103 protein-coding genes, 6 pseudogenes and 1 riboswitch (2 of these 110 running past the window's edge) are annotated in these 113,224 nt (G+C 69.9%); of the genes and pseudogenes, 67 read left to right on the top strand and 42 right to left on the bottom strand.

Annotated features, from left to right (window positions below; translation table 11 throughout):
• From AB5L52_RS18935 to AB5L52_RS18920, 4 genes are all read right to left on the bottom strand, one after another.
• Positions 1–879 carry the 5' portion of a condensation domain-containing protein gene (locus AB5L52_RS18935; protein ID WP_351026943.1) on the bottom strand. It extends 537 nt beyond the left edge of the window, so 879 of the gene's 1,416 nt are visible here — the first part of the coding sequence; its start codon is at positions 877–879; its stop codon lies off the left edge, out of view.
• A 158-nt stretch (positions 880–1,037) separates the two neighbouring features.
• Positions 1,038–2,015 carry an isopenicillin N synthase family dioxygenase gene (locus AB5L52_RS18930; protein WP_369365156.1) on the bottom strand — a complete coding sequence of 326 codons (978 nt, stop codon included), beginning with the start codon at positions 2,013–2,015 and terminating at the stop codon, positions 1,038–1,040.
• Positions 1,996–2,445 carry a nucleoside deaminase gene (locus AB5L52_RS18925; RefSeq protein ID WP_369365154.1) on the bottom strand — a complete coding sequence of 150 codons (450 nt, stop codon included), beginning with the start codon at positions 2,443–2,445 and terminating at the stop codon, positions 1,996–1,998. The genes AB5L52_RS18930 and AB5L52_RS18925 overlap by 20 nt, the downstream gene beginning before the upstream one ends.
• Positions 2,446–2,524: 79 nt before the next feature.
• A complete protein-coding gene (locus AB5L52_RS18920) occupies positions 2,525–3,118 on the bottom strand; it encodes a TetR/AcrR family transcriptional regulator (protein WP_351574311.1) in 594 nt (197 codons plus the stop codon).
• An 87-nt stretch (positions 3,119–3,205) separates the two neighbouring features.
• On the opposite strand from AB5L52_RS18920, the gene AB5L52_RS18915 reads away from it, so the two are divergent.
• Together AB5L52_RS18915 and AB5L52_RS18910 are read left to right on the top strand one after the other, a co-directional pair.
• Positions 3,206–3,787, top strand: a complete 582-nt coding sequence (locus tag AB5L52_RS18915; RefSeq protein ID WP_369365152.1) for a hypothetical protein — start codon at positions 3,206–3,208, stop codon at positions 3,785–3,787.
• Positions 3,788–3,808: 21 nt separating this feature from the next.
• Positions 3,809–5,701, top strand: coding sequence for a protein kinase (locus tag AB5L52_RS18910; RefSeq protein WP_369365150.1), 1,893 nt, complete (start codon positions 3,809–3,811; stop codon positions 5,699–5,701).
• 46 nt (positions 5,702–5,747) lie between these two features.
• Here AB5L52_RS18910 and AB5L52_RS18905 read toward each other — a convergent pair whose 3' ends face one another.
• From AB5L52_RS18905 to AB5L52_RS18895, 3 genes are all read right to left on the bottom strand, one after another.
• The gene (locus AB5L52_RS18905) at positions 5,748–6,101 is read right to left on the bottom strand and encodes a hypothetical protein (protein ID WP_369365148.1); all 354 of its coding nucleotides are present in this window, start codon (positions 6,099–6,101) and stop codon (positions 5,748–5,750) included.
• Positions 6,098–6,826, bottom strand: coding sequence for a DUF6232 family protein (locus AB5L52_RS18900; RefSeq protein ID WP_369365146.1), 729 nt, complete (start codon positions 6,824–6,826; stop codon positions 6,098–6,100). The genes AB5L52_RS18905 and AB5L52_RS18900 overlap by 4 nt, the downstream gene beginning before the upstream one ends.
• Before the next feature lie 131 nt (positions 6,827–6,957).
• Positions 6,958–7,950: a zinc-binding alcohol dehydrogenase family protein gene (locus AB5L52_RS18895; protein WP_369365144.1), complete on the bottom strand. Its 993-nt coding sequence runs from the start codon at positions 7,948–7,950 to the stop codon at positions 6,958–6,960.
• 194 nt (positions 7,951–8,144) lie between these two features.
• Here AB5L52_RS18895 and AB5L52_RS18890 point away from each other — a divergent pair, with 194 nt between their 5' ends.
• From AB5L52_RS18890 to AB5L52_RS18880, 3 genes are read left to right on the top strand one after another with little or no spacing between them, the layout of a single operon-like run.
• Positions 8,145–9,437, top strand: coding sequence for a hypothetical protein (locus AB5L52_RS18890; protein WP_351574295.1), 1,293 nt, complete (start codon positions 8,145–8,147; stop codon positions 9,435–9,437).
• Positions 9,434–11,041, top strand: coding sequence for a substrate-binding domain-containing protein (locus AB5L52_RS18885; protein ID WP_369365142.1), 1,608 nt, complete (start codon positions 9,434–9,436; stop codon positions 11,039–11,041). Before AB5L52_RS18890 ends, AB5L52_RS18885 begins: the two co-directional genes overlap by 4 nt.
• Positions 11,028–11,789: a hypothetical protein gene (locus tag AB5L52_RS18880; RefSeq protein WP_369365140.1), complete on the top strand. Its 762-nt coding sequence runs from the start codon at positions 11,028–11,030 to the stop codon at positions 11,787–11,789. The genes AB5L52_RS18885 and AB5L52_RS18880 overlap by 14 nt, the downstream gene beginning before the upstream one ends.
• A 54-nt stretch (positions 11,790–11,843) precedes the next feature.
• On the opposite strand, the gene AB5L52_RS18875 is transcribed toward AB5L52_RS18880, so the two are convergent.
• Positions 11,844–12,164, bottom strand: coding sequence for a PLD nuclease N-terminal domain-containing protein (locus AB5L52_RS18875; protein WP_351574286.1), 321 nt, complete (start codon positions 12,162–12,164; stop codon positions 11,844–11,846).
• A 116-nt stretch (positions 12,165–12,280) separates the two neighbouring features.
• On the opposite strand from AB5L52_RS18875, the gene AB5L52_RS18870 reads away from it, so the two are divergent.
• From AB5L52_RS18870 to AB5L52_RS18835, 8 genes are all read left to right on the top strand, one after another.
• The gene (locus AB5L52_RS18870; protein WP_351026924.1) at positions 12,281–13,732 is read left to right on the top strand and encodes a menaquinone biosynthesis decarboxylase; all 1,452 of its coding nucleotides are present in this window, start codon (positions 12,281–12,283) and stop codon (positions 13,730–13,732) included.
• Complete coding sequence (gene mqnP, locus AB5L52_RS18865; RefSeq protein ID WP_351574282.1) at positions 13,729–14,631, top strand: menaquinone biosynthesis prenyltransferase MqnP; 903 nt, start codon at positions 13,729–13,731, stop codon at positions 14,629–14,631. Before AB5L52_RS18870 ends, mqnP begins: the two co-directional genes overlap by 4 nt.
• A gap of 79 nt (positions 14,632–14,710) precedes the next feature.
• Entirely contained in the window at positions 14,711–15,364 is a 654-nt protein-coding gene (locus tag AB5L52_RS18860; protein WP_351026919.1) for a UbiX family flavin prenyltransferase, read from the top strand.
• Between the two features lie 68 nt (positions 15,365–15,432).
• A complete protein-coding gene (locus tag AB5L52_RS18855; RefSeq protein ID WP_351574277.1) occupies positions 15,433–15,888 on the top strand; it encodes an Lrp/AsnC family transcriptional regulator in 456 nt (151 codons plus the stop codon).
• 45 nt (positions 15,889–15,933) lie between these two features.
• Positions 15,934–17,097 (top strand): aminofutalosine synthase MqnE, encoded by a 1,164-nt coding sequence (mqnE, locus tag AB5L52_RS18850; RefSeq protein ID WP_369365137.1) that lies wholly within the window; start codon positions 15,934–15,936, stop codon positions 17,095–17,097.
• A gap of 49 nt (positions 17,098–17,146) precedes the next feature.
• The gene (locus tag AB5L52_RS18845; RefSeq protein WP_351026913.1) at positions 17,147–17,671 is read left to right on the top strand and encodes a GNAT family N-acetyltransferase; all 525 of its coding nucleotides are present in this window, start codon (positions 17,147–17,149) and stop codon (positions 17,669–17,671) included.
• A gap of 75 nt (positions 17,672–17,746) precedes the next feature.
• Positions 17,747–18,055: a DUF4229 domain-containing protein gene (locus AB5L52_RS18840; protein WP_351026912.1), complete on the top strand. Its 309-nt coding sequence runs from the start codon at positions 17,747–17,749 to the stop codon at positions 18,053–18,055.
• A gap of 10 nt (positions 18,056–18,065) precedes the next feature.
• On the top strand, positions 18,066–18,710 hold the full coding sequence (locus AB5L52_RS18835) for a TetR/AcrR family transcriptional regulator (RefSeq protein ID WP_351574270.1): 645 nt from the start codon (positions 18,066–18,068) through the stop codon (positions 18,708–18,710).
• Between the two features lie 88 nt (positions 18,711–18,798).
• Here the strand turns inward: AB5L52_RS18835 and AB5L52_RS18830 are convergent, their stop codons facing one another.
• A complete protein-coding gene (locus AB5L52_RS18830) occupies positions 18,799–19,659 on the bottom strand; it encodes a MaoC/PaaZ C-terminal domain-containing protein (RefSeq protein ID WP_369365134.1) in 861 nt (286 codons plus the stop codon).
• Between the two features lie 290 nt (positions 19,660–19,949).
• Between AB5L52_RS18830 and AB5L52_RS18825 the strand changes: the two genes are divergently transcribed.
• Positions 19,950–21,902, top strand: coding sequence for a long-chain fatty acid--CoA ligase (locus AB5L52_RS18825; RefSeq protein ID WP_369365133.1), 1,953 nt, complete (start codon positions 19,950–19,952; stop codon positions 21,900–21,902).
• Between the two features lie 203 nt (positions 21,903–22,105).
• Positions 22,106–23,038: a LysR family transcriptional regulator gene (locus AB5L52_RS18820; protein WP_369365131.1), complete on the top strand. Its 933-nt coding sequence runs from the start codon at positions 22,106–22,108 to the stop codon at positions 23,036–23,038.
• On the opposite strand, the gene AB5L52_RS18815 is transcribed toward AB5L52_RS18820, so the two are convergent.
• Positions 22,938–23,453, bottom strand: coding sequence for an ATP-binding protein (locus AB5L52_RS18815; protein WP_369365129.1), 516 nt, complete (start codon positions 23,451–23,453; stop codon positions 22,938–22,940). The genes AB5L52_RS18820 and AB5L52_RS18815 overlap by 101 nt on opposite strands.
• A 110-nt stretch (positions 23,454–23,563) precedes the next feature.
• Here AB5L52_RS18815 and AB5L52_RS18810 point away from each other — a divergent pair, with 110 nt between their 5' ends.
• Together AB5L52_RS18810 and AB5L52_RS18805 are read left to right on the top strand one after the other, a co-directional pair.
• Complete coding sequence (locus AB5L52_RS18810) at positions 23,564–24,427, top strand: helix-turn-helix transcriptional regulator (protein WP_351574255.1); 864 nt, start codon at positions 23,564–23,566, stop codon at positions 24,425–24,427.
• Complete coding sequence (locus tag AB5L52_RS18805) at positions 24,424–24,678, top strand: DUF397 domain-containing protein (protein ID WP_351574252.1); 255 nt, start codon at positions 24,424–24,426, stop codon at positions 24,676–24,678. Before AB5L52_RS18810 ends, AB5L52_RS18805 begins: the two co-directional genes overlap by 4 nt.
• Here the strand turns inward: AB5L52_RS18805 and AB5L52_RS18800 are convergent.
• On the bottom strand, positions 24,637–25,290 hold the full coding sequence (locus AB5L52_RS18800; RefSeq protein ID WP_369365127.1) for a class I SAM-dependent methyltransferase: 654 nt from the start codon (positions 25,288–25,290) through the stop codon (positions 24,637–24,639). The two genes, AB5L52_RS18805 and AB5L52_RS18800, sit on opposite strands and share 42 nt — an antisense overlap.
• An 87-nt stretch (positions 25,291–25,377) precedes the next feature.
• Here AB5L52_RS18800 and AB5L52_RS18795 point away from each other — a divergent pair, with 87 nt between their 5' ends.
• On the top strand, positions 25,378–27,222 hold the full coding sequence (locus AB5L52_RS18795; protein WP_369365126.1) for a protein kinase: 1,845 nt from the start codon (positions 25,378–25,380) through the stop codon (positions 27,220–27,222).
• Between the two features lie 56 nt (positions 27,223–27,278).
• Here AB5L52_RS18795 and AB5L52_RS18790 read toward each other — a convergent pair whose 3' ends face one another.
• Positions 27,279–27,593, bottom strand: a complete 315-nt coding sequence (locus AB5L52_RS18790) for an AzlD domain-containing protein (protein WP_351574243.1) — start codon at positions 27,591–27,593, stop codon at positions 27,279–27,281.
• Positions 27,590–28,288 (bottom strand): AzlC family ABC transporter permease, encoded by a 699-nt coding sequence (locus AB5L52_RS18785; RefSeq protein WP_351574240.1) that lies wholly within the window; start codon positions 28,286–28,288, stop codon positions 27,590–27,592. Before AB5L52_RS18785 ends, AB5L52_RS18790 begins: the two co-directional genes overlap by 4 nt.
• Before the next feature lie 67 nt (positions 28,289–28,355).
• Between AB5L52_RS18785 and AB5L52_RS18780 the strand changes: the two genes are divergently transcribed.
• A complete protein-coding gene (locus AB5L52_RS18780; protein ID WP_369365124.1) occupies positions 28,356–28,928 on the top strand; it encodes a helix-turn-helix domain-containing protein in 573 nt (190 codons plus the stop codon).
• A gap of 192 nt (positions 28,929–29,120) precedes the next feature.
• On the opposite strand, the gene AB5L52_RS18775 is transcribed toward AB5L52_RS18780, so the two are convergent.
• Entirely contained in the window at positions 29,121–29,324 is a 204-nt protein-coding gene (locus tag AB5L52_RS18775) for a cold-shock protein (protein WP_003992177.1), read from the bottom strand.
• A gap of 288 nt (positions 29,325–29,612) precedes the next feature.
• On the opposite strand from AB5L52_RS18775, the gene AB5L52_RS18770 reads away from it, so the two are divergent.
• From AB5L52_RS18770 to AB5L52_RS18740, 7 genes are all read left to right on the top strand, one after another.
• Complete coding sequence (locus AB5L52_RS18770) at positions 29,613–30,461, top strand: menaquinone biosynthesis protein (RefSeq protein ID WP_351026893.1); 849 nt, start codon at positions 29,613–29,615, stop codon at positions 30,459–30,461.
• 167 nt (positions 30,462–30,628) lie between these two features.
• On the top strand, positions 30,629–32,374 hold the full coding sequence (locus AB5L52_RS18765; RefSeq protein WP_369365121.1) for a protein kinase: 1,746 nt from the start codon (positions 30,629–30,631) through the stop codon (positions 32,372–32,374).
• Between the two features lie 258 nt (positions 32,375–32,632).
• Positions 32,633–32,926, top strand: a complete 294-nt coding sequence (locus tag AB5L52_RS18760) for a hypothetical protein (RefSeq protein ID WP_369365119.1) — start codon at positions 32,633–32,635, stop codon at positions 32,924–32,926.
• Between the two features lie 12 nt (positions 32,927–32,938).
• Positions 32,939–34,345: a putative T7SS-secreted protein gene (locus AB5L52_RS18755; RefSeq protein WP_369365117.1), complete on the top strand. Its 1,407-nt coding sequence runs from the start codon at positions 32,939–32,941 to the stop codon at positions 34,343–34,345.
• Positions 34,346–34,443: 98 nt separating this feature from the next.
• Positions 34,444–34,929, top strand: a complete 486-nt coding sequence (locus AB5L52_RS18750) for a hypothetical protein (RefSeq protein ID WP_369365116.1) — start codon at positions 34,444–34,446, stop codon at positions 34,927–34,929.
• Positions 34,916–35,533, top strand: a complete 618-nt coding sequence (locus AB5L52_RS18745; RefSeq protein ID WP_369365114.1) for a hypothetical protein — start codon at positions 34,916–34,918, stop codon at positions 35,531–35,533. Before AB5L52_RS18750 ends, AB5L52_RS18745 begins: the two co-directional genes overlap by 14 nt.
• Complete coding sequence (locus tag AB5L52_RS18740) at positions 35,530–36,159, top strand: hypothetical protein (RefSeq protein ID WP_369365112.1); 630 nt, start codon at positions 35,530–35,532, stop codon at positions 36,157–36,159. The genes AB5L52_RS18745 and AB5L52_RS18740 overlap by 4 nt, the downstream gene beginning before the upstream one ends.
• Positions 36,160–36,246: 87 nt before the next feature.
• On the opposite strand, the gene AB5L52_RS18735 is transcribed toward AB5L52_RS18740, so the two are convergent.
• Positions 36,247–40,836: an FtsK/SpoIIIE domain-containing protein gene (locus tag AB5L52_RS18735; RefSeq protein WP_369365110.1), complete on the bottom strand. Its 4,590-nt coding sequence runs from the start codon at positions 40,834–40,836 to the stop codon at positions 36,247–36,249.
• A gap of 262 nt (positions 40,837–41,098) precedes the next feature.
• Here AB5L52_RS18735 and AB5L52_RS18730 point away from each other — a divergent pair, with 262 nt between their 5' ends.
• From AB5L52_RS18730 to AB5L52_RS18720, 3 genes are all read left to right on the top strand, one after another.
• Entirely contained in the window at positions 41,099–41,407 is a 309-nt protein-coding gene (locus AB5L52_RS18730; protein WP_369365109.1) for a WXG100 family type VII secretion target, read from the top strand.
• A gap of 127 nt (positions 41,408–41,534) precedes the next feature.
• The gene (locus AB5L52_RS18725; RefSeq protein ID WP_369365107.1) at positions 41,535–41,894 is read left to right on the top strand and encodes a hypothetical protein; all 360 of its coding nucleotides are present in this window, start codon (positions 41,535–41,537) and stop codon (positions 41,892–41,894) included.
• A gap of 507 nt (positions 41,895–42,401) precedes the next feature.
• Entirely contained in the window at positions 42,402–42,566 is a 165-nt protein-coding gene (locus AB5L52_RS18720; RefSeq protein ID WP_369365105.1) for a hypothetical protein, read from the top strand.
• A gap of 77 nt (positions 42,567–42,643) precedes the next feature.
• On the opposite strand, the gene AB5L52_RS18715 is transcribed toward AB5L52_RS18720, so the two are convergent.
• From AB5L52_RS18715 to AB5L52_RS18670, 10 genes and pseudogenes are all read right to left on the bottom strand, one after another.
• A complete protein-coding gene (locus tag AB5L52_RS18715) occupies positions 42,644–42,874 on the bottom strand; it encodes a hypothetical protein (protein ID WP_369365103.1) in 231 nt (76 codons plus the stop codon).
• 193 nt (positions 42,875–43,067) lie between these two features.
• Complete coding sequence (locus tag AB5L52_RS18710; RefSeq protein ID WP_369365101.1) at positions 43,068–43,868, bottom strand: hypothetical protein; 801 nt, start codon at positions 43,866–43,868, stop codon at positions 43,068–43,070.
• A gap of 354 nt (positions 43,869–44,222) precedes the next feature.
• Positions 44,223–44,352 (bottom strand): annotated as a pseudogene (locus AB5L52_RS18705) (GntR family transcriptional regulator).
• A gap of 153 nt (positions 44,353–44,505) precedes the next feature.
• Positions 44,506–44,748 (bottom strand): annotated as a pseudogene (locus AB5L52_RS18700) (SitI3 family protein); the annotation flags it as partial.
• 18 nt (positions 44,749–44,766) lie between these two features.
• Positions 44,767–44,985: a hypothetical protein gene (locus AB5L52_RS18695; RefSeq protein WP_369365100.1), complete on the bottom strand. Its 219-nt coding sequence runs from the start codon at positions 44,983–44,985 to the stop codon at positions 44,767–44,769.
• 358 nt (positions 44,986–45,343) lie between these two features.
• The gene (locus AB5L52_RS18690) at positions 45,344–45,886 is read right to left on the bottom strand and encodes a barstar family protein (protein ID WP_369365099.1); all 543 of its coding nucleotides are present in this window, start codon (positions 45,884–45,886) and stop codon (positions 45,344–45,346) included.
• Between the two features lie 7 nt (positions 45,887–45,893).
• Positions 45,894–50,276 (bottom strand): DUF6531 domain-containing protein, encoded by a 4,383-nt coding sequence (locus AB5L52_RS18685; RefSeq protein WP_369365098.1) that lies wholly within the window; start codon positions 50,274–50,276, stop codon positions 45,894–45,896.
• An 11-nt stretch (positions 50,277–50,287) separates the two neighbouring features.
• Positions 50,288–50,596 carry a hypothetical protein gene (locus AB5L52_RS18680; protein ID WP_369365097.1) on the bottom strand — a complete coding sequence of 103 codons (309 nt, stop codon included), beginning with the start codon at positions 50,594–50,596 and terminating at the stop codon, positions 50,288–50,290.
• Between the two features lie 459 nt (positions 50,597–51,055).
• Entirely contained in the window at positions 51,056–52,123 is a 1,068-nt protein-coding gene (locus AB5L52_RS18675) for a hypothetical protein (RefSeq protein WP_369365096.1), read from the bottom strand.
• Positions 52,111–52,767 (bottom strand): hypothetical protein, encoded by a 657-nt coding sequence (locus tag AB5L52_RS18670; RefSeq protein WP_369365095.1) that lies wholly within the window; start codon positions 52,765–52,767, stop codon positions 52,111–52,113. Before AB5L52_RS18670 ends, AB5L52_RS18675 begins: the two co-directional genes overlap by 13 nt.
• A gap of 440 nt (positions 52,768–53,207) precedes the next feature.
• Here AB5L52_RS18670 and AB5L52_RS18665 point away from each other — a divergent pair, with 440 nt between their 5' ends.
• From AB5L52_RS18665 to AB5L52_RS18625, 9 genes and pseudogenes are all read left to right on the top strand, one after another.
• The gene (locus tag AB5L52_RS18665) at positions 53,208–53,957 is read left to right on the top strand and encodes a hypothetical protein (protein WP_369365094.1); all 750 of its coding nucleotides are present in this window, start codon (positions 53,208–53,210) and stop codon (positions 53,955–53,957) included.
• Between the two features lie 17 nt (positions 53,958–53,974).
• Positions 53,975–54,805: pseudogene (locus AB5L52_RS18660) on the top strand (hypothetical protein); the annotation flags it as partial.
• A 359-nt stretch (positions 54,806–55,164) separates the two neighbouring features.
• A complete protein-coding gene (locus AB5L52_RS18655) occupies positions 55,165–56,472 on the top strand; it encodes an ATPase, T2SS/T4P/T4SS family (RefSeq protein WP_351026853.1) in 1,308 nt (435 codons plus the stop codon).
• Between the two features lie 2 nt (positions 56,473–56,474).
• Positions 56,475–57,419, top strand: a complete 945-nt coding sequence (locus AB5L52_RS18650) for a type II secretion system F family protein (protein WP_351026851.1) — start codon at positions 56,475–56,477, stop codon at positions 57,417–57,419.
• Positions 57,416–58,339, top strand: a complete 924-nt coding sequence (locus tag AB5L52_RS18645) for a type II secretion system F family protein (protein WP_351026850.1) — start codon at positions 57,416–57,418, stop codon at positions 58,337–58,339. The genes AB5L52_RS18650 and AB5L52_RS18645 overlap by 4 nt, the downstream gene beginning before the upstream one ends.
• 83 nt (positions 58,340–58,422) lie before the next feature.
• Positions 58,423–58,674 carry a hypothetical protein gene (locus AB5L52_RS18640; protein ID WP_351026849.1) on the top strand — a complete coding sequence of 84 codons (252 nt, stop codon included), beginning with the start codon at positions 58,423–58,425 and terminating at the stop codon, positions 58,672–58,674.
• Between the two features lie 67 nt (positions 58,675–58,741).
• On the top strand, positions 58,742–59,203 hold the full coding sequence (locus AB5L52_RS18635) for a TadE family protein (protein ID WP_351026847.1): 462 nt from the start codon (positions 58,742–58,744) through the stop codon (positions 59,201–59,203).
• A 119-nt stretch (positions 59,204–59,322) separates the two neighbouring features.
• On the top strand, positions 59,323–59,754 hold the full coding sequence (locus tag AB5L52_RS18630) for a TadE/TadG family type IV pilus assembly protein (RefSeq protein ID WP_369368925.1): 432 nt from the start codon (positions 59,323–59,325) through the stop codon (positions 59,752–59,754).
• The gene (locus AB5L52_RS18625; RefSeq protein WP_369365093.1) at positions 59,751–60,212 is read left to right on the top strand and encodes a TadE/TadG family type IV pilus assembly protein; all 462 of its coding nucleotides are present in this window, start codon (positions 59,751–59,753) and stop codon (positions 60,210–60,212) included. The genes AB5L52_RS18630 and AB5L52_RS18625 overlap by 4 nt, the downstream gene beginning before the upstream one ends.
• Positions 60,213–60,219: 7 nt before the next feature.
• Here AB5L52_RS18625 and AB5L52_RS18620 read toward each other — a convergent pair whose 3' ends face one another.
• Positions 60,220–61,299 (bottom strand): hypothetical protein, encoded by a 1,080-nt coding sequence (locus AB5L52_RS18620; RefSeq protein ID WP_351575909.1) that lies wholly within the window; start codon positions 61,297–61,299, stop codon positions 60,220–60,222.
• Positions 61,296–61,934 (bottom strand): hypothetical protein, encoded by a 639-nt coding sequence (locus AB5L52_RS18615; protein WP_369365091.1) that lies wholly within the window; start codon positions 61,932–61,934, stop codon positions 61,296–61,298. The genes AB5L52_RS18620 and AB5L52_RS18615 overlap by 4 nt, the downstream gene beginning before the upstream one ends.
• A gap of 265 nt (positions 61,935–62,199) precedes the next feature.
• Here AB5L52_RS18615 and AB5L52_RS18610 point away from each other — a divergent pair, with 265 nt between their 5' ends.
• The 5 genes from AB5L52_RS18610 (at position 62,200) to AB5L52_RS18590 (ending at position 68,798) form a co-directional block, all read left to right on the top strand.
• Entirely contained in the window at positions 62,200–65,157 is a 2,958-nt protein-coding gene (locus tag AB5L52_RS18610) for a BTAD domain-containing putative transcriptional regulator (RefSeq protein WP_369365089.1), read from the top strand.
• Entirely contained in the window at positions 65,154–66,128 is a 975-nt protein-coding gene (locus tag AB5L52_RS18605; protein WP_369365088.1) for an A24 family peptidase, read from the top strand. Before AB5L52_RS18610 ends, AB5L52_RS18605 begins: the two co-directional genes overlap by 4 nt.
• A gap of 125 nt (positions 66,129–66,253) precedes the next feature.
• Positions 66,254–67,453: a cyclic dehypoxanthinyl futalosine synthase gene (gene mqnC / locus AB5L52_RS18600; protein ID WP_351026839.1), complete on the top strand. Its 1,200-nt coding sequence runs from the start codon at positions 66,254–66,256 to the stop codon at positions 67,451–67,453.
• A gap of 7 nt (positions 67,454–67,460) precedes the next feature.
• Positions 67,461–68,060 (top strand): hypothetical protein, encoded by a 600-nt coding sequence (locus tag AB5L52_RS18595; RefSeq protein ID WP_351026837.1) that lies wholly within the window; start codon positions 67,461–67,463, stop codon positions 68,058–68,060.
• 42 nt (positions 68,061–68,102) lie between these two features.
• Positions 68,103–68,798 carry a demethylmenaquinone methyltransferase gene (locus tag AB5L52_RS18590; RefSeq protein WP_369365085.1) on the top strand — a complete coding sequence of 232 codons (696 nt, stop codon included), beginning with the start codon at positions 68,103–68,105 and terminating at the stop codon, positions 68,796–68,798.
• A gap of 75 nt (positions 68,799–68,873) precedes the next feature.
• Here AB5L52_RS18590 and AB5L52_RS18585 read toward each other — a convergent pair whose 3' ends face one another.
• Together AB5L52_RS18585 and AB5L52_RS18580 are read right to left on the bottom strand one after the other, a co-directional pair.
• Complete coding sequence (locus AB5L52_RS18585) at positions 68,874–69,182, bottom strand: PASTA domain-containing protein (RefSeq protein WP_351575898.1); 309 nt, start codon at positions 69,180–69,182, stop codon at positions 68,874–68,876.
• A 109-nt stretch (positions 69,183–69,291) separates the two neighbouring features.
• On the bottom strand, positions 69,292–69,810 hold the full coding sequence (locus tag AB5L52_RS18580) for a GNAT family N-acetyltransferase (RefSeq protein WP_369365083.1): 519 nt from the start codon (positions 69,808–69,810) through the stop codon (positions 69,292–69,294).
• Positions 69,811–69,907: 97 nt separating this feature from the next.
• Between AB5L52_RS18580 and AB5L52_RS18575 the strand changes: the two genes are divergently transcribed.
• Positions 69,908–71,200: a geranylgeranyl reductase family protein gene (locus tag AB5L52_RS18575; RefSeq protein ID WP_351026830.1), complete on the top strand. Its 1,293-nt coding sequence runs from the start codon at positions 69,908–69,910 to the stop codon at positions 71,198–71,200.
• Here AB5L52_RS18575 and def read toward each other — a convergent pair whose 3' ends face one another.
• Positions 71,201–71,824: a peptide deformylase gene (def, locus tag AB5L52_RS18570; RefSeq protein ID WP_351575892.1), complete on the bottom strand. Its 624-nt coding sequence runs from the start codon at positions 71,822–71,824 to the stop codon at positions 71,201–71,203.
• A gap of 151 nt (positions 71,825–71,975) precedes the next feature.
• On the bottom strand, positions 71,976–72,776 hold the full coding sequence (locus tag AB5L52_RS18565; RefSeq protein WP_351575889.1) for a C40 family peptidase: 801 nt from the start codon (positions 72,774–72,776) through the stop codon (positions 71,976–71,978).
• A gap of 752 nt (positions 72,777–73,528) precedes the next feature.
• On the opposite strand from AB5L52_RS18565, the gene AB5L52_RS18560 reads away from it, so the two are divergent.
• The 15 genes from AB5L52_RS18560 to recQ all read left to right on the top strand — a co-directional run bounded on the left by AB5L52_RS18560 (position 73,529) and on the right by recQ (position 92,003).
• Positions 73,529–73,888 carry an NADH-quinone oxidoreductase subunit A gene (locus AB5L52_RS18560; RefSeq protein ID WP_003992243.1) on the top strand — a complete coding sequence of 120 codons (360 nt, stop codon included), beginning with the start codon at positions 73,529–73,531 and terminating at the stop codon, positions 73,886–73,888.
• 13 nt (positions 73,889–73,901) lie between these two features.
• Entirely contained in the window at positions 73,902–74,456 is a 555-nt protein-coding gene (locus AB5L52_RS18555; protein WP_023547484.1) for an NADH-quinone oxidoreductase subunit B family protein, read from the top strand.
• Positions 74,453–75,223: an NADH-quinone oxidoreductase subunit C gene (locus AB5L52_RS18550; protein ID WP_351575886.1), complete on the top strand. Its 771-nt coding sequence runs from the start codon at positions 74,453–74,455 to the stop codon at positions 75,221–75,223. Before AB5L52_RS18555 ends, AB5L52_RS18550 begins: the two co-directional genes overlap by 4 nt.
• Positions 75,220–76,560, top strand: a complete 1,341-nt coding sequence (locus AB5L52_RS18545) for an NADH-quinone oxidoreductase subunit D (protein WP_351026824.1) — start codon at positions 75,220–75,222, stop codon at positions 76,558–76,560. The genes AB5L52_RS18550 and AB5L52_RS18545 overlap by 4 nt, the downstream gene beginning before the upstream one ends.
• Complete coding sequence (gene nuoE / locus AB5L52_RS18540; RefSeq protein ID WP_351026822.1) at positions 76,557–77,339, top strand: NADH-quinone oxidoreductase subunit NuoE; 783 nt, start codon at positions 76,557–76,559, stop codon at positions 77,337–77,339. The genes AB5L52_RS18545 and nuoE overlap by 4 nt, the downstream gene beginning before the upstream one ends.
• The gene (gene nuoF, locus AB5L52_RS18535) at positions 77,336–78,685 is read left to right on the top strand and encodes an NADH-quinone oxidoreductase subunit NuoF (RefSeq protein WP_351026820.1); all 1,350 of its coding nucleotides are present in this window, start codon (positions 77,336–77,338) and stop codon (positions 78,683–78,685) included. Before nuoE ends, nuoF begins: the two co-directional genes overlap by 4 nt.
• On the top strand, positions 78,682–81,186 hold the full coding sequence (locus tag AB5L52_RS18530; RefSeq protein WP_369365078.1) for an NADH-quinone oxidoreductase subunit G: 2,505 nt from the start codon (positions 78,682–78,684) through the stop codon (positions 81,184–81,186). The genes nuoF and AB5L52_RS18530 overlap by 4 nt, the downstream gene beginning before the upstream one ends.
• Positions 81,183–82,547, top strand: a complete 1,365-nt coding sequence (gene nuoH / locus AB5L52_RS18525) for an NADH-quinone oxidoreductase subunit NuoH (protein ID WP_369365076.1) — start codon at positions 81,183–81,185, stop codon at positions 82,545–82,547. Before AB5L52_RS18530 ends, nuoH begins: the two co-directional genes overlap by 4 nt.
• Complete coding sequence (gene nuoI / locus AB5L52_RS18520) at positions 82,540–83,175, top strand: NADH-quinone oxidoreductase subunit NuoI (protein WP_351026815.1); 636 nt, start codon at positions 82,540–82,542, stop codon at positions 83,173–83,175. Before nuoH ends, nuoI begins: the two co-directional genes overlap by 8 nt.
• Positions 83,172–84,014 carry an NADH-quinone oxidoreductase subunit J gene (locus AB5L52_RS18515; protein WP_369365074.1) on the top strand — a complete coding sequence of 281 codons (843 nt, stop codon included), beginning with the start codon at positions 83,172–83,174 and terminating at the stop codon, positions 84,012–84,014. Before nuoI ends, AB5L52_RS18515 begins: the two co-directional genes overlap by 4 nt.
• A complete protein-coding gene (gene nuoK / locus AB5L52_RS18510) occupies positions 84,011–84,310 on the top strand; it encodes an NADH-quinone oxidoreductase subunit NuoK (RefSeq protein WP_351026811.1) in 300 nt (99 codons plus the stop codon). Before AB5L52_RS18515 ends, nuoK begins: the two co-directional genes overlap by 4 nt.
• Positions 84,311–84,325: 15 nt before the next feature.
• Positions 84,326–86,221, top strand: coding sequence for an NADH-quinone oxidoreductase subunit L (gene nuoL / locus AB5L52_RS18505; RefSeq protein WP_369365072.1), 1,896 nt, complete (start codon positions 84,326–84,328; stop codon positions 86,219–86,221).
• A 5-nt stretch (positions 86,222–86,226) separates the two neighbouring features.
• Positions 86,227–87,798 carry an NADH-quinone oxidoreductase subunit M gene (locus AB5L52_RS18500; RefSeq protein ID WP_351026808.1) on the top strand — a complete coding sequence of 524 codons (1,572 nt, stop codon included), beginning with the start codon at positions 86,227–86,229 and terminating at the stop codon, positions 87,796–87,798.
• A complete protein-coding gene (gene nuoN / locus AB5L52_RS18495) occupies positions 87,795–89,444 on the top strand; it encodes an NADH-quinone oxidoreductase subunit NuoN (protein WP_369365071.1) in 1,650 nt (549 codons plus the stop codon). Before AB5L52_RS18500 ends, nuoN begins: the two co-directional genes overlap by 4 nt.
• Before the next feature lie 576 nt (positions 89,445–90,020).
• The gene (recQ, locus tag AB5L52_RS18490) at positions 90,021–92,003 is read left to right on the top strand and encodes a DNA helicase RecQ (RefSeq protein WP_369365069.1); all 1,983 of its coding nucleotides are present in this window, start codon (positions 90,021–90,023) and stop codon (positions 92,001–92,003) included.
• A gap of 43 nt (positions 92,004–92,046) precedes the next feature.
• Here the strand turns inward: recQ and AB5L52_RS18485 are convergent, their stop codons facing one another.
• From AB5L52_RS18485 to fahA, 7 genes and pseudogenes are all read right to left on the bottom strand, one after another.
• Positions 92,047–94,818, bottom strand: a complete 2,772-nt coding sequence (locus AB5L52_RS18485) for a fumarate reductase/succinate dehydrogenase flavoprotein subunit (protein WP_369365068.1) — start codon at positions 94,816–94,818, stop codon at positions 92,047–92,049.
• An 11-nt stretch (positions 94,819–94,829) separates the two neighbouring features.
• Positions 94,830–95,474: pseudogene (locus tag AB5L52_RS18480) on the bottom strand (ABC transporter ATP-binding protein); the annotation flags it as partial.
• Position 95,475: 1 nt separating this feature from the next.
• A pseudogene (locus AB5L52_RS18475) lies at positions 95,476–96,669 on the bottom strand (ABC transporter substrate-binding protein); the annotation flags it as partial.
• Between the two features lie 14 nt (positions 96,670–96,683).
• A complete protein-coding gene (locus tag AB5L52_RS18470; protein ID WP_031166915.1) occupies positions 96,684–96,911 on the bottom strand; it encodes a ferredoxin family protein in 228 nt (75 codons plus the stop codon).
• A 47-nt stretch (positions 96,912–96,958) separates the two neighbouring features.
• On the bottom strand, positions 96,959–97,747 hold the full coding sequence (locus tag AB5L52_RS18465) for a GntR family transcriptional regulator (RefSeq protein ID WP_369365065.1): 789 nt from the start codon (positions 97,745–97,747) through the stop codon (positions 96,959–96,961).
• A 133-nt stretch (positions 97,748–97,880) separates the two neighbouring features.
• Complete coding sequence (locus AB5L52_RS18460) at positions 97,881–98,819, bottom strand: M56 family metallopeptidase (protein WP_369365063.1); 939 nt, start codon at positions 98,817–98,819, stop codon at positions 97,881–97,883.
• A gap of 477 nt (positions 98,820–99,296) precedes the next feature.
• Positions 99,297–100,514, bottom strand: a complete 1,218-nt coding sequence (fahA, locus tag AB5L52_RS18455) for a fumarylacetoacetase (protein ID WP_369365061.1) — start codon at positions 100,512–100,514, stop codon at positions 99,297–99,299.
• Positions 100,515–100,820: 306 nt separating this feature from the next.
• Here fahA and AB5L52_RS18450 point away from each other — a divergent pair, with 306 nt between their 5' ends.
• The 3 genes and pseudogenes from AB5L52_RS18450 (at position 100,821) to AB5L52_RS18440 (ending at position 104,258) form a co-directional block, all read left to right on the top strand.
• Complete coding sequence (locus AB5L52_RS18450) at positions 100,821–102,065, top strand: ATP-grasp domain-containing protein (RefSeq protein WP_369368923.1); 1,245 nt, start codon at positions 100,821–100,823, stop codon at positions 102,063–102,065.
• A 45-nt stretch (positions 102,066–102,110) separates the two neighbouring features.
• Positions 102,111–103,312: pseudogene (locus AB5L52_RS18445) on the top strand (FAD-dependent oxidoreductase).
• Between the two features lie 133 nt (positions 103,313–103,445).
• Complete coding sequence (locus AB5L52_RS18440) at positions 103,446–104,258, top strand: HAD family hydrolase (protein ID WP_351026790.1); 813 nt, start codon at positions 103,446–103,448, stop codon at positions 104,256–104,258.
• A gap of 244 nt (positions 104,259–104,502) precedes the next feature.
• On the opposite strand, the gene AB5L52_RS18435 is transcribed toward AB5L52_RS18440, so the two are convergent.
• Entirely contained in the window at positions 104,503–104,994 is a 492-nt protein-coding gene (locus AB5L52_RS18435; protein ID WP_351575846.1) for a transglycosylase SLT domain-containing protein, read from the bottom strand.
• A gap of 4 nt (positions 104,995–104,998) precedes the next feature.
• A riboswitch (cyclic di-AMP (ydaO/yuaA leader) is annotated at positions 104,999–105,211 on the bottom strand.
• A 604-nt stretch (positions 105,212–105,815) separates the two neighbouring features.
• Here AB5L52_RS18435 and AB5L52_RS18430 point away from each other — a divergent pair.
• From AB5L52_RS18430 to AB5L52_RS18415, 4 genes are all read left to right on the top strand, one after another.
• On the top strand, positions 105,816–106,826 hold the full coding sequence (locus AB5L52_RS18430) for a polyprenyl synthetase family protein (RefSeq protein ID WP_351026787.1): 1,011 nt from the start codon (positions 105,816–105,818) through the stop codon (positions 106,824–106,826).
• A gap of 444 nt (positions 106,827–107,270) precedes the next feature.
• Positions 107,271–108,473: an outer membrane lipoprotein carrier protein LolA gene (locus tag AB5L52_RS18425; RefSeq protein ID WP_369365059.1), complete on the top strand. Its 1,203-nt coding sequence runs from the start codon at positions 107,271–107,273 to the stop codon at positions 108,471–108,473.
• Between the two features lie 76 nt (positions 108,474–108,549).
• Positions 108,550–109,572 carry an ATP-binding cassette domain-containing protein gene (locus AB5L52_RS18420; protein ID WP_369365057.1) on the top strand — a complete coding sequence of 341 codons (1,023 nt, stop codon included), beginning with the start codon at positions 108,550–108,552 and terminating at the stop codon, positions 109,570–109,572.
• Positions 109,559–110,494 carry an ABC transporter permease gene (locus AB5L52_RS18415; RefSeq protein WP_351575841.1) on the top strand — a complete coding sequence of 312 codons (936 nt, stop codon included), beginning with the start codon at positions 109,559–109,561 and terminating at the stop codon, positions 110,492–110,494. Before AB5L52_RS18420 ends, AB5L52_RS18415 begins: the two co-directional genes overlap by 14 nt.
• Before the next feature lie 41 nt (positions 110,495–110,535).
• Here the strand turns inward: AB5L52_RS18415 and AB5L52_RS18410 are convergent, their stop codons facing one another.
• On the bottom strand, positions 110,536–111,123 hold the full coding sequence (locus tag AB5L52_RS18410) for an NAD(P)H-dependent oxidoreductase (RefSeq protein ID WP_351026781.1): 588 nt from the start codon (positions 111,121–111,123) through the stop codon (positions 110,536–110,538).
• A gap of 197 nt (positions 111,124–111,320) precedes the next feature.
• Here AB5L52_RS18410 and AB5L52_RS18405 point away from each other — a divergent pair, with 197 nt between their 5' ends.
• Positions 111,321–112,523 carry a hypothetical protein gene (locus tag AB5L52_RS18405; RefSeq protein ID WP_369365056.1) on the top strand — a complete coding sequence of 401 codons (1,203 nt, stop codon included), beginning with the start codon at positions 111,321–111,323 and terminating at the stop codon, positions 112,521–112,523.
• Positions 112,524–112,579: 56 nt separating this feature from the next.
• Here AB5L52_RS18405 and AB5L52_RS18400 read toward each other — a convergent pair whose 3' ends face one another.
• Complete coding sequence (locus AB5L52_RS18400; protein ID WP_369365054.1) at positions 112,580–113,059, bottom strand: VOC family protein; 480 nt, start codon at positions 113,057–113,059, stop codon at positions 112,580–112,582.
• A 107-nt stretch (positions 113,060–113,166) separates the two neighbouring features.
• Positions 113,167–113,224, bottom strand: partial view of an EamA family transporter RarD gene (gene rarD / locus AB5L52_RS18395; RefSeq protein WP_369365053.1) — the final stretch only. The gene runs 962 nt beyond the window's last position; only the last 58 of its 1,020 coding nucleotides appear in the window; the start codon falls outside the window, past its right edge; it ends in the stop codon at positions 113,167–113,169.

Raw genomic sequence — 113,224 nt, 5'->3', positions numbered from 1 at the left:
CAGCAGACCGACCAGGCTGCCGCCGTACGGCCTGCAGTACGCCTCGAACGCCGCCGCGTCCTCCGCGTCCGCCAGCGGCTCGCACAGCATCCGCTGCCCGGGCAGCGGACCGCCCGGCTCCAGACCGAGGTCGACCGGGAAGCTCGGCAGCCTGCCGTCGCAGCGCCGGATGAACTCGCGCCAGCGGTCCACGATCGCGTGCCGGCCGTCGATGGCGTCCGCGTCGGCGCGCTCGATCTCGCAGAAGTCGACGTAACTGGCCGCCGGGACGAGGGAGTCGGGCGCGGTGCCGGCCAGGCCCGCCGTGTACAGCTCGTGCACCTCGGCGGCGATCCGGGTCAGGGAGTAGGCGTCGACGTTGCTGTGGTCGAAGGCCATGTACACGCTGGCGCCGTCGTCGCGTACGACCGCGGTGTAGATCAGGTTCGGCCAGCGCAGCGCGTCCGCGACGGTGTCGAAACGGTCCTGGAGATGCCGGACCAGCTCGTCCGCGTCGTCGAAGTCGCCCGCCTCCTCCCGCTGCAGGGACACATCGGCGGCGTCCAGGGTGAAGCGGCGCAGTTCGTCGTCCGAGGGGCCCGCCCAGCGGAAGCCGCTGCGCAGCGTCTCGTGCCGTACCGTCCAGGTCCGCAGCGCCTCCTGGAGCACGTCGAGGTCGACCGGGCCGGGCAGGTCGAAGGCGGTGCCGAGCCAGGTCGGCACGAACAGCCCGTCCTCCCGGACGCACTTGGCGGTCCTGATGTGCGACTCCTGGATGTAGGCGGGGGGCCGGGAGTCCTCCGGGAGCGCCGTCGCCGCCGCCACGGTCGCCGGGCTCAGTGTCCACTCGACGAGCCGTCCCGGCCGGACCTCGCAGCGCTGGATGTCAGTGATTCGCACGCGTCTCCCATCACAGAAAAGGGGCCCTGGTTGCGGGCCCCCCTCAAGGCAATGCCGTGGGACGCGGCCGGGATGTGCGTGGCCGGTTCATTTCACTGGAATGGCCGGTGAGTCGAACGTGTGAGTGGTTAACTGACCGTGTCAGGCCAGGGATCAGCTCAGCCGACGGAGATGGAGTCGAGCTTCTCGCGCAGATACACATGGGAGTCGACCGGCGGATACGCCACCCGGCCCACGGGCGCCGGCACGGACTCCACGAGGGTGCCGGGGGTGCACTCGCCGAAGTACACGAGGGACATCAGCTCCTCGGCGGGTGCGTCGACCGGCGGCGGCAGTACCCGGTGCCGCCCGGACCGCCACCGGTCGCCGGTCCAACGGGCCAGCAGGTCACCGACGTTGATGGTGAGTGCGGCGGGATCGTAGGGCGCGTCCGCCCAGCCGCCCGCATCGGTGTAGACCTGCAGCCCGCCCTTCCCGGCCTGCCGGTCGAGGATGGTGACGGTCCCGAAGTCGGTGTGCGGCCCGATCCGGAACTGGCCCGGCAGCGGCTCGCCGACCACCTCCGTGCCCGGATACCAGTTGATGTTGAAGCCGTACGTCGGATGGTCCATGTGCCGGGAGAAGAAGTTGCGTTCCAGCCCCAGGGCGTAGCCCAGCAGCGACAGCAGCTCCTTCTCCAGGGCGGCCATCCGCGCCAGGTACTGCGTGCCGAGCGCCTTGAGGCCGGGCACCTCGGCGGGCCACACGTTGGGCGCGTACCACTCCGCGTTGACGACGGGATCGTCGTACGGCTCGTCCGTGGCGAAGGTCAGCGACTCCTTCAGGTCGGGCGGGGTCTCCGTGCCCTCCGCGTACCCGTTGGCCTCGGCGCCGGGCCCGAGCCAGCCGCGCCCGCCGACCTTCGCCGCGTAGCGCCGCTTGACCTCCTCCGGAAGCCGGAAGAACTCCCGAGCCGCAGCGCGGACCCCGGCGCGCAGCCCCGGTTCCACCCCATGCCCGGTGACCAGCAGAAACCCGGCGGTCCGCAGCGCCTCGTCGACGGTACGGGCGAGCGCGGCCCGGCCCTCCTCGTCGCCGTCGAGCCAGGGCCGCAGGTCGATGCAGGGAACGCGCGCACTACTCACCGATGTCCTCATTCCACAGCTCCGGGTTCTCCTCGACGAAGGCACGCATCATCGCGATGCACGCGGGGTCCTCCAGCACCACGACCTCCACACCGAGCCCGGCCAGCCAGTCGTGCCCGCCGTGGAAGGTGGTGGCCTCGCCGATCACCACCCGGGAGATGCCGAACTGGCGGACCAGGCCACTGCAGTACCAGCACGGGGACAGCGTGGTGACCATGGTCGTGCCGCGGTACGTGCGCTGCCGTCCCGCCGCGCGGAACGCGGCCGTCTCCGCGTGGGCGGAGGGGTCGTCGTCCTGGACGCGGCGGTTGTGGCCGCGGCCGAGGAGGGTGCCGTCGGGGGCGTAGAGCGCGGCGCCAATGGGGATCCCGCCCTCGGCCAGGCCCGCGCGGGCCTCGTCCAGAGCGGTGGCGAGCCAGGCCCGGGCCTGTCGTTCGTCCATGCCCCTACTGTCCTGTGCGGCGGGGTGCGGGGCAACGGCGACGGTCAGAACCCACCCGCCGCGCTTACCCGATTCGCGTTCACGCCGCCACCGACCGCCAGATCCGTTCCGGCAGCAGTACCGCCGCCTGGTCGAGATCCACGTCGTCGATCCCGGACAGCCACCGGCGGGCGATCCCGACGACCGGCCCGAGGATCAGGGACTCCAGCAGCGGTGCCGGAAGCGGAGCGAGATCGCCGGCGTCCACATGCCGTCCCGCCCACTCCGCCAGCGGCGACAGCCGGGCCTCCTGCGCGTCCCGGAGCCGCTTGCCGTCGGCCATGCCCTGCCGGTCGGCGTACGAGGAGTGCAGCAGCAGCGCCGCCTCCCGGTGCTGCTGGACGAAGTCCAGATACGTCTTGACCAGGGCACGGATGCCGGTGTGCGCGGTACGGGTGTGCTCCAGCGCCCCGACCAGCTCGCCGAGCAGCCGGCCGAGCCACCGCGTGAGCAGGGCGTTCATCAGCCCGTCGACACTGCCGAAGTGGTGGTAGAGGCTGCCGAGGCTGACCCCGCTCGCCTTGGTGAGCGCCGCGACCGTCAGCCCCTGCTCGCCGGACTCGGCGTACAGCCGCAGGGCGGCGTCCAGGAGCTGTTCGGCGGTGGCCTCGCCACGCTTCTGCTTGGGGCTCATTCTGAAGAACTTTTCTAGAAAGATATTTTAGTTCTGTGGGCTGTTGGCCCACACTGGTTGCCTCATCCTCACATCCAGGAGCGGCTGATGTCGTCACCCGAGAACCCAGGAACCCCCGAGAAGAAGCAGGGCCTCGCCTGTCTGGGCGTGCTCGGGGTCATCGCCGTCGTCGTGTTACTCCTGGTCTTCGTCAACCGGGGCGGCGGCAGCAGCGACGTGTCCGGCGACACGGCCGCGTCACCGTCGTACCCGACCGCCACGGCGACCGGCGAGCCGTACACCAGCGATCCGTACACGAGCGAGCCGAGCACCGGCGACCCGTACAGCAGCTACAGCAGCACTCCGGACACGAGCGCCCCGTACGGCACCGGCAACCCCTACGACACCCCGAGCCCGGACCCGAGCCCCTACACCTCGGGCACCTGCCTCAACGGCACCCTGCCGGACTCCACCACCGCGCAGTCCGTCAGCGGCGTGGACGAGGTCTCCTGCTCCGCGTCCGACGCGCACTACCAGGTGATCGAGACGATTCCGCTGACCTCGGACATGAGCCGCTGCAATGACAACCCCCGGACCCAGTACGCCTTTTCATCGCGCTACACGATCAACGGGTCGACCATCAACGAGTATGTGTACTGCCTGGTGGGCCTCGGGTCCTACGCGCGCTGAAGCAGAAGCAGGGGGAGAGAGTTGATCGGGGAACACGACGGGGTCGAGCCGCTGGAAGGGGACGATCCCCGGCGGATCGGACCGATCCCGCTCGTCGGCCGGCTCGGAGCCGGCGGCATGGGGCGGGTTTACCTCGGTGTGCACGAGGGGCGGTACGCCGCCGTCAAACAGGTCCTGCCGTCGGTCGTCGGCGAGGACAAGGACTTCGTCCGCCGCTTCGGACACGAGCTGGACAACCTCTCCCGGCTGCCCGCCGGGGCCACCGCGCCGCTGCTCGCCGGGGACCGGGACGCCCGCCCGCCGTGGTTCGCCACGGCCTACGTCCCCGGGCTGACCCTGCGCGAGGCCGTCGAGGCGCACGGCAGGCCGCTGCCGGCCGCGTCGCTGTGGCTGCTGCTGCGGCGGGCCGCGGAGGGGCTGGCGGCGGTGCACGGGCTGGACATGGTGCACCGGGACGTCAAGCCGTCCAACGTCATGCTGACCCTGGACGGGGTCACCCTCATCGACTTCGGGGTCGCCCGGGCCGCCGAGCAGAGCCAGCTCACCCGGACCGGCATGGTGGTCGGCACCCCGGCCTACATGTCGCCGGAGCAGGCCTCCGGCGCCCGCCGGCTGACCGGCGCGGTGGACGTCTTCGCGCTCGGGTCCGTGGTGGCGTACGCGGGCAGCGGGCAGCCGCCGTTCGGTGACGAGTCGGGGCACGGGGTGCTGTACCGGATCGTCCACGAGCAGCCCGACCTGGACGAACTGCGGTCCGTGGACGCAGAGTTGGCCGATGTCGTCGCCTCCTGCCTGGACAAGGACCCGGAGGGCCGCCCCACCGCGGCCGAGCTGCTGGAGCTGACCGCCGGCCACGTGGCGTCGTCCGACGCGCCGCTGTGGCCCACGGCCGTCACCGAACACCTCACCGCCCGCGCGGAGTTCGCGGCGCAGGTGCCGGAGGTGGGGGACAGGACGGTTCCGGCGGCCGGCGGAACGGCTGAGCCGGAGCCCCGAGGCGCCGCCGGGCCCGAGTCCGGGCCCCAGGTCGTCGTGGGGCCCGGCGGGGGACGGTCCGAGCCGCAGCGGCGGCGCAGGCGCCTGCTGGTGGCCGTCGTACCGATCGTGGTCGGCGCCGGAGTCGCGACCCTCGCCTTCCAGCTGGCCCCGTACGCCACCGACGCCCGTCACGACGGTGCCGCCGGCACGCCGGGCGCCTCCGCCTCCGTCTCCGCGACGGCCGACGCCACGCCCGGCGGATCCGCGGCGAGCCCCTCCGGGAAGCCCACGCCCGGCAACAAGGGCTCGGCGTCCCCGGCGAACGGGAAGAAGCCCGGGAAGAACGGCGACTCGAAGACCGGCTCGCAGGGCACGGACGGCTCCGACGACGGGAGCACCGGGACCGGAGGCAACGGCGCAGGCGGGGGCTCGGGCTCAGGCGGCTCGGCGGGCTCGGGCGGCGCAGGAAGCTCCGGCGGGTCGAGCGGCTCCGGCGGCTCCGGCGGCTCCGGCGGTTCGAGTGGTTCCGGTGGCGGCAGCGGTGGCTCGTCCGGTGGGGGCACCAGCCCCGGTTCCGGCGCGTTCCGGCTGAAGAACGGCGAGAACGGCAAGTGCCTGACCCAGGTCTACGGCTCGACCGGCCTCGGCAGTTGCTCGGACTCCACGGCCCGCTGGACCTTTCGCAGTGCCGCGGGCGGCAGCGTCAAGGTCGTCAACGTCTCGACCGGCTCCTGTCTGAGCGCCAACGGCAACGGCCAGGCCGTCTTCGTCGGCGACTGCTCGCAGGGCGGCAGCAACCTCCGCTGGTCGACGGGTTCCGGCGACTCCCTGCGCACGGTCTACGACGGCGGCTGCCTCGACCTCGCCTTCGGCGGCGGCGTGGCCGAGGCGAGCTGCCAGTCCGGGGCGTCCTCGCAGAGCTGGGCCCGCACATGAGGCCGCCGTCGCCGTAGGGGCGGTCGCCGCTCGGGTCGCCGCCGGTCTAACCGCTGATCAACGCTGTGATCGCCCGTACGGCCTCGGCCACCGGCTGGCCGACCGCCCCGACGGCGGCGGCGATCCCGGCGACGGCCCGCAGCGCCCGGTGCCGCTCCAGCGCGGGTACGGCGGCGTCGGGGCCGAGGGCGGGCAGGGACTCGTCCAGGAGCTGGGCGTCGGGCGCCGACACCTCGGCCCGCAACTCGGCGACGAGCCGGGTCAGTTCGGCGAGCGCGGCGACCAGGGCCGGGTCCTGCTGCCCGGCTCCGGCACCGCCCTCGTTTCGGACGATGCCCTGGTTGCCCTGGCCGCCGTACATGTTCACGTTGTCGCCGTAGTAGTTGTTGTTGCCGCTCATGCGCCGATCCCCACGTTTCCGCTGCCGCCGTACATGTTGACGTTGTCGCCGAAGTAGTAGTTCTTCGGCGAGACGGTGAGGCTCTCCACCGTCACCCTGAACTCGGCTTCCGGGTGATCGATGGCGTAGGAGATCTGGCCGACGATCTCGTCCAGCCGGCGCGGGTCCCGGCTGGTGACCAGCGCGGTGGACGCGCCCGAGGTCTCGACCGCCATGACGTGCTGCGGGGAGGCGGTCAGGACGGAGAACATGTCGATCAGGAAGAAGATCTCGGCGACGACGGCCACGATCCAGATGAAGGTGACGTAGCCGGCGACGCCGGAGCTCTGCTGCCCTCCTCCTCCCAGGTCTCCTCCTCCCAGCGTCAGGGAGGGCAGGCTGGGCAGCATCGCGATGAATCCGACGGCCAGTGTCCCGGCCGTGTACCGCAGGAACCGCAGCACCGCCTCCTTGCGCCTGGGGCGCAGGACGAAGGAGTAGACGCGGGCTATGTTCTGCAGCGGGTACACCGCAGCGCCGATCCACAGGATCCGCTTGCTGACCCGGAGATCGAGCCGCGCGGGCGCCGGATGCGGTGACGGCGCGGGCACGTCGGGCATGGACGGTGCCGTGGCGGGCGCGGTGGGCGGAGCGGTGGGCGCGGTGGGCGCGCCCGTCGGTGTCAGCGGGACGGCTGCGGTCGCCGGCTCCTGAGCCGGGCGTTCGGGTGGCTGGCCGTTCTGCATCGGTTTCTGTCCCCCAGAGGTCAGGCGATACCTCACAACTCAGTGACGACCATTAACAACATCCCTGGTGGGGGATGGCAAGCCGTTGTGAACGGCGAAGTGCCCGCCGAATGAGGGGATTTGATGGTGACTCAGTCGGCCACGCCGACTCGGTCGGCCACGCGCAGCAGCAGCTTTCCGGTGCTCGACCGTCCGCCCAGCAGCCGGTGTGCCTCCGCCGCGTCCGCGAGGGCGAACTCGGCCGTCACCGGCAGCGTCACCGTCCCGTCGGCGGCCCGCGCGAACGCCTGCTGGGACAGCCGGCGCAGCGCGTCCGGGGCGTCGGCGGCCAGGGACAGGATGGAGAAGCCGGAGACCGAGACGCCGTGCGGGGACAGCTCCGGCGGGCCCACGCTCCACGGCTCGGCGCCGCTCGCGTTGCCGAAGGAGACCAGGCGTCCGAAGAGCGCCAGCGAGGCCAGTCCGGCGCGCAGGGTGTCGCCGCCGACCGGATCCAGTACCAGGTCGACGCCCCGCCCGCCGGTCGCGTCGCGCACCGGTTCCCGGAAGCCGCCGACGAACACCTCGTCGTAGCCGTGACTCTTGGCGTGGGCGGCCTTCGCGGCCGAGGAGACCACGCCGTACACGGCCCCGGCGCCCGCCGCCCGGGCCAACTGGCCGACCGCCGTGCCGATTCCGCCCGCCGCGCCCTGCACGAGCACCGACTCGCCGGGCTGGAGCCGGCCGACGGTGTGGACCAGGGCGTACGCCGTGGGCAGGACCGCCGGCAGGGTCGCGGCGGTGCGCAGGTCCAGGCCGGCGGGGACCGGGAAGACGGCCGTCGCCTCGGCCACCACCACCTCCGCGTACGCGCCGCTCGGCGGAAGCGCCATCACTTCCTGGCCGACGGCCAGGCCGGTGACACCGGCGCCGAGCGCGCGGACACGGCCGGAGACCTCCACACCGGGGACGTGCGGCAGCGCGGGCACCCGGTAGCCCTCCGCGCGGGCCTTCAGGTCGACGAAGTTCACGCCGGTGTAGGCCACGTCGATGCTCACCTGGCCGGGGCCCGGTTCCGGCAGCTCGGCCGTCACCAGCCGCAGCACCTCGGGGCCGCCGTACTCCTGGAACTCCACCGCGCGCATGCCGTACCCCCGGCTCCACTCGACTTGTTCGATCGAATTCGATCGAAGGTGAACACACGCAAGTGTAGGGAGCGCATCAGAGTCCGCCGCTCTGACTCATCTTCATATTCCTTTAATGTCACGTTAGTTGGGCGTTCCATCCGGCGGCGTTCGGGGAACGGACGATCCTGTCCCCGCTGACGCAGGAGACACGGGTGGCCGAAGACAGAGGCGAGACCGACAGACCCCGTCATAGCGACAGACCCCGTCCGAGCGGCGAGCCGCGCCTGCTGGTCGGCGCTCCCGCCGTCGTGCCCCCGCCGCGCTCGCGGGCACGCCGGCTGTTCCCGCGCCTCGTCGCGGCCGTCACCGCCCTGTGCGCGATCGTCGTCCTCGTCCAGGGGCACACCGCTCTGCCCTTCGAGCGGATCGTCACGATCGAGGCCAAGATGGCCTCCAAGGCCGACTACTTCGAGGACCCGGAGGTCCAGCGGCTGCTGATCCGGCACGGCTTCCGGGTGCACATCACCCGCCTGGGATCGAGGGACATCGCCACCCAGCACTACGACGGCGACGACGTCGTCTTCCCGTCCGGACAGCCCGCCGCCGACCTGATCACCAGGAAGCGGGCGGCCGAGGGCTACCCGACGACCACCTACCGCCCCTTCGTCAGCCCGATCGTGCTCGGCACCTACCGCGAGTACGCCGAGACGCTCCAGGACGCCGGGATCGCCACCCCGCTACCCGGCGCACCGGCCGGGCAGAAGCCGCTCTACTACGCGCTGAACATGGAGAAGTTCCTGCAGGCGACCGCCGACGGCGTCCGCTGGGACGGGCTGAGGATCTCCCGGCACGGCCTCCGCAACGGCAACAAGGTGCTCGCCCAGACCTCCGACATCTGCGAGGCCAACTCCGCCGGAACCTATCTGGGCCTCGTCTCCTACGTGTGGAACCACGGCAACATCCCGCAGAACCCGGCCGAGGCGACCCGCTTCGCCGACCGGATCCGGCTCCTCCTCAACGACCAGGGCATGCCGTCCTCGGAGAAGAACGAGACCTACGTCTCCGCCGAGGGCAAGAGCATCGCCCCCATCGCGGTGATCTACGAGCACCAGTTCCTGGCCCACCAGATCGCCACCCGGGCCGACACCGGGCACATCGACAGCGAACGCGTGCTCCTCTACCCGTCGGCGCGGTTCGTCACCGAGCCCCAGCTCATCGCCCTGACCCCCGCCGGCGACCGGCTCGGCCGGCTGATCACCACCGACCCGGCCCTGCAGAGCCGGGCGATGGAGCTGGGCTTCCGGGTCCGGGACGCCGAGGGCGCCGAGGCCACCAGCGACGAGCTGACCCGGTTCCTGCGGGAGCGGAACATCCAGGTGCCGGTCCTGTCGGCCGACGACACCAAGGCCGTACTGCCCCGGCTCGACCTGCTGGAGCGGATGATCGAGAGCGTCGGCGACTGCGCCCCGGTCTCGCAGTCCGCGGCCGACGGGGACGCACCATGAGGGCCCCTGATCCGAGGGCGCCCGGTCTCCTCTTCACCCTGTGCCTCGTCCTGCTCGCCGCACTCGTCTCCTGCTCCGGTGGCGGCAGTGGCCCGGACACCACCCTGCGCGTCCTGGCCAGCGACGAACTCACCGACATGAAACCGCTGTTGGACCAGCTTACGAAGGACACCGGGGTCCGCCTGGACATGGACTACGAGCCGACCAACGACGCCGGCGACACCCTGCTCACCGGCCGCCACTCCTACGACCTGGCCTGGCTCTCCTCCGACCGCTACTTCCGGCTGAAGGCCAAGAGGGCCGCCGCCGGGACCCACCCGGCCACCGTCGTGCAGAGCACCTCGATCATGCGCTCCCCGGTCGTCGTCGGCCTCACCCCCGACGTGGCCCGGCAACTGCGGGACAAGACCCCCGGCGGCCGCCTCTCCTGGGCGGACATCGCCGACGCGGCCGCCACAGGCACCCTGCGCTTCGGCATGGCCGACCCCCGGCACAGCAACAGCGGCCTGGCCGCGCTGGTCGGTGTCGCCACCGCGGCAGCCGGCACCGGCAGCGCGCTGCGCCCCACGGACGTCAGCTGCGACCGGCTGCGCGGCTTCCGCTCCGGGCAGACCCTGACCGCCGAGAGCTCCCGCGCCCTGCTGGACGTCTTCGCCGCCCGGCCGGGCCGTACCAACGCCCTGATCACCTACGAGTCCGAGCTGCTCACCCTGAACGCCTCCGGCCGGCTGAAGCAGCCCCTGCAGATCGTCCACCCCGCCGACGGCATGATCCTGTCCGACTACCCGCTGCTGCTGCTCGACCCGGCCCGCCGCGCCGCCTACGACCGCGTGGTGTCCTGGCTGACCGCCACCGGCCACCAGCGGGACATCATGCGCCGCACCCTGCGCCGCCCGGTCGGCACCGCCGTCCCGCGCGACCCCCGCCTCGCCGCCCCGCTGGACAACGCGCTGTACTTCCCGGACGACCCGGCCGTCCTCGACCGGCTCCTCGCCGACTACGGCGACCCCCGGCGGCGCGCCGCCGACCAGGTGATCTTCCTGCTCGACTTCTCCACCTCGATGCGCGGCGCCCGTACGACCGCGCTGCGTGCCGCGTTCGCCTCGCTCAGCGGCGCGGACTCCTCCGCCACGGCCAAGTTCGTCCGCTTCTACCAGGGCGAGAGACTCACCGTGGTCCGCTTCGGCGGCCGGCCACTGGCCGAACGCACGGTCACCGTGCGCGGCCCGGCCGACCTCACGACCCTCGCCGACTTCGTCGCCGGCGGCGGCTACGACGACGCCACCGCCGTCTGGTCCGCCCTGGACCACGGCTACGGCATCGCCGAGCGGACCCTGAGCGAGGACCCGGGGCGCACGGTGTCCCTCGTGCTGATGACCGACGGCGAGAACAACGCGGGCATCGACCGCGCCGCCTTCGCCGGCCGCTACCGGGCCCGCCCCGCCGACGTCCGCGCCGTGCACACGTACCCCGTCCACTTCGGCGAGGCCGACGCGGCCGAACTGCGCGCGGTCGCCGCGCTGACCGGCGGCCGCATGGTCGACGCCGCCGCGCCCGACTCGTCCCTGTCCACCGCGTTCAAGGAGATCCGTGGCTGTTCTTGACGGCACCTGGTGGAGCGCCTGGTGGGGCGCGATGGTGTGGTGGCTGGCCGCCTTCGCCGGTCTGCTCGTGCTGGGCGCACTGACGCTGCGCCGTGCTCTCGGACGGCTCGGCAGGCCGTCCGAGGACCCCAACTACCAGCCCCTGTACCTCGACAACGACGCCGTCATGGGCCTGTACAAGATGGGCAACTACAAGTCGGCGATGCGCAGGGAGGTCGAGGAGCGGCGGATGCGCAACGCCGGGTGCCTGGCGGCGATTCCCCTGATGTCCCTGCTGTTCAAGGTGACGGGCGGCAGCAGCACCGAGGTCGTCGCCAAGTACGTGGAGAGCAGTGAGCCGATATCGGTGATCGGCCTGCTGCTGTCCGTCCTGCGGCGCAAGGACGCGCTCGTCGAGGTGGAGCTGGGGCGGAACTCCGGGACCGTCACACCGAACCACGTCCTGAGCCGGAAACTGGCCGGCTCCGCCCAGGAGGTGGTGCTCACCGAGATCGGCGAGTTCGTCATGGTCACCGGCCGCTTCGAGGCCGTACGCGCACAGGGCGAGACCCTGGTGATGCGGGCGCCCTACGGCGACGGGGAGTCCGCCGCGCATCTGCGGGTCGTGCTGCGCGGCGACGGGCTGCGCCGGCCCGACCGCAAGCTGCCCGGCGGCCAGTTCCCGGCCCACTGCCTGGGCAAGGTGACGAGCTGGGACCCCGAGGCCCGCGAGAGCGTGCTGGAGTACCCCATCGCGGTGTTCCTCTGAGCCGTGTTCCTCTGAGCCGTGTGCCTCCGAGCCGGGTTCCTCGTGAGAACCGGGTCAGTCGCCCTTGGGCTCGTCCGTGTCGCGCGAGTTGTCCAGGGACTTGAGGAACTCGGGGTTGTCGTCGGGGGCGACCCAGCGCGCGGGCGCGTCCCGGTGCCGTTCCGCGGGGGCGGCGCCGCCCGCCGGCACCTCCCGCCGCCGGCCGGTGATCAGCCAGGCCACCGGACCGACCAGCACCTCCCCGAAGAGCAGGATGATGACCACCCACGCCACCTTCGGCAGATGCCGCACCTCTTCCTCAGGGGTGTTCAGACAGTCCACGAAGGCATAGATCCACAGAGCCAGCACCAGCAGAAACGGCAGATACCTGAGCATGGCGTGCGATCCCCCGGCAAGTGAGACGGCCTCGATGACCGGGCCAGCGTAGCGGCGGCGGCACTTTTCAGGGGTGGGCGCCGGGACAAAGCGGGCCGTCGGCGATACTTGACCGCATGGCTTACGACGATCTTCGCTCCCTGCTGCGGGCGCTGGAGCGCGAGGGCGACCTCAAGCGCATCAAGGCCGAGGTCGACCCGTATCTGGAAGTCGGGGAGATCGTCGACCGGGTGCAGAAGTCCGGCGGCCCGGCGCTGCTCTTCGAGAACGTGAAGGGCTCGGCGATGCCCCTCGCGATGAACGTCTTCGGCACCGACCGCCGCCTGCTGAAGGCGCTGGGCCTGAAGTCGTACGGCGAGATCTCCGAGAAGATCGGCGGCCTGCTGCGCCCCGAGCTGCCGCACGGCTTCGTCGGCGTCCGGGAGGCCTTCGGCAAGCTCGGCGCGATGACCCACGTACCGCCGAAGAAGATCAAGGAAGCCCCGGTGCAGGAGGTCGTGCTGCACGGCGACGAGGTGGACCTCGACCGGCTCCCGGCGCTGTTCACCTGGCCGCAGGACGGCGGCTCCTTCTTCAACCTGGGGCTCACGCACACCAAGGACCCCGAGACCGGCATCCGCAACCTCGGCCTGTACCGGCTGCAGCGCCACGACCGGCGCACCATCGGCATGCACTGGCAGATCCACAAGGACAGCCGGAACCACTACCAGGTCGCGGCGAGGAGGGGTGAGCGGCTGCCCGTCGCGATCGCCTTCGGCTGCCCGCCCGCCGTCACCTACGCCTCCACCGCCCCCCTCCCCGGCGACATCGACGAGTACCTGTTCGCCGGGTTCATCGCGGGCAAGCGGATCGAGATGGTCGACTGCAAGACGGTCCCGCTGCAGGTGCCCGCGAACGCCGAGGTCGTCCTGGAGGGCTGGCTGGAGCCGGGCGAGATGCTGCCCGAGGGCCCCTTCGGCGACCACACCGGCTTCTACACCCCGCAGGAGCCGTTCCCGGCCCTGAAGATCGACTGCGTGACGATGCGGAAGCGCCCGCTGCTCCAGTCGATCGTCGTGGGCAGGCCCCCGACGGAGGACGGCCCGCTGGGCCGCGCCACGGAGCGCTTCTTCCTGCCCCTCCTCAAGATCATCGTCCCGGACATCGTGGACTACCACCTCCCCGAGGCCGGCGGCTTCCACAACTGCGCGATCGTCTCGATCGACAAGAAGTACCCGAAGCACGCGCAGAAGGTGATGCACGCGATCTGGGGGGCGCACATGATGTCCCTGACCAAGCTGATCGTGGTCGTGGACGCCGACTGTGACGTGCACGATCTGCACGAGGTCGCCTGGCGGGCCCTCGGCAACACCGACTACGCCCGCGACCTCACGGTCGTCGAAGGCCCCGTCGACCACCTGGACCACGCCTCCTACCAGCAGTTCTGGGGCGGCAAGGCGGGTATCGACGCCACGAAGAAGTGGCCCGAGGAGGGCTACACCCGCGACGGCGGCTGGCCGGACATGGTCCTGTCCGACCCGGATACGGCGGCCCTGGTGGACCGCCGCTGGAAGGAGTACGGCCTGTGAGCAGCGCCTCTGCCGCGATCCCCCAGCCGGGACGCACGAAGGCCTTCCTGCGCCTGGTGATGATCGAGCACTCGATCTTCGCGCTGCCCTTCGCGTACATCGCCTCCCTGACGGCGATGTACGCGTGGGACAGGAACATCCACTGGGGCCGGCTGCTGCTGGTCACCATCTGCATGGTCGGCCTGCGCACGTTCGCGATGGCGGTCAACCGGATCATCGACCGCGAGATCGACGCCCGTAACCCGCGTACGGCGCACCGGGAGCTGGTCACCGGCGCCATGTCGGTCCGGCACGCGTGGACGGGCGCCCTGATCGCGCTGGTGATCTTCCTGGGCGCGGCGGCGCTCCTGAACCCGCTGTGCCTGGCGCTGGCCCCGGTGGCGGTGATCCCGATGGTGGTCTACCCCTACGGCAAACGGTTCACGAACTTCCCGCAGGCGATCCTGGGCCTGGCCCAGGCGATGGGCCCGATCGGCGGCTGGCTCGCGATCTCCGGGTCCTGGTCCTGGGACGCGGTGATCCTCGGCCTCGCCGTCGGCATCTGGATCGGCGGCTTCGACCTGATCTACGCCTGCCAGGACGTCGAGACCGACCGCGAGACCGGCGTCATGTCGGTCCCGGCCCGCTTCGGCGTCCCGGCCGCGATCTGGGGCGCCCGGGTCTGCCACACGATCACGACGGCCCTGTTCGTCTGGTACGGGGTGGCCACCCATGCCGGCGCGTTCTTCTGGCTGGGCCTGCTGATCGTCGCGGGCGCCTTCCTCTACGAACACCGCATCGTCCGCCCCCACGACCTGTCCCGCCTCAACAGGGCCTTCTTCTCGGTCAACGGCTTCATCGGCATTGCCCTGTTCGTGTGCGCCCTGCTGGACCTCTGCGTCCGGGGTCTGACGTTCTGAGGCACTGCGCGCCACCCGGCCTGAACAGTCCCCGACCCACCGGTACGCTCAAGGTGTGAACGCAGGAGAAACGCAGCGCGTGCCTTGGATCGTGGGGGTGTCCGGTGCGTCCGGGACGCCGTATGCGGCGGCCGTGCTGCGGGCGCTGCTGGACGCGGGGGAGACGGTCGACCTCGTGGTCAGCCGGGCCTCGCGGCTGACGCTGCTGGACGAGACGGGCATCTCGTTCCGCGACGCCCACTGGCAGGACGACCTGCGGGAATGGCTGGCCCGGGGAGCCGACGGCAAGCCCGGGACCTTCGACGTGGACCTCGACGGGGTGCGGTACTGGAGCGCGGGCGACCTCGCGGCCGGGCCGTCCTCGGGGTCGTACCCGGCGAAGGGGATGCTCGTCGTGCCCGCCTCCACCGCCTGTGTGGCCGGTGTGGCGCTCGGGCTGTCCAAGGACCTGCTGCAGCGTACGGCGAGTGTCACCCTGAAGGAGCGCCGGACGCTCGTCGTGGCCGTACGGGAGAGCCCCTTGAACGGCCAGACGCTGCGCCACCTCGTCGCGCTGGACGACGCCGGAGCCGTCGTCGTACCGGCCTCGCCCGCCTTCTACGCGGGCGCCACCCACATCCAGGACCTGGTGGACTTCGTCGCCGGGCGGGTGCTGGACGCGGCGGGCGTCGAGCACGGCCTGTACCGGCGCTGGCGGGGCGAGCTGGGCGGCGGATCGGCGCCGGCGGACTAGCGGACCAGCAGGGCACAGCGCACTACCTCTCATCACTCCGGAATTCTTCAGTGGAAGGCTTCGATCGCATGGACGCGGTGGACAGGCAGCTCATCCAGGCCCTGAGGGAGAACGGCCGGGCCTCGTACGCGGAGCTGGGGCGCCTCGTCGGCCTGTCGGGCCCCAGCGTCACCGACCGCATCAACCGGCTGGAGGCGGCCGGTGTCATCACCGGCTACCGCGCCACGGTGAACGCGGCCTCGCTCGGCCTCGGCGTCACCGCGCTGATCGGCATCTCGCTCTCCGACGCCGCCGACCACGAGGACGTCGCCCAGCGGCTGCGGGACCTGCCGGAGATCGAGGACTGCTGGTTCATCGCCGGCGACGACTCCTTCATGCTCAAGGCGCGGGCGGCGGACGTGGACGGCCTGGAGCGGATCATCCGGCGGCTGTCCGGCACCAAGGGTGTGTCCCGGACCCGTACCACCATCGTGCTCTCCACGAAGTGGGAGAACCGGGTCGGAGAGCTGCCCGAAGAGGCCTGAGGGCATGGGCGTACGGTTGGGTCGTTGTCGTAGAAAGGTGTTGGCATGGACGTCGGGCTCAAGCGCGAGCTGGAGGAGAAGGTCCGCTCCGGTGAGCGGCTGACCCGCGAGGACGGCATCGCGCTGTACGAGTCGGACGACCTGGCGTGGCTCGGCGGCCTCGCGCACGAGGTGCGCACCCGCAAGAACGGCGACGTGGTGCACTTCAACGTCAACCGGCACCTGAACATGACCAACGTGTGCACGGCCTCCTGCGCCTACTGCTCCTTCCAGCGCAAGCCGGGGGAGAAGGACGCGTACACGATGCGCATCGAGGAGGCCGTCAAGCTCGCCAAGGCGATGGAGTCGGAGAACCTCACCGAGCTGCACATCGTCAACGGCCTGCACCCGAACCTGCCGTGGCGCTACTACCCGCGCTCCCTGCGCGAGCTGAAGGCCGCCCTCCCGAACGTCTCGCTCAAGGCCTTCACGGCGACGGAGATCCACCACTTCGAGACGATCAGCGGTCTGTCGGCCTCGGACATCCTGGACGAGCTGATCGACGCGGGCCTGGAGTCGCTGACCGGCGGTGGCGCGGAGATCTTCGACTGGGAGGTCCGGCAGCACATCGTGGACCACCGGACCCACTGGGAGGACTGGTCCCGCATCCACCGCCTGGCGCACGAGAAGGGGCTCAAGACCCCCTGCACGATGCTCTACGGCCACATCGAGGAGCCCCGCCACCGGGTCGACCACGTCCTGCGGCTGCGCGAGCTCCAGGACGAGACGAACGGCTTCCAGGTCTTCATCCCGCTGCGCTACCAGCACGACTTCGTGGACATGAAGGACGGCAAGGTACGCAACACCCTCCAGGCCCGCACCCAGATGGCGACCGGCGCGGAGGCCCTGAAGACCTTCGCGGTGTCGAGGCTGCTGTTCGACAACGTCCCGCACGTCAAGGTCTTCTGGGTGATGCACGGCGTGCAGACCGCCCAGCTGGCCCTCCAGCACGGCGCGGACGACATGGACGGCTCGGTCGTCGAGTACAAGATCACGCACGACGCGGACAACTACGGCACCCCGAACAAGCTGACCCGCGAGGATCTGCTGGACCTGATCCGTGACGCCGGCTTCCGGCCGGTGGAGCGCAACACCCGCTACGAGATCATCCGCGAGTACTACGGCCCGGACCCGGCGCGCAGGGACTCCCCGCAGCCGATGCGGGTGTGATATCGGACGGGCGATGAGGGCCGTGCGGCGTAATGGATACGATGGCCGCATGGCCCTTACCTTCACCCTCGACCCCGCCATCACCCCGGCGCTGCGCGACGGCATCCTCGACCTGTGGACGGACGTCTCCAACGCGGGCGGCGCCGTGGGCTTCGTACCGCCGGTGAGCCGGGAGGACGTCCGCCCGGAACTGGTGGCGCACTTCGTGGCCATGGCCGAGGGCCGGCACCGGCTGCTCGTCGGGTGTGACGAGACGGGCGCACCGGCCGCGACCGCCTTCTTCGCCTACAACACGCACCGGCTCCAGAAGCACTGGGTGTGGCTGTACACGGTGATGGTCCACCCCCGCCACCAGGGCAAGGGATACGGCCGCGACCTGCTCGCGGCCGCCGAGGACGCCGCCCGCAGCTTCGACGGCGTCGACGCGATCCGGCTGACCTGCCGGGGCGGCACCGGCCTGGAGCGGTTCTACGGCTCCTGCGGTTACAAGGAGGTCGGCCGGATCCCCGCCGCCATCCGCGTCGCACCCGGCGACGACCGCGACGACGTGTTCATGCTGAGGCCACTCGCCTGACCCCCCTGCAAGATCCCTCCCTCGTCATGCTTCACTGGACGATGACCCTCTTTGGAATCGGACGAGTGGATTGAGATGCTCCGCTACACGCTGATGCGCCTCGGCGTCTTCGCCGGCTGCCTCGTGGTCGTCTGGGGAGCCGTCTATTCCGGTATCTTCCCGCGCGGTTTCGGCGACTCCAACTTCCTGTGGGTGCTGCTGCTGTCGCTGGTGCTGTCCGCGCCGATCAGCTGGGTGGTGCTGCGCAAGGAGCGCGACCGGGCCTCCGTGCAGATCGTCGGCAGGGTCGACCGGATGAAGGCCAACCTGGAGGCCAACCGCAGCCAGGAGGACGTGGCCGACGACAGTGCCCGGGCGCAGGGCGAGGCGGCCGCGTCCAACTAGTCTTGCCCTCATGGGTGGGGCGAGGACCAAACGGATGCCGCGTGCGGTGCGGGAGCAGCAGATGCTCGACGCCGCCGTGCAGATCTTCGGCCAACGCGGCTACATGGCCGCGTCGATGGACGAGATAGCCGAACTGGCGGGTGTCTCCAAACCCCTGGTCTACCTCTACCTGCACTCCAAAGAGGACCTCTTCACCGCCTGCATCCGGCGCGAGGCCGCCGCCCTGACGGAGGCCGTCCGCGCCGCGGTCCGCACCGACCTGCCCGTCGACCGCCGGCTCTGGGACGGCCTCCGGGCCTTCTTCGCCCACACCGCCGAGCACCCCGACGCCTGGTCCGTCCTCCACCTCCAGGCCCGCACCCACGGCGAGCCCTTCGCGGCCGAGGCCGCCGCGATGCGCACGGAGATCGTCACCTTCGTCACCCGTCTGGTCGCGATCGCGGCCCGCGAGGCCCACCGGGACCCCGATCTGCCCGAACGCGAGGTCGCGGGGCTGGCCGAGGCGCTGGTGGGAGCGGCGGAATCGCTGGCCACGTGGGCCAACGAGACGGATGGCGTCACCGCCCGGGAGGCCGCGTCCACCTTGATGAACTTCGCGTGGTCGGGACTGGGGAACCTGATGCGGGAGTGTCCCTGGATTCCGCCAGGAGACTAGGCGCCGTTGGGGTTCTTGGCCATTGCCGGGTGCGCGAGCGACCCACCACATGCCCGCCCCCGGAGTCGGCCATGCAGCCCTACGGCGCTCAGCTCACCTCCCCGGTCAGGTGCAGTCGACCCTCGGCCCCCCGCAGCTCGAAGCGACCGTCGCCGTCCGCGCCGTAGGCGACCGTCCCCGGCAACAGCACCGGCGCCCGGAACTCGGCCCGCACCCTGTCGTACCCGCTCATGCCGTGGGCGGCCACGCAGCGGGCCACCGTCCACATGCCGTGCGCGATGGCGCGCGGGAAGCCGAAGAGGCGGGCGGTGAGCGGGTACAGATGGATGGGGTTGCGGTCACCGGAGACGGCGCCGTACCGCCGCCCGACATCCCCACCGAGCCGCCACTCGGCGACGACGGGCAGCGCGGGCCCCTCCCGCGCCGGTTCCGCCGCCGTACGGCCGGTGGTCCGGTGCCGCGCGAGATACGTGCTCCGCGACTCCCACACGACACCCCCGCCGGCCCGCATCCCGGTCACCACCGTGGCTTCGGTACCGCGCCGGTGCGGGCGCAATCCCTCCACGTGCACGGCGAGTTCGTACTCCCCGGTCGCCGGTAGGGGCGCGTACCGGATGATCTCGATCGACGTGTGGACGAGCCCCAGCAGCGGCAGCGGAAAGGCCCGGTGGCTCATCAGCCGCATGGCCAGGGGAAAGCCGAGCACATGCGGATAGGTGACGGGCAGATCGTCCACGCCACTGCCGCTCACGCCCCCGCCGTCCACGTCACCGCCCGAACCGGTGGCGAAGCCGCACACCCGCTCGTAGGCGGCGAGCCGTGCCGGGTCGATCCGCAGCCCGGCCCGGGTCAGTCGGGTGGCCGGGAAACCGGCCTCGGGGGAGGGGCGTTTGAAGGGCGAGCGCACCACGCCGGCCGTGAGATGCAACAACGAGCCTGCCATGGCCATCCCCCCTGCTTACTCTGAAGTAAGGTTACCGCTGGTAAGTCTACGACACGCGTCCCGGCTCAAAGGGCCCGCCCGCACCCGGCAACGGGGAGACCCGCGCGGCGGGAAGCCGCCAAAAAACAAAAGTGAGTCCCCGTCACATAACCCCCGAGGCTGCACACCCCTGGCCCCGGACCATCCCCGAACCCGCACAATCCCCTCACAGCGGACCCGTACGATCACCTCCCTACCTGCGGTAACCCCTTTCCCCAAGGCCCGCCGCAGGCGCACGCACGCCAGAGGAGCCGCCCGTGTCCACCCCCTTCCCGCACGCCCCCGCCTCCTCCGCCTCCTCCGGCGCCCCGGTCAACGCCATCGACTACGACGGTCGCCCGGTCCTCGTGGAACCCTGGGTGCAGCGGCTGGACGGTGCCGTACGAGAGGTGTCCGTACCGCCGTTCGCACCCCCGGTCACCCATGGCTCCCTCGCGGACCTGCCGTTCGACAACGCGGAGACGGCACCCGCCCAGGTCGTGCTCAGCCGCAAGCTCCCCGACGGCGGCTGGACGGACGTGACGGCCGCCCAGTTCGCCGAGCAAGTCCTCGCCGTGGCCAAGGGGTTGATCGCCGAGGGGCTGGTGTCGGGCGACCGCATCGCCGTCATGGCCCGTACGACGTACGAATGGACGCTGCTGGACTTCGCCGCCTGGGCCGCCGGCCTGGTCACCGTGCCGATCTACCCGACCTCCTCGGTCTTCCAGACCCGCTGGATCCTGCACGACTCCGGCGCGGTCGCGCTGATCACCGAGAGCGTCGCGCAGGCCTCCGCCATCGGCCCCGAACTCCAGCATCTGCCCGATCTGCGTCATCTGTGGGTGATGGACAAGGAGCACGTGACCCGGCTGGCGGAGGCGGGCGCACAGGTGCCGGACGCTGAAGTCGCCGTACGACGCGGCATGCTGGGCCCCGACACCCTCGCCACCCTTATCTACACCTCCGGCACCACCGGCCGCCCCAAGGGCTGCGCCCTCTCGCACCGCAACTTCTTCGCCGAGGTCGACAACGCCGTCGAACTGCTCTACCCGGTCTTCAAGGACCGCGACGAGGAACCGTCGGTCCTCCTCTTCCTCCCGATGTCCCACGTCTTCGGCCGGATGGTGGCCATCGCCTGCGTCCGCGCCCGCGTCCGCCTCGGCCACGCGCCGAGCCTGGCTGCCGAGGATCTGCTGCCCGACCTCGCGGCCTTCCGGCCGACGGCCCTGCTGACCATCCCGTACATGCTGGAGAAGGTCTACAACTCGGCCCGCGCGAACGCCGAGTCGGGCGGCCGGGTCACGGTCTTCGACCGGGCCGCGGCGGCCGCTGTCCGCTACGGCGAGGCGCTGGAGGCCCGGCAGACCGGCACCGGCAACGGCCCGAGCCGCTCCCTGAAGACGGCCCGCACCTTCTACGACCCCCTCGTCTACCGCAGGATCCGGACCGCCATGGGCGGTCGCGTCCGGTACGCCATCTGCGGCGGCTCCCCGCTCGGCCGACGCCTCGCCGCGTTCTACGCCGGCGCCGGCATCGAGATCTTCGAGGGCTACGGCCTGACGGAGACCACCGGCGCCACGACGGTCACCCCACCGCTCAAACCCCGCCTGGGAACGGTCGGTTGGCCACTGCCCGGCACCCGTGTCCGCATCGCGGCCGACGGCGAGATCCTGGTCTCCGGCGACCACGTCCTGCGCGGCTACTGGGACCCGCAGGCCGGCGGCGTCGTACCCGCGACCAGGGACGGCTGGCTGGCCACCGGCGACATAGGCGAGCTGGACGACGAGGGCTACCTCACCATCACCGGCCGCAAGAAGGAACTGCTGATCACGGCGGGCGGCAAGTCGGTGGCCCCGGCCCCGCTGGAGAACTGGCTGCGCCAGCACCCCCTGATCTCCCAGGTGATGCTGGTGGGCGACGCCCGCCCCTACGTCGCCGCGTTGATCACCCTCGACCCCGACGGCGTCACCCACTGGCGCCAGATGATCGGCAAACACCCGGTCCCACCCGAACTCCTCCTCGGCGACCCGGACTTGGAGGCCGTCCTGCAACGCGCCATCGACGAGGCCAACAAACTGGTCTCCCGCCCCGAGTCCATCCGCCGCTTCGCCGTACTACCGGTCGACTTCACCGAGGAGGCCGGCCACCTGACCCCCTCGATGAAACTACGGCGCGAACAGATCATGTCCGACTTCACGGGGGAGGTGGAGGGGTTGTACGCCCGCCGGTGATCTCGCCTACCGCAGGCTTTCGTTCCCCCGCGCGAAGTGGTCGGCACCCGCTCCTCGGTGATCCCGCGTCGTCCGGACTCGGCGAGACGGGGAGCGGGTTGCCGCCTGGGTCGGTCGCGGCCCGCCAAAGATCCTCGTACGGCAGCTGACGTGCAGTCAATCCTTGGGTTTCCTCGCCAGGCCCAAGGCTTACCTTGGATGTCGTGACCCTCGACGACCTCCGTGTGTTCGTGGCCGTGTGCCGCGCCGGCAGCCTCAGTTCCGTCGCCCGTGACCTCGGCTGCACCCAGTCCGCCGTCAGCCAGCACGTGAAGCGGCTGGAGCGGGAGACCGGGGTGGCGCTGCTGGAACGGCAGCCACGCGGCGTCGTCCCGACGCAGGCCGGGCGCATCCTGGAGGCCGCCGCGGCCGAGGGAATCTCCGGCCTCGACCTCGCCGTACGGCAGTTGCGCGATCTCCTCGACGGCCACAGCGGTTACGTTCGCGTGGCCACCGGTGCGACCACCGTCCGGCACTTCATGTCCGACGCCGTGGTCGCCTTCCGCCGCCGCCACCCCAAGGTCAACCTCGAATTCCGTACGGTCAGTTCGGGACGCAGCAGCTTCGACGCCCTCGCCGACGGCACCCTCGACCTCGCCTGGGTCACCATCGGGCCGCCCGTCCGCGGCATCGAACAGCGGACGGTCGCCGAACTGCCCTGGCTGCTCGCCGTCCGCGCGGACGACCCCCTCGCCGAACGGCCGGATCTCGACCCCGCCGCGCTCCGGGACGTCCGGCTCATCCGGCTTCCCCCGAACTCCACGTCCGCCGTCCACCTCGACACGGCCTGCGCCGACCTCGGCGTCCGCTTCACCTACGACACGAGCGTCGCCGACTGGGACACGGCCTTGCTGCTGGCCGAGTTGGGGGTGGGGAGGGCTGTCGTACCGGCCGTACCCGGCCTTCCGGTGCCGGGAGAGGGCCAGTTGCGGCTTGTCCCGCTCACCGGGTTGCGCCCCTTGCCCGTCGGCTGGGCGGTCCGCCGCTGGGACGCCCTCAGCCCTCCGGCGCGGGCCTTCGCGGACACGGTCGCGCAGTGCCGGGGTGCGGGCGCGAGCCCTGACGCGAGCCCTGCCGCGAGCGCTGTCGCGGGCTGAGCGGGAGTTCGGCCCAGACCGTCTTGCCCACGGCGCGCTCGGCCACGCCCCACCGTGCCGACAGTACGAACACGACGACCAGTCCGCGGCCGTTCTCGTCCTCCAACCCACCGTCCAGAAAGCGCAGTTCCCGGTCCTCCCGGGTGTCGCTCACCTCGATACGCAAGGTGTCCTTCTCCGGCAGCAGCGTCAGCTTCAGCTCGAAGTCCCGGCCCGGCACACGACCATGGGTGACGGCGTTCGCGGCGAGTTCGGCCACGAGGAGCTGAGCAGTGTGGCTGATGTCGCTGTCGTGCGGGTATCCCCAGGTGGCGAGCTGGGTCCCGGTGAGGCGACGGGCCAGGCGGGCGCCCCGTGCAGTGGAGCTGAGCCGTTGGCTGAGTTCATTTGTGGGGGTGGAGATTTCCAGATTCACGTGACCGAGCGTGGTCGGTTCTCCCTACCCTGACCAGGGGGCACTCGGCGACTGTGCGTAGTCGTACGAGTGCGGTTCGTCTGGTGTACGGGTCGTAGTGGGAGGGTGGCGTGACGGAAGAGTCGGAGCGGAGGCCGGAGACTCCGGCTGAGGCCAACGGGGCGGCAGGGGTTTTCGTCGTATTGGGCAAGCAGTTGAAGCTGCTGCGGGAGAGGGCAGGACTGAACCAGAGGGAGTTTGGCGATCTGGTGGGGTACGGCCCCGATCAGATCTCCGCCATGGAGAGGGGGGTGCGGACGCCGAGGCCGGAGTTCCTGGAGAGGGCCGACGAAATCCTGGGGGCGGGCGGGCTGTTGAGGGAGGTGATCCCGGAGGTCGAGAAGGCGATGGCCAGGGCGCGGACGCGGCACCCGGAGTGGTACCGCAGTCATGCGGCGTTGGAGGCGGAGGCGCTTGAGCTGCACTTCTACGCCAACCAGGCGATTCCCGGTCTCTTGCAGACTGAGGACTACGCTCGGACCGTCTTCGGCCAGCGGCGGCCGTTCATGAGCGAGGAGACCATCGAGAAGAGGGTCGCCGACAGGCTCTCCCGTCAGCAGGTCTTCGACCGGTGGCCGCCGCCGGTCGTGAGCTATGTGCTCGAAGAGGTCTTGTTGGACCGGCCGATCGGCGGTTCGGTTGTGTTCAAGGGCCAACTGCTTAACCTGTTGCGGATCAGCGGCATGCGGAATGTCGAGATTCAGGTGATGCCGACCAGGCGCGAGGAACACCCCAACATGGACGGCGCGTTCAACTTGCTGGTGGTGCCCAAGCACGGCCAGGTGGCGTACGTGGAGGTACAGGGCTTTCCGCAGCTCATCACTGACCGGGATGAGGTCCGGAAGATCGCTGACCGCTATGGGATCATGCGCGCAATGGCACTCAGTCCCATGGAGACCCGCTCCCTGATCACGCAGAAGTTGGAGGAGCTATGAGCATCGAGAGCCTCGTTTGGTTCAAGTCCAGCCATAGCGGCGGAGAAGGCGGCGAGTGCGTCGAACTCGCATACAACTGGCGCAAGTCCACCTACAGCAGCGGCGAAGGCGGCGAATGCCTGGAGATAGCCGCCCACCCCGCCGCCATCCACATCCGCGACTCGAAGCAACCCGCCGCCGCCCACCTCACCGTCACCCCCGCCGCCTGGTCAGCCTTCCTTCTGGGCGAGGAGGAACGCCTGCGGGACTGACGCCGCGAGCCCCTCGTCCTCGGGCTCGCGCACGGTGCTGGAGCGAAGGACGAACCCCGCGCCGGACAGCAGCTCTGCCATCCGCTCCGGGCGGCGACGGTGGAAGTCCAGTACCACGTCATGTCCCCAGGGACGGTCGAGGCGGCGCGGCACTTCGCCCACCTGGAAGGCGAGCAGGACCCGCCCGCCCGGTGCCAGCGCGCGATGGAACTCGGCGAACAGGTCCGGGAGCCGGTCCACCGGCGTGTGGATGCTGGAGTACCAGGACACGACACCGGCCAGCGAACCGTCGCCGACGGGCAACTCCAGCATCGAGCCCCGCTCGAAGCGCAGCGCGGGGTGCTCACGGCGGGCGATGGCGAGCATCGACTCGGACAGGTCCAGGCCGAACACGGACAGCCCGAGGCCCGCCAGATGCGCGGTGACCGCGCCGGGGCCGCAGCCGAGGTCGGCGACCGTGCCGGCGGGGCCGACCTGCTCGGCGAACGCGGCGAGCAGCGCCCGCTCCAGCGGCCTGTCGCTCAGCGGGTTCCGGAAGTGGCCGGCGTAGTCCTCGGCGACGGTGTCGTAGAAGGTGCGGGTGGCGGTCAGGAAGTCCTCGGTGTCGGTCATGGGGAGGGACCGTAACGGACCGCACTGACAACGCCGTTTAGGCTGCTGGCGTTGGCCGAGGCATTTTGTACGGGGGGTAGCGGGCCGATGAACCATGCCATGGAGGTTTTCCAGCCGCTCCAGGCGGACGATCCGCCGGTGGTGGCCGGGTACCGGCTTGCCGCGCGGCTGGGGGCGGGCGGCATGGGCCGGGTCTATCTGTCGCACACGCAGGGCGGCCGGCCGGTGGCGCTCAAGGTGGTGCGGCCGGAGCTGGCGGATGATCCAGGCTTCCGGCGGCGGTTCGGCAGGGAGATCGCGGCGGCCCGGCGGGTCCGGGGCGCTTACACCGCCGAGCTGATCGACGCGGACGCGGACGGCGTACCGCCGTGGCTGGCCACGCTGTACGTGCCCGGTCCGTCCCTGACGGAGGCCGTGGCCCGGCGTGGGCCGCTGCCGGTGCCGGCGCTGCTGTGGCTGATGGCGGGCGTGGCCGAGGCCTTGCAGGCCATCCATGCCGAGGGCATCGTGCACCGGGATCTGAAGCCGTCGAACGTGCTGCTGGCGGCCGACGGGCCGCGGGTGATCGACTTCGGTATCGCGCTGGCCGCCGACGGCACCTCGTACACGGCGACCGGGGGCACGATCGGCACGCCCTCCTTCATGGCTCCGGAGCAGGCGTCCGGGGGTGAGGTGACGGCGGCGACCGATGTCTTCGCGCTCGGCCAGACCGCGGCGTTCGCGGCGCTGGGCAGGCCGCTGTACGGGGACGGCGCGGCGGTCAATGTGCTGTACCGGATCGTCCATACCGAGCCCGATCTGTCCTCGGTGCCCGAGCCGCTGCGTCCACTGTTCGCCCGGTGCCTGGCCGCCGACCCGGCTCAGCGGGCCACTCCGGCGGAGGTCGTGGAGTGGTGCCGGCAGAGGCTGGGCGCGGACGCCGAAGCGGGTGCGGGTGTGGGCGCCGACGCGGGCGTGGGTACGGGCGGGGGGCCGTCCGTGTGGCGGGAGATCGCGGGGCCGGAGGCCGCGGTGCCGGCTCCGGTGCCTGAGCCGACTCCCGCCTTTCCGGGTCAGCCGCTGTCCGAGCCGACTCCCGCCTTCCCGGGTCAGCCGCTGTCCGAGCCGACTGCGGCCTTCCCACGTCCGCCGATGCCTGAGCCGACTGTGGCCTTCCCGCAGCCGCCGGTGCCCGCGCCCACTCCGGCGTATCCGCAGCCGCAGTTCGGGTGGCCCCAGCCGAGGCCGCAGCTGACGCCGGAGGAGCGCAAGGCCCGCAGGCGGCGCACGGCGCTGATCACGGCCGCCGGCGTGGCGGGGGGCGCGCTGCTGGTGACGGCGGCGACCTGGTTGCTCATGGACGCCAAGGGCCGGCTCGACGCGCGGGACTCGGCCGGTTCCAGGACGTCCGCCACGGGAGGGGCCGGACGGTCCTCCTCGTCGGCGTCCACGCCGGGCTCCTCGTCGGATGCCTCGTCGGACTCTTCGGGCGGCGCGTCGGATGCGTCGAATTCCTCGGGTTCGTCGGCCCGGGGGACCGATGACGGTGCGTTCTCGGGCTCGCCCCAGGAGCCGCGGCCGGAGGGGTTTCCGCAGGTCTGGCTGGACGCGAAGACCTCGCTGAGCCTCAAGGGCAAGGACCCCGAACGGCAGGACCGCAAGGGGGACATCCGCTTCGACTGTCAGACACCCGGCTGCGAGCTGAAGAGCGACAGCACCGTGTTCGTCCAGATATTCGGCGGACACGGCACCACCCTCGACGAGTGCCGGCTCATGCTCAGGAGCGCCAAGAGCCGCAGTTGGCCGCTGGCCGCCGCGGCGGCGGGCACCGAGATCTGCATGAAGGACGCCGAGGGTGACATCGGGCTGTTCGCGATCCAGGTCAAGTCCACCGCCCTGCCGGACATCGCCTTCATGAAAGGAGACCTGACGGTGTGGCGAAAGGCGGCCTGAGGGGGTGCGGCGCCGCAGGCGAACGACGGCACAGCGCGGCAATGCCGGCGGAGCGCCTAGCCCACCCCGGCCAGTCGCAGCAGCGCCGTCGTCGCGGCCGCCCCCACGACCACCACGACGAACGGCGCCCTCCGCCAGGCCAGCGCCACACCCACGAGCACCCCGGCCGGCCGGGCCCACCCCGCGAAACCCCCGCCCTCGGTCAAGGCCCCCGTGGCCAGCAACGCGACCAGCAGTACGACAGCCCCGGCAGAGGCGAGGTCCTGCATCCGCTCGGGTATCTCCACCCGCCCGTGCAGCACCGGCCCCACCAGCCGAAAGGCATACGTCCCCAGAGCCAGCGCCAGAATCACGGCAACGGTGGCGTTCATGACCCGCTCTCCACAGCCTGTCGTCGGTACAGAAACAGCCCCGCCAGAGCGACCAGCACCGGCACCCCGGCCGGCACGGCGGGCGTGACCGCCAGGGCCACCGCGCCGCCGGCCACCGCACACCGCCGTACCGCCGCGTCCGCGCGCAGCGCCGGCAGCACCAGGGCGACCAGAACGGCGGGGAACGCGGCGTCCAGGCCGTAGCGCGCCGTGTCGCCCAGCGCCCGGCCCGCCATGGCACCGCCCGCCACGCACACGTTCCACGCGGCGAACAGGCCGAGCCCGGAGATCCAGAACGCCCGCCGTCGCCGTACCGGGTCGGGCTGGGCGAGGGCGAAGGCGACCGTCTCGTCGGTGACCAGATGCGCGCCGAGAAAGCGGGCCGCACGCCCGGGTCCGAGGATCTCCGCCACGGCCAGGCTGAAGGCCGCCGTCCGGGTGTTCAGAAGCAGCCCCGTGGCCGCCGCGGCGACCGGCCCGCCCCCGGCGATCAGCACACCGACCGCACTGAACTGGGCCGATCCGGCATACACCACCAGCGACATCACCACCGGCACCCACACCGGCAGCCCGCCGGCGACGGAGACGGCACCGAAGGAGACCCCTACGATGCCGCTCGCCAGCCAGACGAGCGAGCTGTCACGGACGAGTGAGGCGTCGTCGACCGAAGCATCGGTTCGTTGTAGCGAACGCATGTTCTCTAGAATGGACGTGAGGAGTACGTTCGTCAAGGCGAACGATCATACCGATGGAGCGAACGACATGACCGACAGAGTCACAGCCCCCGGCAAGCTCCCGATGGAATGGATCGCCGCGTCCCTCAAACGGGAACGCGCCCGCGCCGGACTGTCCCTGTCGGAGCTGGCCAAGCGCGCGGGCATCGCGAAGTCCACGCTGTCCCAGCTGGAGGCCGCGAGCGGCAACCCGAGCGTGGAGACGATCTGGGCGCTGGGCGTCGCGCTGGGGGTCCCGTTCACCGTGCTGGTGGAGCCGCCGACGCCCAGCGTCCAGGTGATCCGCGCCGGCCAGGGCCCGGCGGTCGCCTCCGAGCAGGCCAGCTTCGTCGGCACCCTGCTGTCGGCGAGCCCTCCCGGTGCCCGGCGGGACATCTACCAGATCCGGGCCGAACCGGACTCGGTCCGCACGGCGGAGCCCCACAACCCGGGCACGATGGAGCATCTGATCGTCGCCACGGGCCGGGTGAAGGCGGGACCGGCGGGGGAAGAAGTCGAACTCGGCCCCGGCGATTACATGACCTATCGGGGGGACGTCGCTCACTCGTACGAGGCACTGGCCCCGAACACGACCTTCGTCCTCGTCATGCAGCACACATAGTGATCGCGAGACGGCCCACGGGGGAGTGGGGGAGTGAGGGGGTGGGGGTCGCGGAGAATTCGCCGAGAATTCACAGAGGGGGCGCGACGGAACGCGACGGAACGCGACCGAAAGGGAAAGGCAGGAGCCCCGTCGCCGGAACGGCGCGGGGCTCCTTGGGTACTGCTCTCAGGTTCTGCGATCAGGCAGAGATCAGACGGGGGTGACGTTCTCCGCCTGCGGACCCTTCGGGCCCTGCGTCACGTCAAAGCTCACCTGCTGGTTCTCCTCGAGGGAGCGGAAGCCGGAGGCGTTGATCGCGGAGTAGTGAACGAAGACGTCGGGGCCGCCGCCCTCCTGGGCGATGAAGCCAAAGCCCTTTTCGGCGTTGAACCACTTCACGGTTCCGGTAGCCATAAGCCCTCCTTGGGCTCACAAAGGGTTGCCCTGCTCCAGAACCTGCAAGTGTGAAACTGGTGCTGCACAACTGCATACGTCTGAAAACGACGAGAGCCCGCGGTCACATGCTCCGCAGGCTCTGTACTGCAAGGGAAACCAAACTGCAACTTGCGGCGAGCCTAGCACGCAGGTCGCCGAAAGCAATAGAGGGCAAGATCACGTCACCCGGATGTTTGAACGACCGTTGGGCCATTTGACGGCGGGGTCGGTACCGGGAACGTACCGCACGGGGTCTAGTCTCGCGATGTGGACCTTCCCCGCACCCGGCCGCGCGTCGGCCACATCCAGTTCCTGAACTGCCTGCCCCTGTACTGGGGCCTCGCGAGAACCGGCACCCTCCTCGACTTCGAGCTGACCAAGGACACCCCGGACAAGCTCAACGAGATGCTGGTCCAGGGCGAGCTCGACATCGCGCCCATCACCCTGGTCGAGTTCCTCAAGCACGCGGACGAACTGGTCGCCTTCCCCGACATCGCCGTCGGCTGCGACGGCCCGGTGATGTCCTGCGTGATCGTCTCGCAGCTCCCGCTCGACCGGCTGGACGGCGCCAAGGTCGCCCTCGGCTCGACCTCCCGCACCTCGGTCCGCCTCGCACAGCTCCTGCTCGCCGAGCGCTACGACGTCCAGCCCGAGTACTACACCTCCGCGCCCGACCTCAGCCTGATGATGCAGGAGGCCGACGCGGGCGTCCTCATCGGCGACGCAGCCCTGCGCGCCAACCTCCACGACGGCCCGCGCTACGGCCTCGACGTCCACGACCTCGGCGCGCTGTGGAAGGAGTGGACGGGCCTGCCGTTCGTCTTCGCGGTGTGGGCCGTGCGCCGGGAGTACCTGGAGCGCGAGCCGCTCCTCACCCGCCAGATCCACGAGGCCTTCCTCGCCTCTCGCAACCTCTCCCTGGAGGAGGTCGGCAAGGTCGCCGAGCAGGCGGCCCGCTGGGAGGCCTTCGACGAGGCGACCCTGGCGCAGTACTTCACCACCCTCGACTTCAGCTTCGGCACCCCCCAGCTGGCGGCCGTCGCCGAGTTCGCCCGCCGCACCGGCCCGACGACCGGCTTCCCGGCGGACGTGAAGGTGGACCTGCTGCAGCCGTGACCCCACGTCACTAGGCTTCTGCCGGGCACACGTCGGGTAGGGACCTCGGGGTCGGAGCCATCGCAGCCGTCGGAGCCGTCGGGGCCACTCGACGGACGCCGGGATCGCAGGCGTTGCAGTCGCAGTCACAGGCGCCGGAGTCTTAGGCGTTGGAGGGGGAGCGCGCCATGCAGCCGCTGGACGTGGACGAGCCGGCCACCGTCGGGCCCTACCGGCTGCTCGGCCGGCTCGGCTCCGGCGGCATGGGCCGGGTCTACCTCGGCCGCAGCGCGGGCGGCCGTACGGTCGCCGTGAAGATCGTGCACCCGCACTTCGCCCTGGACGAGGAGTTCCGCGCCCGCTTCCGGCGCGAGGTGGCCGCCGCCCGCCGGGTCGGCGGCGCCTGGACCGCGCCGGTCCTGGACGCGGACCCGGACGCCCCGGTGCCCTGGGTCGCCACGGCCTACGCGGCCGGCCCGTCCCTCGCCGCGGCCGTCACCGACACCGGCCCGCTGCCCACGCACACCGTACGGGCCCTGGGCGCGGGCCTCGCCGAGGCGCTGGCCGCCGTACACGAACTCGGCCTGGTCCACCGGGACGTGAAGCCGTCGAACGTCCTGCTGACCCTGGACGGGCCGTTGCTGATCGACTTCGGCATCGCCCGTGCCACGGACGGCACGGCGTCCCTGACGTCGACGGGCGTGTCGATCGGCTCGCCGGGCTACATGTCCCCCGAACAGATCCTCGGCAAGGGCGCCACGGGCGCCGCCGACGTCTTCTCCCTCGGCGCGGTCCTCACCTACGCGGCCACCGGCGAACCACCCTTCCGCGGCGACTCCTCGGCCGCGCTGCTCTACCAGGTGGTCCACGAGGCCCCCGAACTGGGCTCCCTGGCAGGCGAGTTGCGCGACATCGCGGCGGCCTGCCTGGCCAAGGACCCGTCCGCCCGGCCGACCCCGGCCGAGGTGAGCCGACGACTCGCCCCCGAAGGCGCCGCCCGCCTGGTCGCCGGCGGCTGGCTGCCCGGGCCTCTGGTGGAACAGGTCAGCCGCAGCGCCGTACGCCTCCTCAACCTGGACACGGAGGAGACGGCCCACTCGGGCCCGGTGGCCTTCGACACCCCTTCGCAGACGGAGCCCCCGGCCCCGGCCTCCTCTGCCGCTGGGGCCGGTGTTTTCGGCCCCCCGCCCGTGATGAACCCCGACGAACCGTCGGCCACCCCGCCTGGGAAATCCCCGGCATCGGCAACCGGCGGTGCGGACGGGGCGCCCGCCGGAGCGCACAGCGCCGTGCCCGCACCGCGTGACGCGCCCCCACCCGGCCGCCTCTCCGTCAGCGTGGCAGCGGCCTCCGCACCGGTGGAGGGCGCCCGCGGCCGCCGGCTGAGCTGCACGGTGGTACTGGCGGTCGCCGGAGCGCTGGCCGCCGGCAGCCTGGTTCTCGGCCTGCTCCTGCGCCCCTGGTCCCAAGGGGGAAGCGACAACAGCGCGGGCAGCGCCCCCTCCCTCACCGAGGCACCGACCAAAGCCTCCGACGGCCCCACCGGCGGTGGCGGCGCCACCGACACCACCCCCTCACCCGGTACGATCCCGGCCCGCTACCTGGGCACCTGGGAAGGCTCCGCCACCGGCCTCGACGGCACCGTCCCCATGGGCACCTTCCGGCTTACCGTCCATCAGGTGGCCGTCGGCGCGGAACTGGGCCGCCTGACCCAGACGGATCCGCTTGGGGGGGTGTGCACCGACATCCTTACGCTGAAGCGGGCGACACCGACCAGGCTCATCGCCGCCTCGGTCGGCGCCAAGGGCAACCATGGGGGCTGCGATCCGTCCCCGCACCAGATCGAGTTGACACCGGTGGGTGACGACCTGAAGTACACGTCGGACAGCTCGGCGGAGGGGAATCCAGTGGCGGTGCTGTCGAGGATGGAGTAGCCGTCTTTGGGTGCCATCCGTGGTGCGCCATGGATGACCCTGTGTTGATCCACTTTGTCTCATAGGTCACGCCGCCTTCCGGGTATGCCGAATGTGGCGGTAGACGGCGCGCGGGGTCGTGGGTACTCTCCCCGGCCGCTGTTGTAGCGTGCTACACGGGAATGATTGTTTCTGCGGGGGAGGGGGCCCATGTGGGTCAACGGCTGATGCGGGTGATCCCAAGAGGTGGATATCCTAGGGGCAGTGGGGGCTCCTGCCATGACTGATCTCGTAGTGAACGACGCTCTGCTGCTGAAGTCGGCCAAGAGCCTCAAGAAGATCCAGTACGAGTTCGAGCACACCGATCAGCACCAGAAGGACCTCAAGCGTGTGTGGGGTTCGAGTGAGATCGCCGGTGCCATGGGTCAGTTCGCGGACAATTGGGACTACCACCGCAAGCAGTTGCTCGATTCCATTAAGACCGTGGGCGAGTTGACACAGAAATGCCACGAAGGTTTCACGAATCTCGACCACGGACTCGAGAAGGCAACGAAACCCAAGGGCAAGAAGTGAGGAACTGAGCCGATGGCCCGACCCACCGACTGGAGTCCGCTGGCGGAGGAAGACCCGGTCCCCGGCGACGTGCACGACATCCGGGACGAGTCCACACGGCTCGGCAAGCTGGCGAAGATGATCAGTGAGCAGGTCGACCGCCTCAACTCGATCAGCCGGGACACGAGCGAGCTCAAGGGCGAGTACGCGGGCGCGTTGCGCGACAAGGCGGACGAACTGTCCGGACGGCTCGCCAAGACCCACCATCGTTACGACCATGTCTCGGGCTATCTCGGGCACTGGGCCGACGACTTGGAGTACTGCCAGAAGCAGGCCGACGACGCGCTTCAGGATGCCAAGGACGCCCAGCGACGCATCGACGCGCACCAGCCGCCGCACCAGACTCCCGGACGGAAGCCCGATCCGGACCACAAGCTGACCGAGGCGGAACGGTCCGCTGAGACGGCGCGGAAGAAGGCCCTGGAGGGTGCCCAAGGAGACCTGAGCGCGGCTCGGACCAAGCTGAACAAGGCGACTGGCCACCGTAACGAGCGGGCTGGGCACTGGGCCGGGAAGATCAGGCGGGCCATCAGCAAGGACGGGCTGCACGACAAGGGCTGGGACAAGTTCAAGAACTTCATGGCGAAGCACGCCCGGTTCTTCAACGACCTTGCCAATGCGCTGTCCTGGGTGGCCACGGCCCTCGCGGTGATCTCGCTGTTCATTCCCGGAGTCAACATCATCGGATGGATCGCCTTCGGCTTCATGGCGGGGACGCTGCTCACCCACACCGCGCTCGCTCTGGCGGGCCAGGGCAACTGGGTCGACGTCGGGCTCGATGTGGTCGGACTCCTCACCTTCGGCGCAGGAAAGGTGGCGAGCAAGGGCCTGGAGACAGCGGCGGCCGGTCTGCGGGGCGCGCTGCGCGGCGGCGCCGGGAAGCTCGGACAGGCGGCCTATCGATCGGCGGCCAAGTCGACGGAGAGGGCACTGGCCGGCCGACTGGTCAGAACGGCGACCAAAGGCAGCCAGGACTACCTCAAGGGCCAGCAGCTCATGAGCAAGACGAGCAAGGCGATGTGGGCGGCGAAGAAGTCGGCGATCTCCGATGCCAAGGCACTCGCGGGCAAGGAGTTCGAGCCCGGCTTCCTTGACAGCCTCAAGGCGGGCGGGCCCGACGCGGCCGCGTACAAGTCGTTCTTCGGGGAAGCGGCCTCCCGGTTCCCCGACTCACCGGACATCGCGGCGCGGCTTGCAAAGGGGGGCGGGGCTCTGCGGGTCAGCCAGGCCGCTTTTGCCGCGGGAACCGGCGCGGACACATTCGATAAAGTCGTCGGCATGACGGAGCCGTACGTCAGCGGACGTTTCGGTGGCAGTGGTACAAATTCATGGACGGACCTCAAGAACGGGGCCACAGTGGAAACGGGCTCGACATGGTGACCGCGTCCGGTACTCGCACACTCCCGCCACTGATCCGGGTATATGCGTATTCCCTGCTCACTGGAGGGTTCCTGGCCTTCTGGGCCTGGTGCGGTGTGATGACGCTGGCCGTCACGGTGTTCACACCGACAATTGTCCTGGCAGTGCTCTTCCTGGGCGGTTGGACCCTCTGCTGGATCACTACACTGCCTGCCACGGTTATGTGGCACGCCCCTGAGTTGCTCAAGCGTGATCCTGGTCCCATGCCGGGGCAGGCGAAGGGCTTTCCAGGCTACTTGCTGCGCAACGCGCACAAGGGTGTGATCGACAGTTCGGTGCCGCTGGCATTCGCGCGCCCCGCCCCGCCAGTGCACTTCTGGCTTGTCGCCCTGCTGAACTCGGCTGTCACCGGCTTCACACTGTACTCGCAGTACACCGGCTCGACGTTCATCAGTAAGGCCGCATGGGTTCCGGCTCTGCTGTGGATCGGCTTCGCCGCGTCAGGAGCCTCCCTCGCCGTCCTCATCCACGGCTCCGTAACCCGCCGCCGCGCCGCCCGAAAGGCTTCCGGAAAGAATGAGCAGGCCGCCGATGGCCACCGCTGACGATTCCCTCGTGCAACCGCCCAACACCTACACCCTCGTCCTGCCGCCCGGCTGGGCCCGCATTCCCCTGCGTTACGGAACCGAGGGCGCCGTACGCCGCATCCTCGACCGTTCCTTCGCGGGACTGCCCCGTGACGAGGTCTTCACCTACCGGCGTGACCTTGAAGCACAGCTGGGCGAACAGATTGCCAAGGCCCGTGCGGACCACGGCCTCGATCTCTACCTACCCGTGGAACTCGTCCACGGCATCGCCCTCCCCGCCTCGTTCCTGGTGGCCGAGTTCCGCACCGACGGCGCGGATGACGTCGACCCGTCCGAACTCGCCCTGTTCCTCGCCTCGTCCGAGCCGGGCAGGCGGATCGTGGAGATCGGCGGCGTCTCGGCCGTGCGCACGGAGATCACCGCGCCCGCCGACCCGGCCCAAGGCGCCGAGTTCCCTTCACGGCGCGTCGAGTACCAGGTACCCGTGCCGGGCGATCCGGTCCTGTGGCTCGCCGTGGCCTTCTCGACCGTCACCGCCGAGGATCCCGAGGGGGAGATCTCCTCGGTCCTCGTCGAACTCTTCGACGCCGTCATGACCACGCTCCGTTGGAGTACGCGATGACAACTCCCACGTACGACGCGGGGTTCGGGTCGGCGGATGACCCCACATCTGATTTTGTCCCGCTTCCCATGGACTTCACCGGCACCGACTGGCCAGACGCGTCCGCGTACGCCGAGGACGTGGCCGACGTCCTCGGCGCCAGGCAGCGCGCGTACGCCGGCGACAACGACGTGCCCGGGGATCTACGCGCCCGGATAGCCGACCAGATCCGCGACGATTACGACAAGCTTCCCGGATTGTTTCCCGCCCACCTGCACTATCTGTACTGGCCGGAACCCACACGTCCGCCTGTACCGGTCTTCGTCGGCTTCTGGCCGGTGCCCGACTCCGGGCGTGCCCCAGCTGAGCGGCTCGGGAAAGCCGATGTGGAGGAGGAGTTCACCAGCGAACACCTCGGCCGGGGGACCCGCAGCCTGTACGGCGTTGCCCTTCAGCCGGACGACGGCGACGACGACGCTGCGAACGTCGCCCCCTTCCTCGGAGTCGTGGGCTACCACTGGCGTGCCGGTGATACTCCGATCGACGTCCAACTCATCGCCATGACAAATGAGTTGGGCAGGCTCTACGCGGCGCTACCCGCGCTCGACGCTTTCGCGCGTGAACTCACCGTCTACGACGGCCAGTAACACCATGTTCTAGATGGTCAGTTTGAGGAATCGGGTCACGATGTCCGTCGCGGAACCGCGGTCTGTTTCCTCCTGCTCTTCCTGCCCTTACAGCGGCGTCGTGACCGTCACATGCGTCCCGCTGCCCAGGTGCAGCATCCCCCTGCCCGGCGTGATGGGACCGCCGACCATGCTCCGCGTCGTACGGATGCCGATCAGCTCGCCGGCAGAGGTGTCCTGCGGCGACAGCAGGATGCCGCGCCGGGCCTTCTTCATGTCGACCTGCCAGCCGGAGAAGCCGTCACAGATCTCCTCCTCGTCACCGGCGATGACGACGGCCAGGCCCTGCTCGACGCCCCGTTCGACTATGCGCTTGAAGACATCCTCGGCGTCGCAGTCGTCCAGCACCTCCGCGTCGTCGACCAGGACGACGACGGGCTGCTCGGGTCCGGCCGAGCCGATGGCTTCCTCCAGCTCGTCCTCGTCGATGTCACGGCCCGTGAAGACCTGCAGCACGCCCTCCTGACCCTCAAGTTCGCGCAGCGGGGACGGGCGCGGTGCCGCGAGGACCAGCCGTACGCCCTGCTCGAGGTAGGAGCGCGCCATGGACAACAGGACCGTGCTGCGCCCGGACTTGGCCGGGCCGCCGATCACGAACGCCGGAACACCTTGGGCGAGGTCGGGGCCGAAGGCGGTGAGTTCGTCGCCGCCGACGCCCACCAGCGACCACAGCGGTGAGGCGCTCGTCGCGGTGTCGCGCATCGCCCAGGCGTCCGCGAAGGAAATCCGGCTGGGCAGCACGTCGACCCGGAAGGGGCGTAGCGAGCGCGGCACCTCGGCGTCCCGTGCGGCCGCCGCCTCGCCGATGGCGACCAGCGCGGCCGCCTGGCCCTGACCGGTGGTGTCCTCGGAGAGCAGCGCGAACTGGGTCTCCGCGGCCGTCTCGGCCCGGAACGCGCGGCCGGGCGGGATCTCCTCGGGAACCTTGCGCGCGTTGATGTCCAGCATCGAGAAGTCACCGCGGTCGGCGAGGCGCAGACCGTACTTGTCCTCTGTCAGCGAGGCGATCCGGCCCGACAGCAGCTGACGGTCACCGGTGATCACTATGTGGATGCCGACACTCGCGCCCTCGCGCATCATCGCCATCAACTCGTCTGTGAGCTCGCCGTGGTTGTACTCGCCGAGCGTGGGCAGCCAGCCCTCCCAGCGGTCGAGGAGCACCACGATGTGCGGCAGCCGCTCGCCCTCCGGCACGGCGCTCCGCTGTTCGCCGATGTCGGCGAAGCCCTGTTCCGCGAACAGGTCCTGCCGACGGGTCAGTTCGCCGGAAATCCGCGTGAAGAGGCGGACAATGCGCTCCAGTTGGTTACGGCCGACGACCGCACCGCAGTGCGGCAACCGGGTGAGTGCGTTGAGCGCGCCGTTGCCGCAGTCGATGCCGTACAGATGGACGTCGCCGCACGACAGGGTCCGCGCCAGTGAACCGGCGATGGTGCGCAGCACCTGTGAGCGGCCGCTGCGCGGGGCGCCTGCGATCAGCAGGTGCCCGAAGCCGGCGAAGTCGACGACCACCGGGCGCCGGGCCTGGTCGGCCGGCAGATCCGCCACGCCGTACGGCGCGGCCGGCAGAGCGCCCTCGCCGCGCACCGCCGGGACGTCGTCCAGCAGCAGCGTCTCCTCCAGGGCGGGCAGCCACGGGGAGTGCTGAGCCGGGATGGCCAGCGCCCGGTTGGCCTCCAGTACGGCGTCCACCAACACCTTGAGGTCGGTGATCTCGTCGTCCTCGCGCGCCTCGGACTTCGGCTTCTGCAGCGTCGCCCGCCCCAGGTCCTGCCAGGCGAGCTGCCCGGCCCACGGGGCGAGCGTCTGCGGGTCGGCAGCGCCCGGGCGGCGGCCACCGACCCGGCCCGACTGGAAGGGGATGAGGGAGGCGTGGCCGAGCCGGACATAGGCGCGTCCGGGGGTGCTCTTGCTGATGTGGCCGGCGTCGGGCGCGTCGATGACGTCCGACGACTCACCGGCGTCGGTCACACGCAGCGCGATACGCAGGTTGGTGTTGGCGCGGATCTCGGGCGAGACGACACCGCTGGGCCGCTGCGTGGCCAGCAGGAGGTGAATGCCGAGAGACCGGCCACGCTGCGCGATGTTGACCAGACCCGTGACGAAGTCGGGTAGATCGCGGACCATGGACGCGAACTCGTCGATGACGATGAGGAGCCGGGGCAGGGGCGCATGGGACGGATTCCGCCGTACGAAATCCTGGTAGTCCTCGATGTCCTTGATCTCGACCGCGGCCAGGATGTGCTCGCGTCGCTTCAGCTCGGCGCCCAGCGACTCCAGGGCCCGTTCGACGAGATGGGCGTCGAGGTCGGTGACCATGCCGACGGTGTGCGGCAGCTTCACGCAGTCCTTGAACGCCGAGCCACCCTTGTAGTCGACGAGGACGAACGTCATGTTCTCGGGGGTGTTGGCCACGGCGAGCGCGGCCACGATGGTCTGCAGCAGCTCCGACTTACCGGAACCGGTCGTACCGGCGATGAGACCGTGCGGGCCGTCGCGCCGGATGTCGATGCCGAACGGGCCGTCGTACGACTCTCCGACGACGGCCATCGTGGACTGCCCGCCCATACGCCAGCGCGCGGCGACCGCGTCGCCGCTCGGCGGTTCCAGCTGCAGTACGTCGAGCAGGCGGCTGGCGGAGGGCAGCGCCGAGTCCTCGGTCTCGCCGCTGATGTCGCGCAGCGGGGACAGCGAGCGGGACAGCCGGACGCACCAGGCCGAGGAGACGAAGTCCGGCCGTACGTCGGTCATACGGCGGGCACCGCTCTGCTGGACCCGCAGTCGCAGGGGGAGGTTCTCTTCGGTGGTCTCGTGTGCCTGCTGGGCCGTCTGGTGCCAGGCCTGGAAGGAGGGGAAGCCACCGGCCGGGGGCTGTGCCACGGCGGCCACGGCCGGGGCGGCGGCATCGTCGGCACGCCGCGGCTCGGCCACGACGACACCCTGGCACTCCCCGGGCAGGAACCGCTCCTCCTCGTCCAGGCAGATCGCGTAGACGGCGACGGCCGGACCTTCGCGCAGCAGCCGTACGACACCGGGCAACGATCGCAGTCGCCGCGATCCGTCCCAAACGACGACGATGTCGGGCTCGGCGAAAGCCGGTCCGTCACCGCGCTTCCCGGACTCGTTGAGGGCCTTCTGCCGGGCGTCCAGCAGTTGGGTCAGCTCGCCGACGCGGGCGCCGACGGTCTCGGAGTCGGTGCCTATGAGCACGTTGACGTCCTGCCCGCCGACGGGGCGGGTGTGCGGCAGCCAGCGCACCCAGTCCCATCGGGTGTGCGCGTCGTTGTCCGTGAGGACGTAGAACTGCACGTCCATCGGGCTGTGCAGGACCGCGGTCTGGGCGACCGCCCACCGTCCCAGCGCCTGCGCGGACTCGCCCGGCCCTGCGATGCCGATGACCCCGAGATCCTTCAGCGGCAGCGCGACCGGCGCGTCCTCGATGTGCCAGATGACCTCGCGCTTGTGCTCGTCCTGCTCGGGGTCGTCGAGCACGACGTCGGAGCGGACCGGGCCGGTGCCGACCCGGACCAGCAGATGGTCGGCGTCGGTACGACGCCGCTCCCACAGGCGCGTACGGGGACCGGTGCCGAACGCGAGCACGGCGGCCGGATCGGGGATGGCGGCACGACGGTCGAGGCGCTCGGTGCGCAGCGCGTCCTGGGCGTCCTGCTCGATCCGCTCCTTGTGCTCCTTGTACTCCTTGAGCTGTTTCGCGTGGGACTTGCGCCCGTGCTTCTTGTCCACGAAGTGGTTGCCGAAGAGCATGAGCGGGCTCATCACGGCCATGATCAGGTAGTACCAGCGCCCGAACATCATGGTCGAGACGACGGCGCCCACCAGCGGAAGCAGTGCCATCAGCCAAGGCAGCGGCCGGGCCTCGTACTCACTGGGCGGCGTGGGCAGCCGGAAGTGGGTCTTGCGCTCGGGCGGGCGCAGCCGGGGGGGCCGGTTGTAGTCGAGGCCGGCGCCGTCGTCCGACCACTTCAGGGCCGCGTCCGGCGGGGAGTAGGCGACGATCTCGAAGAGGCTGTTGCCGAGGGACAGTTGAGCGCCGAGAGGCCAGGTGTCGCCGTCGAGGGGCTTGCCGTCGAGCCGGGGGCCGCGGCCGTCGTCGGCGTCCTTTGCGTCCTTGCCGCTCTGCTCCGTGCCGCTGTCATGGACGGTGACCTTGCAGGTGCCGTCGATGGCGATGGACAAAGTCGCGGCGCGTTCGGCCAGTTCGCCGTCGTCGATGCGGAGCTGGGCGCCCGACCCGCTGCCGATGCCGTACCGTCCCACGCCGAGCCGGTGCACGGTGCCGGACGCGGGTCCGCCGATGACGCGGAACTCCACCACACCGGTGGGCTCGCCGAACACACACCCAGCCGGATCGTGCAGGCTGACGACGGCTCCGTCCCGCAGCGGCGATCCCGCGACGGTCGCGCTCGGGTCGAGGGGATAGCCGTCCACGAATGCGTGGGGGGCACCGCCGGCTTGCCGGTGCCCGCCGATGGGGATGATCTCCGCGCCATGGCCGGCCCCGACCTGCCGCGCCAGCTCCCGGGTGATGTCGCCCACTGTCGACTCCGGGTCGGCGTCGAGCACCACGTCGGCGGCGGCACCGACGAGCGGATCGACGACGGTCAGACTCAGGCGCACGTTCGTCCTCCTCGTGGGGCTGAGACTGTCCCCGGAACGCTGAACACAGTGGAATCGACCTTAACCGTCCCCGCTGACAGCGCCGCAACGGGATGTGTACTGGTTCACGACTCCCTTGCATAACTGCCCTGTGACCTCAACGGCCCTCCAGCCGTAGGATCTTTGCTCGTGCGGATGCTTGCGGCGGCACGCCGAAAGGAACCGCACGACGTCAGCCACGGGGGAAGGCCCTGCGGCGTATCGGAAACGGGAGGGAGCCGTCATGGCGGGCAAGGGCGACGCAGCTCTTACATATGCGGACATGGACAAGCAGGCCGGTGATCTCATCAAGGCCATGCACAATATGGAGGAGGAGCTCAAGGGCATTGAGAAGGGCGTGGCGAGCCTCGTAGCGAACGGCTTCACCACGCAGAAGGCCTCCGGCGCCTACGAGGAGTCCATCAAGGAATTCACCAAGGGCGCGGCGAAGACCGTCCAGGGGCTGCACGGTCTGTCCAAGTTCCTCACGGACGCGAGGAAGGCCTACGAGCACATGGACCACCAGCTGGCCCAGGTCGCCAAGCATTCGTAAAGTTCGGATCACTGAACTACCGGGTGCGACGGGATACTTACGGTGTCCCGTCGCACCCGCGTATTCCTGAGAGTTGTCACCGGAGGGAGCCTGGCCCCGTGGCCAGGGCTGTTTCAAAGTCCGAGTGATGCTGCGAAGTCACAGGTCGCGGTGGGGTGACGACTGCCGGTCGACCCATCTCGTACACAACGAAGCTCCGGTTGGAGCGGGTGACAGCCCTGAGCCGGGAAGCTTCCCGCAGCGGCTCGCGAAGATCATTCGTTCGCAGTGGGTCATCGAAAACCGGCCCCACTTCGTCCGCGACACCGCCTTCCGCGAGGACGCCTCCAAGGTCCACACCGAGCACGGCCCGGAGAACATGGCCACCTTGCGCAGCTTCGCGATCAACTGCCTCCGTGCCGCCGGTCACCACAACATCGCCGCTGGACTCCGCGAGATGTCCTACGAGCCGTTCACCCGTCCCCTGGCTCTCCTCGGGCTCCGCTGACCAGCACAGACGCGCGAACAGTCGGACTTTGAAATCGCCCTGAGGGAACAGAGGGATCCTGATCGGCCTCGACGAAAGAGCCACAGGGCGGCCGGTGGGATTCCTGCGCACCGGATGACCGCATCAGCGGCCCTGCTGTTGAACGCGTGTGGCTCCGGCGGAGGCGGTCATTCCTCCACTGACAAGGCCAAGGGGGCGGACGGAGGGAACGTCAGAATCTCGGCGGCTCCTTTCCATTCGGCTTCTCAAGGCGGCGCGGGGCGGCCCGAGATCACGCTCTCCAAGGAATTCGAGGCGGACTTCCAGAACTGAACGAACAGCGACCCGAAGCTCCAGGCGGTCCTCAACGACGGAGGTGAGGAGCTGAAATCGGAGTACGCGGCGATCATGCAGGGGAATCCGGATTCGAAGGCGGTCGCGTTCTACAACTCGGATGCGACTCTGGTGTCCGCCGGTAAGTGGATCAAGCAGTTCACCGACGAATGACGACACCATCGTCGGTGAGGCGTGGACGAACGCAAATCGTCCACCAGGAACGGCCAGACCGGCAAGGTTGTCAGAACTCCGGACAAGCCCGAGTCGCTGATTCAGTACCGGCAACGGCTGGACAAGACCGCGCAAGGCGTGTGGAAGGTCACCTCTGTCACCACGGTCGCCGGGAGGTGTCGCTGACGCGCGGAGCGTGGGAGGCATGCGCTCGGTTCGGCGTCTCGGCCACTGCCACTGCCCGCGTCGGCTGTCCTCGCCGCCTACGTCCACAGCAAGATCAACGTCCTGCCGACTGCGATCGGGCTGAAGCCCGCGACCAAGTCGACGGTGAACGAGCGGACCTGGGTCTGACTGGACAAAACCACGTTCAGGAACGTGAAAGTGCACGCGGAACTGCCGCAGGGCGACCGCCAAGCCGGGCCGCTCTGCACCTGGATCCCGGAGCCGAAGACGCCGAGCGGTTCCCAGCATTCGGCGACTGCGCGATCCATGACGACGGCTCTATCGGTACCCGTACGCCAGGGGCGACACCGACAAGACCCCGCCGTCTGGCATCCGCTACCTGCGGGCGAGGGGTGGCCGGCCGTACCAGCTGAATGCGTCGATCACCTGGCTGAGCTAGGCACCGCACAGGCGACGAGGCCGTTCCTCTTCGCCGGGTCCCTGGTTGGAGTTCGCTTCGAGTCAGGAGCCCGACGGGGCCTTGTAGAGCCGTACCGTGGTGGCGATCTTCCGTATCGTCGCGTCCGGCACCTCGCCGGACACCCCCTTGGCGCCGAAGAACGACCAGGAGACCAGGTCCCCTGCGCTGTTCTTGAAGCCGAAGGTCCATGCCTTGCCGTCCGAATCGCACTTCTTCGACTTCGGCACGCCCACGGACCAGGCAGTGCCCAGAGTGCCCTTGAGGCCGGAGCTCGTGGTGAAGGCCTCCAAGGTGCTGGACTTCACCTTTTTCTTGTCCGGCTGGGTGTACCCGCCGTACACCCAGGTCTCCGGGTCGGAGCCGGCAATGTCCTGAGTGCTTTTGTAGCCGTTGTTGCCCCTTGTGCCCACCTGCGCCAAAGGTGTGTTCTCCAGTGTGCCGTCCCGGTCGTCGTCCGAGGAACACCACTTCTTCTGCAGCATCGCGACATTGCGGATCGCTATGAGTGGATTGTCGTTGGGGTCTCCCTGCTTGGAGACATAGGAGACCCAGCTGGCGGACTGGATCTCCCATTGAGGCGGGACATCGAACGCGATTCCCTGCTCCGGGTTCGTCAGGACCTTCCAGCCCTTGATCGTGGCGGCTTGGGTGTCAGGGCTCCGAGGATTGGCCGAACTCTGAGACGGGGACACGGTGTTGGTCGGCTTCGGATCGGGCCCGTCGTGCTTGTGGCCGCCGAGCACCAGGAACCCGGTCACGCCCGCGGCAAGCACGACGGCCGCCGCAGCGATGACGGCGACGATGCCGGTCCGGTTCCGGCCGCCGCGCGTCGGCGGAGGCACGGGGGCACCGGCGGCCGGCTGCTGCAGGGGAGTCTGCCAGGGCTGCGGCTGCTGATACGGGTTTGGCTGGCCGGGACCGGGCTGTTGGTATGGGTTCGGCTGGCCAGGGCCAGGCTGCTGGTACGGGTTCGGCTGGTGCCCGACCGGGGGCTGCTGCGGGTTCTGGCCGCCACTCGGCGGCTGTTCTCCTGGCCACATGTGCCGTAACGATACGGCGGCCGCGTTCGGAGCACGAGCGAGGGCACTGTGAGTGGCCGGTAACGAGGGTCACGACTCTCAGGCGCCTTTAGCCAGTCGGTGAACCGTGTACACGGCAACGGCGAGGCCTCGTCCATGAGCATGCCCGACGGCTCGTCAACGGTCAGTGACGAAGGATCCCATGCCTGGCGTGGTGACGATGAGCCCTTCCTCGCGGAGGGCAGCGGTGGCCTTCCTCACCGTGACCCGAAAGCCCGAACTCCTGCTCCAGCTTCACCTCGGAGATCCACCGTTGATGGGACCGCCGACGCCGAAGATCTCGGAGAAGAGCTTGGCGTTCCCTTTGAGCGCGTGTGCGATGTCTGTGCCGCGGCCAGATGTCCCGTCCGGGTATGTCGCTGGAGTGGAACCTGACCTTCACTGACGACTCAATCCGAGTCTATGGTGTGGTTTCCCGGCGATAGGGCTGCGTCATCAGAGCCAACCGCTTCGGCCGCCAGAGGTCGTCGCCCTCATTCAGGATCAGCTCACCGTTCCTGCGTAGCAGCCAGACCTCCTCATACCGGTATTGCAGCACTGCATCACCGTCGACCCACTCCAGTAGGCGCGCAATCAGCAGGATCATGTCGTCCTGCTGGTCCGAGGTTTCCGTTCCTTTGCCCATGTGGAACCCCACACAGACCGTCGGAGTAAGCCTGAATCAGGTAACGATGGGATCCCGCGCGTGTGGTTGCCGTTGCTGAACCACATTGACGCACGCGCCCAGCCGGGTGTACACGAACAACTCCTTGTCGACGAGTTGCTCATCCTTAATGGATGTATCGAAAACGCCGAGTTTCCTGCCGATTTCAGCAAGACACGTTGCAGCCTCGGTCGCAGACGATTGGGTCGCGATATCGAGGTCATATTCGATTGCCATGCAGAGTGATTCTCTTGATCCCTATGGATGGGAGTGAAGGGAATATTGTCTTCGCCGTCGATCACCATGCCCTTTTTCAGTTGCCCATGGGGGAACTGCGGCGCCGCCTGCCCTCCCCCTCTGGGCAGCAGTCTTCAACCCCGCCATTGGCCTTGGCGGCCTGGCCGGCGGCGTCATCGTCGACACCCTCAGCTTCCAGGGCATCCTGCTGTTGGGCGGCGCGTGTGCCTAGCTGGCAGCGCTGCCGATCTTCAGCGCGTGAGGGGACGAGAGCTGCGATGACGTACAATCCCGCCCCCCCCGCCTCGCGAATAATGCCGAGCATGATCTGCTCGCTGTGCCCACGGGACGTCCTCGGTCAATGCCATTCCTCGGGATTGAGAGCTGCCGCCACAAACCCGACTCCCGTGGTGACGATCAGATCAGGTTGCGCAACCTGGGCTACAACCTTGTCGGGATCGAAATCATGGAACTCGAGCACGAAGTGTTCGGCCAGAGCGGGCCGACCCAACGGCATTCCATCGAGGTCTACTGCTGAATTCGCACGGTCGGCCCCTTGGCACAAGACTGATACCAGCAGTGGAAAATGTTCAGCTTCCAGCAGCCGATCCGCCTCGTGAATCACGCAGGCGATTCCGACTCCCCCCGTGACGGCACCGCACAGGTCGTCCAAGCAATCCACCAGGGCGTCCCAGTTCCTTCCGAAATAACCTGGAAACTGCAGAACTTCCGCGAACGCGCGATAGACGCCTTGCTCGGTCATCAAATCTGCGGAGTCGAAGTGGTAGACGCGCCCACCCTTCGCCTTCAATCCGCTCAGTTGCCGATCAATCTCAGCTGTTTTTTGGGGAACAAAAACAACCCAGGGGCCCGAGGTACCCGTGAGGTCGACGCTGATCATTCCTGGATCACCCTGTGAATTCACCGACGTAGTAAAAGCTTCCATAGTGGTCCGGCGTATAGTACGCAGGGCCGGGGCCGTCCTTCGGGGTCAAGAGGCGCTCGGGCCCTCTGATCTCCTTGCCGCAGCCTGGTGCGCTGCACCGCGGGAGGTCGACCTTGGCGTTGACGTCCCATTCCTTGTATTTGCCCCCTGGCAGGGCAGACAAGTTGTTACCCCAGTTCGCGTTGCCATGGTAGCCGTCGATCTTCCCGATTCCACCTGGGCGAGCGTTGACGTTGTTCAGCATGTCCACAGCCTTTTGCGGTGCTGGACCGGGAAGGACGCCAAGACCGTTCGGGCTGCCGGTGTCGCCGCCATGCAGATGGCACATGGGTGCGAGACCCAATGGGTCGGACCAGCTGTGCGGGTTGTGGACGTAGGCGACGGGGTTGGGCGCCGGAAGCAGGCCAAGGGGGTCGGGGCTGGTGTAGCGAGCGGTCTCCGGGTCGTAGTGCCGGTGATGGTTGTAATGGAGACCGGTCTCCGGATCGTGGTACTGGCCGGGGAAGCGCAGGGGGGTGTACGCGCTCGCGTCACGGTTCCAGGCAATAGTTCCCCACAAAGTGGACCGAGTGTGCCAGGCGACCTTTCCGTCCGAAGAGACCAGCTCGGTCGGAGTGCCGATGAGGTCGGTAACGATGGCGAAGAAACGCTGGTCGATAGTCTCTTGGGGCGCTTCGGTTGCCCAGACGCGTTCCGACTGACACAGAGGTGAAAGCTCGTCGTGGTCCCAGGTGAGCGAGGTGCGCACACCCGCGTCACCCTGCTCGGTGGTCTGTTCGCACAGGATGTTGCCGTCCCAGGAGAAGGCAGTGCGCTCCAGGACGGTCTCCCCGTCGGCGTCGAGACGAAGCTTGGCGGTCCGTCTGCCAAGTGGATCGTAGATGTAGCGCCAGCGACTGCCGTCCGGCGTGGTGACGGCTGTGAGTCGGTCCTCGCTGTCCCACTCGTAACGCCATATATCGGGTTTGCGCGAGAGTCGAGTCTTACGGCGTACTACCACACGTCCCTGGGCGTCGTGCTCGTAGTGAACGCCGCCAGCCCGCGTGAGCCGTGTTCCTGTGTAAGCGCGCGGCCCGACCGCCTCGTGGCCGGGGTGTTTCATGGGCCACATGGCCTCGGTCTGGTTACCCGCAGTGTCATACGTGTAGCGCTCGCTCCAACCCGCAGCCTGCACCGCTGTCACGCGGCCGTGAGCGTCGAGATCGAAGCGGCTGCGCCCGGCACGTGAGTCATCAACACCTGTGAGGTAGCCGTCTGGACGATAGGCATAGGAACGTTCAATGATCCGATGGCCACCCGGAGCAATACTCGCCTGCGCGACCAGTCGGTCAACGCTGTCGTAACCGCGTGTGAGGGTCAGTGAGTCATCGATTCGGCGAACGATTTCGCGGTCTGCCGCGTCATACGCGAAGTCCATGATGTGACCCGCTGTGGCCAACCGAGAAGTTCGTCCTGCGGCGTCATAGGCCCAATTACTGCGTGCGCCAGAAGGTGTAGTGCGCAGCGTCCGGTTGCCAGAGGCATCGTAAGCGAAGCTCATGGTCCGGCCATCGACGGTCTCGCTGATGCGACGGCCGGCCGAGTCGAGTTCCACATGCAGGCTGCTGTCCGGGCCAATGGCCGTGGTCAGTGCACCATTCGCTGTGTATGTGTACACGGTTGTTGCGCCATCAGCATCCTTGGCAACGATACGCCCTAGCGCGTCCCGCCGGTAGCAAATGCGTTGTCCCAGAGCATTGGTCCGGTCGGCGAGACGCCCTGTGGCGTCATAGGTGTAGCGCGTGGTGCGTCCGTCAAAGTCGGTTTCGGAGAGGAGTTGCCCAGCCGCGTCATAGATGTAGTTCCATACCAGCCCCTGAGGGTTGGTCACCTGAGTGAGGCGCAGCTCGGTGTCGTATGTGAAGGTGTACCGCTCCCCTCCCGGACCGGTGCGCGCGCTGAGGCGGTCAAAGTGGGTGTACTCGAATATGGTCGACTGACCGGTGGCATCGACATGGCGGACACAGTTGCCTTCGCCGTCGTACTGCCAGCTCTCGTGCGATCCGTCCGGGTTGGTACGGCCCACGAGCCAGCCATCGACGGTCCAATCCAGGCGCGAGACATTGCCCAGCGCATCGGTTACCGCAGTGGTCAGGCCGAGGGAGTTGTATGCCCAGTGGGTGATGTTGCCAAGGCCATCTGCCGCTGAGACGGTGAGACCAGCTGCGTTGTTCTCGTACGTGGAAGTGCGGTCAGCCGCGTCTCGCGCCTCCACCAGGCTGCCGTTCGTGCTGCGGATGAAGTGCGTGGTCGCGCCGCGTGGGTCAGTGACGGCGGTCCGGTTCCCACATTCGTCGTATGTATAGCGCCATATGAAGCCGTCCGGGCCCGTCACCTGCGTCGGTGACCCCAGATCGTTGTACTCGACACAGGACGCACTGCCGTCGGGACGCACAACAGAGGTCACGTGCCCGAGCTCGTCGTATCGGTAACCACTGGTGCGTCCGAGAGCGTCAGTGACCGCGGTGAGCTGGAGGTCCTCGTCCCATTCCTGGGTGGTGGTGTTGCCGAGGGGGTCGGTTTCCCGGATGAGGCGTAGGTGTTCGTTGTGTTCGTAGGTGCGGGTGTGGCCGTGGGAGTCGGTGACACGGGTCGTGCGGGTGGTGGCGTCGTAGGTGAGAGTGGAGGCGAGGGCCCCTCCGGTGCCGCCGGTGGCCACGACCCGGCCCTGGTCGTCGTACTGGTACCAGTACGTGGTGTTGTTGCGGTCCGTCCAGGAGGTGATCCTGCCGTCAGCGTCGTAGGTGTACCGCATCGGCAGGCCGGAGGAGTTGAACTCCTCCACAAGGTGGCCCTGTTCGTTGTAGGTGAGGGTGAGCAGGGAGGTCCCGGGCCGGTTCGGGTGGGCGGGGTCGATCAGGCGCAGGCCGGTGATGCGGGAGCGTGCCGGGTCGTGGTCGAGGGCTATGCGGTAACCGCCCGAGTGGACGACCGCGCCAGGGACATCACCTTCCGTGTACTCGATGGTGATGCGGTTGTTGTTGCGGTCCTGGATGTACTGCAACGGCAGGTCCACGGCGGTGTCGCCGGCGGCCGCCACCGGGCTGTGGAACACGTACGACAGCCCGGCATCGGCGTCGTGGACCCGGATGCCGCCATCGACATCGGTGTCCCACGCGAGGGTGAGTCGGGAGCCGGGGGTGTCCGGCCGGACGGGTGTGTTGGTTTCGGTGTCCGGGCGGGGGAAGCACAGACGGGCACCGTCGCCGGTGGCGTAGACGAAGCCGTCCTCGTCCGCCTGGACCCGCTGGTCCAGGGTGGAAGCCCAGGTGGGGCCGAACCAACCCCCGTGACGGTACGACGATATGTGCGTGCGCTCCAGCACGAGGGGGAGCACGCCCGGCAGGGTGATGTCGGTGCGGGTCAGGGCCATGTCGCCGGTGGCCACGTCGATCGGGTCCCGCACGAACGTCTTGACGATGTTGCGGATCGAGGCCGGCAGCTTGTCGAAGCCGGGATTGAGCTTCAGCCGCTCGAACGCCGCGCAGTCCAGGCCCATCGCCTTGCTCAGCTTGGCGAGAGCGGCCGGGCCCAGGGCTTTCAGGCCCTTACCCAGGGCCTTGCCCAGCATCCCGAAACCGACGCCCATCAGCGCGCCCTCGGTCAGGATCCCCGCCAGCTTCTCTGGATCCTTGAACGCCGACGGGTCCTCCAGCATCGTCTGGAACGCGGTGAACTGCAGCCCTTCCTTCGCCATCCGGCCCGCCGCCGCGACGCCCCGGATCTCCTTCAACGCCTTCAACGCCCGCTCGACCTGCCGGATGACCTCCATCACCCGGCGCACCACCGTGCCGAGAGTCGTCCCTTCCTTCTCGATCCGCCCGACCAGCGCCACGACCTTCAGCGCCCGCTCGCCCGACATCAGCGTCGAGGCCACCTCGGAGGCACCCGCCGTCAGCACGGACAGGGCCAGGCCCGCGATCTCGAACTCGGCGATCTCTGCCAGGATCACACCGATCTCGGACAACAGCTCATGCGCCTTGTCCGCGAAATCGTCCAGCGCCTTGCCGCCCTCACGCAGCGAATGCGCCATCTCCCCGGCCTGCTTACGCGCAGCCTTGGACCGCTTGTGGAAGGCCTTGGCCGCCTTCCCCTCCCACTCCACCCCCGACAACGCCCGGTCCGCAGCAGTGGAAGCGTCATCCAGGCCCTGAGCCAGATGACGCCACTTCTTCGCTATCTCCCGCACCCCGTCCGGATCCACCGCCGGATCCGAAATCCCCAGAAACTCCAGACCACTGGCGACACTGTCGCCGAACATGTGGTTGAACTTGTTGATGTAATGCAGCGGGTTGAGATCCACCATGACCGGCCGCCTCAGCCCTTCTTGCCCTGAGCTGTCGCCAGCAGCACATCCAGCAGATCGAAAGCATCGGAGACCTCACCGATGAACTTCGCCTCGGTCTCCCACTCCTCCTCCAGCTGCTTCGTCAGCTTGGACAGAGTGGACATGCCCTTCTCGATCTCACTCTTCGCACCCAGCAATGACCCCAACGCCCCCAACGCCTTCAAGTCATGCTGCTGCGCGGTGAACTCCGCCAACGGCTTCGCCGTGTGATGCCCCACCCCACGCAACCCCGACGCCGCCCTGTGCATGGATGAGGCCTGCTTCTTCAGGTCCGACATGCCACCCGCCCCCGAATTTCACTCTGTGCACGTACCAACCCCTCGACGGTAGTCGGGGGCATTATGTATATGGCATGGACTCGTCTAATGGAGAGTAAAGCTCCGTGATGCGAGACCGCGAACCCCAGCACCATCGCTGGGCAAGGCTTTCGTACAGATCGACGTCGCTGCCTGCCGCCTCGATGGCGTCTTGTCGGCGTCGCCGGCTGTGGCCGGCCGCGCAGACGGAGGCGGCTGTCTCGGTGCCGATCCGCCGCGAACAGGGGAAGGGGAGCAGCGGTACCGTCGCCACGATGGCCAAGACCAAGTGGGCCAGGGCGTAGCCAGGGATCTTCCGCGACCGGCGGTCCGCCCTGCTCCCTCGCACCTGTTGGTGGTGCAGCGTGGCGGCCGCGGCCCTTCCGTCGCCGTGCCCTAAGCGATCCTCCTGAGGTTCTGCGACTCCGCTCGTTCCACCAGCTACCTGTTGACCGCCTGAATCTCCTGCACGGTGACTTCCTGAGTCGTGCCGAAGGTGCCGTCGGGCAGATCGCCGCCGACGCCGCCGGTACCGGACCAGGTGATGCGCCAGGTGACGGTGGCTTTCAGCGGGAACGTGCCGCTGCCGGAGGAGCGGAGGTACTTGATCCCGCAGGGTGGGGCCTGGTCGGCCTTTCCCTTGGCGTACGGCTCGCCGACGGAACCGTCGGAACTGGCCGCGCATTCACCCGAAGCCGGATACGTCTCGGCGTCATCGGTGCCGGGCTCAAGTTTGAGAGATACAGGATCGGCGGTCGTGGTGGCCTGGATGTTCAGGCCCGTGACGTTCAGCGCGGCGGTGACGGAGACCTTCTTGAACTTGGCCTTGTCCAGCCAGGCCCAGGTGGAGAGATTGACCTTGGTTGTGTCGGCCGGAGCGAGGGAGACCTTGGTGCCGGGCAACTGGATCCGATTGTAGGCGAGTTCGGCGAGGATCTCCGGGGAGATCGCCTTCTTGACGGGTGGGATATCGCCGTTCTTCACCCAGAAGGGGAGATCACTGCATTCCCAGGCGGCCTGGTCGTTGAGTCGTGTCGGGTCCTGCGCCGAGACCCACCAGTTACCCTTGTCCGCCTTGTCTAGATTGTAGTTCTTGTATTTCCCGTTCTTGTATATGTCCCGGTATTCGGAGACTGACTCCTTGGCGTAATTGGGTTGTTGCGGGTCGTCGGCCACCATCTTGTAGCCGTCTTCCACCTCCTTGGAGAACTGCTGTGCCGATACCGGTTCGTACCAGCAGGCGGGCGGAGACCAGTTACCGGCTGGGGTGGCCGCGGGAGACGACTGGTCACTGGGGTTCCTGGTGGAACCGGAAAAGGTGACGCGGGACGCAATCGTGTGCCCGTCCCGCTGTGCAGTCTGGGTCGTCTTGCCCTGAGTGCCGCCACCTGGGCTCAGGTCTGCCCAGGCGGGCGGTGTGATGACGCCGTAGGCAAGGGCGGTCATACCCGCCAGAACGGCCCATCTTCGCGAGGTGGTCATTGAGTGATCACTGGTCAGGGAGTGCATCCCTTGTTCCCCCTGTCGCTACGGAGAGCACTTGTCTGCCAGACGCCCTTGGTGTTTTTCTCCAGACGCGTGATGTAGAGGATGTATGACTTGTCGGTCACGGGATCCTTGTTGATTTTTCCGGTCTTTCGGCTCTTCCCGTACGCCTTGCCCTCGAAGGAGCAGTAGCTGAGAGTGGCGCTGTTCTTCGCGTAGATGCTGACGCGGGGGTTGAAGTAGCGAGTCGTCCCGGTGAGGGTGAGGCCCGCGTCCTTGACCTGTTTGACCCACTGGGAGGCTCCCGCGAGGGCATCCCCTGTGTAGTAGAAGCCGAGCGACGGCTCGTCGGGGTTCGCCTGCGAGAGGGCGTAGTTCGTGGCGTCGATGCGTCGTTCGGTGTCGGCGAGTACCGGATCGTTCTTGGGGTCACCGGTCTTCCAGCCCTCGAAGACGTCGTGGACATCGCCGGGAAGTGTGATCTTGGGGCGGCTTGCGCCGTCGTCCGTGGAAGGGCTCGGCGATGCTGGGGTCTTCGTGCCATCGGTGTCGGCGCCCGCGATCTTGCTGTTGTCCTTCGATGAGCTGCCACCGCTGCCGCACGCCGTCAGCAGGAGGGCTGCGGTCGCAGTCAAGGCGACGGCAACGGGCAGAGAACGGCGGTTCACGATCGACTCCCAACAGGAAGAGGTCTTATGTCGTTTGGCCAATGAGCCTGACGCTACAGGCGTGATTCTCGGTTTCACCAGAGCGGGCCGGCCGTAGGGCTCGTGGCTGGCAGCCTGCTGCGTACTTCACATAGGTGGCGTGGGTCGGCTCGGCCGGGCGCGTGTGCACGCAAGTGGCCCCCGGCTTCCGTGAGTGAATTGTGCAGGCCCGGTGGGTGGTAGGTGAGGAACGGGTCCTCGTCTTGCCGCTGAGGGCGAGGAGTCAGGACGCGCCTTGAGGGGCTTATGGGCGGCTGATACGGTGCGATGGCTTGACACTCGCCTGGGCGCTCGGTATCTGGACGCGATGAGTCGGCGAAGTGTCCCGGACGTCCTGAACGGACCGGTTGTGAGCGGAATATGACAGGCGAGACTTTCTTGGGTGTACGGGGAGCGGTTGCGTGAAGATCCAAGAGCGTACGGGGGCGGGCGCCGGTCGTTCTGCCGCTCCGGCCCAGGGGCCGGTCGGTGAGCGGCTGCCCACTCCGCCGCGGGAGCGCAAGCCCGCTCTGGCCGCCCTCGCGGTGCTGCTGATCCTGCTCGGTGCGCTGGGCGCGACCACGCTGGTGCTGCGGGCCGGGAACCGGATCGAGGTCGTCAAGGTGACGCAGCCGATCCAGGTCGGGCAGGCCGTCAACAGCAGCAACTCCACGTCTGTGATGGTCGCCGACGACAGCAGCGTCAACTACGTCCGGTGGGACCAGCTGGGCGCCCTGAAGGACTACAAGGCGCGGACCACGATCTACCCGGGCACCATCGTCGTGGGCCAGATGTTCACCAAGGGGAATGTGCTGCCGGCCGGCAAGGCCGTCGTAGGTGTGTCCCTCAAGGACGGCCAGTACCCGGCGGACATCCAGCCCGGGGACACGGTCGCCGTCTACAACGTCGGCAGCAGCAGTTCCAGCTCCGGCTCCAGTTCGAGTTCGAGCAAGACCGGCACCGGTGCCGGCGCGGGCTCCTCCTCCGGTTCCTCCGGCGACCCCATCGCCACTGCCAAGGTGGGGGACAAGAAGGACAGCGGCGACGCCACCGTCAGCAGCGGCAACCTGTCGCTGACCCTGATCGTCGACCAGGCCACCGCCGCCGCCGTGGCACGCGCCGCCTCCGAGGGCGCGGTCGCCGTCGTGCACGTCTCCGGCTCCGGCAACTAGAAGGCGGCCCCCACCCCATGGCGCTCATCGCTCTCGCCGCCGACAAGGGTTCCCCCGGTGTCACCACGGCGGCCGTCGCGCTCGCCGCGGTCTGGCCGCGCCGTGTCCTGCTCGCCGAGACCGACCCGGCGGGCGGTGACCTCGTGTACCGCAGCAACGCCGCGCACGGCGGGCCGCTCAACCCCAACACCGGCCTGCTGTCCATAGCCGCGACCGCTCGGCGCGGGCTGGTGCCCGATCAACTCTGGGACCACGTCCAGCCGTTGAGCGGCGGCCTTGAGGTGCTCGTGGGGCTCGGCATCGCCGAGCAGGCCGCCGGGCTCGCCAGCCTGTGGCCGACCCTCGGGCGTTCCTTCGCCGCCCTCGCCGACTCGCCCCAGGCGCCCGCCGACGTCATCGCCGACTGCGGACGCGTCAGCGGCGACACCCCGGCCGTCGAACTGTTCCCGCACGCCGCACTCGTACTGCTCCTCTCCCGTACCGAGCCCGAGGCGCTGGCCCGGGTCCGGGACCGGGCGACCCAGCTGTCCACGCGGCTGCACGGCGGACCGCGCGGTGCCGCCGCCCTGGCCACCCCGCTCATCGGCGTCGTTCTGATCGCCGACCCGGCCGGCTCCGGCAAGCTCGTCAACCAGGTCAACGACATGCTGGTGCACGCCCAGACCGGTGCGCGGGTCGTCGGTACCCTCGCGGACGACCCGGCCGGCGCCGACATGCTGGCCGGCCGTAAGCGCGGCCGCCTCGACAAGTCGCTGCTGGTCCGCTCGGCCCGCAAGGTCGCCGCCGATCTGAACCAGCAGTACGGCGCCGCCTGGGCCGTCTCCGCCCAGGCCCAGCAGGCCCACCAGGCTCAGCAGGCCCAGTACCGCCAGGCCCAGCAGGGCGCGCATCAGCAGCCTCAGCAGCCCCAGCAGGGCGGGCATCCTCAGGTTCAGCAGGGCGGTCAGCACCAGGCCCAGCAGGCGCGTCAGCAGCCCCAGCAGCCCCAGCAGGGCGGGCACCCCCCGGCTCAGCAAGGCGGCTACGGCTACCCCCAGGCTCAGCAGGCCCCCCAGGCCCCCCAGGCTCAGCAGGCCGGTCACCCCCAGGCCCAGCAGCCCCACCAAGGCGGGCCCCACCAGCCTCAGCAAGCCCAGCCTCAGCAAGCCCAGCCCCAGCAGCCGTACCAGCCTCACCAGCCCCACCAGGGCCACGCGGAGGCCGGCCGATGACCGCTGTCGACCACCAGCTGGTCAAGCGGTTCCGGCAGGACGCCGGTGACCGTATCGCCGAGCAGCGGCGGGTGGACCAGGTCAGTGGTGTCGCGCCGATGTCCACCGAGGACGAGCGGCAGTACGCCCGCGCGGTGATCGCGCAGATCCTGGAGGAGCACGCCCGCGCCGAGATCAACGCGGGCCGTACGCCGCTGGACGCCGAGACCGAGGAGCAGTACGCCGCCGCCGTGCACGCGGCGCTGTTCGGCGTGGGCCGGCTGCAGCCGCTACTGGACGACGCCGAGGTCGAGAACATCGACATCAACGGCTGCGACCAGGTCTTCGTCGGCTTCGCCGACGGGCGTGAGGTCAGGGGTGAGCCCGTCGCCGACTCCGACGAGGAGCTCATCGAGCTGATACAGGTGCTCGGCGCCTACTCCGGCCTGTCCTCGCGCCCCTTCGACTCCGCCAACCCGCAGCTGGACCTGCGGCTGCCCGACGGCTCCCGGCTCTCCGCCGTCATGGACGTCGCCCGGCGGCCCGCGCTGTCCATCCGGCGTGCCCGCATGGGCAAGGTGTTCATATCCGACCTGGTCGGCAACGGCACACTGACGCCGGAGGTCGCCCACTTCATGGCCTGCGCGGTCCGCGCCCGCAAGAACATCATGATCGCCGGTGCCACCAACGCCGGTAAGACCACCCTGCTGCGGGCGCTCGCCAACGAGATCCCGCCGCACGAGCGGCTCATCACCGTCGAGCGCGCCCTGGAGCTGGGCCTCGACACCTTCCCCGACCTGCACCCGAACGTCGTGGCGTTCGAGGAGCGGCTGCCCAACTCCGAGGGGCAGGGCTCCATCCCCATGGCGGAGCTGGTGCGCCGGTCGCTGCGTATGAACCCGTCCCGCGTCATCGTCGGTGAGGTGCTGGGCGACGAGATCGTCACCATGCTGAACGCGATGTCGCAGGGCAACGACGGCTCGCTGTCCACGATCCACGCCAACAGCTCCAGCGAGGTCTTCAACCGTATTTCGACGTACGCGCTGCAGGCGTCCGAGCGGCTGCCCATCGAGGCCAGCCAGATGCTGATCGCGGGCGCGGTCAATTTCGTCGTCTTCATCCAGCGGCGCAACAACTACCAGACCGGCGGCCGGCTCCAGCGCATGGTCACCTCCGTCCGCGAGGTCAACGGCGTCGACGGCCGCGTACTGTCCAGCGAGGTCTTCGCCGAGGCCCCGGACGGACGAGTCGTACCGCATGCGCCCATCGCCTGCCTGGAGGACCTGATGGCCCACGGCTACCGGCCGCACGGAAGCTGGGGGTGAGCATGGACTTCGGTGCACTCGGGGCCCTGTTCTCGACCACGGTCCTGTACTCCATCGGCAGCGGCGTCGCCGCCGGCGGCGGACTCGCGCTGCTGCTGATCGCGATCCGCGGCCTGCCCGCGAAGCCCGAGCACGAGAAGCAACGCGCCAACGAACGCGCCGCCGAGCTCCTCCGGTTCGCCGGACAGCGCGGCTCGCTCGCCGTCATCGTCGGCCTCGCCGTGCTGCTGCTGACCCGCTGGGCGGTGGCGGGCATCGCCGCGGGCGTCCTCGTCTTCTTCTGGGACCGGCTCTTCGGCGGTGCCGCCGAGGAACGCGCCGCCATGCGCCGCGTGGAGGCCCTCGCCTCCTGGACCGAGTCGCTGCGCGACACCATCGCCGGCGCCGTCGGCCTGGAGCAGGCCATCCCCGCGTCCGCGCGGGCGGCCGCCCCCGTCCTGCGGCCCCACCTCGACGCGCTCGTCGACCGGTTGCGCGCCCGCACCCCGCTGCCCGACGCGCTGCACATCCTCGCCGACGAGATCGACGACGCGTCCGCCGACATCATCGTCGCCGCGCTGATCCTCAACGCCCGGCTGCGCGGCCCCGGTCTGCGACAGGTGCTCGGCGCGCTCGCCAAGTCCGCGCGCGAGGAGGTCGACATGCGCCAGCGAGTGATGGCCCAACGCGCCTCCACGCGGCGCTCGGTACAGATCGTGGTCGCCGTGTCGGTCGCCTTCGTCCTCGGACTCGCCGTCTTCAACCGGGACTTCGTCGCGCCGTACGGCACTCCCGTCGGACAGCTCGTGCTCTCCGTCGTCTGCGCCCTGTTCGCGCTCGGCTTCTGGTGGCTGCGCAAGCTGTCCACCATCGAGACGCCCGAACGGTTCCTGGTCCGGGACGAGTCGGCGGTCCTGTTCGTGCGGCCGCGCACGCCGGCGGCCCAGGAAGAGGGGGTACGGGGATGAACCTCACGCTGCCGATCGTCGTCGGCGTCGTCTTCGGCCTGGGTGTCTACGCCCTGATCCGCGCCCTGACGCCGACGAGGCGCAGCGCGGTCGCCCAGGTCGCGCGGATCGACGCGCTGCGCGCACGCGGAACGGCGTACGGGTCCGCGCGCCAGGCGAAGGAAGCCCAGGGCCGGTTCGGCACACTGCGCGCCCGCATCGGGGCCCGCGTCTCGGAGCTCTACCTCCAGCAGGGCTGGGAACAGCGCTCGCTCCGCGCCGACCTGGCCGTCCTGGAGCGGAGTTGGGAGAATTTCCTCGCGACCAAGGTGCTGCTGGCGGTGGCCGGCCTGATCTTCGGGCCGTTCCTCTTCGCCGTGGTCTGGACGCTGGGCTTCGGCTCCAGCCCGGTCATCCCGGTGTGGCTGGCCCTGCTCTGCGCGGCCCTGTTCTTCTTCCTGCCCGATCTGGAGGTACGGCGGGACGCGGCCGACAAGCGCCGGGACCTGCGCCGGGTCATCGGGGCGTATCTGGACCTGGTGTCGATGAGCCTGGCCGGCGGACGCGGTCTGCCGGAGGCGCTGATGGCGGCGGCCGAGATCTCCGACGGCTGGGCCAACCAGCGCATCCGCAACGCACTGGCCGACGCCCGCATCACCGGGCACAGCCAGTGGCACGCCCTGGGGTTGCTCGGCGAGGAACTGGGCGTGGAGGAGCTGAAGGACCTCTCCGCCTCCCTGGCACTGGTCCAGGACGACGGTGCCAAGGTGCGCGAGTCGCTCGCCTCCCGCGCCGAGACCATGCGGCACCGCGAACTCGCCGAGATCGAGGGCAGTGCGGGCGAGAAGTCCCAGTCGATGCTCGTGGCACAGTTGCTGCTGTGCGCCGGCTTCCTGGTGTTCCTGATCTTCCCGGCGGCCATGCGGGTGTTCCAGGTGTGAGCCGTCCTCCCTGGGCGTTCCCTGGGCGCGCGCGAACCTACTGCCAACTGCTGTAACGAGAGAACAAAGGGGGACAACCCACAATGAACACACGGAACTTCAACACCGGGATTCCGGCGGTGGACTTCCTGGTCACCTTCCTGCGCGGCCGCGTCGAGCGTGCCCGCTCCGGTGAACTGGACCGTGGTGCCTCGGCGGTGGAGTGGGTCATCATCTCCGCGGTCGTCGTGGCGATCGTCGGCGTGGTGGCCGCCATCATCAACGGAGCCCTGAAGGGCGGCGCCACCAAGGTTGGTGACTGCATCAAGGGCGCGAGCGCGGACAAGACCTGCTGAGCGGTCGGAGGACCTGGCAGCCGTAGGACGAGTAGTCGCAGTACAGGCGTTGTAGAACAGAACGGGGATGACGGGGGTAGTGGTGAGTCTCGGCAGCTGGGTGCGCCGCCGGGCGGCGGCCGCACGTGGCCGGACCGCCGACTCCGGCATGACCGCGATCGAGTTCGTGTTGCTCACGCCGGTCCTCTTCTTCTTGATCTTCGCGACCGTCCAGTTCGCCCTGTACTTCTTCGCGGACCACGTGGCCCAGGCCGCGGCCCAGGCGGGGGCCCGCAAGGCGCGCGCCACGGCCGACGAGCAGCCCGGCGCCTGGCGCGGTGAGGCGCGGGACGTGGTCGACTCCTACATCCGCCAGCTCGGTCCGCAACTGGTGCTCTCCCCGGACGTGCAGACGATCCAGCCGGAGCAGCACACGGTCGGGGTGGAGATCTCGGCGCGGATACCGACCGTGTTCCCGGGCCTGGACCTCACCGTCCACGCACAGTCGGTGGGACCGGTGGAGCGGTTCGTGAAGGAGGGCGGGAACTGATGGTCTGCGGGCCGAGGGAACCGGTGCGCTCCTGGCGCGAACCGGTGCGGTCCTCGCGCGAACCGGTGCCGTTCTGCCGGGAGTCGGTGCAGTCCTGGGGGGAGCCGGTGCACGCCTGGCTGAGAAGGCGATCCGCCTCCTGCCGCGGGCCGGCCGCCGACCGTGGCCTGTCCACGGTCGAGGTCGTCATCCTCGCCCCCGTGATGATCCTCTTCATCCTGGTGCTGGTGGCCTTCGGGCAACTCGTCGACGGGCGCGGCGCGATCGACGGCGCGGCCCGGGACGCGGCACGGGCCGGCTCCATCCAGAAGGACCACGCGCTCGCGATGTCCGAGGCGCGCAAGGCCGCGGAGTCGGACCTGGCGGACGTCTGCTCCGGGCCGGTCTCGGTGGTCCAGACGAGCAGCGGTTTCAACCCGGACGTCGACCCGTTCTTCACGGTGGAGGTCAGCTGCCAGGTCCGGGGCCTCGCCATGCTGGGACTGGACGTGCCGACCCAGCTCTCCGCCCGCTTCTCCTCCCCGCTGGACCCGTACCGGAGGTCCGCGTGAGAGACGTCGTACGCACCTGGTGGGCCGCGCGCCGAAACCGCCTGGACGACACGGGCTCCGGCGCGGGCGCGGTCATCATCTTCGCCCTGGTCTTCCTCTCCCTGGCGGCCTTCGTCATCGACGGCGGCCTGTCCATCTCCAAGCGGGAACGCGCCGCCGACATCGCGGAACAGGCCGCCCGGTACGCCGCGCAGGACATCGACAAGGACGCCCTGTACGAGAACGCGGGCGGCGCGGCGCCGATCAAGTACCAGGACTGCGACGCCCGGGTGAAGGCGTTCGCCCGCGAGATGGGCCTGAACGCCACGGACGTCGGCGCGACGCACTGCGTCGCGGCCGACGCCGCGCATGTGCAGGTCGAGGTCCAGCTGACCTACCAGCCCGTGTTCACGGGCCTGTTCTACGGCGGCGACGTGGTCGTACACGGCCGCTCGGATGCGAAGAACGAGGTCGGCTGAGCCGGACTCACCGGTTGACCGACTGGATCTCCTGGACGTTCATGTCCTGAGTCGTCTCGAAGGTGCCGTCGGGAAGGCCGCCGCCGCTGCCGTCGGAGCCCTTCCAGGTGATCTGCCAGGTGATGCTGGCCTTCAGCTGGTACGGCGTGCCGTTCGTGGCGCGCAGGTACTTGATGCCGCACGGCGGGGTCTTGTCGCCGTCTCCCTTGACCCACGGCGTACCGATCGAACCGTCGTCGTTGATCGTGCAGTTGCCCGAGGCGGGGAGGGTCGAGGCGTCCTCCGTGCCGGGATCCAGATGGAGGGCGACCGGCTTGGCGGTCGTCTCGGCCCAGAGGTTGGTCCGGGGGAGTTCCGCACGGACCTTGATCTCCTGGAACTTGCCCTTGTCCAGCCAGATCCAAGTGGGCACGTTCACAGTGGACTTGGCGGTGGGCTTGAGCTCGATCTCGGTGTCGGGGACCTTGATCTGGTTGTAGGCGTACTCGGCGAGCATCTTCGGCGTGGGGGCGTGGGGGACCTTCGGTACCACGTCGGCGTCCTGCCAGAACATGATCTTTCCACACTGCCAGGAATCGGGGTCCTGGTCGTCGGGGGCGACGCTGCGCCAGAAGTAGCCGTTCTTGCCTATGTTGTAGTTCTTGTACCCCGGAGCCATCGACAAGGTGTCGTCGAAGTTCGCCTCGGGCTTGCCGTCCTGGTAGTGGTCGGTCCACAGCCCCTTGCCGAACCACGACTGATGGATTCCGACGTCGCCGGCGCCGTTCGTCCTGTCCACGAACGCCTTGAGCTCCTCGCCGGTGAAGACGGGCTCGTACCAGCAGGCGGGGGGCTTCCAATTGACGTCCACCGAGGAGAGGCTGCCCTGCTTGCCACCGGTGGGACCGCTCACTTGACGGACCTTGATGTGGGAGTAGGCGGCGGAGGCGTAGATGTTGTTGGCGTTGGCTCCGCCGGCGGGGCCGGAAGGCTTGTGCCCCGTCGTGTCACCTGTGGGGCCGTCGGCATATGCGGCGCCACCGCTGCACACCATGAGCGTGACAACAACCGTCGAGGTCAACCGCTGTGCGAGCAGCGAGGACTTCATGACTGGCACTCCTTCGCCTTGCCCACGACCTCGGCGACCTGGGCCTTCCAGGCGCCGGCGGAACCCGACGGCGGGAACATCAGCAGACTGAACTTCTCGTAGCTGCTCAGGCTTTCCTTGGTGTAGAGGATCTTGCCGGTCTTGATCTCCTTGCCGTAGAACTTCGCCTGGTTTCGGCAGAAGGAGACGAGGACGCGCTTGCCGCCGGTCATCGGGGTGACGTTCGCGGCGTAGTACTTGTCCGTCCCGGTGGCGGTCCACCCTCCCTTCACCCACGCCTGAATCTGCGACTTGGCGTACTGCGCCGCCTGGCCGCCCGAGTAGTACTGGTACGCGGGGTCGTTCGGGTCCTGCTTGACGATGCCGTGCTTCAGCGCCCGGATGTAGTTCTCCGCGTCGGCGAGCGCAGCCGCCTGCTGTGCGTTGGACGGCTTGGTGAAGTCGAAGACCAGGTTCAGGTCCTTCGGAACGCTGACGTCCGGACCGCTGCCACCAGTCGTGGCGGAAGCCGAAGGACTGCTCGACCCCTTGTCCGCCCCCTTGATGCCGTCTGTCTTTCCGCCCCCGCCGCAGGCGGTGAGCAGCAGGGCTGCGGTGGTGGTCATGGTGGTGAGGATCAGGGTGCGGCGGGCCACGGTTGAGTCTCCCCCGGAGGTCGGTGTGTGTCGCAATGAACGAAAGTATCAGGGGGGTATGACAGCCCCTTGGGGAACAGCGGGGGGTTGTGTGGAACTTGTGCAGAGTCGGCGGGTGGCCGGAGCGGAGGGTGCCCGAGCAGGCCGGGGACCGCGGTGTCGGTCTGGCCGCCCCTTCGACGCTGTCAGTCCGAGTCAATAAGATCTCTGTAGGCTCTCAGCACCCCGACCACATTTCCCGCCCATACGACCCAGGACACCCGCCATGGCGCGACGCAGCACATCAGGCTCGACGGGAAGCCCGACGGGCCCGAGGAATCGGACACCTCAGCCGGTGCGTGTGCGGCGGCGGACGTTCGGGGACTTCGTCATGGCGTTCCTCGCGTTCGTCGCCCTGCTCGCCCTCGTCGTCGGCGTACCCGGCGCGCTGGCCTACTTCGTGGGCTGGCCGCTGCCGCACGGGATGCCGTCGCAGCACTGGCTGACGCAGGAGATCACCGTGCAGACCTTCCTGCACGTCCTCACGGTCGTCGTCTGGTTCGCCTGGGCGCAGTTCACCGCCTGTGTGCTCGTGGAGGTCAAGGCCGCCCTCTCCGGTGTCGGCCTGCCCGGCCGCGTCCCGGGCGCCGGTCCCAGCCAGTTGCTCGCGCGGCAGCTCGTCACCGCGCTGCTCCTCGTCGGCGCCACCGCCGCAAGCCTCACGCCCGGCCTCTCCCAGCTCGGGCACAACTCCGCTCCGGAGGGCAACCACAAGGGCACGGTCGCCGCCGCTCAGCAGACCCCGGGGCTGCTCTCCCAGCAGCAGGCCAAGGCCACCGCGGCGGCCGTCGCCGAACAGGCGGACCACGTCGCGGCGCAGGCCCAGTCGGACGGCGGCAAGCACGGAGCCACCAAGTTCTACCGGATCCAGCCGCCCGAGGGCCGCCACCACGACTCCCTGTGGGAGATAGCCCAGCGCCACCTCGGCGACGGCCGCCGGTACAAGGAGATCTACGAACTCAACAAGGACCGTCTCCAGGTCGACGGTTCCCGCCTCACCGAGGCCAGCCTGATCCGTCCCGGCTGGGTCATGGAGATGCCCGGCGACGCCCACGGCGGCGAACTCGTCGAGATGCCCGATGCGCACATCTCCCACGCCGCGCAGAAGCAGATCCAGGAGTACGACAAGTCCGGCCACCACGCCCACGAACAGGGCCGGCACGCCCACGGACCGGAGCGGCACTCCCAGGGCGGCGGCCATGTGTCCCTGCCCGAGCAGCGCGGGCCGGCCGAGGGCACGGGTGCCGACGGCGCCGGACAGCAGACCCGGCAGCACGCCACCGCCTCGCAGGACCACTCCTTCGGCCTGTCCGAGGCCCTCGTCGGCGCCCCCCTGCTCGCCGCCGGTCTGCTCGCCGCCCTCGGCCACCGGCGCCGGCAGGCGCTGTGGCAGTCGGCGCTCGCCGCGGTCGGCGGCCGGCGCGGCATGCAGCCGCCCACCCCGACCGGCGACGCCCAGAACGCCCAGGACGCGCTGCTCGTCGGCGCCGACCCCGGGGCCGTACGGCTGCTGGACCGGTCGCTGCGCGGGCTCGCCGCCGCCCTCGCCGCCGAGTCCCGCCCGCTGCCCGTCGTCTACGCCGCCTGGCTCAGCCACGGCGATCTGCACCTCCAGCTCGCCCAGCCCGCCGGGAAGCCGCCGGCGCCCTGGCGGCCAGGACAGGACCAGACGTTCTGGGTGCTGTCCCGCACGGACGCCGAGCGCTACGACGACACCGACACCGCCGCTCCCTACCCCGGCCTGGTGAGCCTCGGCACCATGGACGACTCCCGGCTGCTGCTCAATCTGGAGGCGGTGCCCGGCATCGTCTCGCTCAGCGGCCGCGAATCCGACCGGGCCGCCGTGTTCGCCTCGGTCGCCGCCGAACTCGCCACCAGCGGCTGGTCGGACCGCATGACCATCACCCTCGTCGGCTTCGGCGAGGACCTCACCCCGCTCGCGCCCAACCGGCTGCGCCACCTCGACGGCATCGAGGCGCTGATCGAGACCATGGAGGCCGAGACCCGGCAGCGGCGCGGCGCACTCGGTGCCGCCGGCCACGACTCCGTCCTCACCGGACGCACCGGCCCCGCCCAGCACACCCGTTGGGCCCCCCACCTGGTACTGCTGGCCGCCCAGCCCTCCGCCGAGGACGCGGTCAAGCTCGCCGAACTCGCCGCCGACGCCAGCCGCCTCGGCATCGGCTACCTCGTCGGCACCGAGACCGACGACCTGCCCGGCGCCGCCTGGGAGATGCAGATCACCCACGAGGGCAAGCTGCTCGCTCCGCTGCTCGGCCTGGAGCTGAACGCCCAGCTGCTGCCGGCCGCGCAGCAGCGCGCGGTGGTGGAGCTGTTCGCCCAGGTCGACCCGGAGCGCGACCCGGACGGCCCGACCACCACCCCGCCCTTCCTCGTCGACATCTCCGAACAGGGTCGGCCCGCGGTGTACGCGCGCCTCGTCGGGCCGTACGAGATCATCGGCCTCGACACCCCGGAGGACGAGCGCAGCGCTCTGCTCCAGGAGGCGCTCGCGCTGCTGCTCCTGCACCGGGAGGGCGTCCACCCGCGCGTGCTCGCCGCCGCGCTGTGGCCCCGCGGCGTGACCGAGGACGTCCGCGACGCCCTCGTCGAGCGGCTGCGCGTCTGGCTGGGCACCGACCCCGACGGCGCCGCCCGCCTGCAGACCGACGCGACCGGTCGGCTCATCCTCACCCAGTCCGTCGTCTCCGACCTGGACGTGCTGCGCTCCCTCTACCACGAGGCCACCCAGGGCAAGGGCGTCGACAACCGCGCGGTCCGCGGCCGTCTGCTCACCGACGCGCTGGGGCTCGTGCGCGGCCCGCTCCTCGAAGACCGCCCCAAGAGCCGGTACGGCTGGCTCGGCCACGAGATCATCGACGCCCAGCTCCCGCTGCTGGTGGCGGACATCGGTCTCGCGCTCTCGGCGTTCCACTTGGAGAAGGACCGCGCGGAGAAGGCCATCGAGGCACTGGAAGCGGCCCTGAAGACGGCGCCCGCGGACGAGCGCCTGTGGAACGAGTCGCTGCGCGCCACCCACGTCACCGGCGACCCGGACCGGCTGCGCGCCCGCGCCGCCGACCTCCTGTCCCGCAGCGGTGCCCGCGGTCTGCCGCCGCGCACCGAGGCGCTTCTCGACGAACTCCTGCCGACCTGGCGCGAGGGCGTCGCCGCGGCCGGATGAGCCACGCGCTGTTGTGGGCCCTCGCCGCGCTGTGGGGCGCGGCGGCGGGAGCGACGCTCCCCAGGGCCGCCTACCGCTTCACCGTCCCGGCGGGGGAGCACTGGCGGGACCGGTGCGCACGGGGACATGCGCTGCGCGGCTGGCTCGGACCGGCCCGCTGCGCGGAGTGCGGACGAGCCGACACACACCTCCCCGAGCGGCCGAACGCAGCCGAGGCGTCCCACGCCGCAGGGGCGTCCCGCGCCGCAGGGGCGTTGCCCGCGGCCGAGGTGGCCTCCGCGTCCGAGGCGTCGCCCGCCGCCGAGGCGTCGGCCGAGCCGCCGCACGTGGCCCCTGCGCCGCCCACCGTCACCCCACGGACGACTCCCTCCGCCCCGTCCACCTCCACCCCACGGACGACTCCCGCCTTGCCCACCCCCACCCCACCGCAGCCTCCCTCCGCCCCGCTCCTCTCCCTCGCCACCGCCCTGGCCTGCGCCGCCCTGGCCGTCACGACCGGCGCGCGGCCGGAGTTGGCGGTCTGGCTGCTGCTCGTGCCCGCCGGGGTGCTGCTGGCCGTGATCGACTTCCGGGTGCAGCGGCTGCCCGACCCGCTGACCCTGCCGCTCGCCGCGGCCGCCCTCGCCCTGCTGGGCCTCGCCGCGCTGCTGCCCGGGCACGCGGGCCACTGGCTCACCGCGCTCTACGGTGCCCTCGCCCTGGGCGCCGGCTATTTCGTGCTGTTCCTCATCAACCCCGCCGGCATGGGCTTCGGCGATGTGAAGCTGGCCGTCGGCATGGGTGCCGTACTCGGCTGGTACGGCTGGGCCACGGTCCTCCTCGGCACCTTCGCCGGCTTTCTGCTCGGCGCGCTGTACGGCGGTGCGCTCGTCGTCGTACGGCGGGCCGGGCGCAAGACGGCGATCGCGTTCGGGCCGTTCCTGATCGCGGGAGCGTTCCTGGGGCTGCTGGCGGGGGCGTACGCGACGTAGCGCGCCGGACGGACTGGGCGGCCACCGGATCGTCCTCGGCCGCACCGAGCCGGATCCACGGCGCCAAAGGGCCTGGCGTAGGCTGGTTCGGTCCGTCCACAACCCTTGACGAAAGGGACCCTCTGGTGACCGAGAAGACCGACCTCCAGTCTGTCCTCGACCGTGCCGCAGCCGGTGGGCGGATCACCCCGGAAGAGGCGCTCGACCTCTACCGCGACGCCCCGCTGCACGCGCTGGGCGCCGCCGCCGACGCCGTACGCCGCCGCAAGTACGCCGGTGTCGAGCACATCGCGACGTACATCATCGAGCGCAACATCAACTACACGAACGTGTGCGTCACGGCGTGCAAGTTCTGCGCCTTCTACGCGGCCCCCAAGGACAAGGACAAGGGCTGGACCCGCGACCTCGACGACATCCTGCGCCGCTGCGCGGAGACCGTCGAGCTGGGCGGCACCCAGATCATGTTCCAGGGCGGCCACCACCCGGACTTCGGTGTCGAGTACTACGAGAAGCACTTCAAGGCCATCAAGGACGCCTTCCCCCAGCTGGTGATCCACTCGCTGGGCGCCTCCGAGGTCGAGCACATGGCCCGGATCTCCGGTGTGTCGGTCGAGGAGGCCATCACCCGGATCCACGAGGCCGGCCTGGACTCCTTCGCGGGCGCCGGCGCGGAACTCCTTCCCGAGCGCCCCCGCAAGGCCATCGCGCCCCTGAAGGAGTCCGGCGAGCGCTGGCTGGAGATCATGGAGACCGCGCACAGGCTGGGCGTGGAGTCCACCTCCACCATGCTCATGGGCACCGGCGAGACCAACGCCGAGCGCATCGAGCACCTGCGCATGATCCGGGACGTCCAGGACCGCACGGGCGGCTTCCGCGCCTTCATCCCGTACACCTACCAGCCCGAGAACAACCACCTGAAGGGCCGCACCCAGGCCACGCTCTTCGAGTACCTGCGGATGATCGCCATCGCGCGGCTGTTCATGGACAACATCCAGCACATCCAGGGCTCCTGGCTGACCACCGGCAAGGAGGTCGGCCAGCTGTCCCTGCACTACGGCGCGGACGACCTCGGCTCGATCATGCTGGAGGAGAACGTGGTCTCCTCGGCCGGCGCCAAGCACCGCTCCAACCGCCTGGAGATCATCGACCTGATCCGCAAGGCGGGCCGGGTCCCGGCGCAGCGTGCCACGACGTACGAGCACCTGGTCGTGCACGACGACCCGGCGAACGACCCCGTCGACGACCGCGTGGTCTCCCACATCTCCTCCACGGCCATCGAGGGCGGCACGGCACACCCGGAGCTGAAGCTGCTGGCGTCCAACTAGGCGCGCTGTGCTGACACTTCACGTCGCCGAGCGGTCTCCCGAGACGGCGGTCCTGGTCGACGGGGCGTCCGTGGCCGCCGTCGGCCCGTACGAAGAACTGGCCGCCGCCGAGCCCCGGGCCAGGGTGCGGCGTTGGCCCGGCATCCTCACCCCGGGGCTGCTGAACCCGTACGGTCCGGAGCTGCTGGAGGCCACCTACCACCCCGACCCCCGCGAGGCCGACGTCCTCGGCACCGAGCCCATCGGCGGGGAGCGGGCGCGGGAGATCTTCCGCGGTGATCCCGCACGCCTCGGCGCGAGCGCGCGACGCGGGGTGCAGCGGATGCTGGCCCACGGCACGGTGGCGGTGGCCGGGGAACTGCGGTCGCGGGCCGTGGTCGACGCGGTGCGCAGGGCCGGGCTCGTGGTGGGGCAGCGGCCCGAACGCCTTCCGGGCCCGGCGGCGCTGTCCCCGACCCCGCTGGTCCTGCTGCCGCGGCTCGTCCCGGGCGGGCCCGCCCGCTTCGCCGTGTTCGACGTCGCGGACCGCGCCGAACTGGTCCGCCGCGGCGCCGGCACCTGCGTGGCGACCGTGATCGGCGGACGGTTGGTGTACCGGGGCCGCTGAGCCGCGCGCGGTCCTCTGAACCCGGGCTGCAACAATGAGCAGGTGACCCGCGCTTCCCTGAACAAGCAGCCGCACGAAGTCGCCTCGATGTTCGACGACGTGGCGGAACGGTACGACCTGACGAACGACGTGCTGTCGCTCGGCCAGGACCGGCGCTGGCGCAAGGAGGGGGCGCAGGCGGTCGACGCGCGCCCCGCGCAGAAGATCCTCGACCTGGCCGCCGGTACGGCGACCTCCTCGCTGCCCTTCGCACGGACGGGCGCGTACGTCGTCCCCTGCGACTTCTCGCTCGGGATGCTCCAGGTCGGCAAGCGGAAGCACACCTGGCTGCCGTTCACGGCCGGCGACGCGACGAAGCTGCCGTTCAAGGACGACACCTTCGACGCCGTGACGATCTCCTTCGGGCTGCGCAACGTCCAGGACACGGACACGGCCCTGCGCGAGATGTACCGGGTGACCCGGCCCGGCGGTCGCGTGGTGATCTGCGAGTTCTCGCATCCGACCTGGGCGCCGTTCCGCACCGTCTATACCGAGTACCTGATGCGGGCGCTGCCCCCGGTCGCGCGCGCGGTCTCCTCGAACCCGGACGCCTACGTCTACCTCGCCGAGTCCATCCGCGCCTGGCCCAACCAGCCCGCCCTCGCCGAACGGCTGCGCAAGGCGGGCTGGTCGAAGGTGGCGTACCGCAACCTCACCGGCGGCGTGGTCGCACTGCACCGGGGCTTCAAGGAGAGCTGAGCCCCGCGGCTCCGAGGAAGGCCGAATCCCGCGGCTGCACAGGAGAGCCGAGTCCCTGCGGCGCCGGCCGGCGGCTCAGCGGTCGATCATCTCGAAGGCGTCGCCGGGCTCGCCGAGTTCGCGTTGCATGCCGCCGGTGGGCGGCCGCGGGATGCGTGGCTCGCGCACGCCCCCGCCGCCCTCTCCGTCACCGAAGTCGAACCACACGTACACCATCGACTCCCGCGGCACCTCGGCGCCGGGCTGCGGGTACTGGCGTACGACGTAGTCGACGACCGTGAGGTGGAAGTCCGGGCGGTCGGGCGCGTTGAGGAACAGGCCCTGCGCCCGGGCCGTTTCACGCGCGTCCACGGCCATCAGTCCGACCAGTCGCGGCACGCGCACTTCGGGTGTTTTGGGTGTTATGCGCACAGATGTCACCCCCAGCGGTACTGGAAGAGTAACTCTCGCGTGCCTCGGCCGGAAGAGATCGGTGTCTTTCTGTAACAGATGACTACTGTGCGTGATTGAGGCTGAGTCGGAAGCAGAGGGCCCGCTCGTCCAGCAGGGGGTGCGGATAGGTCTCCGCGGGCTCCATGCCGAGCCGCCGGGTCACCGCGATCGACCGCTCGTTGCCCGGGCGGACCACCGCCACCACCTGCGGCACCCCGGCCGCCCGCACCCGCCGGACCGTCTCGCGCGCGGCCGCGGTGACATACCCCTTGCCCCAGTGCGCGCGGCCGAGCCGCCAGCCGATCTCCGTCTCGCCGACCGGACCCCAGTCGGGCCGCCAGGGCTGCGCCCCGGTGAAGCCGATCACCTCGCCGGACTCGTCCAGCATGGTCCACAGGCAGAAGCCCAGTTCCGCGTCGTGCCGTCGCTGCCGCGCGGTGAGTTCCTCGTAGACCGACAGCGCGGCCGGCCTGCCGCCGTAGAACTCCATGACCTCGGGGTCGGCGAAGACCCGGTGCCAGGCGATCGCGTCCTCGTGAGTGGGGACGCGCAGCCGTACCACGGGGAGAGGTCGGTTCACAGGGCAGCCCTTCAGCCGGGTGATCAATTCTGCTGAATAGACTGCCCATGTCCAGTGCCGGTCGGCACGCAGATTTCGAACTTGGGGAGATCCCGCCGTGACCGTCGTGAAGGAGCCCCTCTCCGAGAACACCGCCGACGTGATCGTGGTCGGCGCGGGGCCGGCCGGCTCCACGACCGCCTACCACCTCGCCAAGGCCGGTCTCGACGTCCTGCTCCTGGAGAAGACCGAGTTCCCGCGCGAGAAGGTCTGCGGCGACGGTCTCACCCCGCGCGCGGTGAAGCAGCTCGTGGCCATGGGCATCGACATCTCCGAGGAGGCCGGCTGGCTGCGCAACAAGGGCCTGCGCATCATCGGCGGCGGCTCCCGCCTCCAGCTGGACTGGCCGGATCTCGCCGCGTATCCGAACTACGGCCTCGTCCGCAAGCGTGACGACTTCGACGAGCAGCTCGCCCGCAACGCCCAGAAGGCCGGCGCCCGCCTCTACGAGCGCTGCAACGTCTCCGGTCCCGTCCTCGACGACCGCACCGGCCGCATCACCGGCGTCACCGCCAAGCTCGGCGAGGAGAAGCGCGAGGTCACCTTCCACGCGCCGCTGGTCGTGGCCGCCGACGGCAACTCCACCCGCCTGTCCCTCGCGATGGGCCTGCACCGCCGCGAGGACCGCCCCATGGGCGTCGCGGTGCGGACGTACTTCACCTCGCCCCGCCACGAGGACGACTACCTGGAGTCCTGGCTGGAGCTGTGGGACCGCCGCGGCGCCCAGGACCGCCTGCTGCCCGGCTACGGCTGGATCTTCGGCATGGGCGACGGCACGTCCAACGTCGGCCTCGGCGTCCTCAACACCTCCGCCTCCTTCAAGGAACTGGACTGGCGCGAGATCCTCAAGGCCTGGTGCGCCTCCATGCCCGAGGACTGGGGCTACACCCCCGAGAACATGACCGGCCCGATCCGCGGCGCCGCCCTGCCCATGGCCTTCAACCGCCAGCCGCACTACACGCGCGGACTGCTGCTGGTCGGCGACGCCGGCGGCCTGGTGAACCCCTTCAACGGCGAGGGCATCGCCTACGCCATGGAGTCCGGCCAGATCGCCGCCGACGTCATCGTCCAGGCCCACGCGCGGGCCACGCCCGCCCAGCGCGAGATCGCCCTGCAGCGCTACCCGCGCGTCCTCAAGGACACCTACGGCGGCTACTACACGCTCGGCCGCGCCTTCGTGAAGCTCATCGGCAACCCGAAGGTCATGCAGATCGCCGCCCAGCGCGGCCTCACGCACCCGATGCTGATGAAGTTCACCCTCAAGCTCCTCGCGAACCTCACCGACCCCACGGGCGGCGACGCGATGGACCGCATCATCAACGGCCTGAGCAAGGTGGCCCCGAAGGCGTGACTAGACGCTGAGCGCGGCCGTGTTGGCGGCCCGGCGGGCGAACACCTCGTCCCGCCGGGCCGCCATCTGCCGCAGCGCGTCCTTTTTCTCCCGCTTGGAGAGCCGATCCAGGTAGACGTACCCGTTGGTGTGGTCGGTCTCATGGATGAGGCAGCGCGCGAAGTATCCCGTGCCCTCGACGACGAGCGGATGGCCGTCCTTGTCCTGCCCGCGCACGACGGCCCGGTCCGGCCGCGGTACGGCCATCACGGCACCCGGCACCGACAGACAGCCCTCGCCCTCCTCCAGCAGCCGCCGCCCGCTGGTGGGCGTTTCGAGCACCGGATTGACGACGTGCCCGACATGTCGGACACCGTCGTCGTCGGGGCAGTCGTATACGAACAGCCGGAGATCGACCCCGACCTGGTTCGCCGCCAGTCCCGCCCCTTCGGCGACATACAGGGTGAGGAACATGTCGTCGATGAGTGCGGCGAGGTCGGGTCCGAACTCCGTGACATCCCGGCACGGCTTGTGCAGGACCTCCTCGCCGACCTCCGTGACCCTGCGTACCGCTCCACGCCGGGCCTCGGGGGCGTGGCGGGGGTAGTAGTCGGCGGGCCTTCCCTGTACGAACACGCGTGGCATCGCGCGGTCTCCTTCGCTCGTGGACGGACCGCCGAGTGGCGGTCCGTGCCGAGCATGTCAGGAGCGGCGCCCTGGCGTGCCAGGAACGGCGCAAGGGCCGCTGCCCCCGAGCGGCTGCGGCCCTACGCGCGTTGAGAGGCGCCTGGAGTGCTCAGAGCACCCGCACGGCACCGGTCGGCGGGTCGTACGACAGCGGCTTCTCGACGATGCCGGTCGACGGGTTCTGCGCGCCGACGAACATACCGTCGCCGACGTACACCGCCACGTGGTACGCGCTGCCCGCGCTGCCCCAGTAGAGGATGTCGCCCGGCTGCAGGTTGCTGAGCGAGACCTGCGTGCCGGAGGTCGACTGGTCCTGGGAGACGCGCGGCAGGCTGACGCCGATCTCCTTGAAGGCGGACTGCACCAGGCCGGAGCAGTCGTAGGCGCTCGGGCCGGAGGCGCCCAGGACGTAGGACTTGCCGATCTGCGCCTTCACGAAGGCGATGACGGACGCGGCCGAACCGGTCGCCGTGGACGTGCTGCCGGAGTCCGACGTGGCGGCGAGCGTCGTCCGGTCCGCGTTGCGCGAGGCGCGGGCGGCGGCCTCCCTGCGGGCGGCCTCCTCGGCCTTCTTCTTGGCCTCGGCGGCCTTCTGCTTGGCCTCCGCGAGGTCCGCCTTGGCCTGCTTCGCGGCGTTTGCGGCAGCCGTGTCACGCTCGGCCTGCAGCTGGTAGTTCGCGGCGGCCTGCTGGGTGGCGTCCGCGGACTTGGCGGCCTGAGCGGCCAGGTCGGCCGTCAGGGTGGGCAGTTCGAGGGTCTGCGTCACCGGCTCGGCCGCAGTCGCCGAGCCGGACGCCCCGGCGACTGCCAGGGAGCTGAGGACGCCACCGGCAACTCCGGCCCGCATCGCGAGGGACGACGCGCTGCGGCGGGGCTTCCGGTGGCTGCGTATGTGAGCGGTGTGGGACATGGGAATAACGGGTACCAGGGGCTCCTTCATATCTTCAAGAAACGTGTGCTGCGCCACAGTTGCTCAATCGAGACCATGAATCCCGGGCGTGTCACTCTTTATTGACGCCGTAACGGACATTGCGGACGTCGGTGATCAAGCCCTTGATCACGGTCTTTGATCATTACGCCCGAATTGCCCCCCGCTTACCACTGCTTGAGGTGGTTGGCCAAGCCCGGTTCTCAGGGGCCTCTCATCAATGTGGCGGAGGTCACGGAACGGTTACCGGAACCGTCGCGTCCCGCGTGTGCGGAGCTCGTGAACGCGTGCACGCGTTCGCATCGCGTCCACATCGCACCCCGCGCCTCCCTCCGATGTGTGAACGGGGTCCTTTATCAAGCCGTTGCGTCTAGCACCAATTTGCATGCAGCGGAAGTCTCTTGATATTGAGACGACCTCTCCGGCCTGCGGCGACAGGCAAGAATGTCACTTCTGGTGATCAACTGAACGCTTCGCGTATGAAGATCACCCATCATCCGACTTCATGTTCCTTCGTCAGGTGGTGGAGATCACAAAGCTTGTGGAATACGCCGTGTCGCAGATCACAGAGCGGCGGGCATAAGATGCGTGGCAGCTGGGCTTGTGACCTGCTTCACATGTTCTCGATCTTCGCCCGGGACGAGCGGGGTTCGTGGGACCGGTGCGGCGGATGTGAGCCCGGTGCACCAGTGCAACCGCCAGCAGTCAGCGCCGACTGAGAGGAGCGAGGAGCGGTGAACGCGTATGCGCCCATCCTCGTACTGGGAGCCCTCGGGGCAGGCTTTGCGATCTTCTCCGTGGTCATGGCCACGCTGATTGGTCCGAAGCGGTACAACCGCGCCAAGCTTGAGGCCTACGAGTGCGGTATCGAGCCGACCCCCACGCCGGCCGGCGGCGGGCGCTTCCCCATCAAGTACTACCTGACGGCGATGCTCTTCATCGTCTTCGACATCGAGATCGTCTTCCTCTACCCCTGGGCCGTCACCTTCGACGCCCTGGGGATTTTCGGGCTCGTGGAGATGCTGCTCTTCGTGCTCACCGTCTTCGTCGCGTACGCGTACGTATGGCGGCGCGGCGGCCTGGAATGGGACTGAGGGGCCTTTAGTCATGGGACTCGAAGAAAAGCTGCCGAGCGGCTTCCTGCTGACCACCGTCGAGCAGGCCGCGGGCTGGGTGCGCAAGGCGTCCGTCTTCCCCGCCACCTTCGGCCTCGCCTGCTGCGCCATCGAGATGATGACCACCGGCGCCGGCCGCTACGATCTGGCGCGCTTCGGCATGGAGGTCTTCCGGGGCTCACCGCGCCAGGCGGACCTGATGATCGTCGCCGGCCGGGTCAGCCAGAAGATGGCGCCGGTGCTCCGGCAGGTCTACGACCAGATGCCCAACCCGAAATGGGTGATCTCCATGGGCGTCTGCGCCTCCTCGGGCGGCATGTTCAACAACTACGCGATCGTCCAGGGCGTCGATCACATCGTCCCCGTCGACATCTACCTCCCGGGCTGCCCGCCCCGCCCCGAGATGCTGATGGACGCGATCCTCAAGCTCCACCACAAGATCCAGACCTCCAAGCTCGGCGTCAACGCCGAGGAGGCCGCCCGCGAGGCGGAGGAGGCCGCGCTCAAGGCCCTGCCCACGATCGAGATGAAGGGGCTGCTGCGGTGAGCGACGCGAACGGCAACGGCGCAGGCGGCGTGAACGGGTCCGCGAACGGGGTGAACCCCGAGAAGGACCTCTCCGCCTCCAACCTCCCCGGCCAGCGCGGCCAGGGTGGCGAGGAGATCCGCGTCCAGCGCGGCATGTTCGGCGCCAACAACGGCGGCGACACCTCCGGCTACGGCGGCCTGGTCCGCTCGGTCCGGCTCCCGGGACCGGCGACCCGCCCCTACGGCGGCTGGTTCGACGAGGTCGCCGACGAACTGGAAGGCGCCCTGGAGGAACAGGGACTCGTCCCGGACAACGCCGTCGAGAAGACGGTCGTCGACCGCGGCGAGCTCACCTTCCACATCGAGCGCGAACACCTGGTCCGTGTCGCCCGCACCCTGCGCGACGACCCGGCCCTGCGCTTCGAGCTGTGCACCGGCGTCAGCGGCGTCCACTACCCGCACGACAAGGGCCGCGAGCTGCACGCCGTCTACCACCTGCGCTCGATCACCCACAACCGGCTGGTCCGCCTCGAAGTCAGCGCCCCTGACGCAGACCCGCACATCCCCTCGCTCGTCTCCGTGTACCCGACGAACGACTGGCACGAGCGCGAGACCTACGACTTCTTCGGGATCGTCTTCGACGGCCATCCGGCCCTGACGCGGATCATGATGCCGGACGACTGGCAGGGCCATCCGCAGCGCAAGGACTACCCCCTCGGCGGCATCCCCGTCGAGTACAAGGGCGCCCAGATCCCGGCTCCGGACCAGCGGAGGTCGTACTCGTGAGCACGCAGTCAGCATCCGACGCGTCGGCCGCCTCGGCGCGCGAGACCACCGAGGGCACCGTATATACGGTCACCGGTGGCGACTGGGACGAGGTCGTCCAGTCCGCGACCCGCGCCGACGACGAACGCATCGTCGTCAACATGGGTCCCCAGCACCCCTCCACCCACGGAGTGCTCCGCCTGATCCTGGAGATCGAGGGCGAGACCGTCACCGAGGCCCGGTGCGGCATCGGCTATCTGCACACCGGCATCGAGAAGAACCTCGAGTACCGCACGTGGACGCAGGGCACCACCTTCGTCACGCGCATGGACTACCTGACGTCCTTCTTCAACGAGACCGCCTACTGTCTCGCCGTCGAGAAACTCCTCGGCATCGAGGACGACATCACCGAGCGCGCCAAGATCATCCGGGTGCTCCTGATGGAGCTGAACCGGATGTCCTCCCACCTGGTGTGCATCGCCACCGGCGGCATGGAGCTCGGCGCCACCACGATCATGATCTACGGATTCCGTGATCGTGAAATGATTCTCGACCTCTACGAGCTCATCACGGGCCTGAGGATGAACCACGCGTACATCCGCCCCGGCGGACTCGCCCAGGACCTGCCGCCCGGCGCGGTGGACCAGATCCGCGAGTTCGTGAAGAAGATGAAGAAGAACCTCCCGGAGTACGACAAGCTCGCCACCGGGAACCCCATCTTCAAGGCCCGCATGCAGGACATCGGCTACCTCGACCTGGCCGGCTGCATGGCCCTCGGCGCCACCGGCCCGATCCTGCGCTCCACCGGCCTGCCGCACGACCTGCGCAAGGCACAGCCGTACTGCGACTACGAGTCGTACGACTTCGAGATCCCGACCGCCGACTCCTGCGACGCCTACGGCCGCTTCCTGGTCCGCCTGGAGGAGATGCGCCAGTCGCTCAGGATCGTCGAGCAGTGCCTGGACCGGCTCCAGCCCGGCCCCGTCATGGTCGCCGACAAGAAGATCGCCTGGCCCGCCCAGCTCGCCCTGGGCCCGGACGGACTCGGCAACTCCCTCGACCACATCAAGAAGATCATGGGCACCTCCATGGAGGCCCTGATCCACCACTTCAAACTCGTCACCGAGGGCTTCCGCGTCCCGCCGGGACAGGCGTACGCGGCCGTCGAGTCCCCCAAGGGCGAGCTCGGTGTGCACGTCGTCTCCGACGGCGGCACCCGCCCCTACCGGGTCCACTTCCGCGACCCGTCCTTCACCAACCTGCAGGCCATGGCGGCGATGTGCGAAGGCGGCCAGGTCGCCGACGTCATCGTCGCCGTCGCGTCCATCGACCCCGTGATGGGAGGCGTCGACCGGTGACCACCTCTTCTTCGGAGCGGGGCGTCAGCCTGGGCATGCCCGAACTGCCCGCGCCCGCGTACCCGGACGACGTCCGGGCCCGCCTGGAGGCGGACGCGCGCGAGATCATCGCGCGCTACCCGGACTCCCGGTCCGCCCTGCTCCCGCTGCTCCACCTCGTGCAGTCGGAGGAGGGCCATGTCACGCGCACCGGAATGCAGTTCTGCGCGGACATGCTGGACCTGACCACGGCCGAGGTCACCGCCGTCGCCACCTTCTACACCATGTACCGGCGCAGGCAGTCCGGCGACTACCAGGTCGGCGTGTGCACCAACACCCTGTGCGCGGTGATGGGCGGAGACGCGATCTTCGAGACCCTCCAGGAACACCTGGGCGTCGGCAACGGCGAGACCACCGACGACGGCAAGGTCACCCTGGAGCACATCGAGTGCAACGCGGCCTGCGACTTCGCGCCGGTCGTGATGGTCAACTGGGAGTTCTTCGACAACCAGACGCCGGGCAGCGCCAAGCGCCTGGTCGATGATCTGCGCGCGGGCCGGCCCGTGCAGCCCACGCGTGGGGCAAGGCTGTGCACCTTCAAGGAGACCGCGCGGATCCTGGCCGGCTTCCCCGACGAGCGGCCAGGGGCCGTCGAGGAGAGCGGCAGTGCGGGACCCGCGTCGCTGGTGGGCCTTCGCCTGGCAAGGGGAGAGGCCGCACCCGCGCGCGTGGTCCATCCGCGTGCACAGGAACCTCAGGATGCGCCGTCCGCGGGCGAGGCCGAAGAGGAGGGGGAGTGATGACCGTGGCAGCCGAACTCAAGGACACGAGCCCCGAGAAGCTGCTCGCACCCGTGCTGTCGGCCTTCTGGGACGAGGACCGGTCCTGGACTCTGGACGTCTACCGGAGGCACGAAGGGTACGAGGGGCTCCGCAAGGCGCTCGCCATGTCACCGGACGACGTGATCGCGTACGTCAAGGACTCCGGGCTGCGCGGCCGCGGCGGCGCGGGATTCCCGACCGGAATGAAGTGGCAGTTCATTCCGCAGGGAGATGGGAAACCGCACTATCTAGTTGTCAACGCCGACGAGTCGGAGCCGGGGACGTGCAAGGACATCCCGCTCCTCTTCGCGAACCCGCATAGCCTCATCGAGGGCATCGTGATCGCGTGCTATGCCATCAGGTCGTCGCATGCCTTCATCTATCTGCGTGGTGAAGTCGTTCCCGTTCTGCGGCGGTTGCACGAGGCCGTGCGCGAGGCCTGCGCGGCGGGCTACCTCGGCGAGAACATCCTGGGCAGCGGGCTCGACCTCCACCTCACCGTGCACGCGGGCGCCGGCGCGTACATCTGCGGTGAGGAGACCGCACTGCTCGACTCGCTCGAAGGCCGCCGTGGTCAACCGCGGCTGCGTCCTCCCTTCCCTGCTGTCGAAGGGCTCTATGCCTGCCCGACTGTTGTGAACAACGTCGAGTCGATCGCGTCGGTTCCCGCCATCCTGCAAAACGGGAAAGATTGGTTCAGGTCGATGGGCAGCGAGAAGTCCCCGGGCTTCACGCTCTACTCGCTCAGCGGCCATGTCGCGAGCCCCGGCCAGTACGAGGCTCCGCTCGGCATCACCCTCCGCCAGCTTCTCGACATGAGCGGCGGAATGCGGCCCGGCCACCGCCTGAAGTTCTGGACGCCGGGCGGCTCCTCGACGCCGATGTTCACCGACGAGCACCTCGACGTCCCCCTGGATTACGAAGGAGTGGGCGCCGCGGGTTCGATGCTCGGCACGAAGGCCTTGCAGTGCTTCGACGAGACGACCTGCGTGGTGCGGGCGGTGACCCGCTGGACCGAGTTCTACGCCCACGAGTCCTGCGGCAAGTGCACGCCCTGCCGCGAAGGGACGTACTGGCTCGTGCAGTTGCTGCGGGACATCGAGGCCGGCAAGGGCACCATGGCCGACCTCGACAAGCTCGCCGACATCGCCGACAACATCAACGGCAAGTCCTTCTGCGCCCTCGGCGACGGCGCCGCGTCCCCGATCTTCTCCTCGCTGAAGTACTTCCGCGAGGAGTACGAGCAGCACATCACGGGCCGGGGCTGCCCCTTCGACCCGGCCAAGTCGACGGCCTGGGCGGACCGCCCGGAGGTGAACGCATGACCGTGACCACCAGTGCTCCCTCGGGCGGGGGAGAGGCGGCGGTCCCGCCGGAGGACCTCGTCACACTGACGATCGACGGCATCGAGATCAGCGTGCCCAAGGGCACCCTGGTCATCCGGGCCGCCGAGCAGCTCGGCATCGAGGTCCCCCGGTTCTGCGACCACCCCCTCCTCGACCCCGCCGGCGCCTGCCGCCAGTGCATCGTCGAGGTCGAGGGCCAGCGCAAGCCGATGGCGTCCTGCACGATCACCTGCACCGACGGCATGGTGGTGAAGACCCAGCTCACCTCGCCGGTCGCCGAGAAGGCCCAGCACGGCGTCATGGAGCTGCTGCTCATCAACCACCCCCTGGACTGCCCGGTCTGCGACAAGGGCGGCGAGTGCCCGCTGCAGAACCAGGCGATGTCGCACGGCAACGCCGACTCCCGCTTCGACGGCAAGAAGCGCACCTACGAGAAACCCGTACCGATCTCCACCCAGGTGCTGCTCGACCGCGAGCGGTGCGTGCTGTGCGCCCGCTGCACCCGGTTCTCCAACCAGATCGCGGGCGACCCGATGATCGAGCTGCTCGAACGCGGCGCGCTCCAGCAGGTCGGCACCGGCGAGGGCGACCCGTTCGAGTCGTACTTCTCCGGCAACACCATCCAGATCTGCCCGGTCGGCGCGCTGACCTCGGCGGCCTATCGTTTCCGCTCCCGCCCCTTCGACCTGGTCTCCTCGCCGTCGGTCTGCGAGCACTGCGCGGGCGGCTGCGCCACCCGCACCGACCACCGGCGCGGCAAGGTCATGCGGCGGCTCGCCGCCAACGACCCCGAGGTCAACGAGGAGTGGATCTGCGACAAGGGACGCTTCGCGTTCCGGTACGCGCAGCTCAAGGACCGCCTCGACACCCCGCTGGTCCGCAACGCCGACGGTGTCCTGGAGCCCGTCTCCTGGCCGGAGGCGCTGGAGGCGGCCGCGCGCGGACTGAGCGCGGCACGCTCCCGGGCCGGTGTCCTGATCGGCGGTCGGCTGACCGTCGAGGACGCCTACGCGTACAGCAAGTTCGCGCGCGTGGCGCTCGACACGAACGACATCGACTTCCGCGCGCGCGTGCACAGCGGCGAGGAAGCCGACTTCCTGGCGTCCCAGGTGGCCGGCCGCGGCCGTGACCTCGACGGTACGGGCGTCACGTACACCTCCCTGGAGCAGGCACCCGCCGTCCTGCTGGTCGGCATCGAGTCGGAGGAGGAGGCGCCCGGCGTCTTCCTGCGGCTGCGCAAGGCCTGGCGCAAGCACAAGCAGCAGGTGTTCGCGCTGGCCACGCACGCGACCCGGGGTCTTCAGAAGGCGGGCGGCACCCTGCTGCCGGCCGCGCCGGGCACCGAGACCGAGTGGCTGGACGCCCTCGCGAGCGGTGTCGGTCTGGAGGAGCTCGGCACCCGGGCCGTGGAGGCTCTGCGCACCGAGGGCGCGGTCCTCGTCGTCGGCGAGCGCCTCGCCTCGGTCGCCGGCGGCCTCACCGCCGCCGTACGCGCCGCCCACGCGACCGGCGCCCAGCTGGTGTGGATCCCGCGCCGGGCCGGCGAGCGCGGCGCCGTCGAGGTGGGCGCGCTGCCGTCACTGCTGCCGGGCGGCCGCCCGGCGACCGACCCGCGCGCGCGGGAGGAGGTCGCCGCCGCCTGGGGGCTCGCCGAACTCCCGCTGCGCTACGGCCGCGACACCCACCACATCGTCGAGGCAGCCGCCACCGGCGAACTGTCCGCGCTCGTCGTCGCCGGGGTCGAGGTCGCCGACCTGCCCGACCCGGCACGCGCGCGTGAAGCGCTCGACGGCATCGGCTTCCTGGTGTCGCTGGAGCTGCGGCCCAGCGAGGTCACCGAGCACGCCGACGTCGTCCTGCCGGTCGCCGCGGTCGCCGAGAAGGCGGGCACCTTCCTCAACTGGGAAGGCAGGGTGCGGTTCTTCGACGCCGCGCTCAAGCCCGACCAGATGGCCCGCCGCCTGGCACCGACGGACGCGCGCGTGCTGCAGATGCTGGCCGACGCCATGGACGTCCACCTGGGCCTGCCGGATCTGCGCACCACGCGCGCGGAGATCGACCGGCTCGGCTCCTGGGCCGGCCCGCGCGCCACCGACCCCCAGGAGCCCGCGGGCACGCCGACGCGACCGGCCGCGGGCGAGGCCGTACTCGCCGGGCACCGGTTGCTGCTCGACCAGGGCGTCCTCCAGGAGGGCGACGAGGCGCTCGCCGGCACCCGGCACGCCGCCCACGCGCGCGTGTCGGCGGCGACGGCCGCCGAGGCGGGCGTGCAGGACGGCGAGGTCCTCGCCGTCACCGGCTCCGCCGGCACCGTCGAACTCCCGCTGCAGATCACCGAGATGCCCGACCGGGTGGTCTGGCTCCCGCTGAACTCCGTCGGCGCCGGCGTCGCCTCCGACACCGGGGCACGGCCCGGCTCACTCGTCCGCATCGGCCCGGCGACACTCGCCGAACAGGCCCCCAAGGAGGTGGAGGCATGAGCCCGTACCTCGCAGCTGAAGACCTCTCGATGTTCGGTCGCGACCCCTGGTGGCTGGTTGTCATCAAGGCCGTGTTCTGCTTCGCCTTCCTGATGGTGACCGTGCTGTTCTCCATCGTCTGGGAGCGCAAGGTCGTCGCCTGGATGCAGCTGCGCATCGGCCCCAACCGGCACGGCCCCTGGGGCATGCTCCAGTCGCTCGCCGACGGCGTGAAGCTGATGCTCAAGGAAGACCTCATCGTCAAGCGCGCGGACAAGGCGGTCTACATCCTCGCGCCGATCGTCGCGGCCATCCCGGCCTTCATGGCGATCGCGGTGATCCCCTTCGGCCCGGCCGACAACGAGATCTCGATCTTCGGTCACCGCACCACGATGCAGCTCACCGACCTGCCGATCGCGATGCTCTACATCCTCGCGGTCGCCTCCGTCGGCATCTACGGCATCGTCCTTGCGGGTTGGAGTTCTGGATCCACCTACCCGCTCCTCGGCGGCCTGCGCTCCTGCGCGCAGATGATCTCCTACGAGATTGCCATGGGCGCCGCGTTCGCCTCCGTGTTCCTGTACTCGGGGTCGATGTCGACGTCCACGATCGTGGCGCAGCAGCACGACCGCTGGTACATCCTGCTGCTGCCGGTCTCCTTCATCCTCTACATCGTCACGATGGTCGGCGAGACCAACCGCGCCCCCTTCGACATGCCGGAGTCCGAGGGCGACCTGGTCGGCGGCTTCAACACCGAGTACTCGTCCATCAAGTTCGCGATGTTCATGCTCGCCGAGTACGTGAACATGGTGACCGTCTCGGCCGTGTCGACCACCCTGTTCCTCGGCGGCTGGCGCGCCCCCTGGCCGATCAGCGCCTTCTGGGAGGGCGCGAACCACGGCTGGTGGCCGCTGCTCTGGTTCGTGATCAAGGTCCAGCTGCTGCTGTTCTTCTTCATCTGGCTGCGCGGCACGCTCCCGCGGGTCCGCTACGACCAGCTGATGAAGCTCGGCTGGAAGGTCCTCATCCCGGTCTCCGTGACCTGGCTGATGCTGGTGGCGACCGTACGGGCCCTGCGCAACGAGCACTACAACTTCGCCGACATCGCCCTCTACGTCGGCGGCGGAGTCCTCGCCCTGCTGCTGATCTCCTTCGTCGCCGACATGTTCCGCGAGAAGGCGAAGACGGCCGAGCAGACCGCCGCCGAGCAGGCCGGATTCGACCCGATGGCCGGCGGGTTCCCCGTACCGCCGCTGCCCGGACAGGAGCCGCCACCGGTGCCGAGGCGCCGCTCGCGCCGCGAGCGGGAGCTGATTGTCAGTGGCGCGTCGGACACTGTCAGTGACGGATCTTCGGATGGAAAGGAGGCGTCCGATGGCTGAGGAGCCGAAGGAGACCAAGCCCGGTTTCCAGAACCCCGTCGCCGGCTTCGGCGTGACCTTCAAGGCCATGTTCAAGAAGCGGCTGACCGAGCAGTACCCGGAGCAGAAGAAGACCACGGCTCCGCGGTTCCACGGACGACACCAGCTCAACCGCCATCCGGACGGCCTGGAGAAGTGTGTCGGCTGCGAGCTGTGCGCCTGGGCCTGCCCCGCCGACGCCATCTACGTGGAGGGCGCCGACAACACCGACGAGGAACGCTACTCGCCGGGCGAGCGCTACGGCCGCGTCTACCAGATCAACTACGCCCGCTGCATCCTGTGCGGCCTGTGCATCGAAGCGTGCCCCACGCGCGCGCTGACGATGACCAACGAGTTCGAACTGGCCGACTCCAGCCGCGCCAACCTCATCTACACCAAGGAACAGCTCCTCGCCGGCCTTGAAGACGGCATGGTCGACACGCCCCACGCGATCTTCCCGGGGACCGACGAACAGGACTACTACCGGGGCCTGGTGACACAGGCCGCCCCCGGCACGGTCCGCCAGGTCGCCGTTTCCAAGGGCGAACAGCCGCAATCGGCAGGCCCTTCGGGCGCGGCCGAGGACCAGGAGCAGGAGGTGGACGCATGAGCCCACAGCTCGCCGCCTACGCGACCTCCACCGGCGAGGCCTTCCAGTTCTGGGCGCTCGGCACGATCGCGGTGCTCGGCGCGCTGTGCACCGTCTTCATGAAGAAGGCCGTACACAGCGCGCTCTGCCTCGCCGGCACCATGATCGTCCTGGCGATCTTCTACCTGGCCAACGGCGCCTATTTCCTGGGCATCGTGCAGATCGTCGTGTACACCGGCGCGATCATGATGCTGTTCCTGTTCGTGGTGATGCTCGTCGGCGTCACGGCCGCCGATTCCCTGAAGGAGACCATCAAGGGCCAGCGCTGGCTGGCCCTTCTGTGTGGAGCCGGCTTCGGTGTCCTGCTGTTCGCGGGCATCGGCAACGCCTCCCTGAAGGAGTTCACCGGCATCGGCCAGGCGAACGCGAACGGCAATGTGGAGGGTCTCGCCGCCCTCATCTTCACCAAGTACGTCTTCGCCTTCGAAATCACCGGCGCCTTGCTGATCACGGCCGCCGTCGGCGCCATGGTGCTCACCCACCGCGAGCGCACCGAGCGCGCCAAGACCCAGCGCGAGCTGGCCGAACAGCGCGTCCGCGAAGGCAAGCACGTCCCGCCGCTGCCCGCCCCCGGCGTCTACGCCCGGCACAACGCCGTGGACATCGCGGGCCTGCTCCCCGACGGCACCCCGTCCGAGCTGACCGTCAACAAGACGCTGCGCGAGCGCGGCCAGATCCGTGACGTGTCCGCGGAGGCGCTGGGCGAGCTGCGCGCGCTGGAGCAGCGAGCGGAGGAACGCCTGGAGCGTACAGAGATCGAACCGGCGACGTTCAAGCGGCCCGAGGAGGCGTCGAAGTGAACCCGGTCAACTACCTCTATCTCGCCGCCCTGTTGTTCACCATCGGCGCGACCGGCGTCCTGATCCGGCGCAACGCCATCGTGATCTTCATGTGCATCGAGCTGATGCTGAACGCCTGCAACCTCGCGTTCGTCACCTTCTCCCGGATGCACGGCAACCTCGACGGCCAGATCATCGCCTTCTTCACGATGGTCGTCGCCGCCGCGGAGGTCGTGGTGGGCCTGGCGATCATCGTGTCGCTGTTCCGTACCCGCCACTCGGCCTCGGTCGACGACGCCAGCCTGATGAAGCTGTAAGGGGTCGGAAGAATCGTGGAGAACCTGATCGCGCTGCTCATCGCGGCGCCCCTGCTCGGAGCGGCCGTCCTCCTGGTCGGCGGCCGGCGCCTCGACCGCGTCGGCCACTGGATCGGCACACTCCTGTCGGCCGCCTCCTTCGTGTTCGGCCTGATCCTCTTCGCCGACCTGCTCGGCAAGAACACCGAACACCGCACTCTCATCAAGCACCTGTTCAGCTGGGTCCCGGTGGCCGGCTTCCAGGCGGACGCCACCCTCCGCCTGGACCAGCTGTCGATGACGTTCGTCCTGCTCATCACGGGCGTCGGCTCACTGATCCACCTGTACTCGGTCGGGTACATGGAGCACGACGAGCGGCGCCGCCGCTTCTTCGGCTATCTGAACCTGTTCCTCGCGGCGATGCTGCTGCTCGTCCTCGCCGACAACTACCTGCTGCTGTACGTCGGCTGGGAGGGCGTCGGTCTCGCCTCGTACCTGCTGATCGGCTTCTGGCAGCACAAGCCCAGCGCCGCGACGGCCGCGAAGAAGGCCTTCCTGGTGAACCGGGTCGGCGACATGGGCCTGTCGATCGCGATCATGCTGATGTTCGCGACGTTCGGCAGCTTCGCCTTCGGCCCGGTCCTCAGCCACGCGACCGGGGCCTCCGAGGGCAAGCTCACCGCCATCGGCCTGATGCTGCTGCTCGCCGCCTGCGGCAAGTCCGCCCAGGTGCCGCTGCAGTCCTGGCTCGGTGACGCCATGGAGGGCCCGACCCCGGTCTCGGCCCTGATCCACGCGGCGACGATGGTGACCGCGGGTGTGTACCTCATCGTCCGCTCCGGAGCCATCTTCAACGCGGCCCCGGACGCCCAGCTCGCCGTCACCGTCGTCGGCGCCGTCACGCTGCTCTTCGGTGCGATCGTCGGTTGCGCGAAGGACGACATCAAGAAGGCACTGGCCGGCTCGACCATGTCGCAGATCGGCTACATGGTGCTCGCGGCGGGCCTCGGCCCGATCGGCTACGTCTTCGCGATCATGCACCTGGTGACGCACGGCTTCTTCAAGGCCGGGCTGTTCCTCGGCGCGGGCTCCGTCATGCACGGCATGAACGACGAGGTCGACATGCGCAAGTACGGCGGCCTGCGTACGTACATGCCGGTCACCTTCATCACCTTCGGCCTCGGCTACCTCGCCATCATCGGCTTCCCGGGCCTGTCCGGCTTCTTCTCCAAGGACAAGATCATCGAGGCGGCCTTCGCCAAGGGCGGCACCGAGGGCTGGATCCTCGGCGGCGCGGCCCTGCTCGGCGCGGCCATCACCGCCTTCTACATGACGCGCGTGATGCTGATGACGTTCTTCGGAGAGAAGCGCTGGCAGCCCGACGAGAACGGCAACGAGCCGCACCCGCACGAGTCCCCGAGGGTCATGACGATCCCGATGATGGTGCTGGCCGTCGGATCGGTCTTCGCCGGTGGCCTCTTCAGCATCGGCGACCGCTTCCTGCACTGGCTGGAGCCGGTCACCGGACACAGCGAGGGCCACTCCCCGGTCAGCGCCTGGACGGTCACCGGCGCGACCACGGTGTGCCTGCTCATCGGCGTGGGCATCGCCTGGGCGCAGTACGGCCGGGGGCCCGTCCCCGTCGTCGCCCCGCGCGGCTCGCTGCTCACCCGCGCGGCACGCCGCGACCTGCTCCAGGACGACTTCAACCACGTGGTCCTGGTCCGCGGCGGCGAACACCTGACGCGCTCCCTGGTGTACGTCGACCACACCCTGGTCGACGGTGTCGTCAACGGCACCGCGGCCGGCTTCGGCGGCCTGTCCGGGCGGCTGCGCCGGCTCCAGAACGGCTTCGCCCGCTCCTACGCGGTCTCGATGTTCGGCGGCGCGGCACTCCTGGTCGCCGCGACCCTGCTGATGAGGGCGGTCTGATACCGATGTCCATTCCTCTGCTGACAGCGACGGCGGCGCTCCCGGCCGTAGGGGCCGTCGCCACGGCCGCCGTACCGGCCGCGCGGCGCACCGCCGCCAAGTGGCTGGCACTGCTCGTCTCGCTCGCCACGCTCGCCCTGGCGATCACCATCCTGGTCCGCTTCGACCCGGGCGGCGCCCGCTACCAGCTCACTGAATCCCACGCCTGGATCAAGGACTTCGGGGTGCGGTACGAGCTGGGTGTCGACGGGATCGCGGTGGCACTGATCGCGCTGACCGCCCTGCTGATCCCGTTCATCATCCTCGCCGGCTGGCACGACGCCGACCCGCTGGAGACCGGCAGCCGGCGCTGGCGGCCCACCCAGGGCTTCTTCGCGCTGATCCTCGCCGTCGAGGCGATGGTGCTCATCTCCTTCGAAGCCACCGACGTCTTCGTCTTCTACATCTTCTTCGAAGCCATGCTCATCCCGATGTACTTCCTCATCGGCGGCTTCGGAGACCGCGCCCACGCGCAGGGCGAGAAGGCGGCCTCGACGCAACGGTCGTACGCGGCGGTGAAGTTCCTGCTCTACAACCTGGTCGGCGGCCTGATCATGCTGGCCGCGGTGATCGGCCTCTACGTAGTGGCCGGAAACTTCAGCCTCCAGGAGATCGCACAGGCCCGCGCGAGCGGCTCGCTGCACATGGCGACGAGCACCGAACGCTGGCTGTTCCTCGGCTTCTTCTTCGCCTTCGCGGTGAAGGCACCGCTGTGGCCGCTGCACACCTGGCTGCCCAACGCGATGCAGGAGTCCACCGCCCCGGTCGCCGTCCTCATCACCGCGGTCGTCGACAAGGTGGGCACGTTCGCGATGCTCCGCTTCTGCCTTCAGCTGTTCCCCCAGGCCAGCAAGTGGGCCACGCCTGCCATCCTCGTACTGGCCCTGATCAGCATCGTCTACGGCGCACTGCTCGCCGTCGGCCAGCGGGACATCAAGCGACTGGTCGCCTACGCGTCCATCTCGCACTTCGGCTTCATCATCATGGGCATCTTCGCGATGACCAGCCAGGGCCAGTCCGGCGCCACGCTCTACATGGTCAACCACGGCATCTCCACGGCCGCGCTGATGCTGGTCGCCGGCTTCCTGATCTCCCGGCGCGGCTCGCGGCTCATCGCCGACTACGGAGGCGTGCAGAAGGTCGCCCCCGTGCTCGCCGGCACCTTCCTGATCGGCGGCCTCGCCACCCTCTCACTGCCCGGACTCGCCCCGTTCGTGAGCGAGTTCCTGGTCCTGGTCGGCACGTTCACGCGCTATCCGGCGATCGGCGTCATCGCCACCTTCGGCATCGTCCTCGCCGCCCTCTACACCCTCGTCCTGTACCAGCGGACGATGACGGGCCCGGTGAAGCCCGAGATCTCGGCGATGCCCGACCTCCGCGCGCGTGAACTCGTGGTCGTCGCCCCGCTGATCGTGCTGCTGATCTTCCTGGGCGTCTACCCGAAGCCCGTCACGGACATCGTCAACCCGGCGGTCAAGCAGACCATGTCCGACGTCCACAAGACCGACCCCAAGCCCTCGGTGGAGGCGGCCAAGTGAGCACAACAGCCGTCCACAGCCTGTGGACAACCGCGGCCGACCCGATCTCGAAGATCCCGGCACCGAAGATCGAATACGGACAATTGTCGCCGACGCTGATCGTCGCTGGTGCGGCACTGGTCGGCGTGCTGATCGAGGCGTTCCTTCCGCGCAAGTCCCGCTACTACGCGCAGGTGTTCGTCTCACTCGTAGCCCTGTGCGCCGCGTTCGCCGCGGTGGTCGCGCTCGCGGCCGACGGGTACGGCACCACGAAGGCGCACATCGCGGCGATGGGCGCGATCGCGGTCGACGGGCCGTCCCTGTTCCTGCAGGGCACGATTCTGCTGGCCGGTCTGGTCGCCCTGTTCACCTTCGCCGAGCGGCGCCTGGACCCGGCCACGCACGGCAACCGCGTCGACTCCTTCGCCGCGCAGGCCGCCTCCGTGCCGGGCAGTGACACCGAGAAAGCCGCGGTGAAGGCAGGATTCACCACCACCGAGGTCTTCCCGCTCCTCCTCTTCGCGATCGCGGGCATGCTGGTGTTCCCCTCGGCCAACGACCTGCTGACGCTGTTCGTGGCCCTCGAGGTCTTCTCTCTGCCGCTGTACCTGATGTGCGCGCTGGCCCGCCGCAAGCGGCTGATGTCGCAGGAAGCCGCGGTCAAGTACTTCCTGCTCGGCGCGTTCGCCTCCGCCTTCACCCTGTTCGGCATCGCCCTGCTGTACGGCTACGCGGGCTCGGTGTCGTACGTGCGCATCGCCCAGGTCGTCGACGGCACGGTCACCAGCATCGACCCGGCGCTGGCCAACACCATGGGCAACGACGCGCTGCTGCTCCTCGGCAGCGCCCTGATCGTGATGGGCCTGCTGTTCAAGGTGGGCGCGGTGCCGTTCCACATGTGGACGCCGGATGTCTACCAGGGCGCGCCGACGCCCGTGACCGGCTTCATGGCGGCGGCGACGAAGGTAGCCGCGTTCGGCGCGCTGCTGCGCCTGCTGTACGTCGTCCTGCCCGGGATGCGCTGGGACTGGCGGCCGGTCATGTGGGCGGTGGCGATCATCACCATGCTCGGCGGTGCGATCGTCGCGATCACCCAGACCGACATCAAACGGCTGCTGGCGTACTCGTCCATCGCGCACGCCGGATTCATCCTCGCGGGTGTCATCGCCACGTCGAAGGACGGCGTCTCGTCGGTCCTCTTCTACCTGGCCGGCTACTCCTTCGTGACGATCGGCGCCTTCGCGGTGGTCACGCTGGTGCGCGACGCGGGCGGCGAGGCGACGCATCTGTCCAAGTGGGCCGGTCTCGGCCGACGCTCCCCCCTGGTGGCGGCGGTCTTCGCCGTCTTCCTCCTGGCCTTCGCCGGCATCCCGCTGACCTCCGGCTTCGCCGGGAAGTTCGCCGTGTTCAAGGCGGCCGCGGACGGCGGCGCGGCCCCGCTGGTCGTGGTCGGTGTGATCTCCTCGGCGATCGCCGCGTTCTTCTACATCCGCGTGATCGTGCTGATGTTCTTCAGCGAGCCCCGGCCGGAAGGCCCCACCGTGGCCGTACCGTCCCCGCTGACCACGGTGGCGATCGCCATGGGCGTGGCGGTGACCCTGGTCCTGGGCGTGGCCCCGCAGTACTTCCTGAACCTGGCGAGCCAGGCGGGAGTCTTCGTGCGCTGACGCACTCCCCGCGCATGCCGCTGCCCGGCACCCTCGTTCAGCAGGGGCGCCGGGCAGCGGTGTGTTTCCGGGTCACTGACCCCTGCCGCGGGAACCCTGGTCTGATCGGAACTCTCCAAAGCCTCCGCCCGTACGACGATCACGTCGGTTCCGGCCTGTTCTGCCGGTCGAGGTCCACGGTGAACCGGTTGAGAACCCCGACCCGGATGGTGCGGCACCGGTGAGACGACGGCCACATGCGCTCATGGCGCGCCCATGAAAAGGCGACTGAGGGCACGGGAAGACGAGGCTCGCGTCGATCAGCTACGTGTGGGGCGGCAGGCCCGGGAGCGAGCCCATGTCGTCTGCCGTCCATCCGTGTTGGGGAGGGAACGGCCACGCGGTTGCCGAGGCCTGGAAGGCGACGCTCACGTGCGCTCCCCACGACGGGGTCCGGCTGGTTGCTTCAGGTCAGTGCCCGGTTACGCAGGAGAATGAGCCGAGCCTGTGGATAACTCCGTGGCTGTCGGTCCGGCCCCCTATCGTGGATGCAGCGGTCGAGAGACGACACACGGGGGACCGGCGGGGGACAGGACGATGGGCGTGACGGGCGGGATCAGCGAGATGCCACAGGTGACCGAGGGGCCGGGTGCGGCCGACAGCGAGGCGCTGGCCACGCTGCACCGGGTCTTCGGATACGAGGCCTTCCGGGGCGAGCAGGGAGCGATCATCGAGCATGTGGTGGCGGGCGGAGACGCCGTCGTCCTCATGCCGACCGGCGGCGGCAAATCGCTGTGCTACCAGATCCCGGCCCTGGTCAGACCCGGTACGGGCGTGGTGATCTCCCCGCTGATCGCCCTGATGCAGGACCAGGTGGACGCCCTGCGCGCCCTCGGCGTGCGGGCCGGCTTCATCAATTCCACGCAGGACTTCGACGAGCGGCGCGTGGTCGAGGCCGAGTTCCTGGCCGGCGAGCTGGACCTGCTGTATCTGGCACCCGAGCGGCTGCGCCTGGACACCTCGCTCGACCTGCTCTCGCGCGGCAAGATCTCCGTCTTCGCGATCGACGAGGCGCACTGCGTGTCCCAGTGGGGCCACGACTTCCGCCCCGACTACCTGGCGCTGTCCCTCCTCGGCGAGCGCTGGGCGGACGTTCCGCGGATCGCCCTCACCGCCACGGCTACCCGAGCCACGCACGAGGAGATCACCCAGCGGCTGAACCTGCCGACGGCCCGCCACTTCGTCGCCAGCTTCGACCGGCCCAACATCCAGTACCGGATCGTGCCCAAAGCCGACCCCAGGAAGCAGCTGCTCGCCTTCCTCAGGGAGGAGCACGCGGGCGACGCGGGAATCGTCTATTGCCTCTCCCGCAACTCGGTGGAGCGGACGGCGGAGTTCCTGACCGCCAACGGCATCGAGGCGGTGCCGTATCACGCCGGCCTCGACGCGGGTATGCGCGCCGCCCACCAGTCCCGGTTCCTGCGCGAGGAGGGCCTGGTCGTGGTGGCGACCATCGCCTTCGGCATGGGCATCGACAAGCCGGACGTACGGTTCGTCGCCCACTTCGACCTGCCGAAGTCGATCGAGGGCTACTACCAGGAGACCGGCCGCGCGGGCCGCGACGGGCTTCCGTCCACGGCCTGGATGGCATACGGCCTGAACGACGTCATACAGCAGCGCAAGCTGATCCAGTCCGGCGAGGGCGACGAGGCGTTCCGCCGCCGGGCCGCATCCCACCTCGACGCCATGCTCGCGCTGTGCGAAACGGCCCAGTGCCGCCGTGGCCAGCTGCTCGCCTACTTCGGCCAGGACCCCGATGCGGCGGGCTGCGGCAACTGCGACACCTGCCTCACCCCGCCGGAGACCTGGGACGGCACGGTCGCCGCGCAGAAGGTGCTGTCGACGGTGGTACGGCTCCAGCGCGAGCGAGGCCAGAAGTTCGGCGCCGTGCAGATCGTCGACATCCTGCTCGGCAAGCGCACCGGCAAGGTCATCCAGTTCGACCACGACCAGCTGTCCGTCTTCGGTATCGGCACCGACCTCACCGAAACCGAGTGGCGGGGCGTCGTCCGGCAGCTGCTGGCGCAGGGGCTGCTCGCGGTGGAGGGGGAGTACGGCACTCTGGTGCTCACCGAGACGAGCGGCTCCGTACTGCGGAGCGAGCGGGAGGTGCCGCTGCGCAAGGAGCCGAAGAAGCCGGCCACCTCCAAGTCGCGCTCGGCCGGCGCGTCCGGCGGCGATCGCAAGGCGAAGGCCGCCGTGGCCGAGCTGCCCGGCGAACTGCTGCCCGCCTTCGAGGCGCTGCGCGCCTGGCGTGCCGAACAGGCCCGTGAACAGGGCGTGCCGGCGTACGTCATCTTCCACGACGCCACCCTGCGGGAGATCGTCAGCCGTCGCCCCGCTTCGGTGCGTGAGCTCGGCACGGTGAGCGGCGTCGGCGAGAAGAAGTTGGCGACGTACGGCGAGGGTGTGCTGGCCGTGCTGGCTTCCCTCGACGGGCCGGCCCCGGCCGCCGACGACGCACAGGAGCCCGACTGGCCTGAGCCGGACGAGGCGCCGGAGCCGGACGACTGGATATAGACGACCGGATATCGGGGTTGGTCCGAGGCGATGCGGGGGATCGTCACAGCCCCAGCCCCCGCGCCGCGTAAGCCCTGACATCCGCGTCCGAGTCGGCCGTGGCCGTGGCGAGGGCCGCGCGGGCCTCCTCGGTGGCCCGGTGCCGGGTCAGGGCCAGCACCGCTGCCTTGCGTACGTCCGCGTTTGGGTCGGCCAGCGCCTTGGCCAGGGCGGGTACGGCGGTCTCGGCGGTCGCGGCCGACAGTGCGGTGGCGGCGCCGGAGCGGACCTGCCAGGCCGGGTCGGCCAGGGCGGCCACGGCGCGGGCGGCGAGCGGGGCCGGGCAGCCGGTGCTGGCCAGCGCTGCGAGCGCGGCGCCGCGCACCAGCGGATCGGTGTCCTCGGTGAGCCGGTCCAGGGTGGCGGCGAGCAGCTCGCGATCGGCTTCGGTCAGGGACGTCGAGCCGACGGAGGCCAAAGCCTTGGCCACGGTGACCCGGACCTCCCGGGAGGGATCGTCCGCGGCGCCCGCCAGCGGCCGGACGGCGTCGACGGAGACGAGCGCCCGTACGGCCTCGGTACGGACGGCGATGTCGGGGTCGTCCAGCGCCACCGCGAACGCTCCGGCCTCGCCGAGCCGCAGGGCGCGCAGCACATCGAGGGCGGCGGCCCGGACCACCGGGTCGGCCGAGGTGAGGGCGCCGGTGAGGGCGCTGCCCAGGACGGGTTCGGGCGGCAGGGTCTCGACCAGTTCGCGCAGTGAGGCGGCGGCGGTCGCGCGGATGTCGGTGTCGGGATCGGTCAGGGCTCCGGCCAGGGCCTGTCCGGTGCCGGGCGGCACGGTCTCGGTGAGAACCGAGACGGCCGTACGGCGCACGGCAGGGTCGGGGTCCGTCAAGTAGGGCTGAACCAGATCGAGTTCGGGTTCCGCCTCGGCGAGCGCCAGCAGTTCCAGCAGCCGGGGCGAGGCGGTGCCCGGCGTGCCGGTCCGGTCGGCGGAGGCGGTGGCACGCGCGGACGTCGGTCCTGCGGCGACCGGCGCCACGTCGCGCGGCCCAGCCGTGGCCACGTGCTCGGGACGGACTTCGCCGATCCGCCGGGAGGGACCGCCGACCGGTGTGAACTCCTTGACCGGGACCAGATACGGAGCCACGGGACGGGCCGTGAACTCCATGGCACCAGAGGGGGACTTGTGCAGATCGAGATGGTGGAACCAGGAGACGTCGTCGCGGCCGGGGTGGTCGAGACGGTCGTGGTAGAGGCCCCAGCGGGACTCGGTACGGGCGAGAGAGGCGCGGGCGGCCATCTCGGCGCAGTCCCGGATGAAGGTGACCTCGGCGCAGCGCATCAGCTCGTGCGGCGTGCGGGCGCCCATGGCGGCGATGTCGGCACGCATCCGCTCGAAGGCCTCCAGGGCGAGAGAGAGCCGGGCACCGGACTTCGGCGGTGCCACGTAGTCGTTCACGAAGCGGCGCAGCTTGTACTCGACCTGGGGCTGCGGCGGGCCGTCCGGGTTGCGCAGCGGGCGGTAGATCAGCTCGTGCGCCTCGCGGACCTGGTCCGCGGGAAGTTCACCGTCATACGCCGTGTACTGGGCGGCGTCCGCGCCCGCGAGGTCGCCGAAGACGAAGGCGCCGATCATGTAGTTGTGCGGGACGCAGGCGAGGTCGCCCGCGGCGTACAGGCGGGGGACGGTCGTACGGGCGTGGTCGTCGACGCGGACGCCGGAGGCGGAGTGGCCGCCGCACAGGCCGATCTCGGAGATGTGCATCTCGACGTCGTGGGTGCGGTAGTCATGTCCGCGCCCGGCGTGGAAGGTGCCTCGGGTGGGCCGCTCGGTGGAGTGCAGGATCGACTCCAGGGCGGACACCGACTCCTCCGGGAGGTGGCTGAGCTTGAGGTAGACGGGCCCCCGGTCGCCGGCGACCTCGGCGGCGAACTCGGCCATCATCTGCCCCGACCAGTAGTCGGAGTCGACGAACCGCTCGCCGTGCCGGTTGACCTGGTAGCCGCCGAAGGGATTGGCGACGTAGGCGCAGGCCGGACCGTTGTAGTCCTTGATCAGCGGGTTGATCTGGAAGCACTCGATGCCGGTCAGCTCGGCGCCCGCGTGGTAGGCCATGGCGTACCCGTCGCCGGCGTTGGTGGGGTTCTCGTAGGTGCCGTAGAGGTAGCCGGAGGCGGGCAGTCCGAGTCGGCCGCAGGCGCCGGTGGCGAGGATGACCGCACCCGCGCGGACGGTGACGAAGGCGCCGGTGCGGGTGTGGAAGCCGGCGGCGCCCACGGCCCGCCCCTCGGCGGTCAGGACCCGGACCGGCATCAGCCGGTTCTCGATCCGGATCCGCTCCCGCATCTCGCGCCGCCGCAACTGCCGGTAGAGGACCTTTTTGACGTCCTTGCCCTCTGGCATCGGCAGTACGTACGAGCCGGAGCGGTGGACCTGGCGGACCGCGTACTCTCCGTGCTCGTCCTTCTCGAACTTGACCCCGTACGACTCCAGCCGCTGGACCATCGCGAAACCGCGGGTCGCGGTCTGGCGGACGGTGGACTGGTCGACGATGCCGTCGTTGGCACGGGTGATCTCGGCGACGTAGTCGTCGGGTTCGGCGCGGCCCGGGACGACCGCGTTGTTGACGCCGTCCATGCCCATGGCGAGCGCGCCGGAGTGACGGACGTGGGCTTTCTCCAGCAACAGGACGTTCGCACCGCGCTCGGCGGCGGTCAGGGCGGCCATGGTGCCGGCCGTGCCGCCCCCGATCACAAGGACGTCGCAGGTCAGCTCCTCGGCGTCGGCGACGGCGGGAATCTCCAGGAGGGTGGTGGCGGGGCTGGTCACCGGGGTGCCTTTCAGGAGCCGAGCGAGGTGAGGATGTCGCGGCGCAGGGCCACGCGCGCGGGGGCGTCGACGGCGCCACGGTCACGCGGCCCGGGCACGTCGCGTACGGCGGCCACCCGGCCGGAGCCGAGCAGGGCCACGCGGTCGCCGAGGAAGAGGGCCTCGTCCACGTCGTGCGTGACGAAGACGACGGTCGCGCCCGTGCCGCGCAGCACCTCCACCAGCAGGTCCTGCATGCCGGAGCGAGTCTGGGCGTCGAGGGCGCCGAAGGGTTCGTCCATGAGGACGGCCCGCGGACTGTCGGCCAAGGCGCGTGCCAACTGGGCGCGCTGGCGCTGTCCGCCGGACACCCGGTGCGGCAACTGCCCCGCCTGCGCGCTGAGTCCGACGCGGGCAAGCCAGGACTCGGCCCGGGAACGGCGCTCGGAGCGCGGTACGCCGCTGATGGCGAGCGGAAGTTCGACGTTCCCGCGCAAGGTGCGCCAAGGCAGCAGCGCGTCCTCCTGGAACACCAGCGCACGATCGGCCGACGGCCCGGTCAGCGGCACGCCGTCCACTTCGGCCGCGCCGCCCAGCGGAGGAAGCAGGCCGGCGAGGGTCCGCAGCAACGTGGACTTGCCGCAGCCGGAGGAGCCGACGACGGTGAGGATCTCGCCGGCCGGTGGTGGCGTCTGGCGCATAGGCGGCGCGGATCCCGTTCCGGTGCCCGGCCACGTACGCCAACAGCTCCTTCGTGGACCTGAAGGAGATGGTCTCCTCGCTGCCCTTGGGCCACACTTCGCTCGAAGCCGGCGCGGGTGACGCGTTGAGCCGCTGGGCGTACGAGGCGCCGAGGGCCTTTTTGACGTACCGGTCGTCGACGAAGGAGTCCACGTCGATGTCGCCGGTCAGCTTGGCGGCCTTCAGTACGGACACGTCCTGCTTCAGCGCGGAGACGAGCTGCGGTTTGACGGCCGGGTCGAAGGTGGCGATGCCGTGGGCGCCGTTGTAGAGGTAGACGGCCTCGGCGGGCAGGCCGGTGGCCTGGGCGACCTTCTCGGCGGCGGCGACGGGGTGCGCATTGAGGTAGTCCGTCGCCTCCTCCTGGGCCTTGAGAAACGCCTCCAGGACGGCCGGGTGCTGCTCGGCGAAGTCCTCGCGGGCGGTGACGCCGTGGAAGGTGGGCAGGTTCAGCTGGGCGCCGTCGTACAGGGCCTTCGCCTTGCCCTGGTAGGCGAGCAGGCCCGGCCATGCGACGAACTGCGACAGGGCGTCCACGCTGCCGGCGGAGAGTGCCGAAGCACCCACGGCGGGCTGCTGGTTGAGTTTGGAGATGCCCTTGTCCGGGTCGATGCCGGCGCGCTGCAGGGCCCGTACGAGGGTGCCGTCGGCGGCGGAGCCGACACTCGTGGAGACCTTCTTGCCCTTCAGGTCCCTCAGGGTGGCGAGTTTCGAATCGGGTGCGGTGACGACGGTGTTGAGGCCGCCGCGCAGGTTGTAACCGGTCACCGAGACCAGGTGGGTGGGGCGGCCGAGCTGTTTGCCGCGAGCAGCGTTGAGCAGCAGCGGGAAGTCGCCCATCGAACCGATGTCGATCTTGCCGGCGGTCATCTGGGCGGTGATCGGGGCGCCGGTGGCGTAGTCCTGCCAGTCGACCTTGTAGGTGTGGCCGTCGTGCAGGGAGTTGAGCTGCTTCTCGAAGGAGCCGAGGGAGCGCAGCAGGGTGCCCGCGGTGACGGTGTTGATGGTCTTGGACTGGTAGCCGACGGTCACGGTGACCGTGGAGCCGCTGCCTGCCTCGGCGCTGCTGCCGCAGGCGGACAGGGAGAGGAGGAGCGCGACTGCCGAGGCGGCAACTGCCGTTCGTTTCATGGTGGTTGTCCCTCTCACCGCAGCAGGTAGGGCATGTTGACCGTGACGGCTCCGGTGGGGCAGCGGGCCGCGCAGGGGCCGCAGTACCAGCACTCGTCGACGTGCATGTACGCCTTGCCGTTGGTCTCGTCGATGGCGAGGGAGTCCAGCGGGCACATGTCCACGCAGAGGGTGCAGCCGTCGATGCACTTCGACTCGTCGATGGTCACGGGCACGTCGGCCCGCTGGGGCGCCAAGGGCATGGCTGTCTCCAGGAAACGTGCAGGCAGGGATGTGTGCGGCGGGGTGGCTACGACCGGGGAAGCAGGCCGCTCATGGTGATCCGGTCGCCGCGGAAGCGGATGAACTCCAGGTCGACGGGGCGGCCGTCGGCGAGGTGCGTGAGGCGTTCCAGCATCAGCACGGCGGTGCCGCGCGGGGCCTGGAGCACGGCGGCGGAGTGGGCGTCCGCGTTCACCGCCTCCAGGGTGATCTCGGCGTGGCCGAGGCGCTGGCCGGTGATGCCTTCCAGGAGGCGGAAGACATCGGTGTTCTCCAGGTCGGCGCCGAGCAGGGCGGTGCCGATGTCGAGCGGGACGTAGGTGAGGTCGAGGGAGAGGGGGAGGCCGTTCAGGCGGCGCAGGCGCTCGATGTAGAGGACGTCGGCGCCGGCGGGGACGCGGAGGCGTTCGGCCACCGGGACGGGCGCGGGGGCGGGGCCCATGGTGCGGACCTCGTTGGTGACGCTGCCGTGTTCGCGGAGGGTTTCCGCGAGGCCCATCAGACGGTCGAGCCCGTGCGGGTACTTCCGGGCGACGACCACGGTGCCTACTCCGGGCAGCCGTTCCACCAGGCCCTCGGCCCTGAGGAGGTCCAGGGCTTCGCGGACGGTGTTGCGGGAGGCGCGGTAGTCGGCGGCGAGGGCCGACTCGTGGGGGAGGGGGCCGTTCTGGGAGGCGCCGGTGAGGATCTGGTGGCGCAGCAGGTCGGCGAGTTGCCGGGCCCGGTCCGCACGCAGCCGACGACGCGTGCGGTGGGCGGCGACGGTGGTCGCGGCGCCCTGACCGGCATGGTCGAGGGGGCGGTCGGTGGGTGGCATGGCTGGAACCATACCGATGCGGTGGGGAAAGTCGTGTTGCTGAAGTGTTGCGCCAGGGGAGAGGGCGTTTGATACGCGGCTGAGCTGCGAGTTCTCTCTTCCGAGCGGGAAGATCTGCCACCCGGTGGGACGGTCAGGACAGGGCTGTCAGCCCCGGCGCGAACGTGATCAGGAGCGGCAGCAGCGGCACCAGGGCGGCCACCGTCGTCGTCAGGGCCCGGTGCCGGCGCAGCAGCCGGGGCGGCGGCTCCAGCAGGCGGTCCACGCGTTCGCCGAGCAGACGTCGGCTGGAGTCGCAGGAGAGGACGCCCCGGTGCTGGTTCAGCTCGATCAGGGCGAGGGCCGTGGTGAGGTGTCCGCAGCGGCGGGACGCCGTGTCGTCGGCGGCCAGTTCGACCAGGCGGTGCGTCTGGTCGCAGAAGTGCGCGAACAGCGGCACGCGCGGGAAGCCTGTGGCGAGCGCGGTGGACAGGTGCAGCAGCCAGTCGTGATGGGCACGCGCGTGCCCGCGTTCGTGGGTGAGGATGGCGTCTAGCTGGTGGTCGGTGAGGCGCTGCAGCGCCCCCGTGGTGACGACCAACTGCGGCGGGTGTCCCGGCATCCACCAGGCGTCCGGGTACTCGTCCTCCAGCACCAGCATGGGGCCGCGTGCCGCCGGCAGCCCGGCTGGCAGGTCGGGGGCGCGCTCGCGCAGCTGTGCGCGGGCCTGGCCGCGGCTGCGTCGGGCCTCGACGAGTTCCCGGGCCAGCATCGCCGTCGTCCAGGCCGCTCCGCACGCCAGCAGCACCGTGAGGGCGGCGGCCCACACCGGTGCCGAGGAGAGGTCGTAGGCGGCGGTGACGGAGGGCGGCGCGGGGGCGAACACGCGGTCGCGGACGGTGCGGAAGACGGCCGCCGTGCCCAGGATCAGGGCGACCAGGCAGCACAGCAGGACGGTGGCGACCAGGCACTGCCACACCCACAGCGCGACCACGGGGTCCCGCTCGGGCCAGGCGGCACGGGTCAGCGCGCGTGGTGCCGGCAGGGCGGCCGTCAGGGCGACGACGCTCAGCAGGAGCAGGCAGACGGTCATGCCGGGGCTCCGGTTCCTGGTCGGAGAGTTGTGCGGGTGTCTGGTGGTGCGGGGCGCTGCGCCGAGGCGCGTCGCGTGGTGCGTGCCCGCTCAGTATGACGGTGAGGGGCGGCGCGAGTCAGGGTCTCGGGGCTGATCCGTCCCGCGGTTTCCGCCGCCCGCTCTCCCTCATGCCTGGCTTGCCCGCCCCAGGGGAGCGGAAGTCTTATGCCTTCCGCTCCCGCAGGGCTTGCCGCACCGCCGCCGGGTCGCCGTCCTCTCCGAACTCCACGGCCACTGCCCAGGCCATGAGGCTCCTGGACCCGGTCGTGAGTTCCGCCGTCTCGCGGCGGAGCGTCCCGGGCCGACGGCTCGCGGCCGTCGCCCGCGCCGCCGGTGGCGGAGGAGTCAACTGTGTCCCCGCGTCGCGCCGGGCGCTTGCTCCGAGGCCGCCCGAACCGGCGCGGCCCAGCCTGAGCCCCTCCGCCCCGGCACCGTTCACCCCGTGACGACCCGCCCGCTGACCTCCCCCAGTCCGACGCGGCGCCCGTTCGCTCCGGGAGCCCAGGCCGACAGGGTCACGACGTCCCCGTCCTCCAGGAAGGCCCGCTTGCCGTCGGGGAGTTCCAGGGGGTCGCGGCCGTTCCAGGTCAGTTCCAGCAGGGAGCCGCGCTGGTGCTCCTCGGGGCCGCTCACCGTGCCCGAGCCGTACAGGTCGCCGGTGCGCAGGGAGGCGCCGTTCACCGTCATGTGGGCGAGTTGCTGGGCGGCGGTCCAGTACATCGTCGAGAAGGGCGGCTCGGAGACCACATGGCCGTTGATCGCGATGGAGATGCGCAGGTCGTAGCCGCCGGGCTCGATGCCGGGCGCCGCGTCGTCCAGGTAGGGAAGCAGCGGGTGCGTGCGCTCGGGGGGCGCCACGCGCGCGTGCTCCAGCGCTTCCAGCGGCGTGATCCATGCCGACACGGAGGTGGCGAAGGACTTGCCGAGGAAGGGGCCGAGAGGGACGTACTCCCAGGCCTGGATGTCCCGCGCGGACCAGTCGTTGAGCAGGCAGAGCCCGAACACGTGGTCACGGAAGTCGGCCAGCGCGACCGGGCTGCCCAGTGCGGAGGGCACGCCGACGACGAAGCCGACCTCGGCCTCGATGTCCAGCCGGACCGACGGGCCGAAGACGGGTGCCGGGTCGGCCGGCGCCTTGCGCTGTCCGGAGGGCCGTACGACGTCCGTGCCGGAGACGACCACCGTGCCGGAGCGGCCGTGGTAGCCGATGGGCAGGTGCTTCCAGTTGGGGGTGAGGGAGTCCGCGGCGTCCGGGCGGAAGATCTGGCCCACGTTCCGCGCGTGGTTCTCCGAGGCGTAGAAGTCGACGTAGTCCGCCACCTCGAAGGGCAGGTGCATGGTCACTTCGGAGAGGTGGCGGAACAGGGGCTCGACCGCCTCGTGGTGCGCGGGGTCCGTGATCCAGGACGTGATCACGCGCCGTACGTCCGACCAGGCCGGGCGGCCGGCGGCGAGCAGCGCGTTGAGGGTGGGCCGGGCGAGCAGGGAGTGGTACGGCGAGCCGAGGGCGGCGGCCGCGGCGCCCACGTCGAGGACGTGGTCCCCGTACCGGACGCCGACCCTCCGTTCCGTGCTGCCGGAAGGCGAGAACACGCCATAGGGGAGGTTGTGCGGGCCGAAGGGGTCGCCCTCGGGGACGTCGAAGGGGGGCATGGGGTACTGCCTCACTCTCATCCGGGCCGTGCGTGGCGATGCGTTTCATGTGGTCGCGCCACACGTTACGGCCGTAACGCGTATCTTGGGCAGTGCCTCGAGTGGCGCCCGCAGAGGTGTCCGAAAGGCGCGAGTAGCGGCGCCTTCGAAAGGTTGCTCGCACCCCGCCTAAAGAGTTCGCAATGTCCGAATAAGCCTTGTCGGAGGCGGCAATTCCGGCTTAGCGTCCTTTGGGGACACGGACGGGGTGGGTCCGTTCCAATGGGGGGACACGTGGGGGGACCCGTGGCCGGAAGTGGCATCGGTGTGCCGTTCGAGGCGGACCGTGAAGTGCCCGGACTGATCGTCAAGTTCGGCGACTATCCGCTGCACCACGGCGGTGTCGGAGCGATCCGCAGCCTGGGCCGGCTCGGCGTGCCCATGTATGCCGTCACCGAGGACGCGTACACGCCCGCGGCCTCCTCGCGCTATCTGAAGAAGGCCTTCGTATGGCCGACGACCGGTGCGGAGGACCCCGGCCACCTGGTCGAGGGTCTGCTGCGCATCGGCCGTCGTATCGGCCGCCCCGCCGTCCTCGTCCCGACCGACGAGGAGGCCGCCGTACTGATCGCCGAGCACCAGGACGAGTTGGCCGGATCCTTTCTCTTCCCGCGGGTCGACCCCGCGCTGCCGCGCAGGCTCGCCAGCAAACAGGGCCTGCACGAACTGTGTGTGGAGCACGGCATCGCCAGCCCCGCGTCGGCCTTTCCGGAGTCGTACGACGACATCGTGGCCTTCGCCGACACGGCCCGCTTCCCGGTGGTGGCCAAGAACCGCGAGGCGTTCGTCCGGCGCAGCAGGCCCGCGGTGGGCGGCACCACGAGGATCGCCACCCGTGAGGGCCTGCTCACCCTCGCCCACGACTGGGGCGACGAGCCGGGCGTGATCCTTCAGGAGTACCTGCCGCGCGAGGAGGCCGAGGACTGGATCGTGCACGCCTGCTTCGACCAGGACTCCAGCCCCCTGGCACTGTTCACCGGCGTGAAGGTCCGCTCGTGGCCGCCGCACGCCGGCATGACGGCGAACGCCTACGTCGTCGACAACCCGGAACTCACCGACCTCGCCGCACGTTTCATCAAACAGATCGGCTACAGCGGCATCATCGACCTCGACCTGCGCTTCGACCGGCGCGACGGACAGTACAAGCTCCTGGATTTCAACCCGCGCATGGGCGCCCAGTTCCGCCTCTTCGAGAGCGAGTCGGGCGTGGACGTCGTACGCGCGATGCATCTGAATCTGACCGGCCGCGCCGTACCGGAGGGGGAACAGCGCGCCGGCCACCGCTACATCGTGGAGAACATCGACCTGCCCGCCCTCCTCGCCTACCGCCGCAGCGGCTACACGACGCCGCACGCGCCGGCCCGGGCGAGCGGGACGGAGCTGGCCTGGCTCGCGGGTGACGACCCGCTGCCGTTCCTCACGATGCTCGCCCGCTTCGTGCGCCCGGGCGCGAAGCACCTCTATCAGCTGTGGCGGACCAACCGCCGCGGCAGCAGCACCTCCACGAAGTAGGCAAGGCCACCAAGAGTGGCGCACCGTGTCCTGGGGAGGGACTTCGTGACTCGACCGGTTGCAGTCATCGGGGCCGGGCCGTTCGGCCTGTCCACCGCCGCCCATCTCCGGGCGCGCGGCATCCCCGTCCGCGTCTTCGGCGACCCCATGGTCAGCTGGCGCGACCACATGCCCGAGGGCATGCTCCTGAAGTCGACACCCGCCGCCTCGAATTTCGACTGCCCGCAGCCCGGCCACACCCTCGTCGACTACTGCGACGCGGCCGGCATCCGCCGCCTGGTGACCGACGAGGACATCATCCCGGTGGAGACGTTCATCGGCTACGGCGAGTGGTTCCAGCAGCAGCTGGTCCCCGACCTGGAGCGGGTGCGGGTCGTCGCCGTGGACCGCGACAAGAGCGGCGGCTTCGAACTGAAGCTGGACTCGGGCGAGATGTTCACCGCGCGCGCGGTCGTCGTCGCCACCGGGCTGTCCGGCCTCGCGCACCTGCCGGCGGAGCTCAAGGGAGCTGCGGCCGACGGACCGGCGCCCACGGGCCCGGTCTCGCACAGCTCCCAGCATCACGACCTGGGCAGGTTCGACGGCAAGGAGCTGATCGTGATCGGCGCCGGCCAGTCCGCGCTGGAGACGGCGGCGCTCGCCGCCGAAGCGGGGGCACGCGTGCGTGTGGTCGCGCGCGGCGCGGCCGGGTCGCCTTCGGCGCCCCGCCCTGGGACCAGCCGAAGCTGCGCCCCGAGTCCCCGTTCGGCAACGCCTGGTCGCTGTGGGCGCTCAGCCACTACCCGCACCCCTACCGCTATCTGCCCGAGGCCACCCGCCACTACCTGGTCCGCCGCGTCCTCGGACCGCTCGGCGCCTGGTGGCTGCGCCAGCGCTTCGAGAGCGCCGTGCAGGTGGAGGACGTCGAGCGGGTCGTGGCCGCCGAGGCACCGGACGGCAGCCCCGTGCTCACGGTGCGCACGCACGGCGGGCGCACCGAGCGGCTCACCGCCGACCACGTCATCGCGGCCACCGGCTACCGCGTCGACATCGCGGCGATGGACTTCCTCGGCCATGAACTGCGCACGCGGCTCGCGGTGAGCCGTGGCACGCCCAAGCTCGGCTCCGGCTATGTCTCCTCCGTGCCCGGCCTGTACTTCACCGGCCTGCCGGCCGCGTCGTCGTACGGCCCGGTGATGCGCTTCGTCTGCGGCACGGAGTTCGCCTCCCCGCGGCTGGCGAAACACCTGGCGGCGGCCCACGGGTGAATCCGCGCGAGGCAGGGAAAGCGGTGGACGACGTCATCAAGGCGCCCGCGGGCGCCACTTGAGGCTGATCAGTACGTAAGTACGCAGGACTACAAGATGAGTCGGCAGGGCGCGGTATCCGTATTCTCTGATCATGGCAGCCTCCCCCGCGTATGCACTGATCGCCACCGACCTGGACGGAACGCTGCTGCGCGGCGACGACACCGTCTCCGAGCGGTCGCTGGCCGCGCTGGCACGGGTGGCGCGGGCCGGTGCCCGGCACCTGGTGGTGACGGGCCGCCCCGCCCCACGGGTACGGCCCCTCCTCGCGCACCTCGGCTGCACGGGGCTCGCGGTGTGCGGGCAGGGCGCGCAGGTCTACGACGCCGGATCAGGGCGCCTGTTGTGGTCGGTGCGGCTGGACCGGGAGCTGGCCGAGACCGCGCTCGGCAAGATCGAGGCGGAGGTGGGGCAGGTCTACGCGGCCGTCGACCAGGACGGCGTCGACGGGCTCACGCTCATCGAGCCGGGCTATCGGATGCCGCACCCGACCCTGCCCGCGGTGCGGGTCGGCCGGCGCGACGACCTGTGGTGCGAGCCCATCAGCAAGGTGCTGCTGCGCCATGCCGCGCTGCCCGACGACGAGTTGGCGGCCATCGCGCGCGCGGTGGTGGGCTCGCTCGCGACGGTCACCATGTCGGGGCCGGGGACCGTGGAGCTCCAGCCGTCCGGGGTGACCAAGGCCACCGGCCTCGCGCTCGCCGCCGAGCGGCTCGGCATCGCCGCACAGGAGGCTCTGGCGTTCGGCGACATGCCCAACGACATCCCGATGCTCGACTGGGCCGGACACGGAGTCGCCATGGCCAACGCACATCCCGAACTCAAGGCGGTGGCCGATGAGATCACCCTGTCGAACGAGGCCGACGGTATCGCGGTCGTCCTCGAAGGACTGTTCCCGACCGACTGACCGGCACCTCAGTACCCGGCCGAGTGGCCGGCACCTCAGTACCCGACCCGGTGACCGGCGCACCAGTACGCGACCGAGTGACCGGCACGTCGGTACGGAACCGGTCGACGGCCACATCGGCGCGCGGCCGTCCGCGGTGGGTCCGGTGGATGCCCGGCGGCCGCCCGGCACGTCCCCGTCCGTCAGGTGCGGGGACGTGCCGGACGGCCGGTGTCGTTCCGGTCCGCCTAAGGGGCGGCGGCTGTCAGTACGCGCTGTAGACGTTGTCGATCGACCCGTAGCGCGCGGCGGCGTAGTTGCAGGCCGCGGTGATGTTGGCGACCGGGTCGTAGAGGTCGAAGGCCGTACCGGCCACGTGGTAGGCGTTGAAGGTCGGCTGGATGACCTGGAGCAGGCCCTTGGACGGGGTGCCCGCGGCGGCGTTGGAGTCCCAGAGGTTGATGGCCATCGGGTTGCCGGAGGACTCCCGCATGATGTTGCGGTAAATGCCGTTGTAGCTGCCCGGGATGCCCTTCTGAGCCATGATCGCGAGCGACTCGCGGATCCAGCCGTTGAGGTTGTTCGGGTACCCGGCGGGGGTGGTGGACACCTTCGTGCTGGTCTTGCCGGTGGCCGCGGAGGCGCTGGTGGCGCCGATGAGCGGCAGGGCGAGAACGGCGGCACCTGTGCTGATGACGGCGAGGGTGCGGACGAGACGGTTGTTGCGGGTACGGCGGTGCTGAGCGGAAGCAGGCATGGGGAAGTCCTCTCCGACGCCTGCGAGGTGAGCTGTCGGGTTCGGGCGGGGAGGTGCCCGGCCGCGCCTCCGGAGAGGCACGGCTTCACCCCTAGCCGTTCCGGTGCGACGTGTGCCGTCCGGTCCGGCGACTTACCTGGGTCCCCCGCTCCTGCCCTATGAATGAGTTCGTAGATGGGGTTACGCAGGCGGTGGCAGGATTCGGCGTCCGCCTGGTGGCCGGGAACGTATGCGAGAGCACATGTCGGGAACAAGTACCGGATTCACACAACGCACCATTTGACCTTGATCTGCGCCGTATGGGGTGCTTGATCCTTTGCGGTTGCCAATGGCCAACTCGCCGACACGGCAAGGGGGGAAGGGGTGGTCGGGCGGATGCGGGGATCGATGGGCGCACGTGACCCAACTCACGAAATGGCAAATCAAGTCAAATCGGACATGGGGGATTTGGGCGGTTCGGTTGGGCGGTGGAACCCGTGGTGCGGTGCCCGTCGTTGTCGTAGTGGTCGCGTCCACCCGGAGGGGGCGCGAGGAGGGGTGTGCGGAGGGCCGTACGGAAGGTCGCGCGGAGGGAGGTGTGCGCGTTACTCCGCTCGCCGTCCGGTTCGCGACAAAGCGGGCAGATTCCTGTTAAGTCGATAAATGTCCGCTCTTACCACTTGATCAAAAACATACCGGTCATGATCCGATACCGCCTGGGCTGGACCGGTGGGCGCTATCGGTGATCGAAAGAGGACCGGATACGCTGACTTGAGTGATGGCAGCGACCTATCGACAAACCGTGTAATCGCCAGCAGACACCTGCAGACAGGAGACCCCTCGTGACCGTCGTCGGGCCGTTCGGGCTGAGCGTGCGGGACCAGGCTCTGGAAGCCGATGTCCAGGTCGGATTGGCGGCTGTCGAGGAAGGCTTGCTCGAGGCCACCAAGAGCGAGGTCCCGTTCATCACGGAGGCCGCGCAGCACCTCGTGCGAGCCGGTGGGAAGCGGTTCCGGCCGCTGCTCGTGATGCTCGCGGCCCAGTTCGGCGACCCCTATGCGCCGGGCGTCGTACCGTCGGCCGTGGTCGTGGAGCTGACCCACCTCGCCACGCTGTACCACGACGACGTCATGGACGAGGCGGCCGTGCGGCGCGGTGTGGACAGTGCCAACACCCGCTGGGGCAACTCCGTCGCGGTCCTCACCGGCGACTTCCTCTTCGCGCGTGCCTCCCAGATCCTCGCCGACCTCGGCCCCGAGGCGGTCCGGGTACAGGCCCTGGCGTTCGAGCGGCTGGTCACGGGCCAGATCCTGGAGACCGCAGGCCCCTCGGACGGCCGCGACCCGGTCGAGCACTATCTGGACGTGCTCGGCGGCAAGACGGGGTCGCTGGTGGCGGTCTCGTGCCGGTTCGGCGCGATGATGTCGGGCGCCGACGAGACGGTCGTCGATGTGCTCACCCAGTACGGTGAGCGGCTCGGGGTCGCCTTCCAGCTCGCCGACGACGTCCTGGACATCGCCTCCGACTCGCACGAGTCCGGCAAGACCCCCGGCACCGACCTGCGCGAGGGCATCCCGACGCTGCCCGTGCTGCGGCTGCGCGAGCGGGCGGCCCGGCTGGGGCTGCCCGAGGACCTCGCGCTGTGCGAGCTGCTCGACTCCGACCTCAGCGACGACGCCCGGCACGCCGAGGCGCTGACCGCGCTGCGCGCGCACCCCGCGCTGGAGCAGGCCCGCCGGGACACCGTCCGCTACGCGGAGGAGGCTCGCGCCGCGCTGGCGCCGCTCAGGGAGTGCGACGCCAAGGCGGCACTGATGGAGCTGTGCGACGCGGTGGTCCACCGCGCCGGCTGACGTCCGGCCGAGCGCCTCGGCCGGCGCCTTTCCGACCCGGGCCGGCTGCCCGGTCCCCGGCCGGCCGTCTCGGCTGACGTCCGGCCGACCCGCGCCGGCTGCCCGGTCGGCGCCACGTCGGCTGCTGCCCGGGACGATCGCCGAAGGCCGCCGTGGTCACGCTGCGCGGCGCAGCCAGTCGTACGGCCCTGCGCCCCGCCCCTTTGCGTCCCCTTACGGCTCCGCCCGTTCCGGTGAGACCCTTACGGGTCGGGGGAGTCGCCGCCGCTACGTGTCATACCGCAGTCGTACACGGAGTTGGCTCCGTGGTCTGACGCTTCCTCAAGGCCGATTTGGTGAGATGGAAGCACGGAAATCACCACCCCTCACCGATTCGGGTGAGAATGGCGGCTCTGGTGGACCAGCGTGAGGACAGCCGCCGCCGACAACGGAGGTAAGGCACACATGGCACCGTACGAAACCGACGACGCAGCGGACGCCACGCGGGACGAGGATCCGCGCGCCGGACGCCGCAAGGCCGCTCGCTACGCGGTCCCGGTCGCGGTGGTGGGGGTCGCGGCGGCCACGATCGGGCTGGTCCCGGCGCTCGCCGCCTCCGGTGACCCCGACCTGCCCAGGATCACCGCCAAGCAGCTCATCGAGAAGATCGCCAAGTCGGACGTGCAGCAGCTGTCCGGCACCGTGCGGATCAACACCGACCTCGGCCTGCCCAACCTCGGCGGCCTGGAGAACAGCCTGGCCTCCGGCGCCGCCAAGGGCTCCGGCGACGGCTCCTCCGCCGACCCGCAGTCCCAGCTCACCTCGCTCCTCTCCGGCACGCACACGCTGCGCGTCGCCGCCGACGGCCCGGAGAAGCAGAAGCTGTCGCTGCTGGAGAGCGGCTCCGAGTACAGCCTGATCCACCACGGGAAGGACGTGTGGGGCTACGACAGCAAGAGCAACGCGGTCCACCACTCCACCTCGGCCGACTCCGGCAAGGACCGCAAGGCCGAGCCCCCGGCCACGCCGAAGGACTTCGCCGACCAGGCGCTGAAGTCGGTGGACGGCACCACGTCCGTCACCGTCGACGGCACCGAGCAGGTCGCCGGCCGCGACGCCTACAAGCTGCTGATCAAGCCCCGGCAGTCCGGCACCACGGTCGGCGCGATCAGCATCGCCGTCGACGCGAAGACGGGCATGCCGCTGAAGTTCACGCTGACGCCGAAGAGCGGCGGCGCCGCCGTCCTCGACGCGGGCTTCACCCAGGTCTCCTTCGCCAAGCCGGCCGGCTCCACCTTCGACTTCACCCCGCCCAAGGGTGCGAAGGTGACGGACGAGAAGCAGGACTCCGCGGCCCGGCGGCACGGGCGCGAGTCCGGCGACGGCTTCGCCAAGGGCGGCATGAAGGGCGCGGGCGTCCTCGGCAAGGGCTGGACGTCCATCGCGACCTTCGACACCGGTGCCAAGGGCGCCCTGCCGACCGGCTCCAAGGGCGGTGACGTCGGCGGCTTCCTCGGCTCGCTCGGCGAGAAGGTCTCCGGCAAGTTCGGCAAGGGCACGGTCTTCTCCACTCGCCTGGTCAACGCCCTGATCACCGACAACGGCAAGGTGTACGCCGGCGCGGTGACCAAGGACGCCCTGGTGAAGGCGGCCGACGCGGCGAAGTGACCGACCCCTTCCGGGCACGGCGGGACGCGATCGTACGTTGACCCTTCGGGGGCAGGACGAATCGAGGGGGGAGCCGATGGACGAGCCGTCCGCCACGGACCGGGACGCGGCAGATGCGAGGGGCGCGGGGCACGCCGAGCAGCGTGCCCCGGCTCCCGGGCCGGCGCAGGAGCCGGCCATCGTCGCTCGTGGTCTGACCAAGCGCTACCGCGGTGGACAGCTCGCCGTCGACGGGCTCGATCTGACCGTCCCGGCGGGCAGCGTCTTCGGCTTCCTCGGTCCGAACGGCTCGGGCAAGACCACCACCATCCGCATGCTGATGGGCCTGATCGAGCCGACGGCGGGCACGGCCCGCGTGCTGGGCCGCCCGATGCCCCGGGCGGCCCGTGCCGTCCTGCCGCAGGTCGGCGCGCTCATCGAGGGCCCAGCCCTGTACGGCTTCCTCTCCGGCCGGGACAACCTGCTGCGCTACGACGACGCCGACCCGACCGCCGACCCCCGCACCCGCCGCGTCCGCGTCGCCGCCGCCCTGGACCGGGTGGGCCTCGTGGCGGCAGCGGGCAAGAAGGCGAAGGCGTACTCGCTCGGTATGAAGCAGCGCCTGGGCCTCGCCGCCGCGCTGCTCCAGCCGCGTCGGCTGCTCGTTCTGGACGAGCCCACCAACGGCCTCGACCCGCAAGGCATGCGCGAGATCCGCACGCTGATCCGGGAGCTGGCGGCCGACGGCACCACCGTCTTCCTCTCCTCCCACCTCCTCGACGAGATCGAGCAGGTGTGCACGCATGCGGCGGTCATGGCGCGGGGCCGGCTCGTCACACAGGGCGCGGTGGCCGACCTGGCCGCCGGGGCGCGCGGCCGGCTGGCGGTGACCACCCCGGATCCGGCCGAGGCGGCCCGGGTGCTGAAGGAACAGGGCGTCGGGGACGTCACCGCCGACGGCGACCGGGTCACCGGCGAACCGCCCGCGCGGGACCTCGCCGAGGTGAACGCCGCCCTGGTCGCGGCGGGGGTACGGGTACGGGGCTTCACGGTCGAACGAGCCTCGCTGGAGGACGCGTTCGTGGCGCTGACGGGGGAGGGCTTCGATGTCGCGGGCTGAGACGGCTGCCGGATCCGAGGCTGTTCCCGGGGCCGGGAAAGTCGCCGGAGCCGAGTCGGTTCCCGGAGCCGCCGTCCGCCGGCCGAGTCCGCTGTGGACGTTCGGGCTGCTCCGCAGCGAGCTGGTCACGACCCTCCGGCGCTGGCGCACGCTCGCCCTGCTCGGGGTGCTGGCCGCGGTGCCGGTGCTGGTGGGGATCGCGGTGAAGATCCAGACGCGGGGCGGCGGGGCGGCGGACCACAGTGGCCAGGGCCCGGCGTTCATCTCGCAGATCACCAACAACGGCCTGTTCCTGGTGTTCACGGCGCTGGCGGCGACCCTGCCGTTCTTCCTGCCGATGGCCGTCGGAGTCGTCGCGGGCGACGCGATAGCGGGCGAGGCGAGCGCGGGCACCCTGCGCTATCTGCTGGTCGCCCCGGCCGGCCGCACCCGGCTGCTGCTCACCAAGTACACGACCATGATGGCCTTCTGCGTGCTGGCCACCCTGGTCGTCGCCGTATCGGCGCTTCTCGTCGGTGCGTTGCTCTTCCCGCTGGGCGACCTCACGACCATCTCCGGCACCCGGATCAGCTTCGCCGAGGGCCTCGGCCGGGCCCTGCTGATAGCCCTGGTGGTCGCCGCTTCACTGGTGGGCTTGGCGGCTCTCGGCCTGTTCGTGTCGACGCTCACCAACAGCGGTATCGCGGCGATGGCCACCACCGTCGGCCTGCTCATCACCGTGCAGATCCTTGACCAGATACCTCAGTTGCACGCGCTCCAGCCGTACTTCTTCTCGCACTACTGGCTGTCCTTCGCCGACCTGATGCGCGACCCCGTCTACTGGGACGACCTGGTGAAGAACCTCGGCCTCCAGGCGCTGTACGCGGCCGTGTTCGGCTCGGCGGCCTGGGCGCGTTTCTCGACGAAGGACATCAGCGCCTGACCCACTGAGAGGCCTCCGGGGCTGAGACCTCCGGGACGGCCTCAGGCGACCTGGTGCGGGAAGCGCGCGAGGGGCGCGTCCTGCGCGAAGAACGTCTTCGCGCGCGTGAGCGCGTCGGTGTCCTTCAGGATGTCGCCCGGTGCGCTGCCGTTGCCCAGCAGTACCCCGCCGAAGCGCATCCCCATGTAGGCGGCCGAGTTGTTGAGCGTGCCGGCGTAGGGGTCGGCTACCGACGGCTCGCTGTCGGCGAGCGCGGCGATGCCCCAGAGGGTGCGCCCGGACAGGGTCGCCCTGAAGTCGAGGCCGGGGGTGCGCAGCCAGCCGGACCAGTAGTCCAGGTAGCGCTTGGTGAGGCTGGACACCGAGTACCAGTACAGGGGAGAGGCGATCACGATGTCCGTGGCCGCGAGCGTGGCGTCCAGCAGCAGACCGGCGGGGCTGTCCGCCGGCGGCCGTGCGTGGTCGCTGGCGTGCCGCAGGTCCGTGAAGTCGGGCAGCGGGTGCTCGGCCAGGCGGATCCAGCGCTGTTCGACGTCACCGGGCAGCTGCTCGGCCGCCGCGCGGGCCAGCAGCTCGGTGTTGCCCTCGGTGCGTGCGCTGCCCAGGACGAAGAGGAAGCGACGGCTCATGGGTCCCCCAGATGAGTACTGCCGTACGACGAATAAAGGCATGCGCATTTTATGCACACGCAAGCAATTTTGGCCAGGGTGCGGCTGGTGCGAGGCTGTGACGCTGCGGTGACGCGGAAGCCGAGGCAAGCCGACACACTGGTGGGCAGGGCGCGTACGACCGGATCGCGTGACGCCGGGGGAGTGAGGGAAAACCGATGTCTCGACTCAGCTTCGAGAAGAAGCGGGCGCAGCCGCCCGCGGCGCATCCGGCAGTGGTACCGGTCCGGGTCTTCGGCGCGGGAAGCGCGTCGGTGGGCGGGACGCCGGTGGTGGCGGCGCCGGGCGAGGAGATCCAGCAGGCCGTCCTCAACCACCTCCAGCGCCTGGCCATCAGTCTCGGCGCCCCCATACGCGCCACGATCCACGACGACCGCGAGGGCTGCGTCGTCCCCCTGGAGGTCTCGGCGGACGGCTCCAGCCGGGTGACGGGGGAACCCGTACGAGTGAATCCGCAGGAGAAGCCGAGCGCGGCGGGTTTCGCGTCCCGGGAGGAGCCGAGCGCGGCGGGCACGGCTTCGCCGGAAGGTGCGGCGGGCACGGGTGCGGGCACGGGTGCGGCTTCGGCGCAGGAACCGGCGGGCGTACCTGCGGGGACCGTACGGACGCCGATGGGCCAGTTCGGTCCCCCGCCGGTCATGGCGGGGGCCCCGACGCCCCCGGTTCCGCCGGCCGTCCTGGGTGTTCCGCAGGCCGGCATCCGTGCGACCGGCTTCCCGAAGGGCGTCGCCGGGCCGGCCGCCGCCCGGGAGCCAGGCGCCCCCGTGCCCGCGGTCTCCGTTCTCGTCGCGCCCGAGCTCGTGGAGCCCCCGGCCTCCACGCACACCCCCGCCCGAGGCTTCGATGCCGTCGCCGAGGAGGTGCTCGGGGACGGGCCTGTGACCGAGACCGTGGAGGGGGCCGCGTTGCTCACCGAGGCGATGACGCGCATCAACGAGGCCGTGCGGGCCGGCCGGATCGAGGCGGCGGCGGAACTCGCCGACCGTACGGTCGCCGAGGCGACCACCGCGCTGGGCCCCGGCCACGCCGAGGTGCTGCACCTGCGTGAACTGGCCGCCTACATCGCCTACTTGGGAGGTGAGCCGGTCCGTGCCTTCGAACTGTCCCTGGACCTGGCCCGGCTGCGCCGGCAGGCGCGGGACGTGGAGGCCGCCTACGGCAACGTACAGAGCGCGGCGACCGCGTGGCGTGCCGTACGCGACCCCGAGGAGGGCTTGCGGCTGGGCCGGGACCTGATCGAGCTGTGGACGGACCTCAGTGCCGAACCGGGTCCCGCCGCCGACGACGCAGGGCCCCTGGAGTCCGCCCGCGCCCGCATGGTCCGCCTCACCGACCGGGCGGCCCGCGCCGCACAGCCGTAACCACGGCCGGCACCCGTCACCACGACCGTCACCCCTGACCGCGACCGTCACGAAACTCACTGCAGGCAGAACTCGTTGCCCTCCGGGTCCGTCAGCACCAGCCACTCACCGCCGGCTTCCTTCACCTCGCGTACGACCCGCGCGCCCAGCGCCTGAAGCCGGGCCAGCTCGGCCGGGCGCTGCTGCGGGCCGGCGTGCAGATCCAGGTGGAGCCGGTTCTTGACCGTCTTCGGCTCCGGGACGCGCTGGAAGAGCAGGCGCCGGCCCAGTCCGGTGCCGGTCCGCGGGTCGTACGGGTCGTCGGGATGCCGTACGGCGATGAGGTCACGGAAGGCGGGGCGGCCGTGGTACTCGACCGTGGCCGCGCCGGGCAGCGCGCCTGCGGACAGCAGCCGTTCGACGAGGGCGCTGTTGTCCTCGGCCGTGTAGTGCAGCGCGGCGGCCCAGAAGTCCGCCTGTGCGTGCGGGTCGGCCGCGTCGATGACGAGCTTCCAGTGCAGCGGGGTGGGCGTGGGTCCGGGTGTCTGGTCGGCCATGTCGGTCATGGTGACCACATATAGTCGCCGCTCACGCCGGACGCGCTGATTCCGCGTTGCCCGCCGTCGGGATCTCCGGATCTCGGGATCTCGGTGGTGGTCGGCGGCTACGGCCTCGTGGTCTCGGGGTCCGCCTTCGGCCCGGGGGTCGCGCTCTCCGCGTCC

The organism is Streptomyces sp. CG4, assembly GCF_041080655.1.
Lineage (GTDB): Bacteria > Actinomycetota > Actinomycetes > Streptomycetales > Streptomycetaceae > Streptomyces.
This window is presented reverse-complemented; position numbering and strand designations above follow the sequence as displayed.

What these genes read in the sequence shown, in the direction of transcription:
- AB5L52_RS18675 (WP_369365096.1), bottom strand. Translation starts at nt 52,123, where the DNA reads ATGCACTCCCTGACCAGTGATCACTCAATGACCACCTCGCGAAGATGG.
- mqnE (WP_369365137.1), top strand. Translation starts at nt 15,934, where the DNA reads ATGGACGTCGGGCTCAAGCGCGAGCTGGAGGAGAAGGTCCGCTCCGGT.
- AB5L52_RS18470 (WP_031166915.1), bottom strand. Translation starts at nt 96,911, where the DNA reads ATGCCCTTGGCGCCCCAGCGGGCCGACGTGCCCGTGACCATCGACGAG.
- AB5L52_RS18760 (WP_369365119.1), top strand. Translation starts at nt 32,633, where the DNA reads ATGACTGATCTCGTAGTGAACGACGCTCTGCTGCTGAAGTCGGCCAAG.
- nuoH (WP_369365076.1), top strand. Translation starts at nt 81,183, where the DNA reads ATGAGCCCGTACCTCGCAGCTGAAGACCTCTCGATGTTCGGTCGCGAC.
- AB5L52_RS18605 (WP_369365088.1), top strand. Translation starts at nt 65,154, where the DNA reads ATGAGCCACGCGCTGTTGTGGGCCCTCGCCGCGCTGTGGGGCGCGGCG.
- AB5L52_RS18915 (WP_369365152.1), top strand. Translation starts at nt 3,206, where the DNA reads ATGTCGTCACCCGAGAACCCAGGAACCCCCGAGAAGAAGCAGGGCCTC.
- AB5L52_RS18930 (WP_369365156.1), bottom strand. Translation starts at nt 2,015, where the DNA reads ATGAGGACATCGGTGAGTAGTGCGCGCGTTCCCTGCATCGACCTGCGG.
- AB5L52_RS18655 (WP_351026853.1), top strand. Translation starts at nt 55,165, where the DNA reads ATGACCGCTGTCGACCACCAGCTGGTCAAGCGGTTCCGGCAGGACGCC.
- AB5L52_RS18805 (WP_351574252.1), top strand. Translation starts at nt 24,424, where the DNA reads ATGAGCATCGAGAGCCTCGTTTGGTTCAAGTCCAGCCATAGCGGCGGA.
- nuoI (WP_351026815.1), top strand. Translation starts at nt 82,540, where the DNA reads ATGGCTGAGGAGCCGAAGGAGACCAAGCCCGGTTTCCAGAACCCCGTC.
- AB5L52_RS18690 (WP_369365099.1), bottom strand. Translation starts at nt 45,886, where the DNA reads ATGATCAGCGTCGACCTCACGGGTACCTCGGGCCCCTGGGTTGTTTTT.
- AB5L52_RS18635 (WP_351026847.1), top strand. Translation starts at nt 58,742, where the DNA reads ATGACGGGGGTAGTGGTGAGTCTCGGCAGCTGGGTGCGCCGCCGGGCG.
- AB5L52_RS18795 (WP_369365126.1), top strand. Translation starts at nt 25,378, where the DNA reads ATGAACCATGCCATGGAGGTTTTCCAGCCGCTCCAGGCGGACGATCCG.
- AB5L52_RS18875 (WP_351574286.1), bottom strand. Translation starts at nt 12,164, where the DNA reads ATGCTCAGGTATCTGCCGTTTCTGCTGGTGCTGGCTCTGTGGATCTAT.
- AB5L52_RS18845 (WP_351026913.1), top strand. Translation starts at nt 17,147, where the DNA reads ATGGCCCTTACCTTCACCCTCGACCCCGCCATCACCCCGGCGCTGCGC.
- AB5L52_RS18840 (WP_351026912.1), top strand. Translation starts at nt 17,747, where the DNA reads ATGCTCCGCTACACGCTGATGCGCCTCGGCGTCTTCGCCGGCTGCCTC.
- AB5L52_RS18555 (WP_023547484.1), top strand. Translation starts at nt 73,902, where the DNA reads ATGGGACTCGAAGAAAAGCTGCCGAGCGGCTTCCTGCTGACCACCGTC.
- recQ (WP_369365069.1), top strand. Translation starts at nt 90,021, where the DNA reads ATGGGCGTGACGGGCGGGATCAGCGAGATGCCACAGGTGACCGAGGGG.
- AB5L52_RS18715 (WP_369365103.1), bottom strand. Translation starts at nt 42,874, where the DNA reads ATGGATCGCGCAGTCGCCGAATGCTGGGAACCGCTCGGCGTCTTCGGC.
- AB5L52_RS18725 (WP_369365107.1), top strand. Translation starts at nt 41,535, where the DNA reads ATGCTGCGAAGTCACAGGTCGCGGTGGGGTGACGACTGCCGGTCGACC.
- AB5L52_RS18640 (WP_351026849.1), top strand. Translation starts at nt 58,423, where the DNA reads ATGAACACACGGAACTTCAACACCGGGATTCCGGCGGTGGACTTCCTG.
- AB5L52_RS18435 (WP_351575846.1), bottom strand. Translation starts at nt 104,994, where the DNA reads ATGCCTGCTTCCGCTCAGCACCGCCGTACCCGCAACAACCGTCTCGTC.
- AB5L52_RS18765 (WP_369365121.1), top strand. Translation starts at nt 30,629, where the DNA reads ATGCAGCCGCTGGACGTGGACGAGCCGGCCACCGTCGGGCCCTACCGG.
- AB5L52_RS18565 (WP_351575889.1), bottom strand. Translation starts at nt 72,776, where the DNA reads ATGTCCCACACCGCTCACATACGCAGCCACCGGAAGCCCCGCCGCAGC.
- AB5L52_RS18695 (WP_369365100.1), bottom strand. Translation starts at nt 44,985, where the DNA reads ATGGCAATCGAATATGACCTCGATATCGCGACCCAATCGTCTGCGACC.
- AB5L52_RS18835 (WP_351574270.1), top strand. Translation starts at nt 18,066, where the DNA reads ATGGGTGGGGCGAGGACCAAACGGATGCCGCGTGCGGTGCGGGAGCAG.
- AB5L52_RS18680 (WP_369365097.1), bottom strand. Translation starts at nt 50,596, where the DNA reads ATGTCGGACCTGAAGAAGCAGGCCTCATCCATGCACAGGGCGGCGTCG.
- AB5L52_RS18460 (WP_369365063.1), bottom strand. Translation starts at nt 98,819, where the DNA reads ATGACCGTCTGCCTGCTCCTGCTGAGCGTCGTCGCCCTGACGGCCGCC.
- AB5L52_RS18905 (WP_369365148.1), bottom strand. Translation starts at nt 6,101, where the DNA reads ATGAGCGGCAACAACAACTACTACGGCGACAACGTGAACATGTACGGC.
- AB5L52_RS18730 (WP_369365109.1), top strand. Translation starts at nt 41,099, where the DNA reads ATGGCGGGCAAGGGCGACGCAGCTCTTACATATGCGGACATGGACAAG.
- AB5L52_RS18855 (WP_351574277.1), top strand. Translation starts at nt 15,433, where the DNA reads ATGGACGCGGTGGACAGGCAGCTCATCCAGGCCCTGAGGGAGAACGGC.
- AB5L52_RS18830 (WP_369365134.1), bottom strand. Translation starts at nt 19,659, where the DNA reads ATGGCCATGGCAGGCTCGTTGTTGCATCTCACGGCCGGCGTGGTGCGC.
- AB5L52_RS18780 (WP_369365124.1), top strand. Translation starts at nt 28,356, where the DNA reads ATGACCGACAGAGTCACAGCCCCCGGCAAGCTCCCGATGGAATGGATC.
- AB5L52_RS18650 (WP_351026851.1), top strand. Translation starts at nt 56,475, where the DNA reads ATGGACTTCGGTGCACTCGGGGCCCTGTTCTCGACCACGGTCCTGTAC.
- def (WP_351575892.1), bottom strand. Translation starts at nt 71,824, where the DNA reads ATGCCACGCGTGTTCGTACAGGGAAGGCCCGCCGACTACTACCCCCGC.
- AB5L52_RS18685 (WP_369365098.1), bottom strand. Translation starts at nt 50,276, where the DNA reads ATGGTGGATCTCAACCCGCTGCATTACATCAACAAGTTCAACCACATG.
- AB5L52_RS18790 (WP_351574243.1), bottom strand. Translation starts at nt 27,593, where the DNA reads ATGAACGCCACCGTTGCCGTGATTCTGGCGCTGGCTCTGGGGACGTAT.
- AB5L52_RS18750 (WP_369365116.1), top strand. Translation starts at nt 34,444, where the DNA reads ATGACGCTGGCCGTCACGGTGTTCACACCGACAATTGTCCTGGCAGTG.
- AB5L52_RS18500 (WP_351026808.1), top strand. Translation starts at nt 86,227, where the DNA reads ATGTCCATTCCTCTGCTGACAGCGACGGCGGCGCTCCCGGCCGTAGGG.
- AB5L52_RS18885 (WP_369365142.1), top strand. Translation starts at nt 9,434, where the DNA reads ATGAGGGCCCCTGATCCGAGGGCGCCCGGTCTCCTCTTCACCCTGTGC.
- AB5L52_RS18610 (WP_369365089.1), top strand. Translation starts at nt 62,200, where the DNA reads ATGGCGCGACGCAGCACATCAGGCTCGACGGGAAGCCCGACGGGCCCG.
- AB5L52_RS18410 (WP_351026781.1), bottom strand. Translation starts at nt 111,123, where the DNA reads ATGAGCCGTCGCTTCCTCTTCGTCCTGGGCAGCGCACGCACCGAGGGC.
- AB5L52_RS18925 (WP_369365154.1), bottom strand. Translation starts at nt 2,445, where the DNA reads ATGGACGAACGACAGGCCCGGGCCTGGCTCGCCACCGCTCTGGACGAG.
- fahA (WP_369365061.1), bottom strand. Translation starts at nt 100,514, where the DNA reads ATGCCCCCCTTCGACGTCCCCGAGGGCGACCCCTTCGGCCCGCACAAC.
- AB5L52_RS18870 (WP_351026924.1), top strand. Translation starts at nt 12,281, where the DNA reads ATGGCTTACGACGATCTTCGCTCCCTGCTGCGGGCGCTGGAGCGCGAG.
- AB5L52_RS18400 (WP_369365054.1), bottom strand. Translation starts at nt 113,059, where the DNA reads ATGGCCGACCAGACACCCGGACCCACGCCCACCCCGCTGCACTGGAAG.
- AB5L52_RS18425 (WP_369365059.1), top strand. Translation starts at nt 107,271, where the DNA reads ATGGCACCGTACGAAACCGACGACGCAGCGGACGCCACGCGGGACGAG.
- AB5L52_RS18415 (WP_351575841.1), top strand. Translation starts at nt 109,559, where the DNA reads ATGTCGCGGGCTGAGACGGCTGCCGGATCCGAGGCTGTTCCCGGGGCC.
- AB5L52_RS18440 (WP_351026790.1), top strand. Translation starts at nt 103,446, where the DNA reads ATGGCAGCCTCCCCCGCGTATGCACTGATCGCCACCGACCTGGACGGA.
- AB5L52_RS18785 (WP_351574240.1), bottom strand. Translation starts at nt 28,288, where the DNA reads ATGCGTTCGCTACAACGAACCGATGCTTCGGTCGACGACGCCTCACTC.
- AB5L52_RS18405 (WP_369365056.1), top strand. Translation starts at nt 111,321, where the DNA reads ATGTCTCGACTCAGCTTCGAGAAGAAGCGGGCGCAGCCGCCCGCGGCG.
- AB5L52_RS18740 (WP_369365112.1), top strand. Translation starts at nt 35,530, where the DNA reads ATGACAACTCCCACGTACGACGCGGGGTTCGGGTCGGCGGATGACCCC.
- AB5L52_RS18920 (WP_351574311.1), bottom strand. Translation starts at nt 3,118, where the DNA reads ATGAGCCCCAAGCAGAAGCGTGGCGAGGCCACCGCCGAACAGCTCCTG.
- AB5L52_RS18895 (WP_369365144.1), bottom strand. Translation starts at nt 7,950, where the DNA reads ATGCGCGCGGTGGAGTTCCAGGAGTACGGCGGCCCCGAGGTGCTGCGG.
- AB5L52_RS18465 (WP_369365065.1), bottom strand. Translation starts at nt 97,747, where the DNA reads ATGCCACCCACCGACCGCCCCCTCGACCATGCCGGTCAGGGCGCCGCG.
- AB5L52_RS18900 (WP_369365146.1), bottom strand. Translation starts at nt 6,826, where the DNA reads ATGCAGAACGGCCAGCCACCCGAACGCCCGGCTCAGGAGCCGGCGACC.
- AB5L52_RS18800 (WP_369365127.1), bottom strand. Translation starts at nt 25,290, where the DNA reads ATGACCGACACCGAGGACTTCCTGACCGCCACCCGCACCTTCTACGAC.
- AB5L52_RS18515 (WP_369365074.1), top strand. Translation starts at nt 83,172, where the DNA reads ATGAGCCCACAGCTCGCCGCCTACGCGACCTCCACCGGCGAGGCCTTC.
- AB5L52_RS18530 (WP_369365078.1), top strand. Translation starts at nt 78,682, where the DNA reads ATGACCGTGACCACCAGTGCTCCCTCGGGCGGGGGAGAGGCGGCGGTC.
- AB5L52_RS18420 (WP_369365057.1), top strand. Translation starts at nt 108,550, where the DNA reads ATGGACGAGCCGTCCGCCACGGACCGGGACGCGGCAGATGCGAGGGGC.
- AB5L52_RS18645 (WP_351026850.1), top strand. Translation starts at nt 57,416, where the DNA reads ATGAACCTCACGCTGCCGATCGTCGTCGGCGTCGTCTTCGGCCTGGGT.
- AB5L52_RS18620 (WP_351575909.1), bottom strand. Translation starts at nt 61,299, where the DNA reads ATGAAGTCCTCGCTGCTCGCACAGCGGTTGACCTCGACGGTTGTTGTC.
- AB5L52_RS18745 (WP_369365114.1), top strand. Translation starts at nt 34,916, where the DNA reads ATGGCCACCGCTGACGATTCCCTCGTGCAACCGCCCAACACCTACACC.
- AB5L52_RS18755 (WP_369365117.1), top strand. Translation starts at nt 32,939, where the DNA reads ATGGCCCGACCCACCGACTGGAGTCCGCTGGCGGAGGAAGACCCGGTC.
- AB5L52_RS18775 (WP_003992177.1), bottom strand. Translation starts at nt 29,324, where the DNA reads ATGGCTACCGGAACCGTGAAGTGGTTCAACGCCGAAAAGGGCTTTGGC.